Annotated in this window: 103 protein-coding genes and 2 pseudogenes (2 of these 105 running past the window's edge); 63 read left to right on the top strand and 42 right to left on the bottom strand. The window is 72.3% G+C overall.

Translation table 11 applies throughout. From position 1 onward, the window contains the following. The 8 genes and pseudogenes from CF165_RS27365 to CF165_RS27395 form a co-directional block, all read left to right on the top strand. A protein-coding gene (locus CF165_RS27365) for a DUF6531 domain-containing protein (RefSeq protein ID WP_093950438.1) crosses the window boundary here: on the top strand, positions 1–2,844 show its 3' portion. It extends 1,770 nt beyond the left edge of the window; the window shows 2,844 of its 4,614 coding nt (coding positions 1,771–4,614); its start codon lies off the left edge, out of view; its stop codon occupies positions 2,842–2,844. A 92-nt stretch (positions 2,845–2,936) separates the two neighbouring features. After that, positions 2,937–3,602, top strand: a pseudogene (locus tag CF165_RS53845) (AfsR/SARP family transcriptional regulator); the annotation flags it as partial. Positions 3,603–3,637: 35 nt separating this feature from the next. After that, positions 3,638–5,647, top strand: a complete 2,010-nt coding sequence (locus tag CF165_RS52125; protein WP_240521818.1) for a tetratricopeptide repeat protein — start codon at positions 3,638–3,640, stop codon at positions 5,645–5,647. A gap of 119 nt (positions 5,648–5,766) precedes the next feature. Next, positions 5,767–6,537, top strand: coding sequence for an SDR family NAD(P)-dependent oxidoreductase (locus tag CF165_RS27375; RefSeq protein WP_093950440.1), 771 nt, complete (start codon positions 5,767–5,769; stop codon positions 6,535–6,537). A gap of 10 nt (positions 6,538–6,547) precedes the next feature. Further along, on the top strand, positions 6,548–7,618 hold the full coding sequence (locus CF165_RS27380; RefSeq protein WP_093950441.1) for an LLM class flavin-dependent oxidoreductase: 1,071 nt from the start codon (positions 6,548–6,550) through the stop codon (positions 7,616–7,618). Continuing rightward, positions 7,605–8,444: an SDR family NAD(P)-dependent oxidoreductase gene (locus CF165_RS27385; protein WP_093950442.1), complete on the top strand. Its 840-nt coding sequence runs from the start codon at positions 7,605–7,607 to the stop codon at positions 8,442–8,444. The genes CF165_RS27380 and CF165_RS27385 overlap by 14 nt, the downstream gene beginning before the upstream one ends. Beyond that, complete coding sequence (locus CF165_RS27390) at positions 8,441–9,193, top strand: SDR family NAD(P)-dependent oxidoreductase (RefSeq protein ID WP_093950443.1); 753 nt, start codon at positions 8,441–8,443, stop codon at positions 9,191–9,193. The genes CF165_RS27385 and CF165_RS27390 overlap by 4 nt, the downstream gene beginning before the upstream one ends. Then, positions 9,193–9,762 (top strand): nuclear transport factor 2 family protein, encoded by a 570-nt coding sequence (locus CF165_RS27395; protein WP_205660993.1) that lies wholly within the window; start codon positions 9,193–9,195, stop codon positions 9,760–9,762. Before CF165_RS27390 ends, CF165_RS27395 begins: the two co-directional genes overlap by 1 nt. Positions 9,763–9,773: 11 nt before the next feature. Here CF165_RS27395 and CF165_RS27400 read toward each other — a convergent pair whose 3' ends face one another. Next, positions 9,774–10,418, bottom strand: coding sequence for a TetR/AcrR family transcriptional regulator (locus CF165_RS27400; RefSeq protein ID WP_093950445.1), 645 nt, complete (start codon positions 10,416–10,418; stop codon positions 9,774–9,776). Between the two features lie 261 nt (positions 10,419–10,679). Here CF165_RS27400 and CF165_RS27405 point away from each other — a divergent pair, with 261 nt between their 5' ends. The 5 genes from CF165_RS27405 to CF165_RS27425 all read left to right on the top strand — a co-directional run bounded on the left by CF165_RS27405 (position 10,680) and on the right by CF165_RS27425 (position 17,526). Continuing rightward, the gene (locus tag CF165_RS27405; protein WP_240521819.1) at positions 10,680–12,026 is read left to right on the top strand and encodes a phenylacetate--CoA ligase family protein; all 1,347 of its coding nucleotides are present in this window, start codon (positions 10,680–10,682) and stop codon (positions 12,024–12,026) included. After that, a complete protein-coding gene (locus tag CF165_RS27410) occupies positions 12,023–12,721 on the top strand; it encodes a hypothetical protein (protein ID WP_240521820.1) in 699 nt (232 codons plus the stop codon). The genes CF165_RS27405 and CF165_RS27410 overlap by 4 nt, the downstream gene beginning before the upstream one ends. A gap of 168 nt (positions 12,722–12,889) precedes the next feature. Next, positions 12,890–14,104, top strand: coding sequence for an ABC transporter substrate-binding protein (locus CF165_RS27415; protein ID WP_093950448.1), 1,215 nt, complete (start codon positions 12,890–12,892; stop codon positions 14,102–14,104). Between the two features lie 12 nt (positions 14,105–14,116). Next, a complete protein-coding gene (locus CF165_RS27420) occupies positions 14,117–16,801 on the top strand; it encodes an ABC transporter permease subunit (protein ID WP_093950449.1) in 2,685 nt (894 codons plus the stop codon). Then, positions 16,798–17,526 carry an ABC transporter ATP-binding protein gene (locus CF165_RS27425; protein ID WP_093950450.1) on the top strand — a complete coding sequence of 243 codons (729 nt, stop codon included), beginning with the start codon at positions 16,798–16,800 and terminating at the stop codon, positions 17,524–17,526. Before CF165_RS27420 ends, CF165_RS27425 begins: the two co-directional genes overlap by 4 nt. A gap of 50 nt (positions 17,527–17,576) precedes the next feature. Here the strand turns inward: CF165_RS27425 and CF165_RS27430 are convergent, their stop codons facing one another. From CF165_RS27430 to CF165_RS27440, 3 genes are read right to left on the bottom strand one after another with little or no spacing between them, the layout of a single operon-like run. Continuing rightward, positions 17,577–18,398, bottom strand: coding sequence for an enoyl-CoA hydratase-related protein (locus tag CF165_RS27430; protein WP_093950451.1), 822 nt, complete (start codon positions 18,396–18,398; stop codon positions 17,577–17,579). After that, positions 18,395–19,627, bottom strand: a complete 1,233-nt coding sequence (locus CF165_RS27435; RefSeq protein ID WP_093950452.1) for an acyl-CoA dehydrogenase family protein — start codon at positions 19,625–19,627, stop codon at positions 18,395–18,397. Before CF165_RS27435 ends, CF165_RS27430 begins: the two co-directional genes overlap by 4 nt. A 37-nt stretch (positions 19,628–19,664) precedes the next feature. Then, positions 19,665–21,128 carry a class I adenylate-forming enzyme family protein gene (locus tag CF165_RS27440; RefSeq protein WP_093950453.1) on the bottom strand — a complete coding sequence of 488 codons (1,464 nt, stop codon included), beginning with the start codon at positions 21,126–21,128 and terminating at the stop codon, positions 19,665–19,667. Positions 21,129–21,187: 59 nt separating this feature from the next. Here CF165_RS27440 and CF165_RS27445 point away from each other — a divergent pair, with 59 nt between their 5' ends. From CF165_RS27445 to CF165_RS27465, 5 genes are read left to right on the top strand one after another with little or no spacing between them, the layout of a single operon-like run. Next, positions 21,188–22,018: an acyl-CoA thioesterase gene (locus CF165_RS27445; protein WP_093950454.1), complete on the top strand. Its 831-nt coding sequence runs from the start codon at positions 21,188–21,190 to the stop codon at positions 22,016–22,018. 38 nt (positions 22,019–22,056) lie between these two features. Continuing rightward, positions 22,057–22,554 (top strand): MaoC family dehydratase, encoded by a 498-nt coding sequence (locus CF165_RS27450; RefSeq protein ID WP_240521821.1) that lies wholly within the window; start codon positions 22,057–22,059, stop codon positions 22,552–22,554. A gap of 1 nt (position 22,555) precedes the next feature. Further along, complete coding sequence (locus CF165_RS27455; protein ID WP_093950455.1) at positions 22,556–23,332, top strand: enoyl-CoA hydratase/isomerase family protein; 777 nt, start codon at positions 22,556–22,558, stop codon at positions 23,330–23,332. Between the two features lie 19 nt (positions 23,333–23,351). Beyond that, a complete protein-coding gene (locus tag CF165_RS27460; protein ID WP_093950456.1) occupies positions 23,352–24,458 on the top strand; it encodes an acyl-CoA dehydrogenase family protein in 1,107 nt (368 codons plus the stop codon). Positions 24,459–24,484: 26 nt separating this feature from the next. Beyond that, positions 24,485–25,942, top strand: coding sequence for an aldehyde dehydrogenase family protein (locus CF165_RS27465; protein WP_093950457.1), 1,458 nt, complete (start codon positions 24,485–24,487; stop codon positions 25,940–25,942). A gap of 15 nt (positions 25,943–25,957) precedes the next feature. On the opposite strand, the gene CF165_RS27470 is transcribed toward CF165_RS27465, so the two are convergent. Further along, the gene (locus tag CF165_RS27470) at positions 25,958–27,106 is read right to left on the bottom strand and encodes a CaiB/BaiF CoA transferase family protein (RefSeq protein WP_093950458.1); all 1,149 of its coding nucleotides are present in this window, start codon (positions 27,104–27,106) and stop codon (positions 25,958–25,960) included. Further along, complete coding sequence (locus CF165_RS27475; protein ID WP_093950459.1) at positions 27,106–28,278, bottom strand: thiolase family protein; 1,173 nt, start codon at positions 28,276–28,278, stop codon at positions 27,106–27,108. The genes CF165_RS27470 and CF165_RS27475 overlap by 1 nt, the downstream gene beginning before the upstream one ends. A 97-nt stretch (positions 28,279–28,375) precedes the next feature. Here CF165_RS27475 and CF165_RS27480 point away from each other — a divergent pair, with 97 nt between their 5' ends. Genes CF165_RS27480 through CF165_RS27490 form a run of 3 tightly spaced genes read left to right on the top strand, consistent with a single transcriptional unit; the run spans position 28,376 to position 31,028 of the window. Then, on the top strand, positions 28,376–29,350 hold the full coding sequence (locus CF165_RS27480) for an NAD(P)H-dependent flavin oxidoreductase (RefSeq protein ID WP_093950460.1): 975 nt from the start codon (positions 28,376–28,378) through the stop codon (positions 29,348–29,350). Further along, on the top strand, positions 29,347–30,171 hold the full coding sequence (locus tag CF165_RS27485; protein WP_093950461.1) for an N-acyl homoserine lactonase family protein: 825 nt from the start codon (positions 29,347–29,349) through the stop codon (positions 30,169–30,171). Before CF165_RS27480 ends, CF165_RS27485 begins: the two co-directional genes overlap by 4 nt. After that, a complete protein-coding gene (locus tag CF165_RS27490) occupies positions 30,168–31,028 on the top strand; it encodes an NAD(P)-dependent oxidoreductase (protein WP_240521822.1) in 861 nt (286 codons plus the stop codon). Before CF165_RS27485 ends, CF165_RS27490 begins: the two co-directional genes overlap by 4 nt. A 1-nt stretch (position 31,029) precedes the next feature. Here the strand turns inward: CF165_RS27490 and CF165_RS27495 are convergent, their stop codons facing one another. The 8 genes from CF165_RS27495 to CF165_RS27530 form a co-directional block, all read right to left on the bottom strand. Continuing rightward, entirely contained in the window at positions 31,030–32,463 is a 1,434-nt protein-coding gene (locus tag CF165_RS27495; RefSeq protein WP_093950462.1) for an NAD-dependent succinate-semialdehyde dehydrogenase, read from the bottom strand. A gap of 8 nt (positions 32,464–32,471) precedes the next feature. Further along, positions 32,472–34,529 carry an acetate--CoA ligase family protein gene (locus tag CF165_RS27500; protein ID WP_093950463.1) on the bottom strand — a complete coding sequence of 686 codons (2,058 nt, stop codon included), beginning with the start codon at positions 34,527–34,529 and terminating at the stop codon, positions 32,472–32,474. Beyond that, positions 34,526–35,674 carry an acyl-CoA dehydrogenase family protein gene (locus tag CF165_RS27505; protein ID WP_093950464.1) on the bottom strand — a complete coding sequence of 383 codons (1,149 nt, stop codon included), beginning with the start codon at positions 35,672–35,674 and terminating at the stop codon, positions 34,526–34,528. The genes CF165_RS27500 and CF165_RS27505 overlap by 4 nt, the downstream gene beginning before the upstream one ends. Next, positions 35,671–37,041, bottom strand: coding sequence for an MmgE/PrpD family protein (locus tag CF165_RS27510; protein ID WP_093950465.1), 1,371 nt, complete (start codon positions 37,039–37,041; stop codon positions 35,671–35,673). Before CF165_RS27510 ends, CF165_RS27505 begins: the two co-directional genes overlap by 4 nt. Positions 37,042–37,112: 71 nt before the next feature. Beyond that, positions 37,113–37,994 carry an acyl-CoA thioesterase gene (locus CF165_RS27515; RefSeq protein ID WP_093950466.1) on the bottom strand — a complete coding sequence of 294 codons (882 nt, stop codon included), beginning with the start codon at positions 37,992–37,994 and terminating at the stop codon, positions 37,113–37,115. Beyond that, positions 37,991–38,200 carry a hypothetical protein gene (locus CF165_RS27520; RefSeq protein ID WP_093950467.1) on the bottom strand — a complete coding sequence of 70 codons (210 nt, stop codon included), beginning with the start codon at positions 38,198–38,200 and terminating at the stop codon, positions 37,991–37,993. Before CF165_RS27520 ends, CF165_RS27515 begins: the two co-directional genes overlap by 4 nt. A gap of 21 nt (positions 38,201–38,221) precedes the next feature. Next, positions 38,222–39,346 carry an amidohydrolase family protein gene (locus tag CF165_RS27525; RefSeq protein ID WP_093950468.1) on the bottom strand — a complete coding sequence of 375 codons (1,125 nt, stop codon included), beginning with the start codon at positions 39,344–39,346 and terminating at the stop codon, positions 38,222–38,224. Between the two features lie 109 nt (positions 39,347–39,455). Continuing rightward, positions 39,456–40,058 (bottom strand): TetR/AcrR family transcriptional regulator, encoded by a 603-nt coding sequence (locus tag CF165_RS27530; RefSeq protein WP_093950469.1) that lies wholly within the window; start codon positions 40,056–40,058, stop codon positions 39,456–39,458. 157 nt (positions 40,059–40,215) lie between these two features. Between CF165_RS27530 and CF165_RS27535 the strand changes: the two genes are divergently transcribed. Further along, a complete protein-coding gene (locus CF165_RS27535) occupies positions 40,216–41,358 on the top strand; it encodes an acyl-CoA dehydrogenase family protein (RefSeq protein ID WP_093950470.1) in 1,143 nt (380 codons plus the stop codon). Between the two features lie 11 nt (positions 41,359–41,369). Here the strand turns inward: CF165_RS27535 and CF165_RS27540 are convergent, their stop codons facing one another. Next, positions 41,370–42,017, bottom strand: a complete 648-nt coding sequence (locus CF165_RS27540; RefSeq protein WP_093950471.1) for a response regulator — start codon at positions 42,015–42,017, stop codon at positions 41,370–41,372. Continuing rightward, a complete protein-coding gene (locus CF165_RS27545; protein WP_093950472.1) occupies positions 42,014–43,081 on the bottom strand; it encodes a sensor histidine kinase in 1,068 nt (355 codons plus the stop codon). The genes CF165_RS27540 and CF165_RS27545 overlap by 4 nt, the downstream gene beginning before the upstream one ends. A gap of 132 nt (positions 43,082–43,213) precedes the next feature. On the opposite strand from CF165_RS27545, the gene CF165_RS27550 reads away from it, so the two are divergent. Continuing rightward, positions 43,214–44,362, top strand: a complete 1,149-nt coding sequence (locus tag CF165_RS27550; RefSeq protein ID WP_240521823.1) for an alpha/beta hydrolase family protein — start codon at positions 43,214–43,216, stop codon at positions 44,360–44,362. A gap of 110 nt (positions 44,363–44,472) precedes the next feature. Here the strand turns inward: CF165_RS27550 and CF165_RS27555 are convergent, their stop codons facing one another. Both CF165_RS27555 and CF165_RS27560 read right to left on the bottom strand, forming a co-directional pair. Beyond that, positions 44,473–45,657: an amidohydrolase family protein gene (locus tag CF165_RS27555; protein WP_093950474.1), complete on the bottom strand. Its 1,185-nt coding sequence runs from the start codon at positions 45,655–45,657 to the stop codon at positions 44,473–44,475. Between the two features lie 20 nt (positions 45,658–45,677). Next, positions 45,678–46,253, bottom strand: a complete 576-nt coding sequence (locus CF165_RS27560) for a TetR family transcriptional regulator (RefSeq protein WP_093950475.1) — start codon at positions 46,251–46,253, stop codon at positions 45,678–45,680. Positions 46,254–46,358: 105 nt separating this feature from the next. On the opposite strand from CF165_RS27560, the gene CF165_RS27565 reads away from it, so the two are divergent. The 7 genes from CF165_RS27565 (at position 46,359) to CF165_RS27595 (ending at position 51,692) form a co-directional block, all read left to right on the top strand. Next, positions 46,359–46,781, top strand: a complete 423-nt coding sequence (locus CF165_RS27565; protein ID WP_167441579.1) for a Zn-ribbon domain-containing OB-fold protein — start codon at positions 46,359–46,361, stop codon at positions 46,779–46,781. Continuing rightward, complete coding sequence (locus CF165_RS27570) at positions 46,778–47,929, top strand: thiolase family protein (RefSeq protein ID WP_093950476.1); 1,152 nt, start codon at positions 46,778–46,780, stop codon at positions 47,927–47,929. The genes CF165_RS27565 and CF165_RS27570 overlap by 4 nt, the downstream gene beginning before the upstream one ends. Before the next feature lie 28 nt (positions 47,930–47,957). Then, positions 47,958–48,719, top strand: coding sequence for a 3-hydroxyacyl-CoA dehydrogenase (locus CF165_RS27575; RefSeq protein ID WP_093950477.1), 762 nt, complete (start codon positions 47,958–47,960; stop codon positions 48,717–48,719). Then, positions 48,716–49,228: a DoxX family protein gene (locus CF165_RS27580; RefSeq protein WP_093950478.1), complete on the top strand. Its 513-nt coding sequence runs from the start codon at positions 48,716–48,718 to the stop codon at positions 49,226–49,228. The genes CF165_RS27575 and CF165_RS27580 overlap by 4 nt, the downstream gene beginning before the upstream one ends. 14 nt (positions 49,229–49,242) lie before the next feature. Next, positions 49,243–50,391 carry a thiolase family protein gene (locus CF165_RS27585; protein WP_093950479.1) on the top strand — a complete coding sequence of 383 codons (1,149 nt, stop codon included), beginning with the start codon at positions 49,243–49,245 and terminating at the stop codon, positions 50,389–50,391. Between the two features lie 21 nt (positions 50,392–50,412). Beyond that, complete coding sequence (locus CF165_RS27590; protein WP_093950480.1) at positions 50,413–51,177, top strand: crotonase/enoyl-CoA hydratase family protein; 765 nt, start codon at positions 50,413–50,415, stop codon at positions 51,175–51,177. 86 nt (positions 51,178–51,263) lie between these two features. Continuing rightward, a complete protein-coding gene (locus CF165_RS27595; protein ID WP_093950481.1) occupies positions 51,264–51,692 on the top strand; it encodes a PaaI family thioesterase in 429 nt (142 codons plus the stop codon). Positions 51,693–51,697: 5 nt separating this feature from the next. Here CF165_RS27595 and CF165_RS27600 read toward each other — a convergent pair whose 3' ends face one another. After that, on the bottom strand, positions 51,698–53,041 hold the full coding sequence (locus CF165_RS27600) for a family 1 glycosylhydrolase (protein ID WP_240521824.1): 1,344 nt from the start codon (positions 53,039–53,041) through the stop codon (positions 51,698–51,700). An 83-nt stretch (positions 53,042–53,124) separates the two neighbouring features. Then, positions 53,125–54,042, bottom strand: a complete 918-nt coding sequence (locus tag CF165_RS27605) for an SDR family NAD(P)-dependent oxidoreductase (RefSeq protein ID WP_093950483.1) — start codon at positions 54,040–54,042, stop codon at positions 53,125–53,127. A gap of 61 nt (positions 54,043–54,103) precedes the next feature. Between CF165_RS27605 and CF165_RS27610 the strand changes: the two genes are divergently transcribed. The 3 genes from CF165_RS27610 to CF165_RS27620 are packed head-to-tail and all read left to right on the top strand — an operon-like array spanning position 54,104 to position 56,774. Beyond that, positions 54,104–55,207, top strand: a complete 1,104-nt coding sequence (locus tag CF165_RS27610) for a serine hydrolase domain-containing protein (protein WP_093950484.1) — start codon at positions 54,104–54,106, stop codon at positions 55,205–55,207. Positions 55,208–55,218: 11 nt separating this feature from the next. Next, positions 55,219–55,974 carry an SDR family NAD(P)-dependent oxidoreductase gene (locus tag CF165_RS27615; RefSeq protein WP_093950485.1) on the top strand — a complete coding sequence of 252 codons (756 nt, stop codon included), beginning with the start codon at positions 55,219–55,221 and terminating at the stop codon, positions 55,972–55,974. A gap of 23 nt (positions 55,975–55,997) precedes the next feature. Next, on the top strand, positions 55,998–56,774 hold the full coding sequence (locus CF165_RS27620; protein WP_093950486.1) for an enoyl-CoA hydratase/isomerase family protein: 777 nt from the start codon (positions 55,998–56,000) through the stop codon (positions 56,772–56,774). A gap of 7 nt (positions 56,775–56,781) precedes the next feature. On the opposite strand, the gene CF165_RS27625 is transcribed toward CF165_RS27620, so the two are convergent. Continuing rightward, a complete protein-coding gene (locus tag CF165_RS27625) occupies positions 56,782–57,588 on the bottom strand; it encodes an enoyl-CoA hydratase/isomerase family protein (protein WP_093950487.1) in 807 nt (268 codons plus the stop codon). 85 nt (positions 57,589–57,673) lie between these two features. Between CF165_RS27625 and CF165_RS27630 the strand changes: the two genes are divergently transcribed. The 8 genes from CF165_RS27630 to CF165_RS27665 all read left to right on the top strand — a co-directional run bounded on the left by CF165_RS27630 (position 57,674) and on the right by CF165_RS27665 (position 65,649). Continuing rightward, positions 57,674–58,816, top strand: coding sequence for an acyl-CoA dehydrogenase family protein (locus tag CF165_RS27630; protein WP_093950488.1), 1,143 nt, complete (start codon positions 57,674–57,676; stop codon positions 58,814–58,816). Positions 58,817–58,839: 23 nt separating this feature from the next. Next, positions 58,840–60,018, top strand: a complete 1,179-nt coding sequence (locus CF165_RS27635; protein ID WP_093950489.1) for an acyl-CoA dehydrogenase family protein — start codon at positions 58,840–58,842, stop codon at positions 60,016–60,018. 80 nt (positions 60,019–60,098) lie between these two features. Next, positions 60,099–61,685: an AMP-binding protein gene (locus CF165_RS27640; RefSeq protein WP_093950490.1), complete on the top strand. Its 1,587-nt coding sequence runs from the start codon at positions 60,099–60,101 to the stop codon at positions 61,683–61,685. Then, positions 61,682–62,827 (top strand): thiolase family protein, encoded by a 1,146-nt coding sequence (locus tag CF165_RS27645; RefSeq protein WP_093950491.1) that lies wholly within the window; start codon positions 61,682–61,684, stop codon positions 62,825–62,827. Before CF165_RS27640 ends, CF165_RS27645 begins: the two co-directional genes overlap by 4 nt. Continuing rightward, positions 62,827–63,219 carry a Zn-ribbon domain-containing OB-fold protein gene (locus tag CF165_RS27650; protein WP_205660994.1) on the top strand — a complete coding sequence of 131 codons (393 nt, stop codon included), beginning with the start codon at positions 62,827–62,829 and terminating at the stop codon, positions 63,217–63,219. Before CF165_RS27645 ends, CF165_RS27650 begins: the two co-directional genes overlap by 1 nt. Before the next feature lie 11 nt (positions 63,220–63,230). Continuing rightward, a complete protein-coding gene (locus CF165_RS27655) occupies positions 63,231–63,692 on the top strand; it encodes a MaoC family dehydratase (RefSeq protein ID WP_093950493.1) in 462 nt (153 codons plus the stop codon). A 10-nt stretch (positions 63,693–63,702) separates the two neighbouring features. Further along, entirely contained in the window at positions 63,703–64,449 is a 747-nt protein-coding gene (locus CF165_RS27660) for a FadR/GntR family transcriptional regulator (protein WP_093950630.1), read from the top strand. 48 nt (positions 64,450–64,497) lie between these two features. Then, a complete protein-coding gene (locus CF165_RS27665) occupies positions 64,498–65,649 on the top strand; it encodes an acyl-CoA dehydrogenase family protein (RefSeq protein WP_093950494.1) in 1,152 nt (383 codons plus the stop codon). On the opposite strand, the gene CF165_RS27670 is transcribed toward CF165_RS27665, so the two are convergent. Beyond that, positions 65,643–66,611, bottom strand: a complete 969-nt coding sequence (locus CF165_RS27670; RefSeq protein ID WP_093950495.1) for a GlxA family transcriptional regulator — start codon at positions 66,609–66,611, stop codon at positions 65,643–65,645. The two genes, CF165_RS27665 and CF165_RS27670, sit on opposite strands and share 7 nt — an antisense overlap. Before the next feature lie 150 nt (positions 66,612–66,761). Here CF165_RS27670 and CF165_RS27675 point away from each other — a divergent pair, with 150 nt between their 5' ends. The 5 genes from CF165_RS27675 to CF165_RS27695 are packed head-to-tail and all read left to right on the top strand — an operon-like array spanning position 66,762 to position 72,835. Continuing rightward, complete coding sequence (locus CF165_RS27675; protein ID WP_093950496.1) at positions 66,762–68,108, top strand: hypothetical protein; 1,347 nt, start codon at positions 66,762–66,764, stop codon at positions 68,106–68,108. After that, positions 68,105–69,499 (top strand): acyl-CoA reductase, encoded by a 1,395-nt coding sequence (locus tag CF165_RS27680; RefSeq protein WP_093950497.1) that lies wholly within the window; start codon positions 68,105–68,107, stop codon positions 69,497–69,499. Before CF165_RS27675 ends, CF165_RS27680 begins: the two co-directional genes overlap by 4 nt. A 40-nt stretch (positions 69,500–69,539) precedes the next feature. Beyond that, positions 69,540–70,835 carry an acyl-CoA dehydrogenase family protein gene (locus CF165_RS27685; protein ID WP_093950498.1) on the top strand — a complete coding sequence of 432 codons (1,296 nt, stop codon included), beginning with the start codon at positions 69,540–69,542 and terminating at the stop codon, positions 70,833–70,835. Continuing rightward, positions 70,832–71,968 carry an acyl-CoA dehydrogenase family protein gene (locus CF165_RS27690; RefSeq protein ID WP_093950499.1) on the top strand — a complete coding sequence of 379 codons (1,137 nt, stop codon included), beginning with the start codon at positions 70,832–70,834 and terminating at the stop codon, positions 71,966–71,968. Before CF165_RS27685 ends, CF165_RS27690 begins: the two co-directional genes overlap by 4 nt. Before the next feature lie 6 nt (positions 71,969–71,974). Continuing rightward, complete coding sequence (locus CF165_RS27695) at positions 71,975–72,835, top strand: enoyl-CoA hydratase-related protein (protein WP_093950500.1); 861 nt, start codon at positions 71,975–71,977, stop codon at positions 72,833–72,835. Between the two features lie 6 nt (positions 72,836–72,841). On the opposite strand, the gene CF165_RS27700 is transcribed toward CF165_RS27695, so the two are convergent. Next, positions 72,842–73,597 carry a FadR/GntR family transcriptional regulator gene (locus CF165_RS27700; RefSeq protein WP_093950501.1) on the bottom strand — a complete coding sequence of 252 codons (756 nt, stop codon included), beginning with the start codon at positions 73,595–73,597 and terminating at the stop codon, positions 72,842–72,844. Between the two features lie 150 nt (positions 73,598–73,747). On the opposite strand from CF165_RS27700, the gene CF165_RS27705 reads away from it, so the two are divergent. Together CF165_RS27705 and folP are read left to right on the top strand one after the other, a co-directional pair. Next, positions 73,748–74,593 carry an oxidoreductase gene (locus CF165_RS27705; RefSeq protein ID WP_093950631.1) on the top strand — a complete coding sequence of 282 codons (846 nt, stop codon included), beginning with the start codon at positions 73,748–73,750 and terminating at the stop codon, positions 74,591–74,593. Positions 74,594–74,598: 5 nt separating this feature from the next. After that, the gene (folP, locus tag CF165_RS27710) at positions 74,599–75,519 is read left to right on the top strand and encodes a dihydropteroate synthase (RefSeq protein ID WP_240521825.1); all 921 of its coding nucleotides are present in this window, start codon (positions 74,599–74,601) and stop codon (positions 75,517–75,519) included. Positions 75,520–75,526: 7 nt separating this feature from the next. Here the strand turns inward: folP and CF165_RS27715 are convergent, their stop codons facing one another. Beyond that, positions 75,527–77,245 (bottom strand): family 43 glycosylhydrolase, encoded by a 1,719-nt coding sequence (locus tag CF165_RS27715; protein WP_093950502.1) that lies wholly within the window; start codon positions 77,243–77,245, stop codon positions 75,527–75,529. 77 nt (positions 77,246–77,322) lie between these two features. Here CF165_RS27715 and CF165_RS27720 point away from each other — a divergent pair, with 77 nt between their 5' ends. After that, entirely contained in the window at positions 77,323–78,096 is a 774-nt protein-coding gene (locus CF165_RS27720; RefSeq protein WP_093950503.1) for an alpha/beta fold hydrolase, read from the top strand. Here CF165_RS27720 and CF165_RS27725 read toward each other — a convergent pair. From CF165_RS27725 to CF165_RS27740, 4 genes are all read right to left on the bottom strand, one after another. After that, entirely contained in the window at positions 78,071–79,435 is a 1,365-nt protein-coding gene (locus tag CF165_RS27725) for a dipeptidase (protein WP_093950504.1), read from the bottom strand. The two genes, CF165_RS27720 and CF165_RS27725, sit on opposite strands and share 26 nt — an antisense overlap. After that, positions 79,432–79,878, bottom strand: a complete 447-nt coding sequence (locus CF165_RS27730) for a hypothetical protein (protein ID WP_093950505.1) — start codon at positions 79,876–79,878, stop codon at positions 79,432–79,434. The genes CF165_RS27725 and CF165_RS27730 overlap by 4 nt, the downstream gene beginning before the upstream one ends. Beyond that, complete coding sequence (locus CF165_RS27735; protein ID WP_240521826.1) at positions 79,875–81,062, bottom strand: APC family permease; 1,188 nt, start codon at positions 81,060–81,062, stop codon at positions 79,875–79,877. Before CF165_RS27735 ends, CF165_RS27730 begins: the two co-directional genes overlap by 4 nt. Positions 81,063–81,445: 383 nt before the next feature. Further along, positions 81,446–83,260: a glycoside hydrolase family 15 protein gene (locus CF165_RS27740; RefSeq protein ID WP_093950506.1), complete on the bottom strand. Its 1,815-nt coding sequence runs from the start codon at positions 83,258–83,260 to the stop codon at positions 81,446–81,448. Positions 83,261–83,395: 135 nt separating this feature from the next. Here CF165_RS27740 and CF165_RS27745 point away from each other — a divergent pair, with 135 nt between their 5' ends. After that, the gene (locus tag CF165_RS27745; RefSeq protein ID WP_093950507.1) at positions 83,396–84,790 is read left to right on the top strand and encodes an MFS transporter; all 1,395 of its coding nucleotides are present in this window, start codon (positions 83,396–83,398) and stop codon (positions 84,788–84,790) included. An 84-nt stretch (positions 84,791–84,874) separates the two neighbouring features. Here the strand turns inward: CF165_RS27745 and CF165_RS53665 are convergent. The 4 genes and pseudogenes from CF165_RS53665 to CF165_RS54115 form a co-directional block, all read right to left on the bottom strand. After that, a pseudogene (locus CF165_RS53665) lies at positions 84,875–85,291 on the bottom strand (ion channel); the annotation flags it as partial. Continuing rightward, positions 85,288–85,662: an SHOCT domain-containing protein gene (locus CF165_RS27755; RefSeq protein ID WP_093950508.1), complete on the bottom strand. Its 375-nt coding sequence runs from the start codon at positions 85,660–85,662 to the stop codon at positions 85,288–85,290. The pseudogene CF165_RS53665 and the gene CF165_RS27755, both read right to left, overlap by 4 nt. Positions 85,663–85,773: 111 nt before the next feature. Further along, positions 85,774–87,264, bottom strand: coding sequence for a LuxR C-terminal-related transcriptional regulator (locus CF165_RS54110; RefSeq protein ID WP_439098521.1), 1,491 nt, complete (start codon positions 87,262–87,264; stop codon positions 85,774–85,776). Then, positions 87,261–88,346, bottom strand: a complete 1,086-nt coding sequence (locus tag CF165_RS54115; RefSeq protein ID WP_439098522.1) for a winged helix-turn-helix domain-containing protein — start codon at positions 88,344–88,346, stop codon at positions 87,261–87,263. The genes CF165_RS54110 and CF165_RS54115 overlap by 4 nt, the downstream gene beginning before the upstream one ends. A gap of 283 nt (positions 88,347–88,629) precedes the next feature. Between CF165_RS54115 and CF165_RS27765 the strand changes: the two genes are divergently transcribed. Together CF165_RS27765 and CF165_RS27770 are read left to right on the top strand one after the other, a co-directional pair. Beyond that, entirely contained in the window at positions 88,630–88,884 is a 255-nt protein-coding gene (locus tag CF165_RS27765; protein WP_093950509.1) for a hypothetical protein, read from the top strand. 11 nt (positions 88,885–88,895) lie between these two features. After that, positions 88,896–89,144, top strand: a complete 249-nt coding sequence (locus CF165_RS27770; protein ID WP_093950633.1) for a DUF8691 family protein — start codon at positions 88,896–88,898, stop codon at positions 89,142–89,144. A gap of 22 nt (positions 89,145–89,166) precedes the next feature. Here CF165_RS27770 and CF165_RS27775 read toward each other — a convergent pair whose 3' ends face one another. Then, positions 89,167–90,531 (bottom strand): DUF2252 domain-containing protein, encoded by a 1,365-nt coding sequence (locus CF165_RS27775; RefSeq protein ID WP_093950510.1) that lies wholly within the window; start codon positions 90,529–90,531, stop codon positions 89,167–89,169. A gap of 336 nt (positions 90,532–90,867) precedes the next feature. Further along, entirely contained in the window at positions 90,868–91,371 is a 504-nt protein-coding gene (locus CF165_RS27780; RefSeq protein WP_093950634.1) for a DUF1269 domain-containing protein, read from the bottom strand. Positions 91,372–91,575: 204 nt separating this feature from the next. On the opposite strand from CF165_RS27780, the gene CF165_RS27785 reads away from it, so the two are divergent. Then, the gene (locus CF165_RS27785) at positions 91,576–92,037 is read left to right on the top strand and encodes a DUF7144 family membrane protein (protein ID WP_093950511.1); all 462 of its coding nucleotides are present in this window, start codon (positions 91,576–91,578) and stop codon (positions 92,035–92,037) included. 102 nt (positions 92,038–92,139) lie between these two features. Next, the gene (locus tag CF165_RS27790; protein WP_093950512.1) at positions 92,140–94,698 is read left to right on the top strand and encodes a winged helix-turn-helix domain-containing protein; all 2,559 of its coding nucleotides are present in this window, start codon (positions 92,140–92,142) and stop codon (positions 94,696–94,698) included. A 6-nt stretch (positions 94,699–94,704) separates the two neighbouring features. Here CF165_RS27790 and CF165_RS27795 read toward each other — a convergent pair whose 3' ends face one another. After that, entirely contained in the window at positions 94,705–95,931 is a 1,227-nt protein-coding gene (locus CF165_RS27795; RefSeq protein WP_093950513.1) for an AI-2E family transporter, read from the bottom strand. Between the two features lie 476 nt (positions 95,932–96,407). Here CF165_RS27795 and CF165_RS27800 point away from each other — a divergent pair, with 476 nt between their 5' ends. Together CF165_RS27800 and CF165_RS27805 are read left to right on the top strand one after the other, a co-directional pair. After that, positions 96,408–98,516 (top strand): RICIN domain-containing protein, encoded by a 2,109-nt coding sequence (locus CF165_RS27800; protein WP_093950514.1) that lies wholly within the window; start codon positions 96,408–96,410, stop codon positions 98,514–98,516. Between the two features lie 48 nt (positions 98,517–98,564). After that, the gene (locus CF165_RS27805; protein ID WP_093950515.1) at positions 98,565–100,040 is read left to right on the top strand and encodes an RICIN domain-containing protein; all 1,476 of its coding nucleotides are present in this window, start codon (positions 98,565–98,567) and stop codon (positions 100,038–100,040) included. 49 nt (positions 100,041–100,089) lie between these two features. Here CF165_RS27805 and CF165_RS27810 read toward each other — a convergent pair whose 3' ends face one another. Then, positions 100,090–101,007, bottom strand: coding sequence for a LysR family transcriptional regulator (locus CF165_RS27810; protein ID WP_093950516.1), 918 nt, complete (start codon positions 101,005–101,007; stop codon positions 100,090–100,092). A gap of 146 nt (positions 101,008–101,153) precedes the next feature. Here CF165_RS27810 and CF165_RS27815 point away from each other — a divergent pair, with 146 nt between their 5' ends. Continuing rightward, a complete protein-coding gene (locus CF165_RS27815; RefSeq protein ID WP_093950517.1) occupies positions 101,154–102,050 on the top strand; it encodes an SDR family oxidoreductase in 897 nt (298 codons plus the stop codon). 11 nt (positions 102,051–102,061) lie between these two features. Next, positions 102,062–102,967 carry a TIGR03620 family F420-dependent LLM class oxidoreductase gene (locus CF165_RS27820; RefSeq protein WP_093950518.1) on the top strand — a complete coding sequence of 302 codons (906 nt, stop codon included), beginning with the start codon at positions 102,062–102,064 and terminating at the stop codon, positions 102,965–102,967. 96 nt (positions 102,968–103,063) lie between these two features. Here CF165_RS27820 and CF165_RS27825 read toward each other — a convergent pair whose 3' ends face one another. The 6 genes from CF165_RS27825 to CF165_RS27850 all read right to left on the bottom strand — a co-directional run bounded on the left by CF165_RS27825 (position 103,064) and on the right by CF165_RS27850 (position 109,500). After that, positions 103,064–104,371: an alpha-glucosidase/alpha-galactosidase gene (locus CF165_RS27825; RefSeq protein WP_093950519.1), complete on the bottom strand. Its 1,308-nt coding sequence runs from the start codon at positions 104,369–104,371 to the stop codon at positions 103,064–103,066. A gap of 34 nt (positions 104,372–104,405) precedes the next feature. Continuing rightward, positions 104,406–105,257, bottom strand: coding sequence for a carbohydrate ABC transporter permease (locus tag CF165_RS27830; protein WP_240521827.1), 852 nt, complete (start codon positions 105,255–105,257; stop codon positions 104,406–104,408). A gap of 50 nt (positions 105,258–105,307) precedes the next feature. Further along, positions 105,308–106,219 (bottom strand): carbohydrate ABC transporter permease, encoded by a 912-nt coding sequence (locus CF165_RS27835; protein WP_167441581.1) that lies wholly within the window; start codon positions 106,217–106,219, stop codon positions 105,308–105,310. 9 nt (positions 106,220–106,228) lie between these two features. Then, on the bottom strand, positions 106,229–107,554 hold the full coding sequence (locus tag CF165_RS27840) for an ABC transporter substrate-binding protein (protein WP_240521828.1): 1,326 nt from the start codon (positions 107,552–107,554) through the stop codon (positions 106,229–106,231). Positions 107,555–107,786: 232 nt separating this feature from the next. Continuing rightward, positions 107,787–108,602, bottom strand: coding sequence for an endo alpha-1,4 polygalactosaminidase (locus tag CF165_RS27845; RefSeq protein ID WP_093950522.1), 816 nt, complete (start codon positions 108,600–108,602; stop codon positions 107,787–107,789). Positions 108,603–108,693: 91 nt separating this feature from the next. Next, positions 108,694–109,500: a DeoR/GlpR family DNA-binding transcription regulator gene (locus CF165_RS27850; RefSeq protein WP_093950523.1), complete on the bottom strand. Its 807-nt coding sequence runs from the start codon at positions 109,498–109,500 to the stop codon at positions 108,694–108,696. A 131-nt stretch (positions 109,501–109,631) separates the two neighbouring features. Here CF165_RS27850 and CF165_RS27855 point away from each other — a divergent pair, with 131 nt between their 5' ends. The 5 genes in view from CF165_RS27855 to CF165_RS27875 are tightly spaced (at most 9 nt apart) and all read left to right on the top strand, a layout consistent with a single transcriptional unit that may run on beyond the window. Next, positions 109,632–110,762: an SIS domain-containing protein gene (locus tag CF165_RS27855; protein WP_093950524.1), complete on the top strand. Its 1,131-nt coding sequence runs from the start codon at positions 109,632–109,634 to the stop codon at positions 110,760–110,762. A 1-nt stretch (position 110,763) separates the two neighbouring features. Then, the gene (locus tag CF165_RS27860; protein WP_093950525.1) at positions 110,764–111,720 is read left to right on the top strand and encodes an N-acetylglucosamine kinase; all 957 of its coding nucleotides are present in this window, start codon (positions 110,764–110,766) and stop codon (positions 111,718–111,720) included. A 9-nt stretch (positions 111,721–111,729) separates the two neighbouring features. Next, positions 111,730–112,656 (top strand): DMT family transporter, encoded by a 927-nt coding sequence (locus CF165_RS27865; RefSeq protein ID WP_093950526.1) that lies wholly within the window; start codon positions 111,730–111,732, stop codon positions 112,654–112,656. Further along, positions 112,653–113,579: a 1-phosphofructokinase family hexose kinase gene (locus CF165_RS27870; protein ID WP_093950527.1), complete on the top strand. Its 927-nt coding sequence runs from the start codon at positions 112,653–112,655 to the stop codon at positions 113,577–113,579. Before CF165_RS27865 ends, CF165_RS27870 begins: the two co-directional genes overlap by 4 nt. Beyond that, on the top strand, positions 113,576–113,691 hold the beginning of the coding sequence (locus CF165_RS27875; protein WP_093950528.1) for a class II fructose-bisphosphate aldolase. Its footprint extends 709 nt past the window's final position; the window shows 116 of its 825 coding nt (coding positions 1–116); its start codon is at positions 113,576–113,578; the stop codon falls past the right edge of the window. Before CF165_RS27870 ends, CF165_RS27875 begins: the two co-directional genes overlap by 4 nt.

The raw sequence follows: 113,691 nt of genomic DNA on the forward strand, positions 1-113,691 counted from the left end.
GCGGTGGGCGCGAACGGCTACTACAACGCGGCCTTCGCCTACGAGCCCGGCGCGACCCGGCACACCGACGCCCTCGGCCACACCTGGACCTACCGCCTGAACGCGGCCCACCAGCTGATCGAGCGCATCGACCCGCTCGGCAACTCCCGGCGCTTCGCGTGGAACCGGCGGGACGAACTGCTGTCCCAAGTGGACGAACTGAGCCGCGAGACCCGCTACGAGTACGACGACGACGGCGGGCTGGTGGCCGTCCACCGCCCCGGAGCGCCCGCCGTGCGGCTGACCCCGGCCGAAGACGGCGCGGTGTGGCTGCAGGCCGGCGAAGGCGACGACGAGATCGAGCGGCTGGTGTTCGAGTTCGACCCGGCCACCACGCTGCTCGGCAACGGGCTGCCGGTGGACGTCCTGGAGCCGCCCGACCCGTTCGAGGACGCTCCCGTGACCGATCGGGCGGCCCGGCCCGGCGACCGCGACGTGTACGGCCGCCCGCGCCTCGCGCACACGGCGTCCGGCGGGGCCGCGCGGCTCGGCTGGACCGCCGACGGCCGCCGCGCCTGGCGGCTCGGCCCGCACGGCGGCCGCGAGACGTGGGTGCACGACGCGGAAGGCAACGTCGTCGAATACCGCGACGCGGCGGGCGCGCCGCGGCGTCGCAAGCACGGCCCGTTCGGCCTGGTCCTGGCGGAGACCGACGCCGCGGGCGCGCGCACGCTGTTCACCTACGACGGGGAGCTGCGGCTCACCTCGGTGACCAACCCGGCCGGCCTCACCTGGCACTACGTCTTCGACGCCGCCGGCCGGCTCGTCGAAGAGACCGACTTCGACGGCCGTCGGACCACCTACGCCCACGACGCGGCGGGACAGCTGCGCCGCATGACCACGGGCACCGACCAGGTGGTCGAGTACGACTACGACCTCGAGGGCAACGTCGTGGAGCGGCGGACCCCCGACGACGTCACGAGCTACGTCTACGACGCGCTCGGCCGGCTGGTCGTCGCCGAGAACGCCGAGTCACGGGTGGAGATCCGCCGTGACGGTGGAGACCGGGTCATCGCCGACACGATCAACGGGCTCGGCGTGTGCTGGCGCGACGAGGGCGACGCGATCATCCGGCGGACTTCGTCCGGTGTGGACAGTGAGTGGCGCCTCACCGGGTCCGGACTGCCCCGGTCGCTGCGGATCGCCGGCCACGACGTCGAATTCGCCTACGACGACGCCGGGCGGGAAGTCGTCCGCAGCGTCGACGGCGCGGTGGTGCTCCGGCGGCGGTTCGACGAGGAGGACCGGCTCGCCGAGGAGGACGTCGCCGGGGTCGGGCGGCGCACCTACCGCTACCGCCCGGACGGCAGGCTCGCCGGTGTCGACGACACGATCCGGCCGTGGCAGCTCTCCTACGACGCGGCCGGCCGGGTCAGCGAGGCGCACGGGCCGTCCGTCGCGGAACGGTTCACCCGCGACGCCGCGGGCAACATCACCTCGGCGACGACCCCGTCGCCGCCGGGGCCGCGCGGCTACGAGCGCAACCGGCTCGCCCGCATCGGGGACCTCCACTTCGACGGCGACGCCCACGGCCGCGTCACCGGCTGGCGCCACGCCGACCGGTCGTGCGGCTACACGTGGGACCACCTCGACCGGCTGCGCTCCGCGCGCACGCCCGACGGTGCGCTCTGGACCTACCACTACGACCCGATCGGGCGGCGGTTCGCCAAGCGCTGCTGGGTGAGCGGCCCGGACGGGGAGCCCGAGCTCGCCCTGGACGTCCGGTACCTGTGGAGCGAGCTGAACCTCGTCGAGCAGGTGGAGCACCGCCCGGCGGACGGGTCCTACCGGTTCCTCACGTGGGAGCGCTTCGACGACGATCGCCCCGTCGTGCAGGTCGAGCACGCCGGCGTCGTCGAGGAGGCCCGGTTCCGGGTGGTGATCACCTCGCCCGCCGGGACGCCGACCGAACTGCTCGACGAGCACGGGACGCTGGTGTGGCAGGACCGCAGCAGTTTCTGGGGTGTGCCGCTGGCCGGTGCCGACACCGCGGCGATGCCGCTGGCCTTCCCCGGCCAGTGCCGCGACGAGGAGACCGGGCTGCACTACAACGTCTTCCGGTACTACGACCCCCGGACCACGCGGTACCTCAGCCAGGACCCGCTGGGCCTCGCCGCGGCGCCCAACCCCGTCGGCTACGTCGACCAGCCGCTGCTCGACAGCGACCCGCTCGGCCTCGCGCCCCAGCGGTGTTTCAAGGGGCGGGTGAAGGACCGCGCGAAGCGGCTGCGGGACCGGAACCGGAGGAAGCAGGCGGCCCAGCCGGCGACGCGGAAGAGCCCGCGGAAGCCGCCCATCCGCGTCGACAACATGAGCAAGGAAGAGTTCGAGAAGTTCAAGCCGGAACTCGACAAGATGCTGAAGGCCGACAAGCACTTCTTCTGGTCCGGCGGTCACCTGGAGCGGGTGCCGGGGAAGAAGCCGGACAAGTACCTCGGGTCGATGGAGGACAAGGCCACCCAGATCGCGAAGCAGCACGGCGGCAACACCCTCGAAGGCACCCTCAAGGACAACAACGTGAAGATGCCCGGGTGGATCAAGGACCCCAAGGACCCGAGGCGGCCGCTGGTCCAGGAGAAGTGGGATTACGTCTCCGAGACCTTCGCCAAGAACTCCGAGGCCGGCAAGACGCACGTGGTCTTCCCCAGCCACCCGGGCAAGGGCCACGACGTCTACCCGTACCGGCGCTCGGACAACGTGTTCGACGTGACCGAGTACCCGCGTCTCAAGCAGGACGGCAAGGGGGACATCACCAAGTTCCACGAACGGACCGACTACGAGCGCCCGTACCGCGCCCCCAAGTGAAATGTCCTATTAGGACGGTGCATGGCCCGGTTCGCTATACTCCGGTGCGGTGAGCTCCGGTGTGGGCGGCTGGGCACGGGGAGGTGCCGGGGATGGAATTGCGTCTGCTGGGCGAGGTGGCGCTGTTCGCGGATGGCGGGGAGGCCGAGCTGGGTTCGGCCAAGCAGCGTTGTGTGCTGGCCGCGTTGGCTGTCGATGCCGGCCGGGCGGTGTCGGCGGAGCGGTTGATCGACCGGGTCTGGGCCGACGATCCGCCGTTGCGTGTGCGGGAGACGCTCTCGGTCTATGTGTCGCGGCTGCGCCGGGTCTTGGCCTCGGCCGGGAACGCGGGGATCGCGCGGCGGGCGGGTGGGTACGTTCTCGAGATCGAGGCGTCGGCCGTTGACCTGCACCGGTTTCGTACGTTGCGGGACCGGGCGATGTCTCAGGTCACTGCCGATCGGCGCGTGCAGGAGTTGCTGCGTGAGGCTCTTCGCCTGTGGCGCGGGGAGGCGCTGGCCGGTCTCGGGGGCGGGTGGGCCGTGGCGGAACGCGATCGGCTGCACCGCGAACGGCTCGACGCCGAGCACGAGCTCACCGACGTGCTCCTGCGGCTGGGACACGGCCCGGATCTGGTGAGCTCGCTGGCCACCCGCGCCGCCGAGAACCCGCTGGACGAGCGGGTCGCCGGGCAGTACATGGTGGCCTTGTCCCGGGCCGGCCGGGCCGCTGACGCGTTGCTGCACTACCAGCAGGTGCGGAAGTACCTGGCGGAGGAACTGGGCACACCGATCCCGGCGCCGCGTTGCAGCGGGTGCACGCGGAGACCCTCCGCAGCGCCTCCGGCGGGACCGGCCCCCGCACGTTGCCGTACCGGATACCGGACTTCGTCGGGCGTGAGCGTGAACTCGGCCAGGTCCTCGACGCGCTCCGCGGTGGCGCCACCGTGCTCGTGCACGGCATGGCCGGCGTGGGCAAGACCGCCCTGGCGGTCCACGCCGGCCACGAGGCGGCCGCCCGGTTCCCGGACGGCCAGTTGTTCGTCGACCTGCACGGCTACAGCCCCAGCCGGGCGCCGTTGCCGCCGGCCACGGCGTTGGCCGCGCTGCTGGCTCAGCTGGAGGTGCCGCGTTCGCGGCTTCCCGACGACCTCGACGGGCGCGCGGCGCTGTGGCGAGCGCACACCGCGGGCCGGCGGCTGCTGGTCGTGCTCGACAACGCCGCCGGCGCGGTTCAGCTCCGGCCGCTGTTGCCGGGCACGCCGAGCGCGGCCGTGCTGGCCACCAGCCGCCGCCGGCTGACCGCGGTCGACGGCGCACAGCAGGTCCCGCTCGGCGTAATGCCCGACGGGGACGCCGAAGCGCTGTTCGCCGCGGTCTCCGGCCGTCCGGGCGCGGGCGCCGCGCGTGGGTGCGGCGGCCTGCCCCTGGCCGTCCGCATCGCGGCCGCCCGCTTCCGCAACCACCCTTGGTGGACCACCGCCGACCTCGGGCGCCGTCTCGGGGACCAGCGGTCACGGCTGGCCGAGTTCCGCACGTCCGACCGGGACCTGTCCGCCGTCTTCGCGCTGTCCTACCGTGAACTCGCCCCTGCCCAGCAGCGGATGTTCCGCCTGCTCGGGGTGCACCCCGGGACCCACCTCACCGTGCCGGCCGCGGCCGCGCTGGCCGATGCCGCCGCCACCGACGCCGAGGTGCTCCTCGAAGAACTGCACGACGCTCACCTGCTCGACCAGGAAAGCCGGTCCGGCTACACCCTTCACGACCTGCTGGCCGAGCACGCCCGCAGCCTCACGATGCCCGGGGAACGGTCGGCGGCCCTCGACCGGCTGCTCGGCTACTACAGCGAAGGCGGCGATGCCGAATGGCACGCGAGGGAGCGGCCGAACCTGCGCGCCGTCGTGGAGCACGCCCTGGAGCACCAGCGTCATGATCAGGCGTGGTGCATCGCCGACCACGCCGCGCGGTACCTGCGTGCCGAGGGGTACCGGGACGACTTCCTGGCCGTGGCCCTCGACGGCCTCACCGGCGCGCGAGCTGCCGGCGAGACCCACGGGCTCGTGCGGAGCCTGGACAACGTCGCCAATGCCCATTGGGAATCCTGCGAGCTCGAGCTGGCCCTGTCCGCCGCCGAGGAGTGGTGGCGGCTGGCGCGGACCACCGACGACACCGTCTCGCGCGCCTCGTCGCTCTCCCGCATCGGCACGCTGCACAGCATGTCCGGCGACTACCAGCGAGCTGTCGGCTACTACCGGGCTTCGCTCGCCGAGAACGCCCCGGATCCCGCGCTGACCGCACTCGTGCTCGGCAACCTCAGCCACGCCCAGGAAATGCTCGGCGACCTCGGGCCGGCGCTCGATTCCGCAAGCCGGGCCAGGGAACTGCGGGAACAGACCGCCGACGAGCACGGCTGGGTGCTCAGCACCGCCCAGCTGAGCCTGGTCCTCGCCCGGCTCGGCCGCATCGACGAGGCGCTCTCCGCCATCCGGGCCACCGTGGACACCGCCGAACGGCTCGCCATCCCGTTCTGCCAGGCGTGGGCCCGCACCGACTGCGCGGAGATCCTCCTCATGGCCGGACGGCCGGCGGAAGCCCAGGAACAGGCCGAGCGGGCCTGTGCCCTGCTGATCCCGCGCAACCACCCGCTGATGCTGACTTTGGCGGCCAACGTCCTCGGCGACGCGTGCCGTGCCCTCGGCCGCCCGCGCCTCGCGCTCGACCACTACCGCGTAGCCCTGGACAACGCGGAGCGCCTCGGCTTCCGCCGGCAACAGAACCGCGCCCGCGCGGGGTACGACGACGCGCGGGCAGCGCTGCGGCAGTAGCCGTCGCGGGAACCGCGTTCGGGATGCGTGCCTGGACGGCCCGGGTACCGGGCTCCTAACGTTCACCCGGTGGCCGCCGGCAGGGGACACAGGGTACGACCAGGCACGGAGGCTGCACCATGGGACGGTTCGACGGCCGGGTGGCGGTGGTGACCGGAGCGGGTTCGGGCATCGGCCGGGCGAGCGCGGTCCGGCTCGGGGCGGACGGAGCACACGTCGTCGTCAACGACATCTCCGCCGACGGGGCCGGCGAGACGCTGACCGAAGTCGCCGCCGCCGGGGGAACGGGCGAGGTCGCCGTGGGGGACGTCCTCGGTGAGGGCTACCTCGACGAGCTCTTCGACAAGGTCGTCGCCGCTTATGGACAAGTCGACATCGTGCACAACAACGTCGGCTTCGGCCGCCGCTGTGCCCTCGTCGACGTCACCGACGAAACCTGGGCCCGGGGCATCGACGGCAACCTCGGCGCGACCTTCCGCGGGGTGCGCGCGGCACTGCGGGTGATGGCTCCGCGCGGCCGTGGTGCGGTGATCAACACGTCGTCGCTCGCCGGGCTGGCGAAGGTGCCCGGGGTGACCCCGTACTACGGCGTCGCGAAGGCCGGAGTCGTCCAGCTCACCCGTGAGGCCGCCGTCGAGGCCGGGGCGTTCGGCGTGCGGGTCAACGCCGTGGTGCCCGGGTCGGTCCGCACGCCCTCGCTGGAAGCCTTCTTCGGGACGAACTTCGACGCTTACGTCGACCAGCTGCCGCTGCGGCGGATGGTCGAGCCCGGCGACATCGCCCACCTCGTGGCCTTCCTCGCCTCCGACGACGCCGCCGCGATCACCGGCGTCGCCATCCCGGTGGACTGCGGGCAGAGCGCGGTGCTGTACCAGCCGTCGGTCGGCTGAGCCACCGGCCATGCGAACCGGTCTGTACTTCGACATGCGCAATCCCGCGCCCTGGCGACGGGACCCGGCCACGCTCTACGGCGAGTTCCTCGAACTGTGCCAGGAGGCCGAACGGCTCGGCATCGGCTCGGTGTGGGTGACCGAGCACCACGGGTTCGACGACGACTACCTGCCGGCACCGCTGACACTGCTGGCCGCGGTCGCCGCGCGGACCACGCGGATCCGGCTGGGCACCGGGGTGGTGGTCGCGCCCCTGCACCGCGCGGCCGAGATCGCCGAGCAGGCCGCGGTCGTCGACATCCTCAGCGGTGGCCGGCTGGATCTCGGGCTCGGCGCCGGGTACCGGCCGACCGAGTTCGCCCTGTACGAGGCCTCGATGCGCACTCGCTACGCCGAGAACGACGCGCGGGCCAGGGAAGTGCGCGAGCTGTGGCGGTCCGGCGCGGTCACGCCGAAGCCGGTGCAGCCGCGGCTCCCGATCTGGATGGGTTACCTGGGCCCGAAGGGCGCCCGGCGGGCCGGGCTGCTGGGGGAGTACCTGCTCTCGGCGGACGCGCGCAACTGGGAGCCGTACCGAGCCGCGCTCGCCGAGGCGGGCCACGATCCGGCGTGGGGCCGGATGGCCGGCGGGGTGCAGGCGTGGGTGACCGACGATCCCGAACGGGACTGGCCGGTGGTCTCCCGGCACCTGGCCGCGCAGGTCGACTCCTATGCCCGGCACGCGCGCCAGGGCACCACGCTGCCGCCCGCGCGCCCCGCGGATCCCGAACGGCTACGCGCGCGGGAACCGCGTGCCTCGCTGGACTACTTCTTCTACGGCACCGCGCCGGACGTGGCCGCCCGGATCCTGGACTACACGGCCGGTGCCCCCGTCGAAGCCGTGTACCTGTGGGCGGGCCTGGCGGGCATGGGACAGGACATGGTGGCCCGGCACATGACGACGATCGCCACCCAGCTGGCCCCGCTGCTGCGGGCCGCCGAACCGCGGCTTTCCGGGTGGGGCAACGGGAACCGGGTTCCCCACCCGACGGCCGCCGCGCACCCGCCGGGCGGGTTACCGTCGGAGCATGGCGGAGTTTGAGGCAGCGAATCGGCCCCTGGCCGGCCGGGTCGCGCTCGTCACCGGCGCGGGCCGGGGGCTCGGCCGGGCGCACGCCAGGACGCTCGCCGCGGCGGGCGCGGCGGTGGTGGTCAACGACCTCTCCGTGTCGGTCGACGGGAGCGCCGCCGAGGACGGCGATCTCGCCTCGGAAACGGCGGCGGCGATCGTCGCGGAAGGCGGACAAGCGACAGCCGACCGGTCCGACGTCTCCGGTTTCGCGGGAGCCGAGGCCGCGGTGCGGTGTGCGCTGGACACCTTCGGGCGGCTGGACATCGTCGTCAACAACGCGGGCATCTTGACCGGCGCCGAGCTGGCCGATCTGTCGCAAGAGGACATGGAACGCTGCCTCGCGGTCAATGTGCTCGGCAGCGCCGGGACGGTCCGCGCGGCCTTCGGGCCCATGCGGGCGCGGCGGTACGGCCGGGTGGTCAACACGCTCTCCGAGGCGGGCCTGCGGACCGGTTGTCACGCGGGGGCCGCGTACGCGGCGGCGAAAGCCGCGCTGTGGGGTTTGACGATGGCGTTGTCCGATGAGGCCGCGCCGCACGGCATCACGGTGAATGCCGTGTCTCCCGGCGCGCGCACCCGTATGTCGCAGGACCACCTCGACCGGGTCGGCCACGGACTCGACCTGGCGCCCGAACACGTGTCGCGGGTCGTGCTGGCGCTGGTCGCCGAGTCGGCGGCCGACATCACGGGACGCGTCGTGCACGCGGCCGGCGGCGAAATCCGCGAGTACCGGCTGCACCGGGAGGCGGACACTCCGCTCGTCCGGCAGCTGGCCCGGAAGGAGTACGTGCGATGACGTCGACGCGGCTGGCCGGAAAGGTCGTGCTGGTCACTGGAGCCGGGCAGGGGATCGGGCGGGGCACCGCGCTGGCACTGGCCCGCGAGGGGGCCTGCGTCGCGCTGGCCGGGCGCACGGTCGCGAAGTGCGACGCGGTGGCGGCCGAGATCGACGCCTTCGGCGGCTCCGCGCTCGCCCTGGCCTGCGACGTCACCGAACGCACCCAGATCGAGTCCGCGCTCGCCGCGACGGCCGACCGCTTCGGCGGGCTCGACGCGCTCGTCAACAACGCGCAGACGTCGGTCCAGCGTCTCCTGGCCGAGACGACCGTCGAGGACGTCGACGTGTGCTGGCGCAGCGGACCGCTGGCCACCCTGCACGCCATGCAGGCGGCGCTCCCGCTGTTGCGGGCCAGGGGCGGTGGTTCGATCGTGAACTTCGGGTCCAGTACCGCCATCGACGGGAACGCGGCGTTCGGCGCGTACGCGATGGCGAAGGAGGCGATCCGCGGGCTTTCGCGCGTCGCGGCGCGGGAGTGGGGCCGCTACGGCGTCCGCGTGAACGTGATCGTGCCCAACGCGCTCTCGCCCGCGGCGGAGCAGTTCGCCCAGGACGATCCCGAGCGGTTCCGGAAGCTGACGAAGACCATGCCGCTGGGCCGGCTGGGTGACCCGGAGGCCGACATCGGGCGGGCGGTGGTCGCGCTGGTGAGCGACGACCTGGCCTACCTCACCGGCGACACGCTCATGCTCACCGGCGGTGCGTGATGGCCGGGACGACCGAGCAGCGGCTGGCCCGGATCGAGGCGCAGCTGGCCATCGGGCAGCTGCCGATGCGGTACGCGCTGGCCGTGGACCAGCGGGACCTCGACGCCTGGGTCGCACTGTTCGTCCCCGATGTCCACCTGGGCCGCCACGGCCGGGGCCGCGAGGCCCTGCGCGCCTACATCGAACCGCAGCTGCGCTGGTTCTACCGCTCGGTGCACCTGCTGGCCGGGCACCGGATCGAGCTCGGTCCGGAAGGCATTCCCGCCACCGCGACCGGCCAGGTCTACTGCCGGGCCGAGCACGAGGTCGGCGACCGGTGGATCGTGATGGCGATCCGCTACGACGACACCTACCGGCTGGTCGACGGCGAGTGGCTGTTCGAACGACGTCGCGAGCGCCACTGGTACGCCGCGGACGTGTCCGAGCACCCCCAGTCCGTGGGGTTCGACAGCTGGGGTACCGGGGGAGCACCCGCGCTGCCCGGGGCCGACCGTGCCTGGCACGGCTTCTGGGCGGGTGAGCCGGACGCGCCGACGCACCGGCCCGCGGCCGGCCCGGCGCCCGGCTGAGGAACTCCCCGTCAGGGCAGTGCGAGCAAGGTGCGGCTTTCCCGCGTGCCGGAGGTCGGGCGCAGTGCCCGGAGCACGAAGTCGAACGCGGTGTGCAGGACCTGTTCTTCGGGCACGTCGAGCCGGCCGTTGAGGCCGTCGCTGAGCAGGCCGTGCACGAGGTGGCGGACCATCGCGGCGTCGGCGACGGGGTCACCGGCGCGGAACACCTGTTCCGCCATGCCGCCGCGGATCACCTCCACGAGCCGCTTGCCGGTCACGTCGTACAGCCGGTGCACGTCCTCGGGAAGCTCTTCGAGCAGTCCCGAGTCGAGGAACAGCCGGGCCCGTTCCGCGAGCTCCGGGCGGTAGATCGTGCGGATGTTGAACGTCAGCCAGGCCCGCAGCCGGCCTTCGGCCGTGTCCGCCTCGGCGATCCACCGCGCGAGCCGCCGGTCTCCGCGAGCGGTCTCGTCCTCCAGCAACGCGAGCAGCAGGTGCGACTTGCTGGGGAAGGAACGGTAGAAGGTGCTGGCGGACGTGCCGGACGCGGTCAGCACCTGGCGGATTTTCAGCGAGCGGAAGTGCGACCGTTCGAGCACCGCCCACGCCGCACGCAGGATGCGCGCGGCTTCGGTCTGCCCGGTTGTGTCTTCGACGACGGCAAGTTGCGACATCGCACCTCCGCTCCGGCCGACCGTCCCGATGAGACGGGGCGGCGCTCAATAGTTAAATAATTTACACTATGGCGGCGTGCTCTCCAAGTTGTCGCGCAGGCCGGTGTGCGGGCGATTGATCTCCATGAAGATCCCCAAGTCGTCGAGCTTCGACGGGAACGCCGTTCCCTGGGTATGCCGGGACGAAGAGGTTACGGTCGTGACCTAAATCTCTTAATCTTCTAACTCTTTGATCAAAGGCGATCGCCGGAGGTACCCACCGTGGCCGACAGGCAACCCACAGTGCTCGAATACAGCGTGGACACCGGGGACGGCTCTCGCTATCTGGAGCCGGCGGTCGAGACCATGCCCCGCGACGAGCTCGAGGCGCTTCAAGAGGCCCGTGTCCTGGAGCTGGTGCCGGAGGCGTACGCGCAGTCCGGCTTCTACCGCGACCTGTGGTCCGCCGCCGGGGTCGACCCGGGCGCGGTCCGCACCCTCGCGGACTTCCGCCGGATGATCCCGACGTTCACCAAACAGGACGTCCAGTCCTATCGGGAGCGCACCGGCGACCCGTTCGGCGGCATGCTGTTCGTTCCCCCGGCCGGGCTGACGTCGATCATGTCGACCTCCGGCACGACCGGCGATCCCGAGCCGATCCCGGAGATCTGGGACGCCTACCCACCGTTGCAGCTGTGCTCGGCTCGCGACCTCTGGGAGGTCGGGCTCCGGCCCGGGGACAAGGTGCTGGTGTCGGCGGGCTCGTTCCGCGGCTTCTACGACACCTTCTACCACGGGATGGGTCTCGTGCCGATCTTCGTCGACACCTGGATCGGCAAGGGCCGGGAGATCGTCGAGGCGCTGCTGCGGTTCCGGCCCGCGTACCTGCAGCTGATGATGCCGACCGTGCTCGAGCTCGAGCGGCTGGAGGGGACCTACGACATCCGCGACGCGCTGTCCTCCCTCAAGGGCGCCTCCTTCGCCGGGCAGCCGCTCGGCCGGGCGCTCGCGGAGAAGGTGCGCGACGACTGGGGTGTCGAGATGTTCACCTACAGCAGCGCGGGGGACACCGGTACCTGCTGGGAGTGCCGCGAACACGACGGCTACCACCTCTGGGAGGACCTGGTGCTCGCCGAGAGCCTCGAACCCGGCGGTGAGGGAGCGGTCGACGGCGGTGCGGTCGGCGAGCTGGTGGCCACCGACCTGGACAACCGCGCGGCCCCGCTGATCCGCTACCGCAGCGGCGACCTCGTCCGGCTCGGCACGCAGCCCTGCGGCTGCGGGCGGACGCACGCCCGCATGTGGGTCGTGGGCCGGCGCGGTGACGAGACGACCGTCGCCGGGACCCCCGTGGTGCTCAGCGAGGTCTGGGCGGCCGTCGAGTCCCTGCCCGAGACCAAGGACGGGATGTTCCAGATCATCCGCGAGTCGGCGACGGTGGACCGGCTGCGGCTGCGCGTCGGCTACGAACCGGCCCGGACCGCCGACGTCGCCGAGCTGCGGGCCCGGCTCCGGCACACGGTGCTGGACCGGGTCGGGGTCGAGCCCGACCTCGACCTCGTCACCGTCGACGACCTGCTGTCCCGCAGTTCCAGCGTGGCCAAGTTCCCCCGGGTGGTGAAGTCATGAGCAGGGCGAGCATGGCGGCGGCGCTGCCGGGACCGGTTTCCCCGCTGTTCGGCATCGGGCTGTACACCGACGGCCGCGAGCAGGTGCCGTTCGAGATCGGCTGGGCGGAGTTCGGCCGCGACGTGCGCTGGGCGCACCGGGTCCTCGACACCTGGGGCATCGGCGAAGCCGACCACGTGCTCATCAGCACGCCCAACTTCGAAGGCCCGTGGGCCAGCCCGCTGGTGCGGGCCCTGCGTGACCGGCGAACCGTGCACAGCAACTCGGAGCCCTACAGCTGGGACGTCGGGCGGTCCGCGACCTTCCTGCGGTTGCTGCGGTTCAAGGCGTTCATCGCCATGTCCGGCGAGACGGCGGCGGGCCTGCTGCGCCAACCGGAATGTGCCGAAGCCCTGGCCGCCCTGGAACCGATCTGGGCCCGGCCGGAGGCGCTCGGCCCGCTGCGCGCCGCGGGCCTCGAACCGGCCGTGTTCGCGATGCTCGGACCCGCGCTCGCCCTGGAATGCCCCCGGCGAGCCGGGGCCCACGTCGATCCCGGCGAGTGGCAGCTGTCCCCCGGACCGGACGGAGTCACCTTGACCACCGTGGGCGACCGCAGGCACGTCGTGCGCGAGCTGCTGGTGGCCCCGGCCGGGCGCCTCGAGCAGGCGCCGTGTCCCTGCGGACTGCCCGGACCCCGGGTCACCCCGGCGTAGCCGCAGCTGGGGTCGTGAGTGAGAAACAGGGTTAGAACACTGTTTCTCACTCACGACCCGGCCCAACCCCGTCCGGCCGGGCGATCCCCGGCCGCTGTCCTGCCGCACCGCGCGCACTGGCGCGCCGGTGCCCCTTCACGTACCCGAAAGCCCGAGGAGAACCCGCCCATGAGAACCCGACTTCCCGCGTTCGCCCGATTCCGGTGGATGGCCGGCGTCGCGACGGTCGCGCTCGCCGCCGCCGCGTGCGGCACGACCGGTCAGGCCGCGACCGATACCCACGGCCTGACCGGCACCCCGATCAAGATCGGCGTGCTGGCCAACGTCAGCGGCCCCACGGGCGCCTCGGAGGCGTCGGCCACCAAGGTGTTCCAGGCCTGGGCCGCCCACACCAACCAGGCCGGCGGCATCGGCGGGCACCCGGTGCAGGTGGTCGTCAAGGACACCAAGGAGGACGCCCCGGCCGCGGCGGCCGCCGCGCGCTCGCTGATCTCCGACAGCTCGATCGCGGCCGTGGTGGCGGCCAGCACCAGCACCGACGCGGCCGTCGGCAGCATCCTGGCCGACTCCGGGCTGCCGGTCACCGGTGGTATCGGCTACAACCCGACCGTGTGGGGCAAGCTGAAGAACTGGTTCGGCCTCACCACCACCTTCCCGCAGGTGGTCAACATGCAGATCGCCTCCGCCCAGCCGGTGGGCGGCAGCGCGATCTCGGTGGTCGCGTGCGCCGAGGAGCCCGCGTGCGTCGCGGCGGTGCCGCTGTTCGAGGCCGCGGCGAAGGCGGCGGGCAAGACCTATTCCGGCACGATGCAGGTCGCGGCCGCCGCCCCGAACTACACCGCGCAGTGCCTGGACCTGGTCAACCGCAAGGTGAACTTCGTCCAGCTGTCGATCTCGCCCGCGGTCGGCGTGCGGGTCGTCAAGGACTGCCAAGCGCAGGGCTACGCGGGGTACTTCGGGTCTTCGGCCTCGGCGATTTCCCCCACGTTGTACCGCACGGCGAACATCCGGCTGGCCGGCGCGCTCAACGCGTTCCCCTGGTGGGCCGACACCGCGCCGGTGAAGGCCTACCGCGCCGCGATGAGCGAGCAGGGCGTTTCCGACGACGACGCCGGGCAGCCCGCGTCGACCGCGATGTGGGCCAGCGGTGAGCTGTTCAAGAAGGCACTGACCCCGGCCGCGGGCAAGGCGAGCGACCCCGTCACGAGGCAGACCGTGCTGGCCGCCTACGGCAAGGTCAAGGGCGAGACGCTGGACGGCCTGCTGCCGCAGCCGATCACCTTCACGGCCGACCAGCCCGCCCCGCCGGTGAACTGCTACTGGCTGTACCAGTACCAGAACGGCGCGTTCGCCGGGTCCGCCCAGCCCACCTGCCCCAGCTAGGAAGGCACCACCGTGCTGCAGTTGCTGCCCTTCGTCGTCGCCGGGATCGCCGCCGGGGCGATCTACGGCCTTGCCGGGACGGGCCTGGTGCTGACCTACAAGTCATCGGGCATCTTCAACTTCGGGCACGGCGCCATCGCCACCGTCGCCGCTTACGTGTTCTACGCGCTGCACACCGGACTCGGGCTGCACTGGGTGCTCGCGTTGATCGCGGCCGTGGGCATCGCGGGCCCGGTGATCGGGCTGCTCATGGAGGTGATCGCCGCCCGGCTGGCCCCGCAGCGCGTCGCCCTGCAGATCGTGGGCACCGTGGGCATCATCCTGGCGGTGCAGGGGCTGGCGACCCTGGGCTACGGGGCCAACACCATCCAGGTCGACCAGTGGCTGCCGGCCGGGCAGGCGACCTTCCGCCTGCTCGGCACGGTGGTCACCTGGGGCCAGGTCACCATCGTGGCCATCGCCGTGGTCGCGGTGGCGGCGCTGTACGCGATGTTCCGGTTCTCCCGGATCGGCCTGGCCATGCGGGCCGTCGTCGACGATCCGGACCTGCTGGCGATGCAGGCCACCGACCCCCGGCGGGTGCGGCGGATCGCGTGGGTCATCGGGTCGACGTTCACGGCGCTGTCCGGGGTGCTGGTCATGCCGCTCATCGGGCTGGACGCGGTGGGCCTGACCTTCCTGGTGGTCCAAGCTTTCGGCGCGGCGGCGGTCGGCGCGTTCGGCAACATCCCGCTGACCTTCGCCGGCGGCCTGGTGATCGGCATCGCCTCGGCCGTGTCGCAGCACTACGTCCTCGACGTGCCCTGGCTGAGCGGGCTGCCGTCCGCGCTGCCGTTCCTCGTGCTCTTCGTGACGTTGCTGGTGCTGCCCAAGCGCAAGCTGGTCCGGCCGTCCACAGTGGAGAGACGGCCGCCGCCGGCCTACCGCGCGCCGGGGCGGGTCCGGCTGGTCGTGGGCGCGGCCGTGCTGGCCGTCCTGGTCCTGCTGCCGGGGATCGTCGGCCCGGACACGTTGCCGTACTGGATCGCCGCGCTGATCGGCGCGATCATGCTGCTCTCGCTCGGCCTGCTGGTGCGCACGTCGGGCCAGGTGTCCCTCTGCCACGCCGCGTTCGCCGCGATCGGCGCGGTGGCCTTCTCGCAGTTCGCCGTCGACCTCGGCCTGCCGTGGGTGGTTTCGCTCGTGCTGGGCGGACTGGTCGTGGTCCCGGTGGGCGCACTGGTCGCGCTGCCCGCCATCCGGCTGTCGGGGCTGTTCCTGGCCCTGGCGACGTTCGGCTTCGGCATCCTCGTCCAGCAGCTGCTCTACCACGAGCCGTACATGTTCACGTCGCTGTCGCAGGGCCGCACGATGCCGCGCCCGGACTTCGCGCCGGACGACGGTGAGTTCTACTACGTCGTGCTGGCCGTGCTGGTGGTGGTCGCGGTGCTGCTCGTGACGATCCAGCGGGGCCGGCTCGGCCGGCTCCTGCAGGGGATGTCCGACTCGCCGACCGCGGTCACCTCGATGGGCCTGAGCACCACCGTGTCCAAGGTGATCGTCTTCTGCGTGTCGGCCTTCCTGGCCGGTATCGCCGGGGCGCTGCTCGGTGTCGCCCGGATGTTCGCGGTCGGTTCGGACGTGTTCTTCCAGCCCTTCACGTCCCTGCAGCTGCTCGCGCAGCTGAGCCTGGCGCCCCTGGCCGAACCGTGGTTCGCGCTGATCGCGTTGACGAACGTCATCCCCGGCTACGTCCCGGGCGACGGGGTCACCGAGGTACTGGGGATCGTCTTCGGCGTGGCGGCCGTGCTCGTGGCCGTGCGGGGCGGCGGGCCGCCGATGCCGCTGCGGCTGCGCGTCCTGCTCGACCGGTTCGGCGGACGCCGTCGTGAGGTCCCGGTCGTGTCCGAGGCGCCGGTCCACGTGGTCACCGGAGGCGCCGGTGTTTCCGTGCGCGGATTGTCGGTCTCGTTCGGCGGCCTGGTCGCGGTCGAAAATCTCAGCTTCGACGCGCCGGTGGGCCGGATCACCGGGCTCATCGGGCCCAACGGCGCGGGCAAGACCACCACCTTCGACGCCTGCAGCGGCCTGAACCGGCGGTTCGCCGGGCAGGTGCTGTTGCACGCCCGCGACGTCACGCGGATGGCGCCCGCCCGGCGGGGCCGCAGCGGGATCGGCCGCACCTTCCAGCGCATGGAGCTTTGCGAGACGCTCACCGTGGCGCAAAATGTCGTACTCGGCCGGGAATGCGCGCAGGCGGGGGCCGGGGTGCTCGCCCAGCTCGTCGCGCGCCCGGCGGAGCGGAAGGCGGCCGAGGCCGCGGCGTGGTCGGCGATGGAGCTGTGCGGCATCACCCACCTGGCGCGGGAGCAGGCCGGAACGCTTTCGACCGGGCAGCGCCGTCTCGTCGAGCTGGCCCGCTGCCTGGCCGGCCCGTTCGACGTCCTGCTGCTCGACGAGCCGTCGTCCGGCCTGGACCACGACGAGACCGAGCGGTTCGGGGAGATCCTCCGGCGGGTCGTCGAGGACCGGGGCGTGGGCGTCCTGCTCGTCGAGCACGACATCGCCCTGGTGATGCGGATCTGCGCCGACATCTACGTCCTCGACTTCGGGCGCCTGCTCTTCCACGGCACCCCGGCCGAGGTCTCGGCGAGCCCGGCCGTGCAGGCCGCCTATCTCGGCTCGGACGAGCCGGTCCCCACCCTGGAGTCCCGATGACCGTGAACAGCACGCTCGACGCGCCGGCACTGGAGGTCGACGGCGTCTCGGCCGGTTACGGGCCGACCGCGGTCCTTCGGGAGGTGAGCTTCACCGTGCCTGCCGGTTCGGTCGCCGCCCTGCTCGGCCCGAACGGCGCGGGCAAGACCACGATGCTGCGCGCGGTGTCCGGCTTGCTGCCGGTGCGTTCCGGGACGATCCGGATGGCGGGGCGTGACGTCACGCGGGAGCGGTCCCACCGGCGGTTCGCGCGCGGGTTGTGTCACGTCCCGGAGGGCCGGGGCGTCTTCCGCGGGCTGACCGTCCGGGAGAACCTCGTCCTGCAGGCCGCCGCCGGCCGGGAGGACGATGCTCTCGAGCGGGCGGTGGCCGCGTTCCCGATCCTGGGCGAACGCCTCGGCCAGCAGGCGGGCACGCTCAGCGGCGGGCAGCAGCAGATGCTGGCGATGGCGGCCGCCCACGTGCGCAGTCCCGGCCTGGTGCTCGTCGACGAAGCGTCACTGGGACTCGCGCCGATCATCGTCGACGAGATCTTCGGGTTCCTTCAGCAGTGCGCCGACGACGGCGCCGCGCTGCTGATCGTCGACCAGTTCGCCCGGCGTGCGCTCGCGCTGGCCGACACGGCGTACGTCCTGCGACGCGGCCGGATCGTGCACGGCGGCCCGGCCGCCGACCTGCTGAACTCTGACTTGTTCGGCTCCTACCTCGGCGGCCGGCTGGACTGACCGGGGTGCCGGTCGTGAGTGCGTAACAGTGTTCTAACACTGTTACGCACTCACGACCCCGGCAGGGGATCGGGCTCGGCGGGCATGGCCGGATCCCACGGTGCGAACAGCGGCGGCCGCTTTTCGAGGAAGCTTTCGACGCCTTCCTTGAAGTCGGGGTGCCCGCGCAGGTGGCCCATCCAGAACCGGATCGCCGTCACGCGGGACTCCTCGAGCGAGCTCTCCCAGCTCGCGTAGACCTGCCGCTTGATGGTTCCCATGGCGACCGGGGAGCTGTTCGCCGCGAGCGTCTTCGCGTACTCGAGCGTCTTGGGCAGGAGCTCGCCGGCCGGGAAGACCCGGTCCGCCAGTCCCAGCGCGACGGCCTCGTCCCCGAGCACGACCCGGCCCGAGAGCAGCAGGTCCAGGGCGCGGGACGTGCCGATCAGCCGGGGGAGGGTCCAGGCCAGCCCGTGCTCGGCCATGATCCCGCGCTGGACGAACGCGGTGGTCAGCTTGGCGGTGGCCGAGACGAACCGCAGGTCGCAGTTGAGCGCGGCGATCAGGCCGATGCCGGCGCAGGCGCCGTTGATCGCGGCGATCACCGGTTTGGCGATGGTCGTCGGCGTGGTCATCGGCTGCCGGAGGTGGGGGTTGGTCGAGACGCCGGTGGCCACCTGGTCGGCGAGCGCGGCGGTGTCCATGCCCGGGCAGAAGCTGCGGCCCGCGCCGGTGACCACGACGACCCGGACGTCCGGGTCGGCCTCGGCGTCGCGAAGCCTTGCGTAGTAACGGTTTTCCAGCTCGACGGACCACGCGTTGTGCCGGTCCGGCCGGTTCAGGGTCAGCACCGCGACCCCGTCGGCCACGGTCCGGGTGACGATTTCGGTCATCGGGTGCTCCTGTCGGGCCGGGGTTCGCGGGGCATGCCCAGTGCCGTCTCGGCCAGGATGTTGCGCTGCACTTCCGAGGTGCCGGCGTAGATCGTGCCGGACACCGCGTGCAGCCACACCGTGGACCAGGACGCGGTCGAGTTCGGGGCACCGGGGTCGTCGGTGCGGTAGTGGCGCAGCGGGCCGCGGCCCGTCGGCACCATGGCCTCCGGGCCGAGGATGTCCATGGCCAATTCGGTCACCGCCCGGTGGTGCTCACTCCAGTACAGCTTGGACACCGACGCCTCGGTGCCGGTCGGCTCGCCCTTCAGCCACCGCGTGAGGACGCGGTTTCCCAGGTGCCGCATGATTTCGGCGCGGCTGTAGCAGCGGGCCAGCCGCTGCCGGACGACCGGGTCACCGTCGACGCCGCGTTCGCGCGCCAGCTCGATCAAGCGGTCGATCTCCGCGCGGAACATGATCGGGTTGGTGGCCGCCTCGTCGCCGCGCTCCAGCCCCAGCAGGCTCATCGCCACGGTCCAGCCGCCGCCGGCCTCGCCGACGACGTTGGCTTCGGCGGTGCGGACGCCGGTGAAGAAGACCTCGTTGAAGCCGGTGTCCCCGGTGATCATGGTGATCGGGCGGATGTCCACGCCGGGCTGGTCCAGCGGGACGAGCAGCATCGTGATGCCACGATGGCGGACGGCGGTGGGGTCGGTGCGGGCCAGCAGGAAGATCCAGTCCGCGCTGCGCGCCTGGGACGTCCATACCTTCTGCCCGTCGATGACCCATTCGCCGCCGGTCAGGACGGCGCGGGTGCGCAGGGCGGCCAGGTCGGAGCCGGCCCCGGGCTCGGAGAAGCCCTGGCACCACCGGTCCTCGCCGCTGATGATGCGCGGCAGGAAGTACCGTTTCTGCTCCTCGGTGCCGTGCCGCAGCAGCAGGTTGCCGATCATCTTTATGCCGAAGACGTCCTGCGAGCCGCTCGCCGGCAGGCCGGCCGCGGCCAGTTCCTCGACGAGGACCACCTGCCGCAGCCGGTCCAGCCCGCCACCGCCGTACTCCACCGGCCAGGCGGGCGCCAGGTAGCCGTGCTCGGCCAGCACCCGGCGCCACTGCTCGACGAACGCCTTGGCTTCCTCGGTGTCCAGCGCGCCGAGGCCTCGCCAGTCCGGGGGCACGTTGGCGGCGATGAACGCCCGCACTTCTTCCCGGAAGCCCTGCACCTCGGGTGGGTAGCTCAGGTCCATGCACGCCTCCGTCAGAACAATGAGATAAATAAGTTTACTATATGGACCGTGGAAGCGGGAGGTCCCGCCGCCGGACCTTGCCGTTCGGGTTGCGGGGGAGGGCGGCGACGAACTCCCAGCGTTCGGGCACCTTGAAGCCGGCCAGTGTCGTCCGCGCGAAGGCGCGCAGCTCGGCCGGTTCGGGTGGGGCCGACGGGTCGCGGGGCACGATGAACGCCATCACGGCCTCGCCGACCCGCTCGTCGGGCACACCGATCACGGCGGCTTCCTCGACGGCGTCGTGCCGGGCGAGCGTCTGCTCGACCTCGAGGGGATGGACGTTCTCGCCGCCGCGGATGATCATGTCGCCCTTGCGGCCCACCAGGTGTACATAGCCGCGCTCGTCGAACCGGCCGAGGTCGCCCGTGCGCAGCCAACCGTCGGCGCCGGGGGCGAAGAGGTGGGCGCCGCGCGCCCAGACCTCGCCGACGCCGGTCTCGTCCGGCTCGTGGACGATCAGCTCGACCTCCTCGACTGGGCGGCCGACCGAGTCGAGCAGCTCCTCGTCGCCCGCTGCCGCGCGCTCGTGGTCCTCCGGCGACAGGCAGGTCAGGGGCGCGCCTTCGGTCTGCCCGAAGAGGTTCACGAACGCGACGCCGGGCATCGCGGTGAGTGCCCGGCGCAGGGTGGCGGGGTGGATCGGGGACGCGCCGTACTGCAGCAGGCGCAGGCTGGGCAACGCGAAGGCGTCCGCGCGCAGCAGCATCTCGATCATCGCCGGGACGGCTTGGGCGTGGGTGACGCCCAGGTGTTCCAGGCTCCGCCAGGCGTCGACGGTGAACCGGGGGAACGCGACGATCTCGGCACCGGCGGCCAATGCGACGGCGAAGGCGCCGAGTCCGCCGATGTGGTGGAACGGCGAACTCGCGCTGTAGACGCTGCCGGCGTCCAGCCGTGTCAGCCGGGCGTTGACGACCGCCCGGGCGCCGAGCCGGTCCTGGCGGACGTCGACCCGCCGGGGCTGTCCGGTGGTGCCGGAGGTGTGCAGCACGAACGCGGTCTGCTCACCCGCGGCGGTCAGCGCGGGCGCGTCCGCACGCGGGAGGTCGCCGACCACCACGGATTTCCGGCCGCACCGCCGCGCCAGGGCGTGACCGACGTCGGCCGAGCCGGGCTCGCTCAGCAGGACCGGGGAGTCGAGGTCCGCCACGCAGTCCGCGAGTTCGGCGAGGGTGAGCCGGGGCGACAGCGGGGCGAGCGGTCGCTCGGTCGCCGCGCCCGCGACGACCATCGCCATCGCCTCGGGCCGGGTCGTCATCAGCGCCGGGACGACGGTTCCCGGCGGGCAGCCTGCCTGGTCGAGCAGGGCCGCCGCGCCGCCGATCCGCCGGGTCAGCTCGGCGCCCGTCCAGCGGGTGCCGGGGTGGTCGGCGGCGGTGAGCAACACGCGGTCACGGCCGGTTTCCAGTGCCTGTGCCACAAGATCGATCCACACCGGCGTCCCGGACGTTCGCATCGTCATCCCGTCCTCCGCACGTAGGGAGCTATATTATCTATATCAGTTAACTGATTGGAGGCCAAGTGAACGGATCACTCACGGATCGGCTGGTGCTGCTGGCGGACCTGCAGCGGGTCGATGTGGACCTCTTCACCGCACTGCCGTCCGGCGAGCCGGCCCGGATGTTCGGCGGCGAGGCCGCCGCGCGGGCGTTGGCGGCCGCGCAGCTCACCGTCTCCGCCGACCGGGCGGTGCACGTGACGCAGGCGACCTACCTGCGGCCCGGCGATCCCTCGGAGCCGCTGTGGATCCGCGTCGACCGGATGCGCGACGGACGCGCCTTCTCCCTGCGGCGGGTCGACATCGAGCAGTCGGGCAAGGTGATCTTCACGGCGATGTTCTCGTTCCACTGCGGCGCCACGGCGTTCGAGCACCACGACCCGATGCCGCGGGTCCCGGCGCCGGAGGAGCTCGGCGGCCTGGCGGGCTGGACCGAGGCGCAGGCGGTGTGGCCCCGCTGGCTGGCCGGTGATCGGTCGCTGGACCTGCGGCCGGTGCCGGACCGCGGCCGGGACTCCGCCGGAACCCGGGCGCTGTGGTACCGCGCGACCGCCCCGGTGCCGGACGATCCCGCGTTGCACGCCTGTTTGTGGCTCTACGCCAGCGACCTGACGCTGGTCGCCTCCATCCGGCTGCCGCACGAACGGACGGCACGCAAGACCTGGCTGATGACCACGCTGAACCACACGGTCTGGTTCCACCGGCCGTTCCGGGTGGACGAGTGGCACCTGGTGGTGCAGCGCTCGCCGCGTGCAGGCGGCGGTCGTGGCCTCGCGCAGGCCCAGGTCTTCACCCGCGGAGGCGAACTCGTGTCCAGTCTCGCGCAAGAGGGGCTCGCGTCAGCGATCCAGTGAGGGTATAAAGAGTAAAATAGGTTAGCTATTTAAGGGAGATGGACGTGACCGACGAGGGCGAAGCACCCCTGCTGGCCGCCGGGCTGACCTGGGACAGGATGCCGGTGGGCGGGGTCTTCCGGACCTCGGCCCGCACCATCACCGAGACGGACCTGGTCAACTTCGTCGCGCTCGGCGGGTTCACCGAGCCGCTGTTCTACGACGCCGGGCACGCGAAGGCGGGCGGCTACTCGGGCCGGCTGGTCCCGGGCGGGCTGGTCTACATGTTCGCCGAGGGCCTGGTCCTGCAGACCAACGCGCTGCACGGCACCGGGCTGGCCCTCGTCCACCTGGATTTCGACATCGCGGAGCCCACCTACGTCGGCGACACGCTGCACGTCGTGGTCCGGACGATCGAGTCGCGCCCGTCCAGCAAGCCGGGGCGCGGGGTCGTCACCAGCCGCTGTTCCATCCGGAACCAGCGCGGCGAGGAAGTCGCGGTGTACCGGCCGGTCCGGATCATCCGCGGCGCCGACTTCGCCGAGACGGAGGCGTGAAATGGCCGACGACGCCGTCCTGGTCACGGCCGACGGGCCGGTCCGGGTGCTGACCCTCAACCGGCCGGACTCGCTCAACGCGTTCGACGCCGAGCTGCACCACGCGCTGCCCCGGGTGCTGGCCGACCTGAGCCTCGACCGCGAGGCCCGTGCGGTCGTGCTGACCGGCGCCGGCCGGGCGTTCAGCGCGGGCGGCGACCTGGAGACGTTCGAACGGCACGCGAACGACCTGGAAGAACGGCGGCGGACCCTGCGCGTCGGCCGCCGCCTGTTCGACGAGCTGGTCGGCCTGCACCTGCCGGTGGTCGCGGCGGTCAACGGCCCGGCCGTCGGCCTGGGTGCGACGCTGGTGACCGCCTGCGACATGGTCTTCATCGCCGAGCACGCCTTCCTCGCCGATCCGCACGTCACGGTGGCGCTGGTCGCCGGGGACGGCGCCGCGGCGACCTGGCCCTTGAACGTCAGCCTGTTGCGCGCCAAGGAGTTCCTGCTGACCGGGGACCGGGTGCCCGCCGCGGTCGCCGTCGAGATCGGCCTCGCCAACCGCGTCGTGCCCGCCGAGTCGCTGATGACGGAGGCGCTCGCGTTCGCCCACCGGCTCGCCGCGCTGCCCCCGCAGGCGGTCCAGGACACCAAGGCCGTGCTCAACCAGTGGGTGCGGCAGGCCGCGGTCTCGGTGCTCGGCTACGGGCTGGCCGCCGAGAGCCAGTCGCACGACACCGCGGAGTTCCGCGCCGTTCCCGAGGCGTTCCGTGCGCGGTCCGCCCGCAAGCCCTGAGACGACCGGGAGGTCAGCGGTGCGGTTCGCGCTGGACAAGGAGCAGGAGGACCTGCGCTCGGTCGTGCGGGACTTCCTGACGGACTTCTCGCCGGAGCCGGTGGTGCGGCGCCTGATGGCCGACGACCGGGGCCACGACAGTCCGATGTGGACGAAGATGTGCGGCGAGCTGGGGCTCGCCGGGCTGGCGGTGCCGGAGGAGTACGGCGGCGCCGGCTACACCTTCGTGGAGCTCGGCATCGTGCTGGAGGAGCTGGGCCGGGCCCTGACGGTGACCCCGTTCCTCGCCTCGGTGGTCATGGCCACGACGCTGCTGCTGGCCACGGACGACGAGGAGGCGAAACGCGACTACCTGCCCGCGCTGGCCGAGGGTCGCCGGATCGGCACGGTCGCCTTGGCCGAAGACAGCGGGCACTGGACGCGCGAAGGTGTCGCCATGCAGGCCCGGCTGTCCGGGGCTGGATGGGTCCTCGACGGGCACAAGTCCTTTGTGCTCGACCTGATGAGCGCGGACCTCGTGCTGGTGGTCGCGCGGGTCGGTGCGGAGGTTGGCGTGTTCGCCGTGGAGCCCGGGGCCGCGGGGTTCGAGCGTGAGCCGCTGCCCGTGCTGGACCAGACTCGCAAGCAGGGCAGGCTGACCTGCGCCGCCACTCCGGCCCGCCTGATCGCCGGTGGGTGGGCGGCCGTGGACCGGATGCTGGACCTGACCGCCGTCGCGGTGAGCGCGGAGATGCTCGGTGGCGCGCAGCGGACGCTCGAGATGGCGGTGTCCTACGCCGGGGTGCGGGAGCAGTTCGGCCGGCCGATCGGCTCGTTCCAGGCGATCAAGCACAAGTGCGCCACCATGCTGATGGAGGTCGAGGCCACCCGGGCCGCCGTCTACTACGCGCTGTGGGCCGCCGCGACGCAGGCACCGGACCTCCCGGCGGTGGCGAGCCTGACCAAGGCGTTCTGCTCCGACGCCTACCAGTTCACGGCGGGGGAGAACATCCAGATCCACGGTGGGATCGGCTACACCTGGGAACATCCCGCCCACCTGTACTTCAAGAGAGCGAAGAACAGCGCCCTGTTCCTCGGCGGCGCGGACCACCATCGCGAACAGCTCGCCCAGCGCATCGGCATCTGAGCCGATCCGAAGTCCGGAGGAAACCCATGACACCCGAGGGACGGCTGTACATCGACGGGGAGTTCCGTGAGGCGGCGGGCGGAGGACGGTTCGAGGTCCTGAACCCGGCCGACGAGTCACTCGTCGGCACCGCGGCCGACGGGCAGTCCGAGGACGTCGCCGCCGCGGTCGGCGCCGCCCGCCGGGCCGCCGACGAGACGTCGTGGCCCACCGATCACGCCTTCCGCGAGCACGTCCTGCGCCAGTTGCAGGAGGCGCTGCGCGAGGAACGCGCGGCGGCCGCGTCGATCCAGATCGCCGAAGCCGGTACCCCGGTGTCGAACATCGCCGCGCACATCGACGTGATGATCGAGGACATGTCGTTCTTCAACGACCTGATCGGGCGCTTCCCGTGGGAGCGCGGCTTCGGCCCGCACCAGGGCGTCGGACCGCTGAGCAACCGGCACGTCCGCTACGAGCCGTACGGGGTCGTCGGGGCGATCACGCCGTGGAACGCGCCGTTCATGACCGATCTGTGGAAGATCCAGCACGCGCTGGCCACCGGCAACACGATCGTGCTCAAGACGGCGCCGGACACGCCGTTGACCGGCGCGTTCATCGCGAGGGTCGCGCACGAGCGGACCGACCTGCCGCCCGGCGTGCTGAACGTGATCAGCTCGCGGGACAAGGCGATCGCCGGGGAGGCGCTGACCGGTGACCAGCGGGTGGACATGTACCACTTCACCGGCTCGCCCGCCGTCGGGCAGCGGATCTACGAGCGCGGCGCGGTCGGCATCCGCAAGGTCTGCCTGGAGCTGGGCGGCAAGTCCGCCAACATCATCCTCGACGACGCCGACCTCGCGGTCGCGATGCCGATGACCGTCGGCATGTGCATGTCGAACAGCGGGCAGGGCTGCGCGCTCGCGACCCGGCTGGTCGTCCACGCGTCGCGCTACGACGAGGTACTCGACGCGCTGACCGCCGCGGTCGGCGCGCTGCCCTGGGGCGACCCCACGGATCCGGCCACCTTCGTCGGGCCGATCATCAACGCCGCCCAGCTCGCCCGGATGGAAGGGCTGGTGGACCGGGCGCGCGACGCGGGCGCGCGGGTCCTGGTCGGCGGCCGCCGCGGCGACTCGCCGAGGGGCTTCTGGTACGAGCCGACAGTGGTCGCCGACGTCGACGAGAACGCCGAACTGGCGCAGACCGAGGTCTTCGGTCCGGTGTTGACCGTGGTGCGTTACGACGGAGACGACGACGAAGCGGTGCGGGTCGCCAACAATTCCCGCTACGGGTTGTCGTCCTACATCCAGACCCGGGACCCGGAGCGGGCCCTGCGGCTGGCGCACCGCATGAAGGCGGGGACCGTCAACGTCGGCCCGTCGTTCTACCTGTCGCCGGACACGCCGTTCGGTGGCTACGGCATCAGCGGCGTCGGCCGCGAGCACGGCGAGGACGGCTTCCGCGAGTACCTCCAGGCCAAGACCATCGCGACGCCGGCCTGACCGGATACCGGGTGTTCAGCCGGGCTCGGCGCCGATGACCCCTTCGGCCCGCAGTCCGGCGATCTCGGTCGCCCCCAACCCCCAGTCGCGCAGCGCCTCTCCTGATCCTTCGCCCGGGCGCGGCGGCGGACCCGCGATCGCGCCCGGCGTGCGCTCCAGCCGGGGTGCCGGCGCCGGCTGGACCACGCCGAACGCCGTCGTGAACACCTCCCGGGCCTGGTTGTGCGGGTGGACGGTCGCCTCGGTCAGGCTCAGCACCGGCGTCACACACGCGTCGGTGCCGTCGAACTCCTTCTCCCACTCGTCGCGGGTGCGGGTGCGCAGGACACCCGCGATCAGCTCGCGCAGCGCCGCCCGCTGCGCCGGGTCGTCGCGGTTCGGCACCGAATGCGGATCGAGACCGAGCCGCTCCAGGAACTCCGCGTAGAACCGCGGCTCGGCGGCGGCGACCGCCACGAACCGGCCGTCCGCGGTTTCGTGGACGTCGTAGTGCGGGGAGCCGCCGTCGGAAAAGTTGACGCCCACCTCGTCCACCCAGCGGTCCTGGGCGAGGAAGCCGTGCACCATCGCCGTGAGCGAGGCGACCCCGTCGACCATCGCCGCGTCGATCACCTGGCCGAGGCCGGAGCGGGACCGCTCCAGCAGGGCGCAGACGACGCCGAACGCCAGCATCAGCCCGCCACCCCCGAAGTCGGCCACCAGACCCGGCGGAGTGGCCGGGGGCTGCCCGCGCCGCGAGAACAGGCGCAGGGCACCCGACAGCGCGAGGTAGTTGAGGTCGTGCCCGGCAGACGCGGCCAACGGGCCGTCCTGGCCCCAGCCGGTCATCCGGCCGTAGACCAGGCGCGGATTGCGGTCCCGGCACACCTCGGGCCCGAGGCCGAGCCGCTCCATGACGCCGGGCCGGAACCCCTCGACGAGCACGTCGGCGCGCTCGGCCAGCCGCAGGACCGCCTCCGCGCCACCGGGGGCCTTCAGGTCCACGACCACCGATCGGCGACCCCGGTTGAGCACGGCCTTGGCCGGGTCACCCGCGAGCGTGGACACCGGCCGGTCGACGCGGAGCACGTCGGCACCCATGTCGGCAAGCATCATGGCCGCGTAGGGCGCCGGGCCGAGCGCGGCGATCTCCAGAACGCGGATCCCGTCGAGCGGTCCGGGCATCAGCCGAGCCGTTCGATCAGCGTGCCGGTGCCGAGGCCGCCGCCGCAGCACATGGTGATCAGCGCGCGCCGGGCGCCGGTGCGCTCCAGCTCGTGCAGCGCCTTGGTGAGCAGGATCCCGCCGGTGCCGCCCAGGGGGTGGCCGAGCGCGATCGCGCCGCCGTTGGGGTTGACGCGGGCGGGGTCCATGCCGGTCTCGCGCTGCCAGGCGAGCACCACCGACGCGAACGCCTCGTTGATCTCGACCAGGTCGATGTCGTCGAGGGTGAGCCCGGTGCGCTCCAGCAGGCGGCGCGTGGCCGGGATCGGCCCGGTCAGCATCAGCTCGGGATCGCTGCCCACCAGCACGGAGTCCACGATCCGCGCGCGGGGCCGCAGCCCCAGCTGCTCGGCGCGCTCCTCGGTCATCATGAGCACCGCGGAGGCGCCGTCGGCGATCTGCGACGACGATCCCGCCGTGTGGCGGGCCGGGGTGCGGCCGGGCAGGTTGGGCTTGAGCGTGCCCAGCACCTCCAGGCTCGTCGGGCGCGGGCACTCGTCGGTGTCGAAGGTCGTCGTGCCGGTCTTGACGCCGTGCTCGTCGGTGACCGGCACGGTGATCGGCACGATCTGGTCGCGGAAGCGGCCCCCGGCGATCGCGCGCGCCGCCCGTTGCTGGGACTGCGTCGCGAAGGCGTCCAGCGCGGTGCGATCGATGTCCCAGCGCTCGGCGATCCGCTCGGCCGCCTCGAACTGGGTGGTGGCCTCCCAGTGCTCGACGTACCGGCCGCCGCGGCTGTCGCCGAGCTCGGTGATCGAGCTGGATCCCATCGGCACCTGGCTCATCGATTCGACGCCGCACGCGACAGCGATGTCCACCAGGCCGCCGGCCACCAGCCCGTGGGCCAGGGTGGTCGCCTGCTGGGACGACCCGCACTGGACGGTCACCGTGCTGGCCGGGACCTCCAGCGGCAGGCCTGCCCCCAGCCAGGCGTTGCGGGCGACGTTGCCGCCCTGCTGGCCCACCTGGCCGACGCACCCGCCGACGACCTGGCCGACCAGGGCCGGGTCCAGGCCGGTCCGGTCGAAGAGCGCGGCGAGCACGTCGCCCAGCAGTTCGGGGGCGCGGTAGCCGGACAGGGTGCCGCGCCGCTTCCCGACCGCCGACCGGACCGCTTCGACGATGACGACCACCGGGCACCTCCGTGGGTTCGAGTACTTGAGGTAGATGATAGCAATCAGATTAACTATCTAACTGATAGAGTGGAAGCACTGCCGGAGAGGAAGACCGATGATCGAGACGCGCTTCACGGAGGTATTCGGCATCCGCCACCCGATCGTGCAGGGCGGGATGCAGTGGGTGGGCACCGCGCCGCTCGTCGCCGCCGTCGCGAACGCCGGTGCCCTCGGGCTGATCACCGCGCTCACCCAGCCCACTCCCGAGGAACTCCTCCGCGAGATCGGGCGCTGCCGCGATCTGACCGATCAGCCGTTCGGCGTCAACCTGACGATCCTGCCGAGCATCAAGCCGCCGCCCTACGCGGAGTACCGCGCCGCCATCATCGAATCCGGCGTGCGGATCGTGGAGACCGCCGGCTCCAACCCGGCCCCGCACCTGCCGCACTTCCGCGAGGCGGGGGTCAAGGTGCTGCACAAGTGCACGAGCGTGCGGCACGCCGTGAAAGCGCAGGCCGTCGGCGTCGACGGCGTCAGCATCGACGGGTTCGAATGCGGCGGCCACCCCGGCGAGGACGATATCCCCGGCCTCGTGCTGATCCCGGCGGCGGCCCGCCGCCTGGACATCCCGGTGATCGCTTCAGGCGGCTTCGCCGACGGCCGCGGGCTGGTCGCGGCGCTCGCGCTCGGCGCGGACGGCATCAACATGGGCACCCGCTTCCTGTGCACGGCCGAGGCCCCGGTGCACGACCGCGTCAAACAGGCCATTGTGGACAATGACGAGCGGAACACCGAGCTGATCTTCCGCCCGCTGCGCAACACCGCCCGGGTGGCGCGCAACAAGGTCAGCGTCGAAGTGGTGCGGATGCTGGACGAAGGTGCGGAGTTCGCCGACATCCGGGAGCTGGTCGCCGGGGTGCGCGGCCGGGAGGTCTTCCGCACCGGTGACCTCGACGCCGGGATCTGGACGGCCGGCTGCGCCCAGGGCCTGATCGACGACATCCCCACGGTGGGGGAGCTGGTCGACCGGATCATCGACGAGGCCGAAAAGCTGATGGAAGCCGGCTTGCCCGCGCTGGTGTCCCGATGACCACGCCGGATTGGCGGGTCTTCGCCATCCGCTACGCCGAGCGCGACGGGGTGTCGGCCGACGAAGTCTTCCTCCACGCCACGCCGTCCGACGAGCCGCGCGCGATGGCCTACTACATCTGGCTGGTCACCGGCCCGGCCGGGGCGTTCCTGGTCGACACCGGCTTCGGCTGCGAGGTGGCTCGGCTGCGCGACCGGGAAGACTGCCTGCGCGGAGATCCCCTGGACGCCGTGCGCGCGCTGGGCGTCTCACCCGAAGAACTGTCCGATGTGGTGCTCACCCACCTGCACTTCGACCACTGCGGCGAGCTGGACCGGTTTCCCCGGGCCCGGTTCTGGCTGCAGCAGCGGGAAATGGCCTTCTGGACGGGTCCGAACGCGCAACGCCCCTCGTTCCGCCGGGTCGTGATGAGCCAGGACATCACCGCCGTGGCCGCCCTGAACCTCGACGGCCGTGTCCGGTGGGTCGACGGCGATGTCACGGTCGCGCCGGGGCTGTCGCTGCACCGCGTCGGCGGGCACACCGCGGGCATGCAGGTGGTGCGGGTGGTGACCGGGCACGGCGTCGTCGTGCTGGCCTCCGACGCCGCCCACTACTACGCCAACCTCGCCACGGACCGGCCGTACTCGGCGCTGGAGTCGGTCAGCGGTGCGCACGCGGCGTTCGACCGGCTGCACGAGCTGGCCGGCCCGGCGGCGCACATCGTGCCGGGCCACGACCCGGCCGTCCTGACGCGCTACCCCGTGGCCGGCCCGCACCTGGCCGGAACCGCGGTCGAGCTGACCGCGGGCCCCCTCGAACCCGAAGTGGAGAAACCATGATCCGGACAGCGGTGGTCGGCCTGGGCACGATGGGCGGCGCGGTCGCCCGGCGGTTGCTCGCCGAAGGGTTCCCCACGCTCGTCCACGACGTCGATCCGGCCGCCGTGGCCCGGCTCGTCGAGCTGGGCGCGACCGCCTGCTCGCCGGAGGAAGCGGGCGCGGCCGACGTGATCATCACCAGCTTGCCCAACGACCGGATCGTCACCGACGTGGTGATCGGGAGCGGCGTGCTGAAGAGCTGGGCGGGGCGCGTCCTGGTGGAGCTGAGCACGACCTTGCCGGACACGGTGAAAGCGATCGCGGAGGCCGCCCGGCCGCACGGGGTCGCGGTGGTCGACTGCCCGGTCAGCGGCGGCCCCGGGGAAGCCCTCGGCGGCAAGCTCGTCCAGCTCGTCGGGGCGGACGCCGACGCGCTCGAACGAGCCCGCCCGGTCTTGGCGGCGCTCGGCACGATCGAACACGTCGGCGCGGTCGGCCACGGCAAGACGGTGAAGCTGCTCAACAACCTGATGGCGATGGGCAGCATCGTGGTGGCCGCAGAGGCGTTCACCCTCGGCGTCCGGCTCGGGCTGGACCGGCACGAGCTGTTCGACGTGCTCAGCCGCTCCGGCGGGCGTTCGTTCCACTTCCTCAAGCGGTGGCCCTACGCCCTCGCCGACGACTACCACGCCCGGTTCGCGGTGTCGCTGGGGGAAAAGGACATCCGGCTCGGGCTGGAACTGGCCCACCAGAGCGACTACGTGACTCCGGTGGCCAGCATCGTGCACCAGATCTTCGAGATGGCGCGGGCCAAGGGCCTCGGCAACGAAGACGTCGTCGCCGTGCTCAAGGTGTACCAGGAGTGGGCCGGGCAGTAACTCAGCTGCGGCTCACGTACTTGATCCGCTGGAAGCCGCGCAGGCCCTCGGCGCCGCCCTCGGTGCCGACGCCGCTGAGGTGGAACCCACCGAACGGGGTTTCCGGCAGGGACGGGCGCCAGCTGTTGAGCGCCACCGACCCGGCTTCCAGCTCGCCGGCGATGCGGGCCGCCGCGCGGGAGTCGTGGGTCCACGCGTAGGACGCCAGCCCGAAGGGGAGCCGGTTGGCTTCGGCCAGTGCTGCGTCGAGGTCGTCGAACGGGGTCACGGTCTTGAGCGGGCCGAACGGCTCGACCGAACCCGCGAGCGAGTCCGGCGGCACCGACGTCAGCACGGTGGGGGCGAAGAACCACCCGGTGTCGCCGATCCGCTCGCCGCCGGTCTCCACCACGGCGCCACGGGCGCGGGCGTCGGCGGTCATTTCGGTCAGGGCTTGGAGCCGCCGTTCGGTCGCGACGGGTCCCATTTGGACACCGTCGGCGAGCCCGTCGCCGACCTTGCGGGCGCGGACCGCGTCGACGAACGCGGTCAGGAACCGGTCGTAGACGTCGGCGTGGACGAGGAACCGGGTCGGGGAAGTACAAACCTGGCCGGAGTTGCGGTAGCAGGCGGGCACGGCCGAGCGCGCGACCGTCTCCACGTCGGCGTCGGCGAGCACCAGCACCGGGGCGTGCCCGCCGAGTTCCATGGTCATCCGGGTCATCGACGGCGCGCCCAGCGCGTGGAGCTCGGCGCCGACGGCGGTGGAGCCGGTGAAGGTGACCGCTTGCACGACCGGCGAGGTCATCAGGTGCCGCCCGATCATCGGCGGATCGCCGAAGACCACGTTCAGCACGCCGTCGGGCAGCCCGGCTTCCTGCAGGGCCGCCGCCATCATCAGCGCCGCCGTCGGGGTCTCTTCGGCCGGTTTGAGGATCATCGAGCAGCCGGCGGCCAAGGCGCCGCCGATCTTGCGCGACGGGGTCACGGCGGGTGCGTTCCACGGCGCGAACGCGGCCACCACGCCGACGGGCTCGACGACGGTGTGCTGAAGGGTGTCCGGGTCGCGGGCCGGGATGACCCGGCCGTAGCCGCGCCGGGCCTCTTCGGCCGCCCACTCGAGGTGCTCGGCGGCCAGCAGTACCTCGGCGCGGGACTCGGCCAGCGGCTTGCCCAGCTCCAGCGTGATGACCATGGCGACGTCACCGGCCCGCTCGCGGATCAGCCGGGCGCCCTCGCGCAGCACGCGGCTCCGCTCGACCGGCGACGTCCGGCGCCAGCCGGGGAACGCCCGGCGCGCCGCGTCCAGTGCCTCGTCGAGATCCTCGATGGTGGCGACGGGCAGTTCGGTGAGGATTTCGCCGGTGGCCGGGTTCTCGACCGGCCGGGTCGCCCGCCCGGAACCGCGGGTCCAGCGGCCGTCGACGAGCATCCGGGGTCCGGGGTGCGAAATCATGGTTCTCCTCAGGGACGTTCGAACAGCCGCACGACGGCGTCGAGGGCGACCACGCCTTCGCCCGCCGGGCGCACGAGCACGGGATTGATCTCGGCCTCGGCGACGTCGGCGCGACCGGCCAGCTCCGACACGGCCACGACCAGCCGGGCCAGCGCGTCGAGGTCGCCGGGCTGCGCTCCACGGTGGCCCCGCAGCGATGCGATGCCCTTCACCTCGGCGAGCATCCGGCGCACGGTGTCGAGGTCGACCGGCGCCGGCCGGAGGCTGCGGTCGGCGTAGACCTCGGTGAGCACGCCGCCGGCGGCGACCAGCACCAACGGCCCCACGGCCGGGTCGACGCGGTACCCGACGAGCACCTCGCCGAGCCCGTTCGCCATCGACTGCACGAGCACTTCGGAGATCTCGACGCCTCCGCGTCCGGCCACCGCGGCCCGGATCTCGCGGGCTGCTTCACCGACTCCCGCTGGTGTCTCCACCCCCAGCACCACGCCGCCGACGTCACTCTTGTGCCCGAGCGCGGGGGAGAGTGCCTTGACCGCGACCGGGAACTGCAGCCCGGTCGTTTCGACGTCGTCGACGGGCACCACCCGATGTGGTGCGGCGACGACACCCAGCTCGGCCAGCACCGCGTAGGACGCGGCCTCGTCGAGCGGACGCGTCGGTCCGGGCTCGGCGGGTGGAGCGGGCGGCACCGCGCGCGGGGGACGGCGGCCGAGCGCCGCGGCGACCGCGTCGGCGCACGATTCCGGGGTGCGGAACGCGGGCACCCCGGCGTCGGCGAGCATGGCCAGCGCCTCCGGCGCGTGCGGAACCAGGAACGCCGCCAGCCCGCCGCGGTCGGCGCGGTCGACGATCGGGCGGACCGCGACTTCGGGTTCGAACCGGGCCGACGACCCGACCACCGCGACGACGAGGTCGAACTCGCCGCTGGCGTGCAGGACGTCCAGCGCCGCGGCCATCACGGCGTAGCGGGTACCGGCCAGCGTCAGGTCGACGATCGCCCCGGGCGCGGCCGGTGCGCCCGCCTCGGCGAGCCGGGCCAGGGTGGCCGGGGTCGGCCCGGCCACTTCCACGCCGAGCACGCCCAGCTGGTCGACGACCATCGCGGCGCCGCCCCCGGTGGTCGTGACCACGCCGACCCGCGGGGTCGTCCCGGTGCGCACCGGTGTCCTGGCGAGCAGCGGGAGTCCTTCCAGCAGGCCGTCGAGGGTGTGCGCGCGGGCGATTCCGCAGTCGGCGAGGAAGGCCGCGGCCACGTCGTCCTCGCCCGCGAGCGAACCCGTGTGCGAAACCGCCAGCTCCGCCGCGGCACGGGAGCGGCCGAGTTTGTAGGCCAGCACCGGTTTCCCGAGCGCGGCCGCTTCGCGGGCGAAGGCGCGCAGGCGGTCGGCGTGCCGCAGGTTTTCCAGGAACAGCAGGAAGCCGGTGACGTCCGGATCGGCCACCGCCGCGCCGCAGATCTCGCCGATCCCGAGGTCCACCTCGCTGCCGACGGACACCAGGTGGGAGAAGGCCGCGCCGCACGCGGCACCGCGGGACAGCAGCGCGCCGATGAGGCTGCCGGAGTGCGAGGCGACGAAGATCCCGCCGCGCGGGAGGTCCGGCTCGGCGAAGGCCGCGTTGGCGGTGAGCGTCAGCCCGGTGCGGGTGTTGACCAGGCCGAGGCTGCTCGGCCCGACGACGCGGATCCCGGATTCCGCGGCCACGGCGGCGAGTTCCCGCTGCCGGGCGGCGCCCTCCGGTCCGGCCTCGGCGAACCCGCCGGACAGGACGGTCACCACCGGCACGCCCAGCCGCCCGCACTGGCGGACGGCCTCGACGGTGGCCGCCGTCGGCGTCATGAGGAACGCGTGGTCGGGCACCTCGGGCAGGGCGTCGAGCGACGCGAACGCCTGCTCGCCGTCGATGGTGCCGGCCCGGCGGTTGACCGGGTAGACGGCGCCGGCGAACCCGCTGCGCCGCAGGAAGCGCAACGGCCGCGAGGACGCCTTGGCCGGGTCCGCGGACGCGCCGACCAGTGCCACGCTGCGCGGCGTGAACAGGGCGGCGGCGAGGTCGGCCGTCACTTCGGGGCCCGCTGGCTGAACCGGCGGCCCAGCACGTCCTCGGCGATCCGGTTGCGCAGGACTTCGAGGGAGCCGCCGGCGATCATCCAGCCCCGCGTGCGCCGGAAGCAGTACTCGACCAGCGTCTCGGTGCTGTAGCCCATCGCCCCCATCACCTGCAGGGCCTGGTCGGCGGCCTGGAACCCGGCCTGGTTGGCGGCCAGCTTGGCGACCGAGGTCTCGTAGGCCGACGGCAACCCCTGTGCGGCGTTGGCCGCGGCCCGGTCCAGGAGCAGCTGCGCGCCGTCGAGGGCCACCGCCATGTCGGCGAACTTCCACTGGATGCCCTGGAAGTCCGCGAGGGTGCGGCCGAACTGCTCGCGCTGGAGGACGTGATCGCGGGCGATGGTGAACGCCAGCCTGCCGAGGGTGAGCGAGCGGGCCGCGTTGCCGAGGCGCTCGACGTTGAACCCGCTGATCTGCTTCTTGAAGCCACCCGGCCCGAGCAGCACGTTCTCCGCTGGGATGCGGCAGCCGTCGAAGTACAGCGGCGCCCATTGCTCGCCGCTCATGTACTCCGACGGCTTGCCGATCTCCAGGCCGGGGGTACCGCGTTCGACCAGGACGGAACCGATGCCGCCGACCCCAGGGCCGAAGCGGACGTAGACGAGGAACACGTTCGCCTCGACGCTGTGGGTCGACCAGATCTTGGTGCCGTCGACGACGTAGGAATCGCCGTCCCGCTCGGCGGTCGTGGCCAGGTCGGTGACCGCCGAGCCCGCCTCGGGTTCGCTCATCGCCAGCCCGAGCAGCGACTTCCCGGCGAGGAAACCGGGCAGGAACCGCGTCTTCTGGTCGTCGGTCGCGTACTCGGCGAAGGTCCTGAGCGCGCCGAAGTTGCCCGCCTGGACGACGTCGGCGCTCTTCGGGCACACGAGACCGATCTCCTGGATCGCGAGCACCGCGTCGAGCAGGGTGGCGCCCTGGCCGCCGTCCTCCTCTGGCACGGTGAGCCCCAGCAAGCCTTGCTGCGCGAGCAGTTCCGCGACCTCCCACGGGTAGCCGGGGGCGTGTGCTCGTTCGAGGGCGCCGTCGGCCAGCCGGTCGCGGGCGAACGCCCGGACAGACTCGGCGAACGCCGTCCGGTCCTCGGTGCTGGTCGTCATCGGGACTTCCCTTCCTGCTCGTCCGAAAGCTCGGACAGGACGTCGGCGACGTCGTCGAACGCCCACACGGCCGCGGCCGTCCGCGCCGCGCGGTCCGGCCCGAGGACGGGATCGGCGAGCAGCCGGAACTTGGCGGTGAGTTCGTCGTCGTCCAGGGGCCGGCTCGGCTCGCCCCGGGGCTGGCCGACCTCCCGGCACAGCGGGGGCCGTCCGGCGCGGTGGACCGTGACGCGGGCCGGGCGCTCGGCCGGGTAGCGGGCGTCCAAATCGGCCTCGGCCACGACCTCGACCAGCCCGGCGAGCTCGGCCACGGCGGGGGAGGCGCGGTGTGCCGCATCGAACTGCGCCAGGCCGGCCTGTCCGTCGAGTAGGGTCACCGCCACGGCGTAGGGCAGGCTCATCTGCGCGTCGAGGTGACTCTCGAAGTTCGTGTGCGCGTGGGCCGCCGCGACCGAGTAGGTCTCGACGCGCACCGCCGTCACGCCGCCGAGGTCGTGCTCGGCGCGCAGGTCCAGCAGCGCGTCGATCGGGCCGTGCAGGTGGCGGCAGCAGGCGTGGACCTTGACGTAGGTGTCCCGCAACGCCCACTGCTCGCCGAGTCCGTCGAGCAGGTCGGCCGGGCGCCACGCGCCGCCGGCGAACGCGCGGAAGTAGCCGTTGGTGCCTTCCAGCACGGTGGCCGGGCCGGTGACGCCGAGCCGGGCGAAGTGGGCGGACAGCAGGCCGTCCCGGGCCGCCTTCCCGGCGTGCAGCCGCTTGACCTCGGCTCCGCTGCCCAGGAACTCGAACAGGCCGCCGGAGTGCGAGCCCGCGACGCCCAGCGCCGAGGCGACTTCCGCGCGGTCGAGGCCGAGCACCACCGACACGCCCGCCGCGGCGCCGAGGACCCCGGCCAGTGCGGTGTTGTGGAACCCCGCCTCGCGCGTCGCCGGGTGGGCGCACCGGGCGACCCGGCAGGTCACCTCCACGGCCGCGGCGACCGCGCGCAGCACCGTTTCGGCGGTGGCGCCGGTGTGCTGCGCCGCCGCCAGGACGGCGGGCACGGCCGGCGCGCTCGGGTGCACCGAGCCGGGGGTGTAGCCGTCGTCGATGTCGAGGGCGTGCGCGGCGGTGCCGTTGGCCAGCGCCGCACCGGCGGCCGACGCCCGGCCGCCGCCGATCACCGTGGCGTGGTCGCCGGGATACATCCCGGCCACGAGGTCGCGGACGGCCCCGGCCACTTCCGTCGTCGAACCGGCGACCGCGGCGCCCAGGCAGTCCAGCACCAGCCGTCTGACCTGATGAGCGACGGCGACGTCCACAGTCGCCGTCTGCATGCCGTGCACCCATTCGGCGAGCTGCGCCGTCGCACCCGAACCGTCTTGCACTCGAAGGCCGCCCTCAACTAAAGAGTCAATTTATCTAACTATATAGCAGAGGAGTGGCAACCGGAAGCGGTCTACCGTGGACGGACGCGGACCAGGCCTTCCTGGACCGCGCTGGCCACGTGCCGGCCGTCGCGGTCGAAGAAGCGGCCGCGGGCCAGTCCGCGGCCGCCGCCGGCGGTCGGGGAGTCCTGGTCGAACAGCAGCCAGTCGTCCACCCGGAACGGCCGGTGGAACCAGACCGCGTGATCCAGGCTCGCCATGGCGACCTGGCTGTCGTGCTCGCCGAAGGGCTCCAGCCGGTGGGCGGAGGTGACGCCGCTGAGCAGCGTCAGGTCGCTGGCGTAGGTCAGCAGGCAGGCGTGCAGCAGGGGATCGTCACCGACGACGTCGGCCGCCCGCAGCCAGACCTGCGTGCTGCGTTCCGGTTCCGGGCCGGCTTGCCAGGCGCCCGCTCGGCGCAGGTCGAACGGCAGCATGTTGGGCGGGGTGTCCCGCCCCGCGCGCAGGAACGCCTCCTGCGACGTCGGTAGCGACTCCGGCGGCGGCGCGGCCGGCATGGTGTCCTGGTGGGTCAGCCCCGGCTCGTCGGCGTGGAAGCTCGCCGACATCGTGAAGATCGTCTCGCCGTTCTGCAGCGCGTCCACCCGGCGGGTGGTGAACGACCGGCCGTCCCGGATCCGGCCGACCCGGTAGACGATCGGGCTCGCGGGCCGGCCCGGCCGCACGAAGTAGCCGTGCAGGCTGTGCACCGGCCGGTTCCCGACGACGGTGCGTCCGGCGGCCACCAGGGCCTGCCCGGCGACCTGGCCGCCGAACACCCGCAGCGTGGACCGGCGCGGGCTCCGCCCGCGGAACAGGTCCACCTCGAGGTGCTCCAGGTCGAGGATCTCGCCGGTCAGCTCGAGCAACGCGGCGTGCGCGGGCCGGTCCGTCCACGCGGACGTGCCGGTCACGGGGCCGAGCCGGTGTGCGCGCGGGCCAGCCGCAACCCCTCCTGGCGGCTGGGCGCGACCACTTCCCACCGATCGCAGGAGCACGCGCACACGTAGGAGCCGTCCTCCAGCGGGATCACGGACTGGGCCACGCAATGGCCCGACTTCTCGGCCACCTCGTGCAGGAACTCGGTCGGGGAGTCGTACAGGACGTTGTCGTCACTCATCTCGCGGCGCTCCCTTGCGCCTCAGGCCGCGGCCGGCAGCGGCGGCACGCCGGGGAACAGCTCGGTGAAGGCACCGACGGTGATGCGGTGCCGGACCTCCGGGGCCACGTCGTCGAACAGGTGGTGCAACGTCTCCTGCGTGTGCCCGTAGGTGCCTTCCATGTGGGGGTAGTCGCTGCCCCACAGGACGTTCCGGTAGCCCATCGCGGTGCACGCGGCGATCGCCGACTCGTCGTGCTGGAAGGAGGCGTACACCTGCGAGTAGATGATTTCCTTCGGGGACCGCTTGAGCTTGGGCCGGACGGCCATCGCGTGCTGGCGGTAGCCCTCCTCCATCCGGTCCGCGACGAACGGCACCCAGGTGGCCCCGCCCTCGGACACCAGCACCCGCAGGTCCGGGTGGCGGTCCAAGGCGCCGGAGGCGACGAGCTTCATCACGGCACGCTGACCGCCGAACGTCGTCTCGGTGTAGTTCAGCACCGCGCCGCCGGGCCCGCGGTAGACCACGCCGGACGCGCCGCCCTTGGACAGGTCGATGGGATCGGTGCCGATGTGGAAAGCGAGGACGAGGTTCGCCCGTTCCGCCGCCGTCCAGAAGGGTTCCCAGGCGTCCTGGTTGTAGTCCTTCTGCAGCGGGTGCGGGGCGACCGGGAGGTAGACGGCGCGGTAGCCCATCTCGGCGACGCGTTCGAGCTCGGTCACCGCGTCGTCGATGTCCAAGGTGGACACCTGCGCCGTGGCGACCAGCCGGGGCGAGAAGTCCTCGATGGCGTCCCAGGCCCAGTCGTTGCTGACCTTGAGCGCCTCGCGCAGGACTTCCGGGGTGCGGAACGACGAGCTCCACATGCCCAGCGACGGGAAGACCAGCTCCGCCCAGATGCCCTCGTTGTCCAGATCGACCATCCGCTTGGCGAGGTCGCGTGCGCCCGGCGCCCGGTGCGTCGCCTCGAGGAACTCCTTGTTGCGCCCGGTGGGCAGCTTGCGGCGGAACGACATGCCGTCGATGTGGACGGTCTCCCACTCGCCGTCGGGGTCGCGCTCGGCCCGCGGGACGAGCTCGGCCAGCCGCGCCGGCAGGTTCTCCCGCCAGAGCTCCTCGGGCTCGAGGAAGTGCGAGTCGCCGGAGTTCGCCCAGATCTTCTCCATCGGAAATCCTTCTTCCTGCCCGGCGTGCCGGTCGAGTGAAAATGACGTTTTCAGTAGAGTCCTTGGAAGCCAGGCTGTCAACACCCGGGATGTGACGGCTTCGGCCGCGTCAGCCGCCGGCAGTCTCCGCGTCGCGCGCCCCAAGGGCACGCAGCGCGAAGCCGGTCAGCAGCTCGGCCGTCTCGTTCGGAGTGACGGCGCCGGATCCGGAGATCTGCTCGTCGAAGGCGTGCTGGATCGCGGCGCGGATCCAGCCGGCGTCCGAGGACGGCTGGGCCAGGGGGAACGTGCCGTCGGCTCGTCCTCGCTCCAGGAGGGCGACGAGCTCGCCCTGCACGAGCGCGTGGTAGCGCTGGCGCTCGGCGGTGAAGCCCTTGGCGCGGGCGATCTCCTCGGACGACATCACCAGCACGCGCTGCCGTCGGCGCGGATCGGCGGTGATCCGCAGCATGGCCTGCACGAACGCGCGCAGGGCGGCGGCGGGCGAGTCGGCGGCCGCGGCGCGGCGGAGCCGGGCGGCCACCTGGTCGGAGTCCTGCCGGAAGAGGGCGAGCAGCAGCTCGTCCTTGGAGGCGAAGTGCCGGTAGAACGCGCGCGTCGACAGCTCGGCGGCCTGCAGAACGTCGTTCACCGACAGGCTCGCGCCGCCGGTGGACACGAGGGTGCGGTAGGCGGCGTCCACGAGCCGGTCACGTTCCGACGACTGATCCACACACCTCTCCCTCGTCGAGCCCGGCGTCCAGGGTAGAGCAGAGGATCACCCGGTGCCCGTGGACCTTGACAGCGGGCACTATAGTTCAATTAGTTAACTACTTATTCTTGGTGACCCGCACACGACGGCCGGCCAGGCCGGGACGAGGAGTCGGCCGATGCGCCGGATGATCTTCGCGGAAGAGCACGAGCTGTTCCGCCGAACCTGCCGGACGTACTTCGAGAAGGAGTGCGTCCCCTTCGTCGACGAGTGGGAGGCGGCCGGCCACGTGAGCCGGGAGGCGTGGCTGAAGGCTGGCGAACAGGGCCTGCTCGGCTGGGAGGTGCCCGAGGAGTTCGGCGGCTCCGGCGTCAGCGACTTCCGGTTCAACGCCGTCCTCACCGAGGAGTACTGGGCCAGCGGCTCGGTGGGGATCGGGCTCGGCCTGCAGAACGACATCATGGCGCCGTACCTGATCGAGCTGACGACGCCGGAGCAGCGGCGGCGGTGGCTGCCCGGGTTCTGCTCGGGCGAGATCATCACCGCGATCGCGATGTCCGAGCCCGGAGCCGGCTCCGACGTCCGCGGCCTGCGCACCACGGCCCGGCGCGAGGGCGATGAATACGTGATCAACGGGACCAAGACGTTCATCTCCAACGGGCTCCTGGCCGACCTGGTCATGGTCGCGTGCAAGACCGATCCGGCGGCCGGGCACCGCGGCATCAGCCTGATCGCCGTGGAGGCCGGCACGCCCGGCTTCTCCCGGGGACGCAAGCTGGACAAGATCGGCCAGCGCTCGGCCGACACCGCCGAGCTGATCTTCACCGACGTGCGGGTGCCGGTGGACAACCTCATCGGCGAGGAGAACCGGGGCTTCTACCACCTGATGCGGAACCTGCCGAAGGAACGGCTCGGCATCGCCGTGCACGCCGTCGCCAGCGCGCAGCGGGCCTACGAGATCACTCTCGCCTACGCCGGCGACCGGGAAGCGTTCGGCCAGCCGATCGGGAAGTTCCAGGTGAACCGCCACGCGCTGGCGGAGATGCGCACCAAGATCGACGTGATGCGGACCTACCTCGACCAGTGCGTCCTCGCCGTCAACGCGGGGGAGCTGACCGCCGAGGAGGCCGCCGGGGCGAAGTGGTGGACCACGGAGACGCAGTGGGAGATCCTCGACCGCTGCCTCCAGCTGCACGGCGGGTACGGCTACGTCAACGAGTACGAGATCGCCCGGCTGTGGCGCGACGCCCGGGTGCAGCGGCTCTACGGCGGGACCACCGAGATCATGAAGGACCTGATCGGCCGGTCACTGGGGATGTGAAGCCGCCGTGGTCACGACCTGGTGGCCAAGCCGGCCCGGTAGGCGATGATCACGAGGTGGACGCGGTCGCGGGCGTTCAGTTTGGCGAGCAGGCTCCGGATGTGGGTCTTCACGGTGCCGGGGCCGATCGAGAGGGCCCGGGCGATCTCGGCGTTGGCCAGTCCTTCGGCGACGAGGGTGAGGACCTGCCGTTCGCGGCCGGTGATCCCGCGCAGGTCGGCGGTTTCCCGGCGGTGGGGGCGCGCGGCGAAGTCGTCGATGAGGCGACGGGTGACGCTGGGTGCGAGCAAGGCGTCGCCGCCGGCCACGACCCGGATCGCGCTCAGCAGGTCCCGTGGGGGTGTGTCCTTGAGCAGGAAGCCGCTGGCGCCCGCCCTCAACGCCGTGTAGACGTACTCGTCCAGGTCGAACGTGGTGAGGATGAGGATCCTCGACGTCGTTTCGGCGGTGATCAGGCCGGTGGCGTGCAGGCCGTCCATCCCGGGCATGCGGATGTCCATCAGCACCACGTCCGGCCGGTGGCGGCGAGTGAGGCCGACCGCGTCCACACCGGTCGCCGCGGCCCCGACCACGGTGAGATCCTCGGCGGAGTCGACGATCCCGCACAGTCCTACCCGGACGAGCTGCTGGTCGTCGACGACGAGGACCCGGATGCTCACGCGGACTCCACCAGCCGGGCCGTGACCCGGAAACCGCCTTCCGGCAACGGTTTCGCGCTGAACTCGCCGCCGTACAGCCCGGCTCGCTCGCGCATGCCGGTGATGCCGTGCCCGGTTCCCGCGGGCCCAGCCCGGCCGTGGTCGGTGATCTCGACGCTGACGTCGTCGTCGCCGTAGTGGATCCGGAGCCGGCACGTCGAGGTGCCGGCGTGCTTGACCACGTTGGTGAGCGCTTCCTGCACGATCCGGTAAGCGGCCAGGTCGACCCCCGGTGCCAGTGGCCGTGGGGTGCCGCTGACGGACAGTTCGACCTCGACAGCGGCCTGCTCGAGCAGCCGGTCGAGCACCGCGAGCCCGGGTGCGGGCGTGAGTGACGGCCGGTCGCCGCCCCGCAGCACACCGAGCAGCCGTCGCATCTCGGTGAGCGTCTCCCGGCCCGTGACCTCGATCGCGGCGAGCGCTTCCCGGGCTTTTTCGGGCTGGTCGTCCAGCACGAGAGTGCCGTAGCCGGCCTGGACGGTGATCACGCTGATGCTGTGGGCGACCACGTCGTGCAGTTCCCTGGCTATGCGCAGGCGTTCCTCGACGACTTCGGCTTGCCTGGCGCGGGACTCATGCGCGCGGTGGCGCCCGACGGCGTAGCCGACGGTCCAGACGATCGCCACGGCCAGTGGTGCGGACATCTCGCCGTACGAGAGGACCATCGTGGTCAGTGCGGCGCTCAACGCGGCCAGGGCGATGGGGAGCCGGCACGTGGTGGCGACGGTGTACAGGACGTAGGACCACGAGAACAGGCTCAGCCACACCGGTGGCGGCATCGCGGCGGCGATCACGAGTGCGGCAGCCGCGGGCACCGGATACCGGCGGCGCAGCGCGATGGCCAGGGAGGTCAGCACGACACCGGCCCAACTCGGCTCCGCGAGGACGGCCAGCAGTCCGGCTGGGCTCAGGCGCAGGCCGGAGTACGCGCCGAACAACGCGATCAGGCCGTATCCGGCGGCGACCACACAGTCCCCGGCGACCCAGTGGCCGGGTCGTAGCCGCCTGAGCAGCGGAGGGTGCATGCGGTGAAGCGTAGCCGCGCCGATGACGGAGCACGTCATCCTCGCGGCCTATGCCCGGGGGAAGAGGACACGGTCGGATTTCCGTCCGTGGGGAGGCGACCCGCCCGGGCGTTCCCGGCAGTGTTGCCTGCCATGAAATCGTTTCTTCTCGTCGCTGTCGTGGCCGGGGCGATGGCCGCGCCGCCCGCACCGTCGCCATCGCCGCCTCCGGTGCAGCTGACCCTGCCGGGGCCGACCGGGCCGTATTCCGTCGGGACCGTGCCGCTGCATCTCGTCGATCCGGCCCGGCACGACCCGTGGGATCCCTCGGGCGCGCCACGGGAGCTGATGATCAGCCTGTGGTATCCGGCGCGGTCGACGGCGGGGCTGCGGCGGGCACCCTGGCTGCCGCCGGCCGCCGCGGCTCAGTTCGTCCGGGACAACGGACTCCAGCCCGACGCCGTGAAAGTGCCGGTGACGCACGGATACACCGGTGCACCCGTGCGTCACTGCGGGAGCAGGCTTCCGGTCGTGGTGTACTCGCACGGCAACGGCGGGTCCCGTTCGGACAGCACGATCGTGGTGGAGGAGCTGGCCAGCCGCGGGTACTTCGTCGTCACCGTCGACCACACCGGCGACTCGCTGACCGAGTTCCCCGATGGCCGGGTCGCGGGTTCGGCGCCGTACAGCCCGGAGAACGCCGCCGCCATCCGAGAGGCCCGGGTGGCGGACATCCGGTTCGTCCTGGACAAGCTGGCGGTCCTGAATGCCGGCGGCAACCCGTCCGGCAGTGCGCTGCCGGACGGCTTGACCGATGCGATGGACCTGGGAAGCGTGGGGATGTTCGGGTACTCCGCGGGCGGCCCCACCACGGCGTCCACGATGTACGCCGACGGCCGGATCAAAGCCGGCCTGAGCCTCGACGGCCCGGTCTTCGGCCCGGTGACCGACGCCGGTCTCGACCGCCCGTACATGCTCGTCGACGCCAGAGCGTCCCGTGCGGCCATTCCGGAGCTGCAGACCTTCTGGGAACACCTGCGCGGCTGGCGGCTCGACATCGGCATGCAGGGCGCGAAGCACCTGACCTACAGCGACTACGTGACGCTGATCCCGCAGGCCGCCAGCCTGCTGGGGTGGAGTCCGGAGCAGGTCGAGCAGCAGATCGGTGCCGTGGTCCCGGCCCGGGCCATCGCCGTCCAGCGGGCCTATCCGGCCGCGTTCTTCGACCTGCACCTGCGGCACCGCGGTCACCTGCTGGACCGGCCGTCCCCGCTCTTCCCGGAGGTGCGCTTCATTCCCTGACAGTCCGCGCTGGGTACCCGGCCGCCGCGCTTCATCGATGGGGGGACGCGGCGGCCGGGCTGCTCGGGGGCCACCTCGCCGGGGGATGGGCGGCGAGGTGGCCGTCGTGGTCAGTCCTCCAGGACCGAGAGGGCGTTGTCGCGCAGGAACTTCCGGCGGTTCTCGTCGCCGAGGCCGCTCATCCGGTCGTAGAAGTCGGCCGGCTCGGCCAGCCCTTCGGCGTGCGGCCAGTCCGAGCCCATCACGAGCGAGTCGGCGGTGCCCAGCCGGTCGACCAAGCCCACGATGTCGTCCTCCGGGTACGGCACGACCTTGACGTGCTTGTGGAAGATCCGGCTCGGGCGCTCGGGCAGCTGGCCGCCGAGCCACACGCCGTTGCGGCCCATGCCGCGGCTCTTGTCCATGTGCTTCAGGAAGTGCGGGACCCACTCGGCGCCGAACTCGCTGACCACGACCTGGATGTCCGGGAACCGGCCGAAGAGGTTGTCGAAGATCAGCGCCGACAGCGTGTCGGTGATCGGTCGCTCGCCGTAGGTGTTCTGCCACTGCCAGGCCGAGAACTGGAACGGCGGCACCAGCCCCCAGCCCCACTGGGACGCCACATTGGACTGGTAGTGGAACTCGGAGATGTGGAACGCGACGCGCGCCTTCGCCTCGTTGACCCGCGACCAGATCGGGTCGAAGTACGGGTCGCCGGGGGAGCGGCCGTACGCCGGTCCCGCGGGCAGCAGGATGAACCGGGCGCCGGCGTCGAGCACGGTGTCCAGCTCCGCCACGGCCCGGTCGAGGTCGCGTAGGGACAGCATCGCGGGCGCGTAGATCCGGTCCTTGTAGTTGAAGCCCCAGTCCTCGTCGATCCAGCGGTTGAACGAGTGCAGGTTGTCGTACAGCGGGTCAATCCCGTCCAGGTACGCCTCCGCCATCAGCGCCCAGCCGCCCGGGTACATCAGCGCGCGTTCGATCTGCTGCTCGTCCATCTTGGCCAGCCGGGCGTCGTGCCGGAGGTACTCGTCCTTGATGTCCTCGAAGAAGCGCTCGGAATCGGACTCCACACCCAGCGACCGCTGCCGGAGCATCTCGGCCAGCGAACCCGGCACGTACGCCTTGTCCAAGTCGTTCTCCAGGGCGTTGACGATCTTGTGGTTGGCGAGCAGCACCTTCTTGCCCGAGGCCAGCCGGACCGTCTGGATCGCGCTGTCCTTCTTGGCCTCCGGCATGAACCGGGTGAAGCAGTCCTCGGTCTCGTAGGAATGGGTGTCGAAGTCGATCATCTTGTAGGGCAGCTGATCAGCCATCGTGGGTCTCCTCGTCTTGGTCAGCAGGTGAGGTCTTGGCAGTGGGCGAACGCTTGCCCGGTCAGGTCCGCGATGGACCCGTCGGCGTGGTGCCCGGCGCGCAGCGCGCTGGTGAGGCAGGACACCGCGACCGCGGCCACCAGGGTGTGGCCGAGGTCCGGGCGGCCGGCACCGGCCTCGCGCGCCAGCTGCCCGGCGATCTCCCGTTCCCAGCGCAGCCGCAGCCGGAGGCTGCGGGCCTCCAGCGCCGGCGTGGTCATGACCAGGTGGGTCAGCCGCTGGCCGCCGGTGGCCGGGTCGGCGACCGCGTGGTGGGCGAACCGGCACACCGGCTCGGCGAGCGCCGCCACGCTGCGACGGCGATCGCTCCGGGCGGCCACCAGGGCGACGAGCGTCTGCGCGGCGGTCTCCTCGCCGCTGAACAGCACGTCCTCCTTCGCGCGGAAGTACCGGAAGAACGTCGCACTGGAGATCCCCGCCCTGGCGGCGATCTGCTCCACCGTCGTGTGGTCGTAGCCGTGTCGTTCGAACAGCTCGAGCGCGGCGGTTTCGACCTCGGCCGCGGTCCGCAGCCGGTTGCGCTCCCGCAGTGTCATGGCTGCGATGCTATGTCGGCTTGAGAGACCCTCGCAAGAGTTTGAGCTTAATTATCTAACTAAAAGATATGGATAGATGATTCAGCTACTGCTAGCCTGGGTCGCATGACGACGCAGGTGGCCGTCGCGGACGGCCTGTTCACGTGGCCGTCGCGTGAACCGAGGCTGATCGCCTCCCGGGGGGACGACGGCGTCCTCTCCTTTCCCGCCCTTCCGGGCGAGGAGCGCCATCTCCTCGGCCGGCGCGGCACGCTCTGGGCGTTCACGACCCAGCAGTTCCGGCCGCCATCGCCGCCCTACGACGGCAACGACACCGACGAGACGTTCCGGCCGTACGCGCTGGGGTACGTCGAGCTGCCCGGTGAGCTGCTGGTGCAGGCGCGGTTCACCGAGGCTGATCCGGCGAAGCTGCGGATCGGGCAGCCGATGGAACTGCGGATCGTCCCGTACACCACCCGGGAGGACGGCACCGAGGTGCTCACCTACGCGTTCGCCCCGGTTTCCGAGGACGCGGAGGTGACGCCGTGAGCACTCCGGACGTGGCGATCGTCGGCGTCGGCCTGCACCCGTTCGGCCGCCACGGTGACAAGCTCGCCCTGCAGATGGGGGCCGAGGCCGCCCAGGCGGCGCTGGCCGATGCCGGTACCGACTGGTCCCGGGTACGGACCGCGTACGTCGGCAGCTACGAAGTGTCCAACCCGGACGCGATCGTCGGCAGGCTCGGCCTGACCGGCATCCCGGTGCGCGGCGTCTTCAACGGGTGCGCCACCGGTGGCACTTCGCTGCAGATGGCCGCGGCCGCCATCCGGCACGGCGAGGCCGACGTCGCGATGGCGATCGGCATGGACAAGCATCCGCGGGGCGCGTTCGCCGCCGATCCCGCGGTGGCCGGGCTGCCCGCCTGGTACGGCCAAACCGGCCTGTTCCTCACCACCCACTTCTTCGGCACGAAGATCGGCAAGTACCTGCACGACCACGGGGTGTCGACCAGCAGCCTCGCGAAGATCGCCGCCAAGAACCTGCGCAACGGCTCGATCACCCCGCACGCCTGGCGGCGGAAACCGCTGTCGGAGCAGGAGATCCTCGACGCTCCGGTGGTCAACCACCCGCTGACCCGCTTCATGTACTGCGGCCCGGACGAGGGCGCGGCGGCCATCGTGCTGTGCCAGGGAGACCTGGCGCGGGAGTTCACGTCGGCTCCGGTGTACGTCCGCGCCGCGGAGCTGCGTTCCCGCCGCTTCGGCGCGTTCGAGCTGCAGAGCCCGTCGTTGCCGCTGACCAGCGCGCCGAGCCCCACCGTGGACGCCTCTCGGGCGGCCTACGAGGTCGCGGGCATCGGCCCGGAGGACGTCCGGGTCGCCCAGCTGCAGGACACCGACGCGGGCTCGGAGCTGATCCACATGGCGGAGAACGGGTTCTGCGCCGACGGCGAGCAGGAGAAGTGGCTCGCCGAGGGCGCCACCGAGATCGGCGGCACGCTGCCCGTCAACACCGACGGCGGTCTCATCGCCCACGGCGAGCCGATCGGGGCCTCCGGGCTGCGCCAGATCTACGAAATCGTCCGGCAGCTGCAGGGCCGGGCCGGCGACCGCCAGGTCGGCGGGAACCCGGACGTCGGCTACACCCACCTCTACGGCGCGCCCGGCGCGTCCGCGGTGACGATCCTGTCCCGCTAACGCAGTGAAAAGCGAAAGGTGATGGCGAATGGACATCCGTGACGGGGTCGCCCTGGTGACCGGCGGAGCGTCCGGGCTCGGCCTGGCGACCACGCAGGCCCTTCTCGGCGCGGGCGCGCGCGTGGTGATCGTCGACCTGCCCGGCTCGGACGGCGCGCAGGTCGCCGCCGGGCTCGGCGAGAACGTCCGGTTCGCGCCCGCCGACGTGCGCGACCCCGAGCAGGTCTCGGCCGCGCTCGACGTCGCGGACTCCCTCGGCGCCCTGCGGGTGACGGTCAACTGCGCGGGCACCGGCAACGCCGTCCGGATGCTCGGCCGCAACGGCGTCTTCCCGCTGCCGGAGTTCACCCGGATCGTCGAGATCAACCTGATCGGCACGTTCAACGTGATCCGGCTCGCCGCGGAGCGGATGGCGAAGCAGGAACTGCTCGGCGAAGAGCGGGGCGTCGTGGTCAACACCGCGTCCGTGGCGGCCTTCGACGGGCAGATCGGGCAGGCGGCCTACTCCGCGTCGAAGGGCGGCGTCGTCGGCATGACCCTCCCGATCGCCCGCGACCTGGCGGGTCAGCAGATCCGGGTCGTGACCGTTGCCCCCGGGTTGTTCGACACCCCGCCGATGGCGGCCGCTCCCGAGGAACTGCGCGCGGCGCTGGGCAAGCAGGTGCCGCACCCGTCCCGGCTGGGCGATCCGGCCGAGTTCGCCGCGCTGGTCGCGCACGTCGTGGCCAACCCGATGCTCAACGGCGAAGTGATCCGGCTCGACGGCGCGATCCGGATGAGCCCACGATGACCACTGTGGACACGGCAGCGCTGCTCGTCCGGCTCGTGGTCGGGGCGACGATGGGCGCGCACGGGTACAACCACCTGTGGGGTGGCGGCGGGGTCGACGGCACCGCCCGCTGGTTCTCCTCGCTCGGCATGCGCCCGGCGCGGCTGCACGCGATCCTCAGCGGCGCGGGCGAGCTGGCCGCGGGCGCGGCGCTCGTGCTGGGCCTGTTCACGCCCCTCGCGGCGGCGTTCGTGGTCGGGACGATGGCGGTCGCCGGGATCACCGCCCACCGGGCCAACGGCTTCTTCGTGTTCAAGGACGGCTACGAGTACGTCCTGATGATCGCCGTGATCTGTGCGGCGCTCGCGCTCGTGGGCCCGGGCCGGATTTCCCTGGACCACGCCATCGGCTGGGACGGGGCCCTGGCCGGAGGCGCCGGGCTGGCGATCGCCGCCGGGGGCGGGCTGCTCGGCGCCGTCGTGCTGCTCGCCGCGACCTGGCGTCCCCAACGAGTCCAAACGGGACAGTGACGGAAGGATGCGACATGCGTGACGCGGTGATCGTGGAAGCGGTGCGGACGCCGGTCGGCAAGCGGAACGGCGGGCTGGCCGGGGTGCACCCGGTGGACCTGTCGGCCCACGTGCTGAACGCGCTGGCCGAGCGCAGCGGCGTGGACCCCGCCCTGGTGGACGACGTCGTGTGGGGCTGCGTCGGGCAGGCGGGCGAGCAGACCGCGGACATCGCGCGCACGTCCGTCCTGGCCGCGGGCTGGCCCGAGTCCGTGCCGGGCGTGACGGTCGACCGGCAGTGCGGCTCGTCCCAGCAGGCGCTGCACTTCGCCGCGGCCGGCGTGATCGCCGGGCACTACGACGTGGTGGTGGCGGGCGGCGTCGAGTCGATGTCCCGGGTGCCCATGGGCTCCTCCGCGATGGGACAGGACCCGTACGGCCCGCGCTACCTGGCCCGCTACGACGGCGTGTACCCCAACCAGGGGGTCGGCGCGGAGATGATCGCGGAGCGGTGGGGCTTCAGCCGCACGCAGCTGGACGAGTTCTCGCTCGGCAGCCACGAAAAGGCGGCTGCCGCCCAGGACGGGGGCCGCTTCGACGCGCAGATCGCCCCGGTCACGCTCGGCGACGGCACGGTGGTCTCCCGCGACGAGGGCATCCGCCGCGGCGGGACGCCGGCCTCGCTGGCCGGGCTGCGGACGGCGTTCAAGGAGAACGGGACCATCACTGCGGGGAACTCGTCGCAGATTTCCGACGGCTCGGCGGCGCTGCTGCTGACCACCAGCGAGAAGGCGGCGGAGCTGGGGTTGCGGCCGCTGGCCCGCGTGCACACCGCTGTCTTGGCCGCGTCCGACCCGGTCATCATGCTGACCGCGCCGATCGACGCGACCCGCAAGGCCCTGGCCCGCAGCGGCCTGACGATCGGCGAGATCGGCGCGTTCGAGGTGAACGAAGCGTTCGCGCCGGTCCCGCTGGCCTGGCTGGCCGAGCTCGGCGCCGACGTCAAGGCGCTGAACCCGAACGGCGGCGCGATCGCCCTCGGGCACCCGCTGGGTGGCTCCGGCGCCCGGTTGCTGACCACACTGGTGCACCACATGCGCGACAACGGGATCCGCTACGGATTGCAGACCATGTGCGAGGGCGGCGGCCAGGCCAACGCCACCATCCTGGAACTGCTCGGCTGAGCCGGGGGAAGAAGGCACGACATGGCTGACGAAGTCCTGACCGAGCGCGACGGCGCGACGTTGATCATCACGATGAACCGCCCCGAGGTGCGCAACGCCGCGAACGGCGCGCTCGCCCGCGGCGTCGCGGACGCCCTGGACCGGCTCGACGAGGACCCGACCCTCGTCACCGCCGTGCTCACCGGCGCCGGCGGCACCTTCTCGTCCGGCATGGACCTCAAGGCGTTCCTCACCGGGGACACGCCGGACATCCCCGGCCGCGGCCTGCTCGGCTTCACCGCCTGCCCGCCGGCGAAGCCGATCATCGCCGCCGTCGAGGGGTACGCGCTGGCCGGCGGCTGCGAGATCGCCCTGGCGTGCGACCTGATCGTGGCCGCGCGGGACGCCCGGTTCGGGCTGCCCGAGACCAAGCGCGGGCTTGTCGCCGGCGGAGGCGGGCTGTTGCGCCTGCCCCAGCGGATCCCGCGCGGGATCGCCCTGGAGTACGCGCTCACCGGCGACCTGTTCGGCGCCGAAGTGGCAGCCCACTGGGGCATGGTGAACCGGCTGACCGAGCCCGGCGGGGCACTGGCCGTCGCCCGCGAACTGGCCGGGCGGATCGCGGCGAACGGCCCGCTGGCGGTGCACGCGACCAAACAGATCGTGGCGGAGGCGGGGGAGTGGCCCGCCACCGAGCAGTGGGAACGCCAGCGGGTCCTGACCGATCCGGTCTTCTCCTCCGCCGACGCCGTCGAGGGAGCCCGCGCCTTCGCGGAGAAGCGTCCGCCCGTCTGGAGCGGACGCTGAACGCCCCGGGGCGGCGCTGGGCCGGCTCCGACTTCCAGGAGCCGCCCCGCACGGACGGCGGGGTCGCGCTGTGCGGCGCCTGCCGGGTGCGGGGCACCTGCCGGCTGGGTGTCGAACGGGAACGGCTCGAGGGCGAGGACACCGCGCTCTTCGACGTCCGCTGCCCCCGCGACCAGGAAGGCGGCCCGGACGTCGCCCACGGCGGCTGGACCGCCGCGGTGCTCGACGAATGCCTCGGGCACGTCCCGCTGCTGCACCGGGTCCTGTCGGTCACCGCGGAGCTGAGCGTCAGCTTCGTCAAGCCGGTGCCGGTCGAGCGGCCCCTGGAAGTGCGGGCCTGGGTGGAACGCCGGGCCGGCTCCCGCTGGTACATCCGGGGCGAGCTGGTCCTGCTACCGAACCGGGCGCTGCTGGCGAAGGCGTCGGGCATCTGGGTCCAGCGCGACCCCGCGCACTTCGACCGGCACCAGCGCTGGCTGGCCGAGCAGGACGCGGAACCCGGTCGCGGGGACTGACCGCGTCAGACGATGTGCAGGCGCCGCCCTTCGCGAGGTGCCTCTTGTGGACGGGCGAACGCACGCGTCCAGCCGGGTTCGAGGTTCTCGGCCGGGGCCGCGGGGTCGGAGATCGAGTACAGGCGGGCGTACCGCCGCAGCCACGGCAGATTGTCCACAATGGACCAGTATTCGTAGCCGCGCACCGGCACGCCCCGCTCCATCAGCCGGGCCAGCCAGCCCAGCCGGCTGGCGAGGACGGCGCGGCGGCGGGGCGCGCCGCCACTCGCGTCGCCCATCCCGTTGTCCACGATGCGCACCGGCGGGAGCCGTGAGCCGTACCAACCGGCCAACCCCGCGAGCGCGTCGGCGAGGGCCTCCGGCAGCACCGGCCAGCCGTACCGGCCGGTTTCCACGCCGTCGAACGGCACGAGCGCGAAGCCCAGCCGGACGAGCAGCCCGTTGACTTCGTTGAGCGCCCGGTAGCAGCTCTCGGCCGGCAGCAGCAGCGGCAGGTTCTGCGGGGTGGTCACCCGGACCGGCGCGTACCAGGTCAGGTACAGCACGTCCTGCGGGGCCGCGATGAGCTCCAGGTCGCCGGGCCGCACGCACCCGGACTCGCCGACCGGGCAGCGGCCGTCCTCGGTGACCAGGTGCCTGCCCAGCAGCAGCGGGTCGAGGAAGAGCCGGTTCGCCCACGACTCGGCGGTGTCCACCGCGGCCCGGTCGGCCGGGTCGTCGCTCGCCGGGTAGCCGCCGGCCAGCAGGGTGGTGCCGCCGATCTCGGCGCTCACCCCGGCGTCGCGCAGGGCGCGCACCGCGAGACCGTGGCCCAGGAGCACGTGGTGCACGGCGGCGAGCCCGGCCGCACCCACGCCGCGGCCGGGCACCGTCATCCCGGCCACGCGTTCGCCGAGCGACGGGGTGCCGAAGTCGGCCGAGGTGACCCAGCGGCTGACCCGGTCACCCAGCAGGCGGCCGAGTTCGGCGGCGTAGTCGGCGAACCGGAACGCGCTGTCGCGGGCGAGCCAGCCGCCCCGCTCGTCCAGCCAGCCCGGCTCGTCGCCGTGCAGCAGGGTGAGCACGGGCTCGTGGCCGGCGGCCAGCAGGCCGTCGAGTGCGCGTCGGCAGGCGTCCGCGGCACGGCGGTCGAGGCGGCCCGGGCCGTCCGGTTGCAGGTGCTTCCAGCCGGCGAGGACCCGCCGTCCGCGCGGGACCCCGCCGACCACCGAACGGAGGTCGTTCGCCCAGCGCCGGGCGGTCGCCGAGGGGGCGAGTGCGGCGGGATCGGCCGGGGCCGCGATCGAAACCGCCCGTCCGACACCCCAGTCCATGGTGTCGAAGTGGTGACGCAGAGCCACAGTGCTCATGTCGACCCGTCCGGAAGGCAGCCCGATGAAGTGCACAAAGCTAGCACGCGCTGTCGTGATGGCAACAGAGCGTGAGACTGGGCCTAGCGGACCGCGGGACGGCCGGTCGGCGCGGCGCCGTACAGCTGGGGGAGGGCCTCGGCGAGTTCCTCGGCGGTGATCGCCTGGCCGGAGCCGCTCGGGTGACTGCCGACCACCGTCCAGCCCTGCAGCCGGTTGACGGTGGCGCCGTCGATGCGCAGCACCTGGCCGGTCAGCCAGCCCGCCGCGTCGGAGGCGAGGTAGACGACCGCGCCGGAGGCGTTCGCGGGATCGCGCGGGTCGAAGCCGTCCGCGTCGCCGCCGGTGCCGGCGACGGCCAGGTTCTCGGTCATCCGGGTGGCCGCGATCGGGGAGATCGCGTTCGCCGTCACGCCGTAGCGGCGCATCTCGATGGCGGTGATCACGGTAAGGCCCGCGATGCCCGCCTTGGCCGCACCGTAGTTTGCCTGGCCCGCGTTGCCGAACAGCCCGGTGCCCGAGGTCGTGTTGATCACCCGGCCGGCCACCGGCTCGCCGCGTTTGGCCGCGGCCCGCCAGTAGGCGCAGGCGTGCCGGGTCAGTGCGAAGGTGCCCTTGAGGTGGACCGCGATCACCGCGTCGAACTCCGCTTCGGACATCGAGAACAGCATGCGGTCGCGCACGATGCCCGCGTTGTTCACCACGACGTCGAGGCGGCCGAACTCCGCGACCGTGTCGGCGACCATCGCCTCGGTCGCGGCCCAGTCGGTCACCGAGGCGTGGTTCGCGACCGCGATCCCGCCCAGTTTGACGATCTCCTGGGCGACGTCCTCGGCTGGGGACTCACCGGTCTGCTCGCCGTGCAAGCCGGAGCCGAGATCGTTGACCACGACCGTCGCGCCCGCCTCGGCGAGGGCCAGGCAGTGGGCCCGGCCCAGTCCCCGTCCGCCGCCGGTCACGATGGCCACCTTGCCGTCGAGGATGCCCACCCGCTGCTCCAATCAGTTAACTAATATTATTCTTTATGCTAGCTTGTGCCGTGGGCCGAGTCGAGGAGGACGGATGACCGGAGCGGGACAACGCGAGGCGGCCGCGCTCGGCGTCGATCCCGGCCGGCTCGACGCGCTGCTGCGCCGGATCCGGCAGGCGGTCGAGGAGACCCCGCTGCCCTCGATGCAGGTGGCCGTGGCCCGGCACGGCCGGCTGGTGGCGTTCGAAACCTTCGGGGACGCCACCAACGGTGACCGGTACGTGCTTCAGTCCGTCGGCCGGTCGATCGTCGCGGGTGTGGTGTGGCACCTGATCGGGACGGGCCGCCTCGACGTCGGCGAGCACGTCTGCGCGATCGTGCCCGAGTTCGGGACGAACGGGAAGGACGCCGTCACCGTCGAGCACGTGCTGACCCACACGGCCGGGTTCCCGTTCGCGCCGCTGGGGTATCCGAAGATGCTCAGCCGCGAACAGCGGCTGGCGGCGTTCGCCCGCTGGCGGCTGGACTACCCGCCCGGTGATCGGCTGCAGTTCCACCTCACCTCGGCGGCCTGGGTGCTCGCGGAGATCGTGGAGCGCCGCACCGGGCTGACCTTCGCCGAATACCTGCGCGCCGAACTCGCCGGGCCGCTCGGCCTGTCCTCGCTCGACCTGGGGGTCGCGGCGGACACGGTCCTGCCGATGATCGCCACCGACCGCACCGGCGACGACCAGGAGCCCGATCCGTGGGGCCCCTGGTACCTGGCCGACCCCCGGGTGCTCGCCGGCGGCGAGCCGAGCCACTCCCTCGTGGGCACGGCGGCCGACGTCGCGCTGTACTTCCAGGCCCTGGTCCACTCCGGACTCTGGACGGCGGACGCCGTCGCCGAGGGCAGCCGCCTCCGCCGCACCGAGCGCCCGGCGGGCGAGGAGGCCTACGGCGGGGGCACTCCCGTCGGCATGGGGCTCTTCGTGACCATAGCCGGATCGACCCCGGGCGGCGGGCTGCCGTCCACCGGTTCCCCCGCCCTGTTCGGCAACAGCGGCGCCGCCTACCAGCTCGGCTTCCTGGACCCGGTCAGCGGGATGTCGTTCGCGCTGCTGTGCAACGGATATCCGCTGGCCGGCTATGACCTTTCCCCGCGCGGCCGGGCGATGACGACCGCCATCGCCGACCTCGCCGGAAACCTGACGTGAGTGGAGGATTCGTGGACACAACCGACCCGGTCGCGTTCGTCACCGGTGCCGGCCGCGGCATCGGCGCGGCCATCGCCGCCGAACTGGCCGTCCGCGGCCACCGGATCGCGGTGTGCGACCTGGACCGGGCCGCGGCGATCGACGTCGCCGCGGCCATCGCCGACCACCACGGTGTGAAAACGACGGCGGTCGCGGCGGACATCGCCGACAGCGCCGCGGTGCGGGCCGCCGTCACCGAGGCGGAAGCCGCGCTCGGCCCGGTCGACGTCCTGGTGAACAACGCCGCCATCGACGTCATCGGCCGGTTCGTCGACAGCACCGAGGACAGCTGGGACCGGATCATCGCGGTCAACCTGCGGGGCACCATCACGGTGACCAGGGCCGTGCTGGACGGGATGATCGAGCGGGAACGCGGGCGGATCGTCCACATCGCCTCCGACGCGGGCCGGGTCGGCTCCTCCGGCGAGGTCGTCTACTCGGCGACCAAGGGCGGGATCATCGCGTTCGGCAAGGCGCTGGCCCGGGAGGTCGCGCGCCACGGCATCACGGTCAACAGCGTGTGCCCGGGCCCGACCGACACGGCGCTGCTCGGCCAGGTCGCCGACTACAGCCAGCGCATGTACGAAGCCACCCTGCGGGCGATCCCGCTGCGCCGCGTCGGCCAGCCGGCCGACATCGCCGGAGTGGTCGGGTTTCTCGTCTCGGACGCGGCCGCCTACCTGACCGGGCAGACGATCTCGGTCAGCGGCGGCCTGACCATGCTGTGAAGGGATGCTGTGAAGGGAACGACATGGCCGACCTGCTGAACGTCGACGTGACCGGCCGGGTCGCCGTGCTCACCCTGAACCGGCCGGACCGGCTCAACGCCATCGGGACCGCGACTGTGGACCGGCTCGACGCCGTGCTCGACACGCTGCACGCCGACCGGGGCGTCCGCGCGCTCGTCGTCGCCGGGGCCGGTCGCGGTTTCTCGGCGGGCGCCGACCTGGACGAGATCGAATCACTGCGCACCGCCTACGAGTTCCGCGCCTTCGTGGGGCGGCTCACCGAGGTGTTCGGCCGGTTGGAGAAGTTCGCGAAGCCCTCGGTGGCCGCCGTGCACGGGTTCGCCCTCGGCGGCGGACTGGAACTGGCCCTCGCGTGCGACCTGCGGGTCGCTGAGCGGGGCGCCAAGCTCGGGCTGCCGGAGATGAAACTGGGGGTGCTGCCCGGCGCGGGCGGTACCCAGCGGCTGCCCCGCCTGGTGCCGCCGGGGATCGCCAAGCAGCTGATCCTGTCCGGCGAGCCGATCGACGCCGAGCGGGCCCACGCCGTCGGCCTGGTGAACGAGCTGGCCGAGCCGGGGGAGGTGCTGACCGTGGCCACGGCCCTCGCCGCCCGGCTCGCGGCCGGTGCCCCGCTGGCCCTGGCCGCCGGCAAGGCCCTGGTGGACCGCAGTGGCGGCGACCTCGACGCGGGGATCGCGGCCGAGCGGGAGACCGTGGCGGTCATGTTCACCGCAGAGGACCGGGCCGAGGGCCTGCGCGCCTTCCGCGAGCGGCGCCCCGCGGAGTTCCGCGGGGCGTGAGCCCGGGTCAGAGCGGGATGTCCGCGGTGAACTCGGGGCTGCGCTTCTCCCGGTGCGACGCGAGGCCCTCCAGCACGTCGGGGCCGCCGAAACCGAAGAACTCGAGACCCAACGACGACTCGAAGATCGGCGAAGCGGTGCGGTACCAGTGGTTGAGCGAACGCTTGGTCCAGCCGATGGCGCTGGCCGAACCCGACGCCAGCGAAGTGGCCACGCGCAGTGCCTCGGCGTGCACGTCCTCGTCGTCGACACAGCGGGACACCAGGCCGATCCGTTCGGCCTCTTCGCCGGTGAGCACCTCGCAGGTCAGGAGGTAGTACTTCGCCTTGGCCATGCCGCACAGCAGCGGCCAGCAGATCGCCGCGTGGTCGCCCGCCGCGACGCCGAGCCGCGTGTGCCCGTCGACGATCTTCGCCCGGCGGCCCACGATGGAGATGTCGGCCATCATGCCCACCGCCAGCCCGGCGCCGACCGCCGGTCCGTGGATGGCCGCGACGACCGGTTTCGAAAGGTTGAGGACGCCGTAGACCATGTCCCGGGCTTCGCGCATCACCCGGGCGCGGACCGCGTAGTCGCGGCTCATGTCCTCGATGGAGTCGAAGGTTCCGCCCGCGGAGAACGCTTTGCCCGCCCCCTGCACGAGCACCGCGCGAGTGTCCGGGTCCCGGTCGATCACCGGCCAGACGTCGGCGAGTTCGGTGTGCATCCGAGAGGAGACGGCGTTGAGGTTCGGTGCGTCGAGCACGAGCCGCAGTACCCCGGGCGCCGGGCGCTCGAAGGTGAGGGAGGGGAATTCGCCGTAGCGGTCGCTCATGGTTCTCCTTCTCGGGCATTGACTCACGCCGTGCCGGTTATACTATAATTATATAACTGATTGCGGGCGACCCGGAAGGTGTCGGATGACGGAGACCGCCTTGGCCGGTGTGCTGACCGAGGAACAGCTTCAGCTGCGCGAAGTGCTGCGCGCCTTCCTCGGCAAGCGAAGCGCGGAGCCCGACGTGCGCCGGCAGATGGCGACCGTGGCGGGCTACGACGCCGAGGTGTGGCGGCAGCTGGGCGGTGAGCTGTTGCTGTCGGGCCTGGCGATTCCCGAGGAGTACGGCGGGTCGGGCTTCGGCTACGCGGAGCTGGGGCTGGTGTTCGAGGAGATGGGCCGCGCGCTGCTGTGCGCGCCGTACTTCGGCACGGTCGCCCTGGCCGCCGAGGTGCTCCTGCGCGCCGGGGACGAGTCCGCGGCGAAGGACCTGCTGCCCGGCATCGCCTCCGGCGAAACGATCGCGGCCCTCGCTCTCACCGAACCCGCCGGTCGCTGGGACGAAAGCGGCGTCACGACCCGGGCTGAACGCGTCGCGGATCGTTGGCGGCTGACCGGTACCAAGACCTATGTCCTGGACGGCCACACGGCCGATCTGCTGCTGGTCGTGGCCCGGACGGGCGCCGGAATCGCCCTGTTCGCCGTGGACACGGCGAACGGGCCCGTCGCCGGCCTGCGCCGGACCGCGTTGCCGACGCTTGATCAGACCCGCAAGCAGGCACGCCTGGACTTCGACGCGGTCCCCGCCCGGCTCGTCGGCGAGGCGGGCGGCGCCTGGCCCGCGGTCGAGCGCACCCTGGCCGCCGCGGCCGTCCTGCTGGCCGCGGAACAGCTCGGCGGCGCGTCCCGTGCCCTCGAACTCGCGGTGGACTACGCGAAGATCCGTGAGCAGTACGGCCGTGCGATCGGGTCCTTCCAGGCCGTCAAGCACCGGCTGGCCGACATGCTCACCGACGTCGAGTGCGCCCGCTCCGCGGTGCAGGACGGCTTGCGTGCCCTGGCCGGCGGCGACGCCACCGAACTGCTGACCGCCGCTTCCGTGGCCAAGGCGTTCTGCTCGGAGGTGTTCACCCGGGTGGCCGCCGGTGCCGTTCAGGTGCACGGCGGGATCGGGTTCACCTGGGAGCACCCTGCCCAGCTGTACTTCAAGCGGGCCAAGGGTTCCGAGGTGCTGCTGGGCACTCCGGCCGAACATCGCGCCCGGCTCGCGGGACTGCTGGGCCTGTGACCACCCGTCGAGAGGAGCGTCCGGTGGAACTGGACTTCGGGCCCGCGGTCGCGGACTTCCGCGAAGAGGCCCGCACCTGGCTGGCCGAGCACCTGGTCGGCGAGTTCGCCGCGCACCGCGGGATCGGCGGCCCGGCCGACTCGGAGGCGTGGGAAGTGCGGCTGGCGTGGGACCGCGAGCTGGCGGCCGGCAGTTGGCTGGGGCTGAGCTGGCCGGTGGAGTACGGCGGGCGCGGCCTGACCCTGCTGGAAGAGATCGTCTTCAACTACGAATACGCCCGCTCCGGCGCGCCCTACCGGGCCACCACCAGTGGCCTCGACCTGTTCGGGCCGATGCTGCTGGCCCTGGGCACGCCGGAGCAGAAACGGCGGTTCCTGCCGCCCATCCTCCGTGTCGAGGAGCTGTGGGGCCAGGGCTTCAGCGAGCCGGGGGCGGGTTCCGACCTGGCGTCCCTGCGCTGCCGCGCGGAGCTCAACGGGGACGAATGGGTGATCGACGGCCAGAAGGTGTGGACGACGATGGCCCACACCGCGGACTGGCTGTACGTCCTGGTGCGGACCGACCCCGAATCGCGGCGGCACCGCGGGCTGACCATGCTGCTGGTGCCGCGGGACCAGCCGGGCGTCGACGTGCGGGTGATCCGGAACCTGGCCGGACAGGACGAGTTCGCCGAGGTCTTCTTCACCGGCGCCCGTACCTCGGCCGACCTCGTCGTCGGCGAAGTCGGCCAGGGCTGGCGCACCGCGATGGGCACCCTGGGCATCGAACGCGGCGTCACCCTGCTGCCCCAGCAGCTGTCCTTCGAACGCGAGGTGGCGGACCTGGTCGCCGCCGCGCGGGAGGCGGGCGACGCCGTGCCCGCCTCGACCCGGGACCGGATCGTCGAAGCATGGATGTCGGTGCGCGTCATGCGCACCACGAACCTCCGCACGCTCGGCGAGGTCCTCGCCGGGCGCACGCCAGGACCGCAGGCGGGGATCGCGAAGCTCTACGCGTCGACGTCGCACCAGCGGATGGGGCACCTCGCCGGCGAGGTCGCCGGGCCCGCCGGGCAGCTCGTCGGCGAGAACTACGCACTCGACGTCCGCCAGCGCACCTTCCTGCTCTCGCTGGCCGAGACGATCTACGGCGGCTCGAGCGAGATCCAGCGCACGATCATCGGCGAGCAGCTGCTGGGCCTGCCGAAGGAACCCCGGCCGTGACGGGTTCGTCGCGCTGGGTCAGTTCTATCAACTACCCAAGATAACTAGGTAAGCTATTTGCTCGACGTTAGGGGCACGAAGTGATCACGGTGAACCCCGCTCGCCGCCTCACGTTCGGTGAGGTCGTCCGCGAGCACCGCAGGTCCTTTGCGGACGTGGTCGCGTTCGTCGACGGCGAGGTCCGGCTCACCTGGACCGAGTTCGACGACCGCACGAACCGGCTGGCGAACGCCTTGGCCGCCGAGGGCCTGGGCGCCGGTGACCGGGTGCTCTGGCTGGGGCAGAACTCCGTCCGGATCTGGGAGCTGCTCGTTGCGGCGGCCAAGATCGGCGCGATGGTCTGCCCCGGCTACTGGCGGTGGGCCGCTCCGGAAATGGCGTTCGCGGTGCGCGACTTCGCCCCCAAGGTCGTCGTGTGGCAGCACGAGGAGATCGGGGACACGATCGCCAAGGCCCGCGCCGAGCTGGGCCAGCCGGACGGCGTGCGGTGGCTGCGGCACGACGCCCCGCAGGAAGAACCGGACGGCTACGAGGCGTTCCTCACCGCGGGCTCGCCGGAAGACCCCGCGCTCGACGTCGACCCCGACACGGCGTTGCTCGTCATCTACACGGCGGGCATGTCCGGCAGCCAGTGCGGATCCATGCTGTCCCACCGCAACCTCCTGGCCATGGGCGCCACCGGCGGCTGGCTCGGCGACATCGACCACACCACGGCGTTCCTGAGCGCCGGGCCCATGTTCCACATCGGCAACTACCAGTTCTGGGGCGTCCCGGCGTTCCTGCACGGCGGCAAGAACGTCATCGTCCGGCGGGTGGCCGCCGCGGAACTGCTGCCGCTGCTGGCCCGGGAACGCTGCACGCACGGGTACCTCATGCCGCCGACGATCGTGGAGCTGGTCGAGCTGAACGCCTCGGCCGGGCACGACCTGTCCGCGTTCCGCGCGAGTGTGGCACCGCAGCTGTGGGCGGGCACCGTGCAGGTCGACACCAGCCGGTTCACCGCCAACGGCGGCGGCGAGGGCCGCGGTTACGGGCAGACCGAGGTCACCGGGTTCGTGGCCACCGGCGGCTTCGGCGGGTCCGGCCTCGGGAACGCCGGGCGTCCCGGCCCGTTCGTCGCCGTGCGCATCGTGGCCGAGGACGGCACGGAGTGCGCGACCGGCGTGGCGGGCGAGATCTGCGTGCGCGGCGAGCTGGTCCACCTCGGCTACTGGAACCGTCCCGAACTCAACGAGCACCGCTTCCGGGGCGGCTGGTGGCACACGACGGACCTGGGCCGCCGGGAGCCGGACGGCACGATCAGCTTCCTCGGCACCACCACGCGCATGCTCAAGTCCGCCGCCGAGAACATCTTCCCCGCCGAGGTGGAGAACTGCATCGAGGCGCACGCGGGCGTCAAGGAGGCCGCGGTGATCGGCGTGCCGAACGAGCGCTGGGCGCAGGACGTCAAGGCGGTCGTCGTGCGCCACGACGCCGCCGGGGTGACGGCCGAGGACATCATCGAGCACTGCCGGGCGCGCATCGCGTCCTACAAGAAGCCCAAGACCGTCGAGTTCGTCGACGCGCTGCCGCGCACGGCGCAGTTCGCCAAGGACTACGCCGCCCTCGACGCCCGGTTCGGCGGTGGCGGCTACCCCGGCGGCGAAACACTGGGCGCCGGGCGATGAGTGCCCGCCAGCCGGTCATCGTCGGCGTCCACGCCACCGAACAGGCCCTCTCGCTGCCGCACCGCGACGCGATGGACCTGGCCGTCGAGGCGGTCACCGGGGCGATCGCCGACGCCGGACTTCGTCCGTCCGATGTGGACGGCGCGCAGGTCGACTGGCCGGGACCGGGCGGTGTGCCGGGGGAGGGCAGCTCCTGGGCCCGGCTCCTCGGCGACCTGCGCTGGACCAGCGACGCCATGCTGGACAACGCGGGCTCCCGCGGGCTGCTCAAGGCGGCCGCCGCCGTTTCGGCCGGCCTCGCCGACACGGTCGTCGTCGGCGGGTGCCGGCTGGTGTCCCGGGGCGGCGGTCCGGTCGGCGCGGGGACGCCACTGGAGTTCACCGACGTGTGGGGCAGCTACGTGGTCGCGCAGTTCGCCCTGGTCGCCGCCCGGCACATGCACCGGTTCGGCACCACCCCGCGGCAGCTCGCGGAGGTCGCGGCCACGATCCGCACCAACGGTTCGACCAACCCCGAGGCGATGATGTACGGGCGCGGACCGTACACCGCCGACGACGTCCTCGCGTCCCGCATGGTCGCCACGCCGTTCCACCTGCTGGATTGCTGCATCGTCGGCGAAGGCGGCGGCGCGGTCGTGGTGACGACCGCCGAACGCGCCCGGGATCTGCGGCACCGGCCGGTCGCCGTGCTCGGCGGCGGCATGGAATACCACCAGGCCGCCTACGCGAATCCCGCGTTGTACCGCGAGGTCGGCATGATCGGCCGCGACGCCGCGGCGCGCGCCTTCGGCACGGCCGGGGTAAGTCCGGCCGAGGTCGACGTCTTCTCCCTCTACGACCCGAACTCCTTCGAGGTCATCCGCCAGCTGGAGGCGCTGGGCGTGTGCGACGAAGGCGAAGGCGGTCCGCTCGTCGAGAGCGGGGCGATCGCCGTCGGCGGCAAGTACCCGGTGAACCCGGACGGCGGGTGCCTCTCCTACGCCTGGAACGGCACCCAGCAGATGACGCTGAAGGTGGTCGAGGCGGTGCGCCAGCTGCGCGGCAGCGCCGTGCACCAGGTCGCCGGCGCCGAGGTCGCCGTCGTCGGCAACGCGGGCTCCGGGGCACAGCACTACGAAATGTCCGTTCTGGGGAGGCTGTGATGAGCCGTCCGGTGCCCGAGCCCACCGCGCTGAGCCGCCCGTTCTGGGCGGCCGCGGCCGAGGGCAGGCTCGTGCTCCCGGAGTGCGCGGACTGCGGGCTGACGTTCTTCGTGCCCGAGCCCGCCTGCCCGCGGTGCCTCGGCCGGAACTGGGACTGGGTGCCGAGTGCGGGCACCGGGACCGTCTACTCGGTCACGGTGGTGCACCGCGCTCCCGGCCCCGGTTTCGAAGTGCCCTTCGCCCTGGCGATCGTCGATCTCGACGACGGCGTGCCGATGCTGTCCCACGTGGTCGGCTGCCCGGTGGACGACGTCGTGATCGGCCTGCGGGTGCGCGTCGACTTCCGGCCGCTGACGGACGAACTCACCCTGCCGTACTTCGTGCCCCGGTGAACAGGAGCAGCATGCGCGTCTTGCACGGTCTCGAAGAGATCTTCGCCGCCAAGGGAAGCCTGCTCGGCACCAGCGACTGGGTCACCGTCGACCAGGCCCGGATCGACGCCTTCGCCGGCGCGACCGGCGACCACCAGTGGATCCACGTCGACCCCGAGCGGGCCGCGGCCGGGCCGTTCGGCGCGACCATCGCGCACGGCTACCTGACCCTGTCGCTGCTGCCGATGTTCATGGTCGCCGTCTACCGCGTCGAGGGCGCCCGGATGGCGGTCAACTACGGGCTGAACAAGGTCCGGTTCGTCACGCCGGTGCGGGTCGGCTCGCGGCTGCGCGGCAGCACCGAACTCGTCGACGCGCAGCCGCTCGACGGTGCCGCGGCCCAGCTGGTCTTCCGCACCACCGTCGAAATCGAAGGCGCCGAGCGGCCCGCCTGCGTGGCCGAGACGGTCAGCCGCCAGTACTTCGGGGACTGAGGTGGTCGAAGTGACCGGGAGCATCCGGCTGCCGAAGATGGCCGAACTGGTCGCGCTCGAGCTGCGGCGCCGGATCGTGCGCGGCGAACTCGCCGAGGGCGACGCGCTGCCCGCCGAACCGGAGCTGATGGCGGAGTTCTCGGTGTCCCGGCCGACGCTGCGGGAAGCGTTCCGGGTGCTGGAGTCCGAACAGCTGATCAGCATCCGCCGCGGTGCCCGGGGCGGCGCGCGCGTGCACGTACCGGACGGCTCGGTCGTCGCGCGCTACGCCGGGCTCATCCTCGAGCACCGGTCGGCGACGCTGCAGGACGTCTACGCCGCTCGCACCGTGATCGAAGCACCGTGCGCCGGGCTGCTCGCCGGCCGCCGCACCACCGAGGATCTCGACCGGCTGCGCGCCGCGCTCGCCGAAGCCGAGGCGCTGATCGGCGACCCGTCGGCGTTCATCCGCGCGCACCTGCGGTTCCACGCCCTGGTCGTGGAGCTGTCCGGGAACCAGACGCTGGTCGTGCTCAACGGCATGGTGCGCGACATCATCGACCGGGCGAACTGGTCGCACGTCGACCTCGACGCGGGGACCGAAGAGAACGTCCAGGCCAATCTCAGCGGCCTTCGCGCCCACGTGCGGCTGGTCGAACTGGTGGCCGCGGGCGACCGCGAGGGGGCCGTCCGGGTCTGGCGGACGCACCTGGAGAAGGCGCACGAGTACCTGCTCGGCACCAAGCCGATGGCCACGGTGCTGGACCTGCTCCGCTGACTCATATAGTACAATAAGATAGATGATTGCCGACGATAGGGGCCTGCCGTGGACTTCGCGTTGACCGACGAGCAGCAGCTCCTGCGCGAGACCGCGCGCCAGTTCGTCGCGAAGGTCTGCCCCGCGGAGAAGGCCAAGGAGTGGGACGAGGGATCGATCGTGCCACCCGAGCTGTTCTCCGGGATGGCCGAGCTGGGCTGGTTTTCGTTGCCCTTCGCGGTCGAGGAGGGCGGCGACGGCGGCGGTCCGGTGGAACTGATCGTCCTCGCCGAGGAACTCGGCCGCGCCAGCTTCGACGTCGCCATGTGCTACATCGGCGTGCTCATCCCCGGCATCACCGTGTTCCGCTGGGGAACCGAGGCGCAGCGGGACTTCATCCGCGACGAGGTGATGACCGGCCGCCACCGCCTCGCCGTCGGCCTGAGTGAGCCGGACAGCGGTTCGGACGCCGCGGCACTGCGCACGACGGCCGAAGACGCTGGCGACCACTTCGTCGTCCGCGGCCAGAAGGCGTGGTGCACCGGCGCCGGCCTGCCGGGCACCACAATCGCGACGTACGTGCGCACAGGGCCACGGGAACCGAAGCACGGCGGCATCAGCCTCCTGCTGATCGACCCGTCGAGCCCGGGGGTCGAGGTGCGCCGGACGCCGACCCTGGCCCGGCACATCCTGGGCACCAACGAGGTCTTCTTCGGCGATGTCGTCGTGCCCAAGGAGAACATGGTCGGCCCGGTCGACGAGGGCTGGAAGGTGATGCTGTCCAACATCGAGCTGGAGAAGGTCATCATCACCGGCGGCTACCTCGGCGCGGCCCAGGCCACTTTGGACGAGATGCTGGAGTTCGCACGCACCCGGCAGGCCTTCGGCCGCCCGGTCGGGACCTTTCAGGCGATCGCGCACGCCATCGCCGACCTCCAGACGGAGATCGACTCGGCCCGGCTGCTCGCCTACCGGGCGGCGTGGCTGCTCGCGCAGGGCAAGCCGTGCTCGCGCGAGGGCTCGATGGCGAAGCTCAAGGGCTCGGAGACGTACGTCGCGGCGGCCCGGCTGGGCATGCAGGTCTGCGCCGGACACGGGTTCTCGACCGAAAGCGTGATGAGCTTCCGCTACCGGGAGTCCATCGTGGCGACGATCTCCGGGGGCACCAGCCAGATCCAGCGCAACGGCATCGCCCGCAGCATGGGCCTGCGCACCTACTGAGGATCGGCGGCGGCCCGGCGCACCGACGACGGCGACTGGCCGAACCGCCTGCGGAACTGTCCCCGGAACGCGGCCGCGTCGGCGTACCCGACCAGCGCGCCCACCCGCTCCACCGGGATCGAGGAGCGGCACAGCATGATCCGGGCGGCGTCCAGGCGCAGGCGGCGGAGCACGTCGCTCGGGTTCTCGCCCAGCGCCGCGTGGCAACGGCGGCGCAGGGTGCGCTCGGTGGTGCCGAGCCGGGCCGCGATCGCCGCGATGGAGTCCGGCTCGGCGTAGCTTTCCCGGGCCAGCTGGAGGAAACGCCGCACCGTCGCGTCCGGCACCGGGTCCGGGGATGCCCGGTGGCCCAGCTCTTCGTCCAGCCAGGCCAGCTGGTTCGGTGAGCCGATCCGGCGCACCAGCTCCCGGGCCAGTTCCTGCTCGCCGTCCGCCGTCGCGGCCGTGATCAGGTTCCCGGTCGCCAGAATCGGCAGCCCCGGCAGCAGCGAGACGGCCGGGTGGTGGGTTTCGATGTACTGCGCGATACGGCCGTCGGCAACGGCTTCGTGCCCGTCCAGCAGGCCCGCCTCGGCCAGCGCCAGCACCGACGCGCCGGCCGCCGCGAGCAGCGCCCCGCCCGCGTGCTGCTGCCGCAGCCAGGGCAAGACCGCGTCCCAGCCTGGCGGGCGCACCGCGGCGAGATCGTCGAAGGCAGGCAGGAACACCGCTTTCGCGGTGACGTCACCACCGACACGGCCGTCGGCGGCCAGCCGGATCCCCGCCGCCGCGCGGACTCCGTCGCCGGTCGGCGTCAGAACCCGGACCTGAAGCCCGCTCACTTCGGTGCCCGACGGGTAGAACGCGTGCCCGCCGTAGACCCGGCCGCGGTAGCGATCCGACAGCGCCATGGCGTCCGACACCGTCCCGAGACTGCCGAGCCGGACGCCTTCGAAGGCGACGATGAACACCTGTTGCCGCATCCGCGCCGCCTTTCTTCGTCGAACCGGCCACTGTGGCCGATGCGTCTCTGGTCCTGTCCGCTCCGCCGATGGTTTCCATCGCCGCGGCGAGGGAGCCTGGCGGATGACCCGACGCGGGGTGCCGCGTCCGGAACCCAAGGAGGCTTCCGCATGGATCAGGCCAGCCGCGCACTGCTCGACATGGGCCAGGCGCCGGAGCTCTACCGGTACGCACCGGAAGAGCTGCTGCCGCTGCACATCGAAGCGGCCGACGCCGTGGTCGCCGAACGGCGGCAGCAGGTGCCGATCCTGGACCGCCGGGCGCGGGAGGCCGGGATCGACCGGATTTCCCGCAAGAGCGACCTCGTTCCGCTGCTGTTCCCGCATTCGACGTACAAATCCTATCCGACGACGTTCGTCGAAAAGAAGCGCTGGAAGGACCTGGCTCGCTGGCTGACGACCCTGTCGTCGGACGATGTCACCACAGTGGACTTCGACGGCGTGACCGACGAGGACGAGTGGGTCGACCGGCTGCGCGAGAACGGGCACTTCGTCATCGCCACCAGCGGCACGACCGGCAAGTGCTCGTTCCTGCGGCACAGCACCGAAGACCGCGCCCGCAAAGCCGACGCCTTCGCCCGCCAGCTCGGCTGGCCCTTCGCTCGCGCGGACGGCTCCCGCAGCTACTTCTGGCTGGGCCCGCACATCGGCGTCAACAGTGCGACGGACGCGGCCAACCTCGGCGCGAGCCTGTGGTCCACCCCGGACAACGCGTTCTTCCTCACTGACGAGCGCCTGCGCCTGACCGACATCAGCCGCCTGGCCGCCATGCGCCGCCGGATGGCTGACGGCCTGGCCACCCCCGGCGAGATTGCCGCGTTCGAGAAGCAGCAGCAAGCACGCAGCCAGGCGCTGTACCCGGGGATCGACGCGTTCATCGACCGGCTGCTGGACCGGCGGAACGAGAAGCTGAGCATCTCGGGCACGTGGGCGCAGCACCTGCTGGTCCGCGACCGGGCGCGCGAGCGGGGGATCCCGGACGGCGCGTTCCACCCCGAGTCGATCGTCAGCGCGGGCGGCGGGATCAAGAACGTCGCACTGCCGGACGACTACCAGGACCAGGTTGCGCGGTTCTACGGCGACGTCGTCCGCACCGGCACCTACGGCATGACCGAGATGTTCCAGCTGATGAACCGGTGCGAGAAGCTGCGCTACCACATTCCGCCCGGCCTGTTGCCGCTCGTGCTCGACCAGGCCGGCGAGACCTTGCTGAACACCGAGGACGTGGCGGGCGAGGTGGTCGTGGGCCGCTTCGCGTTCGTCGACTTCGCCATCACCGGCCGCTGGAGCGGCACGATCACCAGCGACCGGGTGGAGTTCGACACCGGGACGCACTGCCTGTGCGGCCGCCCCGGCCCGACGATCCTGGACACGATCACCCGCTACCGGACCGACGACGACACGATCGGCTGTGCCGGCACGATCGACGGCTACATCAGGGGAGCTCTGGCGTCATGACCGCACTCGTTTCCGAAACGCCCAACCGCGTCTGGCACGTGGCCCGCGGGGTGCCGGTCAGTGGCGGCGAGCGCTCCTTCGGCACGGGGGCGAGCCGGTTCGTCACGCCCGCGCTGGATCTCGACGCGCTGGTCTGGCCGCGCAGCGAACCCGGCCCGGCGTTCGGCACCCCGGTGGCCGAGATCATGGACGTGCTGGTGGAACTCGGTTCCTGGCTGGAGCGGGATCCGGACGGGCTGGTGGCGGACGCGCTCGCGGCGGCCCGGCGGACGAACCCGTTGCCCGCCGGGGTGCTGACCGAGGCGTACGCGTCGCTGGGCAAGACGTTCACCCGGCGCACCATGGAGTTCATGATCGAGCAGGAGCTCGGCGGCGCCGACGTCCTCGATGGCTGGCGCACGATCTCCGGCACGCCGTCCGGCAGGGGAGTCCGGGTTCGCGCGTTCCCGGCGCGGGTGGTGCACGTGCTGGCGGGCAACGCGCCCGGCGTCGGCGCGGTGTCGCTGCTGCGGGCGGCGCTGACCAAGGGCGTCAACCTGTTCAAGCTGCCGTCCAACGACCTCTACTCGACCAGCCTGCTGCTCGCCGGCCTGCACGCGGTGGCGCCCGGCCACCCGACCTCCCGGTCCTGTTCCGCCGCCTACTGGCGCGGCGGGGACGCCGAGGTCGAGTCGGTGTTGTTCCGCCCGCAGTTCTTCGACAAGCTCGCGGCTTGGGGCGGCGAGGCGTCGCTGCGCAGCGCCCGCGCGTACGTGGGTCCCGGCTTCGAACTCGTCTCGTTCGACCCCAAGACGTCGGTGTCGCTGATCGGCCGGGAGGCGTTCGCCTCGGCGGAAGCGCTGCGAGCGGCCGCCGAAGCCGCGGCGACGGACATCATGCTGATGGACCAGCAGGCGTGCGCGGCCAGCCGGTTCCAGTACGTCGAAGGGAGCGCGGCCGAGGCTGACCGCTTCGCCGCGGCCCTGCTGCCGCGGCTGGGGGTCGCCCGCAGGCTCGGTTCCGCGGTCGGCAACCCGGTGCCCGCCGCCATCCGCGAAGAGGTCGAAGCGCTGCGCGATCTGGCGCCCTACGCCCGGGTGTTCGGCGGCTACGACGGGCAGGGGCTGGTCGTGCGCACCGAAGAGCCGGTCGACTTCCACCCGGAGAACAAGGTGGCGAACGTCGTTCCGGTGGACCGCCTCGAAGACGCGCTGGGCCGGATCAACGTCGCGACGCAGAGCGTCGGGGTCTATCCCGCGTCCCGGAAGGAATCGCTGCGGGACGCGCTCGCCGCCGCGGGCGCGCAGCGGGTCGTGACGCTCGGGGACGTGCCGGTCGTCGAGGCCGGTCTGCCCCACGACGGCTTCTACCCGCTGCAGCGGCTCGTGCGCTGGGTCTCGGACGAGGGATAATCGAGTTCAATTATCTATCTATTAATGATACGGTGGACCGATGGCTGACGACCTCGAACCCGACGGCGCGCGCGAGTTCCTCGACCAGGCCCGCCGGTTCCTCGACGCGAACGCCGGGCGCAAGCCCGAGCCCGCCGCCTTCCGGTGGGGGCACGGCGACGATCGGGTCGCCTACTTCAGCGCCGACCCGCCCGAGGTCGAACGGGCCGCCGTGGACCGCGCCCGGGCCTGGCAGCGGACCCGCTACGAGAACGGCTTCGGCTGGATCACCGGGCCGCCGGAGTACGGCGGGCGCGGCCTGACCGCGGTGCACGCCATGCTCTACGACGGGCTGGAGGCGGAGTACGACGTGCCGGACACCGGCACGCTGAGCGTGGTGGGCCTCGGCATGGTCGGGCCGACCATCCTGGCCCACGCGCGGGAGCACCTCAAGGACCGCTGGCTGCCGGCGATGTACCGCGGTGACGCGATCGCCTGCCAGCTGTTCAGCGAGCCCGGCGCCGGGTCCGACCTCGCCGGCGTGCGCACCAGCGCGGTGCGCGACGGCGGCGAGTGGGTGCTCAACGGGCAGAAGGTGTGGACGTCGGTCGCCCACCTCAGCCAGATCGGCCTCGCGCTCACCCGGACCGATCCCGACGCGCCCAAACACCGGGGCATCACGGCGTTTCTCGTGCCGATGGACGCGCCCGGCGTCGAGATCCGGCCGCTGCGGCAGATGACCGGGGGCGCCGACTTCAACGAGGTCTTCCTCACCGACGTCCGGATCCCCGACGACCACCGGCTCGGCGAGGTCGACGGCGGCTGGACGGTCGCGCTGACCACCCTGATGAACGAACGGGCGACGGTCGGCAACGAGAGCACCGGCCCGGTCGGCGCGGCCCTCGCGCCGGATCGGCTGGCCGCCCTCATGCGGGCCACCGGCGTCGCCGACGACGGCGCGTTGCGGGCCCGGCTGGCCGACCTGCTCGTCGACCTGACGGCCACCGCGCAGCTCAACGCGAGGGCGGCGCGTCGGCTGCAGGCCGGTGCCGCTCCCGGCCCGGAGCGTTCGGTGTCCAAGCTGATGTACGCGCAGAACCTCACCAAGGCCGCGCACTTCGTGGCGGACGTCCTGGGACAGCGGGTCGTCGCCGACACCGGCGAGTGGGGCACCTTCGCCTGGACCGAACTCCTGCTGGCCACCCCGGCGCTGCGCATCCTCGGCGGGACCGAGGAGATCATGAAGAACATCCTGGCGGAACGGGTGCTCGGCCTGCCGAAGGAACCGGGCATCGACACGCGGTCGCCGTTCCGGGCGCTGCGTCACTCCGGAGCGGACCAAGGAGGCACGGCGTGACCCAGACCGTGGTGACACCCGTGAGCTCGCAAGAGGACCTCGACGAGCTGCGCGCGGCGGTGCGGGACTTCCTCGAAGCGAAGTCAAGCGAGGACGCCGTCCGCGAACAGATGGAGCGTGAACCTCGGTTCGACCCCGAAGTGTGGACTCAGCTGACCGGCGAGCTGCGGCTGGCCGCGCTGGCCGTTCCCGAGCAGTACGGCGGTGACGGCTTCGGATTGGTGGAACTGGGCGTAGTCCTGGAGGAGATGGGCCGGTCCCTGCTGTGCGCCCCGTTCTTCTCGTCAGTCGTGCTGGCTGCCCAGGCCCTGCTGGCCGCCGGAGATCCGGACGCGTGCGCCCGCTATCTGCCCGGGATCGCCGCGGGGACCACATTGGCGGCGCTCGCGGTGACCGAGGCCGACGGCACGTGGAACCCACAGCGGATCGCCACGCGTGCCGAGGCGGTGTCGCCGGGCCAGTGGGCCCTGACCGGGCACAAGTGCTTCGTCATCGACGGAACCACTGCCGATTTGCTGCTCGTCGTCGCCCGCACCGAGGCGGGCCTCTCGCTGTTCGCGGTGGAGCGGGCGGCTCCCGGGGTGCGTGCCGAATCCCTGCGCTCGCTGGACGCCACGCGGGCGCAGGCGCGTGTCACGCTCGACGCCGCCCCGGCGACCCTGGTGGGTGCGGACGGCGCGGGGGAGCGCCTGCTCGAGAAGGTCCTCGACGTCGCCTCGGTCTGCCTCGCGGCCGAACAGGCCGGCGGGGCGCGACGGGTGCTGGAGACCAGCGCCGAGTACGCCAGGACCCGCCACCAGTTCGGCCGGGCCATCGGCTCGTTCCAGGCGGTCAAGCACAAGTGCGCGGACATCCTGGTGCAGGTCGAGCTGGCCGAGGCGACCGCACGCGAAGCCGCCCGGCTGCACACCGCCGACCCGGCGGGATTCCGCGCGGCCGCCGCGGTGGCGCACGCCTGCTGTTCACGCGCGTACCTGTTCGCGGCGACGGAGAACATCCAGGTGCACGGCGGGATCGGCTTCACCTGGGAACATCCGGCGCACCTGCACTTCCGCCGGGCGAAGTCCGCCCAGCTGCTGTTCGGCGGGCCGGCCGCCTACCACGAGCGGCTGCTCGCGGCGCTGGGCGTCTGAGCCGGGATGCGCGGGTACGAGACCCTGCTGACCGGACTCGGCGCGGGTGTCCTCACCGTCACCCTCAACCGGCCGGACCGGCTCAACGCGATCACGCCGGTCGTCGTCCGGGAGCTGCTCGACGTCCTGGCCGCGGCCGACGCCGACGACGACGTCCGGGTGATCATCGTGACCGGGGCCGGTCGCGCGTTCTGCGCGGGCGCCGACCTCGGAGCCGGCGGTGCCGTGTTCGACCACCGGGACACCGGAGCTGGGCATCGGGATCTCGGGGGCCGGGTCGCCCTCCGGCTCTACGCGAGCGCGAAGCCGGTGATCGGGGCCGTCAACGGTCCGGCCGTCGGGGCGGGCGCCGGGCTGACGTTGCCGATGGACATCCGGCTCGCCGCGACGACGGCCCGGTTCGGGTTCGTCTACGCCCGCCGCGGCATCGTGCCGGAGTCGGCGGCGAGCTGGTTCCTGCCGCGGGCCGTCGGCATGCAACGGGCCATTGAGTGGGTGGCCACCGGGCGGGTTTTCGACGCCGCGGAAGCGCTCGCCGGAGGCCTGGTGCGGTCGGTGCACCCGCCGGAGGAGCTGCTGCCCGCGGCCACCGCGATCGCGCGGGAGATCGCCGACCACACCGCCCCGGTGTCGGTCGCGCTGGCGCGGCAAATGATGTGGCGGATGCTCGGCGCACCGGACCCGATGACCGCGCACCGTCTGGACTCGCTGCTGATGGGCCAGGTCGGCGGCGGGCCGGACGCGGTGGAGGGCGTCGAGTCGTTCCTGGCCCGGCGTCCGCCGGCGTTCCCCGGCCGGGTCGGCACCGACCTGCCACCGGCCTGGCCGTGGTGGCGCGACGAGGAGTTCCGGCCGTTCGGCGAGTGAGCGGCCTCAGGACAGGATGTCGATGAGCTCCGGCACCTCGCCGCGCGTCATGTAGTTGCTGACCTGCTTGAGGTGTTTCCGCCAGAACTCCATCGCCTGGTCGGCGTCCCGTGCCCGGATCAGCTCCAGCAGCTTCACGTGGGCTCGCTGCACGACCTTGGCCGACGCGAAGGCGGGGACCTCGTCCTGGCCGGCCGCGTAGGCGCGGTGGTGGGCGTCGATGAGGTGGAAGAGCATCCCGGCGAGCACGTCGAGCGTGTCGTTGCCGGACAGCTTCACCAGCAGCTCGTGGAACTCCGCGTCGTGTTCGGCGTAGCCCACCGCGTTGCCGATGAGCGTCTCGCCCTTCTCGACCAGGTCGGCCAGCGTCTGGACGTCCGCGGCGGTGCGTTTGGCCGCGAGGGTGCGCACGGCCGCGGTTTCCAGGAGGCTGCGCGCCTCGTAGACGTCGGCGATCGAGGCCTTGCGGTACTGCAGGAGCAGGCCGGCGTACCGGGCGGCCACCCGCGAGTCGGGGACGAGGACCCTGGCCCCGCCGCGCGCGCCGCGGCGGATGCTGATCAGCTGCTCCGACTCGAGGATCCGGAACGCCTCGCGCAGGGTCGGCCGGGACACGCCGTACTGTTCCATCAACGCGGTTTCCGACGGCAGCGCCTGTCCCTCGGCGAGTTCGCCGAGGACGATCTGGCGCCGCAGGTCGGCGGCGATCATCTCGCCGGCCTTCGGCACGCGCACGATGGACGTTCGGGGCGCCGCGGTCATCGGTCCTCCAGTGTATTGAGTGCATTCATCGTACCTGATCACCCCCGATGGGCGCGGTACCGGCTCCTGGGCGCGTTGACAGCCCAGAACCCCGTCTCTATCGTCTCTTCAGATAGATAATTGTTCTGATCTCCGGTGAAGGTGGCGACGATGGCACGGCATTGGCTGATCACGGGGGTGTCCGGCGGACTGGGCCGGGCGCTCGCCGAGGAGGTGCTCGGCCGAGGTGACGTCGTCGTGGGGACGCTGCGCGACGAGCGCAGCCTGGCCGCCTTCGAACAGCTGGCCCCTGGCCGGGCCTTCGCCCTCCCGCTCGACGCCACCGACGCGCCCGAGGTGATCGCCGAGCGGGTCGCGCAGGCCGTGCGCCTCGCCGGCCACATCGACGTCCTGGTCAACAACGCGGGCTACGGGTTGCTCGGTGCGGTCGAGGAGGCCGGCGAGGACGAGCTGCGGCACCAGATGGACACCAACTTCTTCGGCCCGCTCCGCCTGATCCGCGCCCTGCTGCCGCACCTGCGTGCGCGGGGGACCGGCCACCTGGTCAACATCAGTTCGATCGCGGGCGTCCGTGGCCAGGCCGGCCTCGGGCTCTACAACGCCTCGAAGTTCGCGCTGGAAGGGCTTTCCGAGGCCCTGATGCACGAACTGAAGCCGCTGGGCATCGCCGTCACCATCATCGAGCCCGGCGGGTTCCGCACCAACTGGATGGGCAAGGGCCTGCGCCGGGCCGAGCACCGGCTGCCCGCGTACTCGTCGGTCGACGACCTCGCCGCCACCATGCGCCGGTTCGACGGCCGCCAGCCGGGGGACCCGGCCCGCGGCGCCGCCGCCATCGTCGCGGCCGTCGAGGCGGCCGAACCGCCGCTGCGGCTGCCGCTGGGGGCCGACGCGCACCAGGCGGTCCGCGGCAAGCTCGCCGAGGTCGGCCGCGAGCTCGACACCTGGGAGCACGTGAGCGTCTCGACGGGCTTCGAGAGCCCCGTGGCGGGGTGAGCCCGGTGATCCGGTCCTTCGAGGTTCCGGCCGCCGGCCGGACGCTGCGGCTGGGCGGGCGACCGTGGCTGATGGGCGTCGTCAACGCCTCGCCCGAGTCGTTCTCGGACGGTGCGCAGGTCGGCACCGCGGACGCGCAGCTCGCCCACGCGGCCCAGCTGCTCGCCGAGGGCGCGGACATCATCGACGTCGGCGGCGAGTCGGCGATCACCAACCGGGAGCCACTGCCGGTCTCGGAGGAGATCGACCGCGTGGTGCCGGTGATCGAGCGGATCACCCGCGAACTCGGCGGCCTGGTTTCGGTGGACACCTACAAGCCCGAGGTCGCGGAAGCGGCCGTCGCGGCCGGAGCGGTCCTGGTCAACGACGTCAGCGGGCTGCGCGATCCGGCGTTGGCCGACGTCTGCGCGAAGACTGGCGCCGCGCTCCTGCTGATGCACACCCGGGCCGCACCGAAACAGCGGCTGCAGGACACCGGGCTCTACCACGACGTCACCCAGGACGTCGTCGGCTTCCTCGCCGACCGGATGCGCGTGGCCATGGAGCGAGGCGTGCCCCGGGAAGCCCTGATCCTCGATCCCGGCCCGGACTTCGCCAAGACCCCGAGCCAGACCATCGAGGTTCTCCGGCACCTGAACGACCTGCACGCCCTCGGCCGGCCGCTCCTCATGGCGGTCTCCCGCAAGGACTTCATCGGAGCGCTCACCGGGCGCCGGCCGAACCAGCGGCTGGCCGGGACGCTCGCCGCCGTCGGATACTGCGTGGACGGCGGCGGGCACATCCTGCGGGTGCACGACGTCGGTGCGGTCCGCGAGTACCTGGTCGTGCGCGCCGCCCTCCGGGGCGAGCTCGCCGTGGACCCGGGTGTGGCCCTCGACGAATCGCTCCGCCACGAACGCCCGAACGCGGGTGCGGCGGCCGAATAGGCCGGCGTCAGCGGACGGACCCCCGCATGGCGATCTCCGTGACCGGGCCCGCGGTGACGCCGTTCTCGTTGAACGCGTCGACGGCGACCCAGTAGCCGGTTCCGGCGTTGAGGGTTCGCAGGTCGAGGTCGTGCTGTTCGTGGACCAGCCAGCTGTGGTAGAGCTTGCCGGGCGCGATGCCGTAGCGGACGTTGTAGCCGTGCGCGGTCGCGCTGGGCTCCCATTCGATGCGGGCCGTCCGGTCGTCGACGCGCCTTGCGCGGGCGGCGGTGGCCGCGGGTGGCGGTCCGTCGCCGGTACCGAAGACGCGGAGCCCGCTGATCGCAAAGGGGCCGTCGAAGGGCATCCGGCCGGCGGTGACCCGGACGTAGCGGGCTCGCCGCGCGGGTTCGAGGACCACGAGCGCGTGCGGAGCGTCTTCGCCCGATCCGCGGTTGTCCGAGACCGGGTGCCATTGCCCGCCGTCCGCGGAGACTTCGATGAGTGTCTCGGTCGGGTGGTCGCCGGGGTAGATCGCGCGCAGCGCTCCGGCGGCTTCCGCGAGGCCGGGGAGTTCCGGGGCGTGCGCGGCCAGGTCCTGGTCGGCGAGGTTGAGCTGGATCGCGTTGACGGTGCGCTCTTCGCCGAGGTCGACCTGGAGCCATTCGCCCGGCTGGGTCGTGGCGGCGGCCCACCAGGTGCGGACGTCCTCGCCGACGGCGAGTTCGGGGCCATGCCCGTCGGCCGATGAAGAGGCGGTCGTCCGCGCGCGGAAGGACTGCAGCATCCAGCCGGCGAACGTGCCGGTCCAGGGATCGACCCGCCGGTCCGGTACGAGCATCGGGTAGTCGCCGAAGTTCTGGTTGCAGAACAGGACTCCGTCGGCGTCGAACCCGGCGGGGAAGATCCCGACGCGCCGTTCGAACGCGTGGTGCACCGAGACGCGCATGGTCGAGGCGTGCCACCAGTTGCCGTGTTCGTCCTGGAAGGTGCTGCCGTGCCCGGCACCGGTGATGAAGCCGCCGGGCTTCGAGGAGAACGGGCTGTTCGGCGCGTACTCGAAGGGGCCGAGCGGCGAGGAAGCGGTGTAGTAGCCGTCGGCGTAGGTGTTCCATTCGGTGCCCGGCGCGGCGTACTGCAGGTAGTAGGTGCCCTCGTGGCGGGTCATCCAGGCCCCTTCGATGAAGGGGGCGCCGTCGAGGTGCGGTTCGTGGTTCTCGCCGACCTGTTCCCAGCCGTGCCGACCGGGGTCGCCGCCGAAGAGCAGGACCGGTTCGCCGATGCGGTCCAGGGTGCCCGGATCGACCCGGACACCGGTGATGGGCTCGGAGTTGGAGCACCCCCAGTAGAAGTAGGTGGCACGGTCGTCGTCCTGGAACAGGTGCGGATCCCAGAACGGGAAGCCCGGGTTGACCAGGGTGAAGTCGTCGGCGAGGGGATCTTCGCTGCGGTAGAACGGGCTGTCGGTATGCCGGGACGCTGAGACGTAGAGGACGCCGTCGACCTCGCGGACGTCGGGGGCGTAGTCGAGGGGCGCGAGTTTGGTGCTGGCCCGGTATTCCCAGCCGCGCAGGTCCGTCGAGTGCCAGAAGCCGGCCGACATCGACGCGAAAAGGAAGAACCGGCCGCGGTAACGGACCACCGACGGGTCGGCGGCCTCGCGGTGGACGGTCCGGCCGCCGGCCATCGGGCGCAGGTCCTGGTAGCGGTAGGTGAGGTTCATCGGGTTGCAGACGACGGAGGTCATGAAGGCATGCTGTCCGGTCCGGGCGGCGTGGCGGAAGGGGGCAGCGGGGACACGCCTCATGTGATCGAATCGGTCGTATGACGATCGAGTACGTCCCGGTCTCCGGCGAGGGCCGCCTGTGGACCGAGAAGTCCGGCGACGGAACACCCGTAGTCCTGCTCCACGGCTCCGTCCAGGACAGCCGCCTGTGGGACGGCGTGTTCCCCGAACTCGGGCGCCACCGCACCGCGATCCGGTACGACGCGCGGGGCCTGGGGCGGTCGACGCTGCCGACCGCGCCGTTCCGCTACGAGGACGACCTCCTCGCGGTGCTCGACCATTTCGGCATCGAGCGCGCCGCGCTCGTCGGGCTGAGCATGGGCGGTGAGGTCGCGCTCGACTTCACCTTGGAGCATCCCGGACGGGTGCGCTCGCTGACACTCGTCGCGGCGTCCGCCAGCGGCCACGACTGGCCGCGGACTCCCGAACTGGACGCCTACACGGCGGCGAACCGCGGAGACGACGCCGACCGCTTGGCCGAGCTGGAGCTCGCGGTGTGGGCCTCGCTCGGGGACCGGGCGCCGGGATACCGGGCGATCGCGACCATGGTCACCGAGAACGCCGAGGTGCGGGCGGCCGTCGAGAAGGGCCACGTCCGCTTTCCGGCGGAAGACGCCGTCGAGCACCTTGAGCGCGTCAGGGTGCCGGTCACCGTCGTCGTCGGCGATCACGACCACCCCGAGATCGGCGTGATAGCCCGGCGGCTCGCCGAGGGTATCCCCGGCGCGCGCCTGGAGATCGTGGCCGGGGCCGACCACTATCTCCCGCTGCGCGCGCCGGAACGGCTCATGGAAATCCTCGTCCGCCAGTGAGCGGGTATCCGCGCAGGAAGAGCGCTTCGGTCAGCGCCATGGCCGCGATCTCCTCCGGTGCGACGCTTTCGTTGGGCGCGTGGATGCGCGCCTGGGGCTCTTCGACGCCGATCAGCAGGATCTCGGCGTCGGGATACGTCTCGGCCAGGACCGTGCACAGCGGGATCGATCCGCCCTGGCCGAGCTGCCGCATCGGGCGGCCGTACGCGCGGTGCATGGCCTCGGCCATCGCCCGGTAGGCCGGGCCGTCGGTGGCCGGGCGGAACGGGTGACCGGTCGCCTCGGCTTCCACCGACAGGCGCACGCCCCACGGTGCCGCCGCGAGCAGGTGCCCGGTCAGCGCGCGGGCCGCGTCGGCCGGTTCGACGCCGGGTGGGATCCGGAGGTTCAGCCGGGCCCGGGCGCGCGGGGTGACGGCCGCCGCGGACCCGACGACCGGCGGGCAGTCGATGCCGAGCACCGTGGCCGTCGAGCGCGCCCACAGCGTGTCCGCCACTGCGCCGCTGCCGAGCAGGACGGCGCCGGGGGACAGGCCCGCGTCCGCGCGGAACTGCTCCGCCGGGTACGGGGCTCCGGACCAGCGGCCGTCGTTGGGCAGGCCGTGGACGGTGGTGTCGCCCGCGTCGTCGCGGAGCGTGGCGAGCACCGACACCAAGGCCGCCAGCGCGTCCGGGGCGGGGCCGCCGAACATGCCCGAGTGCAGCTCGGACGAGAGCGCGTCGACCGTGACGACGACGTTGACCATTCCGCGCAGGCTGACCGTGACGGCGGGCTGCCCGACCGCGATGTTCCCGGTGTCGGCCACCAGGATCGTGTCGGCCCGCAGGAGGTCGGCGTGCTCGGGAACGAACGCCTCCAAGCCCCCGGTGCCTTGTTCCTCCGAGCCTTCGACGACCAGCTTGAGGTTCACGGGCAGGTCGTCGCCGAGCGCGCGCAGGGCGGTCAGGTGCATGAGGATGTTGCCCTTGCAGTCGGCCGCGCCGCGCCCGTACCAGCGACCGTCCACTTCGGTCAGCCGGAACGGCGGTGTCCGCCACTGGGCCACGTCGAGTGGTGGCTGGACGTCGTAATGCGCGTAGAGCAGTACTGTGGGCGCTCCGGCACGGCCGCACGACCGGGACCCGACCACGGCCTGGCTGCCGTCCGGGGTGTCGGCGAGGCGGGTGGCGAACCCGGCTCCGGCGAACGCGTCGGCCACCCAGCCGGCGGCCCGCAGGCATTCCGCGGACGGGAACTGCCGCGGGTCCGCGACGGACCGCATCGCGACGAGGGCCGCGAGTTCTTCCAGCGCTCTCGGCATGAGCTCGTCGACCCGCTTTCGGAGATCCACCGCGCTCACCCGCCCGCCCCGTCGGCGAAGCCCAGTCCGCCGACGTACTCCTGGAACCCGGCGAGTTTCGCCGGGCAGTAGACCTCGATGACGAGCAACTGCGCCTGCACGACGGTGCCGGGCGCGAGGACCGGGCGCGTCCCGGGCCCGCCGGCGCCGTTGGCGATCCCGGTGTCGCTCGTCGCGCGGGCGAGCGCGGCGGCGGGGTCGACGCAGATCGAGCCGCCGTCCGTGCCGAGCAGCCGGACGAGCTGGTCCCGCGACGGTGCCCGCGCGTCCTCCTGAGCGAGCCGGGTGACGAGCCGGTCGGCTTTCGCCTCGGCCTCGGCGGTGGCCCGCGCGGAGTGGAAGCGCAGGTACCCGGCCACGAGCAGGCCACCGAGAACGACACCCACCACGACGTACACGAGCATCCGCTGCGTCCGGGTCGATCGTTCGTCCACTGTGGTCACGACGCACTCACCTCCGGTTGCCGCCACGACGGTTTGCGCAGGCGGTAGAACAGGAACGGCACCACCAGGCCGAGCCCGAGCGCGCCGCCCGCGACGATCCCGAGGTACACCCACGGGTTGCCCGAGCCGAACTGCGACGGCGGGACGAACCCGACCAGCAGCGCGGCCAGCGACGCGCAGAACCCGACCCCGCACAGCCCGAGCAGCATCGGCGCGCGGTACCCCCGCGGGTGCTCGGGGTGCTTGCGCCGCAACCGCACCGCCGCGACGAACATCAGCAGGTACATGATCAGGTACACCTGGGTGGTGATCACCGAGAAGATCCAGTACGCGCTCGAAACGTCCGGGATGAACGCGTAGCACAGCGCGATCAGCGTGGTGAGCACGCCCTGGGTGACGAGGATGTTCTGCTGCACGCCCTGCTTGTTGAGCCGCTGCAGGAACGGTGGCAGGTACCCCTCCTGCCGGGAGATCAGGAGCAGGCCCTTCGACGGGCCGGCCAGCCAGGTCAGCATCCCGCCGAGCGAGGCCAGGACCAGCATGACGCCGATCAGGGGCGTCAGCCACTGGATGCCGAACGTGGCGAACACGGCCTCGAAGGCCTGCATCACCCCGGCCGTCAGCGAAAGCTGGTCGGCGGGGATGACCCAGCTGATCGCCAGCGCGGGCAGGATGAAGATGAGCAGCACCAGGCCCATCGCCAGGAACATGGCGCGCGGGAAGTCCTTGCCCGGCTTGCGCAGCGAGGAGACGTGCACGGCGTTCATCTCCATGCCGGAGTAGGACAGGAAGTTGTTCACGATCAGCACGAGGCTCGCGAGCCCGGCCCACGCGGGGAGCAGGTGGTCCGCCGACATCGGCGCCGCGGACGGGTGACCCTGGGCCAGGAACACGATGCCGAGGACCACCAGCAGCGCGCCGGGGAGCAGCGTCCCGATGACGAGCCCGCCGCCGGCGAGCCCCGCCACTCCCTTGGTGCCGCGGGAAGAGATCCAGACCCCCGACCAGTACGCGACGACGATGACCGCGGCCGTCCACCACCCGTTGTTCGCCAGGCTCGGGTCGAAGACGTACGCGAGCGTGCTCGCGACGTACCCGAGCAGGCTCGGGTAGTAGAAGATCGTCATCGCGAACTGGCACCAGACGGCGAGGAAGCCCATCGGCTTGGAGATCCCCAGCGCCACCCAGTTGTAGACCCCGCCCGGCCAGCCGACGCCAGCTCGGCCGAGACCAGCGACGTCGGCAGCAGGAACACGATCGCCGGGACGACGTAGAGGAAGACGGCCGCGAGGCCGTACACGGCCATCGTCGGCGACGGGCGCAGGCTCGCGACGGAACTGGTCGTCATGAGCGCGAGCGCGATCCAGGAGATCCACGCAGCGGCCGGTGGCCGTGCGTGCCGCGCCCCCTCGGCGGGCGGTGGGGGAGACCCCGCCGGCTCGGTGGTCCGGCTCGGTCGGTTGGTCGTGGTCATGGCTGTCGGCCTCCCGGGCTCGCCTCGACGGGTGCCCCATCGTGTTCGGTGCCGGTCCCGGCCGGGTCACCCGTTCCGGGCGAGACCGCTTCGTCAGCCGAGCGCGGCATCGAGGGTGACCGCGGCGTCGACGAGGGCGAGATGGGTGAAGGCCTGCGGGAAGTTGCCGAGCTGCTCCCCGGTCGGCGCGATTTCCTCGGCGTAGAGGCCGACGTGGTTGGCGTAGGTCAGCATTTTCTCGAACGCCGTGCGGGCTTTCTCGAGCCGGCCGGCGCGGGCGAGCGCGTCGACGTAGGCGAAGCTGCACAAGGAAAACGTGCCTTCGTCGCCGGCGAGCCCGTCCGGGGATGCCTCGATGTCGTAGCGGTAGACCAGGCTGTCGGTCACCAGGTCGGTTCCGATCGCGTCCAGCGTCGAGAGCCACAACGGGTCCTTGGCGGGCAGGAAGCCGGTGCGGGGCATGCGGAGCAGGGACGCGTCGAGCTCTTCGCCCGTGTAGTGCTGGACGAAGGCGTTGCGCGTCCGGTGCCAGCCGCGGCTGAGGACCTGGCCGTGGATGCTGTCGCGCTGCCAGGTCCAGTCCTCGACGGGCGCGGGCCGGCCGTGGGCGCTCGCCAGCCGGATGCCGCGGTCGAACGCGACCCAGCTCATCAGGCGGCCGTAGGTGAAGGACTTGCGCCCGCCCCGCGTCTCCCAGATCCCTTCTTCGGCCTGGTCCCAGTGTTCGCCGAGCCAGTCCAGCGCCGCGCGGAGGGCGGTCCAGCCCTGGTGGGGGAGCTCGAACCCCGCGCGGTCGGCGGCGAAGACGCTGTCGAGGGCTTCGCCGTAGATGTCCAGCTGCAGCTGCCCGGCGGCGTCGTTGCCGATCCGGACCGGGCTCGAACCGCGGTACCCGGACCAGTGCGCGAGGCTTTCCTCCCGCAGGTCCGTCGTCCCGTCCACGCGGTACAGCACGGCCAGCGGCCCGCCGGTCCCGCCCGCGCCTTCCCGGATGCGGTCGCCGAGCCAGCTGCCGAACCGGGCGGCTTCTTCGGCGAACCCGAGCGCCAGCAACGCCGAAACCGAGAACGACGCGTCCCGGACCCAGGTGTAGCGGTAGTCCCAGTTGCGCTCCCCGCCGAGCTGCTCGGGCAGGCCGAGGGTGGGCGCGGCGACCAGCCCGCCGGTCGGCGCGTAGGTGAGGAGCTTGAGGGTGATCGCCGAGCGGGCCACGATCTCCCGCCAGCGGCCGCGGTAGGTGGACCGGGCCAGCCACGCGCGCCACCAGTCCACAGTGGATTGAAACAGTTCCTCGAACTCCGCGACGCGGATCTCTCGCGGCGGCTCCGCGGCGTCGGTCTCGAGCACGACCCCGCGCACCTGGCCCGCGGTGAGGGTGAGCCGCAGGTGCACGTCCTCGCCTTCGACGTGCGCTTCGGCGAGGTGCTCGTCGCCGGGCTCGCGCACCGCGTGCAGCACCAGAGACGTGTCGCGCGCGATGAACACGGCCCCGTTCGGCGCGAGCATCGCCTGGTGCGGACGGCGGCCGTAGTCGAACCGGGGCGCGACCACCACGTCGAACGTCATCCGGCCGCGGACGCAGCGCACGAGCCGGGCGATCCGGTGCCGGGTGGTGGCGGTGGTGCCGCAGGGCGGCATGAAGTCGACCACCTCGCCGATGCCGTCCGGGCCCGAGAACCGGGTGATCAGCACCGCGGTGTCCGGGTGGTACATCTGCGAGCTCGCGCAGGCGCCGGCCGGGCGGACGCGGAACCGGCCGCCGCGCTCGTCGTCGAGGAGGGCGCCGAAGACCGACGGCGAATCGAACCTCGGGGTGCAGAACCAGTCGATCGACCCGTCGGTCGTCACCAGCGCGGCGGTCTGCAGATCGCCGATCAGCGCGTGCTCGGCGATCGTCGTCTCGGTCATGGGTTCCTCCAGGCGTGGGGTCGGGTCGTGTGCACCGTCGCCGGAGCACGCCGGGGCTGCCTCATCCACGGGAGGTGAGGTGGCCCGGCCGCGGCCGGGCCACCGTGTGCGGCACCCGACGAGGAAGGCCCGCCGATGATCGTGCTGCCCCTGGCCCTCGCCCAGTTCGTCGCGAGCTACGCGGCGACCACCATGACCGTGGCCGTCAGCGACATCGCCGCGGACCTCGGCACGACCGTGATCGGCGTGCAGACGGCGATCACGGTGTTCACCCTCACCATGGCGTCGCTCATGGTGCCGGGCAGCAAGCTGAGCGACCTGCTGGGCCGCAAGCGCTGCTTCCTGGCCGGGCTGGCCGTCTACGGCGCCGGTGCGCTGCTGGCTTCGCTCGCGCACGGGCCGGGGCTGCTGATCCTCGGCTACTCGGTGCTGGAGGGCATCGGGTCGGCGCTGATGATCCCGCCGATCTACATCCTGATCACCGTGACCAGCCCGGACCTGCAGAGCCGGGCTCGCGCCTTCGGCGTGGTCAGCGGAGCGGGGGCGCTCGGGGCCGCGGCCGGGCCGCTCGTCGGCGGCCTGGTCACGACGTGGCTCGGCTGGCGCGCGTCCTTCCTCCTGCAGGTGCTGCTGGTCGGCTTGATCGTCCTGCTGGCGGTGCGGGTCACCGAACCGCCCGCACCGCCCCGCGAGAAGGAGTTCGACGTCGCCGGCGCCGTCCTTTCGGCGGCCGGCCTGTTCTTCGTCGTGTTCGGCGTCCTGCAGGCGGGCACCTACGGCTGGCTGGTCTCACGCGCGGACTTCGCCGTCGGCGGGGTCGTCCTGCTGCACGCCGGCGGGGTCTCGCCGGTGTGGCTGTTCGCCGGGATCGGGGCGCTCTGCCTGCTGGTCTTCTTCGCGCACGTCCGCGCGCGCGAGCGGGTCGGCCGGGAGCCGCTCGTCCCGCCCGGCCTCTTCCGCGACCGCGTCACCGGGCTCGGGCTGGCGACCCAGCACGTCCAATGGCTCGTCCTGCAGGGCTCGTTCTTCGTGGTGGCGGTCTTCCTGCAGCAGGTCCGCGGGTACGACGCGATCGAGACCGGGCTGATGCTGACCCCCGCGACGATCGGCATCCTGGGTGCCTCGGCGGCCGCGGGACGGCTGGCGCGACGGCATTCCCAGCGCCGCCTCGTCCGCGCGGGGTTCGTCATCGCCATTGCGGGTCTCGTCCTCGTGCTCCTCCTGGTCCGGTCCGATTCCGGCGTGGCGAGTGCCGTTCCCGGGCTGTTCCTGCTCGGCGCCGGCGTCGGGATCATGCTGACGGCGTCGGTGAACCTGGTGCAGTCGCGCTTCCCGGACTCCGCCCAGGGCGACATCTCGGGAGTGTCGCGCAGTGCGTCCAACCTCGGCTCGTCGGTGGGGACGGCGCTGGCCGGTTCCGTCCTGGCCGGGACGCCGCACCTCGGCGGCCGGTCCTTCGCGCTGGCCCTCACGACGCTGGCGGTCGCGGCGGTGGCCGGCCTGGTCGCGGCCCTGCTGCTGCCCGAGTGAACCGTCCTGTGTGGACGAATGCCGGACCGCGGTGACGATCACCCGCAGCACCACGCCCAGCACCGCGAGGTCGGCGATCATCTGGAGGGTCACCAGCACCCGCGCACCGGTGGAGAGCGGGGCGATGTCGCCGAAGCCTACGGTGGTGAACACGGTGACCGCGAAGTACAGGGCGTCGGTCCGCGTCAGCGCCGTGCCGAACGAGCCCGCGCTGTCGTGGGCGAGCACGTAGTAGCCGTCGGCGAACAGCAGGAGGAAGAGCGGGAGGATGAGGGCCAGCGCCTGGACGCCCTGCCAGGCCGGGAACGGCGAGCGCAGGATTATCCGCACCTCGCCGACGACCAGCAGCACGACGAGCGCGAGCCCGGCGGTGAACACGACCGCGGTCCACGGCCGCAGGGCCTGGCCGACCGGGAGCAGGTAGTAGAGGCAGACCAGCGCGGTGACCGTGAGCAGCGGCCGGAGCACCGCGAGGTGGACGAACCGCCACCGGCGCGTCACCGCGCCAGGGCCTTCCGCTTGAGCGCCTGGAATTCCGCGTCGTCGATGACGCCGTCCTCGAGCAGCCGCCGGGCTTCGGCGATCTGCGCCGCGCCGGTCGTGTCCGATGTGGACACGTAACCCGCTTCGCGGGACCGTTGCCGCTCGACGAGGTGCCGCCCCTGGGTGATCAGGTAGAGCAGCACGCCGAAGATCGGCAGCACGATCACCAGCACCGTCCAGCCCGCCTTGGCCCAGCCGGACACGTCGGCGCGGCGGTACAGGTCGCCGAAGGCCACGAACAGCAGCCAGAACCAGGCGATCCAGCAGAAGAACACCAACATCGTCCACATGAGGTTCAGGAACGGGTACTCCGCGTTCGCCAGGGCCATGACATCTCCTCAGCCGGGATCGGGGCCAGGCACGCTGCGGCGTGCCCGGCCCACTCGACACCGATCCCGGTGCCGCTCGCCTCACCCGCTCCGGGTGGGGCGAGCGGTGCGTCAGACCGTGAAGTCGGCGACCTCGGTGTCGAGCAGGCCGCGCTTCTGCGCGATCGCGACGGCCTCGCGCCTGCTGCGGACGTCGAGCTTCGCGTAGATGCCGCGGACGTGGGTCTTGACGGTGTTCGGCGAGACGGTCAGGTCCTGGGCGATCTCGTCGATCGACCGCTGGGTCGGCAGCAGGCGCAGGACACTGCGTTCGCGCTCGGTCAGCGGCGCCGGGATCGGCGGGGTGCGCAGCCGGCGCCGGACGGACAAGATCTCGCCCGCGAACCGCTCGCCGGCGCCGAGACCGCCCAGCCTGCTGGTCAGGAACCCGACGAGCTCGGCCGGGGCGAAGACGAACGGGAACCGGACGCCGGTGGGCTCGGCGGTGCGCAGGGCTTCGTCGAGCAGCCGGGCCGCCCGCTCCCGCGCCCCCGCCGCGAGCGCAGCCTGCACACCGACCAGCGACGCCTCGATGGTGGCCCACGCCAGCTCCACGGGCACCTCGTCGTCGGCCAGCGACCGCAGCACGGTGCTCGCCGTGTGGTGCCGGCCCAGCCGCAGCTGGGTCCGGGCGCGCATCAGCAGCAGCTCGCCCGAACCGGCGAGGATCGGCAGGGCCCAGCGGACCGTGTCCCTGGCCTGGGCCGCCGCGCCCAGCCTGAGCGCCGCACGCTGCTCCAGCACGGCGCACAGAGCCGCGTACCCGGTGGGGCAGGCCCGTCCGGTCCCGAGGCGGGTGCGGGCCCGGCGCAGCCGCCGCAGGCCCGCGTGCCAGCCGCCGAGCTCGAACTCGGCGGCGCCGCGCAGGATCTCCGAGAGCAGCCGCAGGTCGCGAGCCGCCCGCGCCGGGGCGTCACCGACCAGGTGCCGGGTTTCCTTCGCGTGCTTGAGGCACTCGGCGGGCTCGCCCCGCAACAGGGCGCCGTAGGCCAGCAGGGCGTTCGCCTGCGCGCCCTGGAGGGACCGCAGGGAATTCTCCCGCGGACGGCGGACTTCCGCCCGGCGGGCCAGCGTCTCCATCACCCGGTAGTCGCCGTCGCGGCCGGCCAGCTCGGCGAGGGTGGTGAGGCACTGGGCGACCGTGAAGTCCTGCCGGAGCGATTCCGCGGTGCCGAGGAGCCGCACCAGGGTCTCCCGGGCCTGGTCGCGGGTGAGCAGGACGCCGGCGCGGTACAGGGTCGCCAGGCCGCCGAGACCGGTGCCCTCGGCCGGTCGTTCGTCGATCTCTTCGGCCGCACGGCGGATCCGGGCCGGCGTGCCGTCCAGCTGGGCGAGCCGGGAGTACGCCAGCTGCCGCAGGACGGTCAGCTCGGTCGCCGGCCGGTCCGGCCACGCCGCCTCCGCGCGCGCCAGCTGCAGGCCGGCCGCCGACGTCTCGGCCGCCTCCAGGCAGAGCGCGGCCGAAATCAGCGCGGCCAGGGGACCGGCGGGCATCCTCCGGCCCTCGAACACGGCGAGCGCGAGGCGCAGGACGTGGTGCTCTCCGGCGAGGAACAGCGTCACGGCGTGCTCGCGCAGCAGCTCGCCGACCCGGGCGGGATCGCCCGCGCGGACGCTGTGCAGCAGCGCCGGCGCCGGCCGGTCGTGCCCGGCGAACCAGCGGGCCGCGGCCGCGTGGAGGCCCGCGCCCGGTCCGGCGCCCGGCGCTGCAGCTCGGACCGCAGGTAGGTGCGCAGCAGCGGGGTCACGCGGTGGCGCGGCGGGACGCCGTCGGAGTCGACCACGTGGGTGGCGGGCCCACCCAGCTCGTGGAGCATCGCTTCCGCGTCCACGCGGCCGCTGAGCACCGGGGCGAGCCCGGCCGGGAGCTCGTCGCAGATGCTGATCGTCCGCAGCAGTTCCCGCTGCGCCGGGGTGAAGGGGGCGAGGACCTCGTCGGTCAGGTAGTCGAGGACGCCGCTGTCCTGTCCGGTGTCGAACTCCCGCAGGCTGCCGTGCCGGGCCGCGGACGCCGCCGCCAGGCGCAGCCCGGCCGGCCAGCCGCCGGTCCGGGCGACGAGCGGCGCGACCTCGTCCCGCGGGATCGCGTCGGCCGCGGCGAACAGGGCGTCCGCTTCGTCGGCGGTGAACCGCAGCCGGGCGGCGCCGACTTCGACGAGCCGGTCCGCGAGCCGGGCCCGGCCCAGCGGCAGCGGCGGTTCCCGCCGGCTCGAGATCGCCAGGCACAGCCCGGCCGGCTGGTGGCGGACCAGCGCCCGCAGCCCGTGCCACGGATCGGGGGAGGTGATCTCCTGAGCGGCGTCGAGGACGAGGACGACGGGGTCGGGCAGGGTGTCCAGTGCGTCGGCGACCTGGGCGAGGAAGGCGAGGTCGGACCTCGGGGCATCGGGCACGGTCAGCGCCCGCAGCGGGTTGCCGTCCGGGAGGCGGCCGGATCCGCCGAGCGCTTCGAGGACCGCGGACCAGAAGAGCCGGTCGTCGTTGTCGTCGGCGTCGGCGGACAGCCAGGCGACCGCGCCGCGGTCCTGGCGCCGCGCCCAGTCGGCGAGGAGCACGGTCTTGCCGAACCCCGCCGGGGCACCGACGAACACCATGGCCGCTTCGGTCGTTCCGTCGAGGACGGTGAGCAGGCGCGGCCGCGACACGAGATCCGCCGGGGGAGCGGGAACGGTGATCTTCGTTCTCGGAACCCGTCTTCGGGACGAGACTTCGCGACATTGACGCATGCGCAATTCTCCTTCGTGTTCGGTTCCGGGTGATCCCGGCGGATCTTGCCACGCAATTGGCCGGGCTCACCCGCTGCGGGCGAGGAAAACAACGGCCACGGGCAGAATCGTGTGGCGGGTGAAAATTCGTGGAAATGCCCCCGGTTGCCGTCGTCGCCGATGTGCCGCCTCGCAGTTCTTCTGGCTCGGACCGGGTGAGGTCGTGGTGCTCGAGGTGGTGCGGACCGGCCGGGTCGGGATCGGGTCGGTGCTGCTCGGGGTGGCCGTCGCCCTCTCCGCCCTGACCTCGGTGGCCGAGGTGCGGACCGGTGTCCGCGCCGGCACCGACCTGGTCGCGAGGCTGGTCTTCCTGCCGGCGCGCGGATGGTCGGTCCTGGTGGTGCTGCTCGACGTGGCGGTCGTCGCCGGCGCCTGGTACTCGGCGGGCCGGGCCCGCCGGGACGGGAGTACCCGGTGAGTGTCCTCGGTATGGTCACCGGTGCGAATTACGTCTTCCGGGGATGCGGTGCCATTCCGGAATGGGCCGCCGAAGGTGCCGAAGATTTCCGGGGAGTGCTCGTCGTGCCCGTTCCACCGGAGACGATAGTTTTCGGGACGGTGCCCGACCCCGGATGCCTGCCGGGGATTTTGCGCAGGCTCGAGGGGCTCGGGATGCGCGTGGAGTCCGTGCACCGGGTCCGGGAGCTCCCGCGTCCGGTGCGCCGCGCCGACGGGTGAAAGGGCCGCGCGCGTCACCCGGTCACGACCCGGACACCGCCGTGACGTGGCCCGCCCGGATCGCCTGCCGCAGGGCGGCGTGGTCGCGTTCGTTCTGGTCGGCGCAGGCCACCGCGAACTCCCGGACGGCTTCGGCGAAGGCCGGACCCGAGCCGAGGTACGCGGCGATCGCGAGCGGGTCCCCGGTGCGCGCGTGCGCCCGGGCCAGCGTCCACCCGCAGAGCCGGGCGTGGGCTCTCAGCACGTCCGGGGTCATCGTCGTGACGTCGCCGGCGTCCTGGTCGTCGCGCAGCCGGCGGACGTGGAACTCGCCGACGGGGCCGTCGAACCCCGCGGCGCGGGCCCAGCCGAGGAAGACGTCGCCGGTGGCCTGGATCAGCCGTTGCCCGGTGACGACCCGGCGGCCGGGGCCGCCCGGCACGGCGGCGCCGGTGTACTCCTGCAGCACCGAGGGCCGGGCTTCCTTGAGCTGCAGGAAGAGCGGATCCCCGGTGCCCGTCCGGACCAGCAGCGCCACCCAGCAGCGCGTGCCCGCCCCACCCGGCCCGGGCACCGTGCGCGCCACGTCGGCCAGCCGGTAGCGGTCCAGCAGCGCCCGCCGCGCCGGGCCGAGCGTGCGCCGGTACCGCGCGAACACCGCGCCGAGGCGGTCGGTCAGGGTCGCCGGGTCGCCGTCCCCGGCGAGGCGGCCCGCCGGGACGACCGAGGGCGGACGCGCGGCCAGCCGCAGCTGCCCGTCACGGATTTCGGTGAACCGGCGTACTCCCGCCACGCGACGCTTCACCGGCCCCAGTCGGTGGGACGCGACCACCCGCATCGTCCGGGCGTCGGCCTGGGCGAAGTAGATGTCGAGCGGAGTGCGGCGCGCGAAGTCGTGCATCGCCAGCCGGTACGACTCGACCGCGGCGAGCACCGTGCGCCGCCGCTGGCCCGCCGGGTGCTCGTTCTGGCGGCCGGTGACCTCGAAGCTCGCGGCCAGCCGTTTGACGTCCCATTCCCAGGGCGCGGGCAGGGTTTCGTCGAAGTCGGCGAAGTCGAAGACCAGCCGCCGGCCCTGAGCCGCGAACAAGCCGAAGTTCGCCAGCTGGGCGTCTCCGCACGCCTGCACCGGGAACCCGGTCCGCGGGGTCAGGGCGAGGTCGGCCGCCGCGGGGAGCGCGGCGCCGCGGAAGTAGGCCAGCGGCGAGGCGGCCATCCGGCCGTAGCGGAGCGGGAGGAGTTCCGGCACCCGGTCGCGGTCCTGGCGCGCCAGCAGCCTGAGGGGGTCCGCCCGCCGGACCGGACCGGGGAACTCGGCGTGGGCGGCGGCCGGCACGGCGGTGCGCGCGGCGCGTCCCCGGACGATCCGCGCATCGGGTGCCGCGCTCTGCTTGTCGGTGAGAGTCATGGACGGATCGTCGGCCGCGGAACCCGCCGCGGCGTCGCCCGCCGGGGGTGAAGCGGGGAGTCATCCACCACGGGTGACGACCGGAAGCGGCGCGGACCGCAAGGTGAGCCGTGGAGGTGCGGTGATGACGAAGTGGACGACGAGCGCCCGCCGGCGCCGGGCCGGAGTGTCACGGGGATCTCCCCGGCGACGCTCGGCGCCTCGCTTCGCCATCCCGTCGGCCCGCCCCGCGGCGCTCTCGGGGGAGCGCCCCCGGGCGGGCGGAACCTCCTGCGGGGCCGCGGCGACGCTCGGGGGCGCCGCCGCGGTCCTCCCGCGACGGCGCCCCCGGGAGCGCTACCGCATCGCCTCGTGCGTTTCGCCGAAGGCGTCGCGCAGCCGGGCTTCTTCTTCATCGGACAGGTTGGTGCTCAGCAGCGAGGCGCCGGTTTCCTTGAACGGCTCGACGACCCGGTCCAGCACGGTGTCCTGGGACATCACGAACAAGGCGGACGTCCCGGGGGTGACCTTGGCCCGGACGGTGTCGATGAACTCCTCGTCGATCCCGACGTGACTCAGCGACCCGGTCAGCGCCCCGATCGCCGCGCCGACGGCCATGCCCAGCAACGGGACGAGGAAGATCAGGCCGAACAGCAGGCCCCAGAAGCCCCCGCCCAGTGCGCCGGCACCGGTCAGGGAACCGAGATCCTTCGTCTTCGGCTTCTTCCGTCCCTCGGGCCAGCTCACGCAAGCCGCATCGGCGATCGAGATCAGCTGCTGCTTCTGCAGCTGCCGGAGCAGATCCAGGGCGTTTTCGGCACCTTCGACGGTCGGGAACCGCCACACGGTCAACGTGGACATGACGTCCTCCTCGGTCCGGGTTCGGTGGTCGTGCCGCACTGTCTCCTCCGGCGGCGGGGCAGGGCATCGCCCACGCCGTGTGAGCCGCGGGCGCACCGCGACCGGACCACCTGATCTCACCTGGGGCGGGCGAGGCCCGGCGGACCGGCGACCGACCATGATCGCCCGGGTCCGCAGTTCGTCGACGAACGAGGAAGAGGGATCATGACCGAACCCATGCAGCCCCGGGCCGGGACGACCGGCGCCCGGGCACCCCTCCCGCCGGAGCGGGCCGTCGCGCGGTCACGGCGGGTCGGCTGGATCTGGTTCGCCTCGGCGATCACCGTCCTGGTGGGACTGTTCACCGTGGTGGAAGGCGTGGTCGCGTTGTTCGACCGCGACTACTACGTCGTCGGCCCGTCCGGGCTGCTCGTCTTCTCCCTGGCCGGCTGGGGCTGGCTCCACCTGATCGTCGGCTGCCTCGTGGTCGTGACCGGTGTCGCGTTGTCCACCGGCTCGCAGTGGGCGCGGGTCGTGACGGTCGCGCTCGCCGGGTTCAACGCGCTGGCGCAGCTGGCTTTCCTGTCCGCGTACCCGTTCTGGGGCGTCATCGTGATCGCCCTCGACGTCCTCGTGATCTGGGCCGTCATCGTGCACGGTGACCAAGCCACCTACGAAATCTGGTGACCCGGCATCCTCCTCGCCTGCCCGTGATCAGTACAGTCGTGGCCTCCGCCCGGCGTCGACCGCGGATCCGGGGCGAAGTCTCCCGACAGCCGAGAGGTTGACGTGCCCGATCCAGTGACAAGCCCGTTCCGGCCGGTTCCCGGCGGCAAGGTCGCGGTCCCGCGGCTGCCCGGGATCTTCGTCCCCCGTGCGCGGCTGGGGGTGCTGCTCGACCGCGCCACCACCCGGCCCGTCACGGTGGTCCGGGCGCCGGCCGGGGCCGGCAAGACCACGGCGCTGGCCGGCTGGGCGCGCGACGGTCGCGCCGTCGCCTGGGTGTCCCTGGACGAGGACGACAACGACGAGTCCCGGTTGTGGGCGGCGATCCTCGGCGCGTTGCGCCGGTGTCCCGTCGTGCCCGTGGACGGAGTCCTGCACCGGCTCGGTCCGCCACAGCCCGGGCGGCGGCGCGCGTTCCTGGCCGACCTCGACGACGCGGTCGCCGGTCTGGACCACCCGGTCCGGCTGGTCCTGGACGACCTCCAGGAGCTTTCGCACCCGGAACCGCTCGAGGCGCTCGCGACCCTCGCGCGCCACCTGCCGCCCGGGCTGCGGCTGGTGCTGGCCACCCGCGTCGAGCCGCGGCTGCGGCTGGCCCGCCTGCACGTCGAAGGTGCCCTGTCCCGGGTGGAGGCCGCCGAACTCCGGTTCACCGCGAAGGAAACCGGGAACCTGTTGCGGGCCACCGGGGCCACCGTGGGCGACGACCGCGTGCGCGAGCTCACCGAACGCACCGCGGGCTGGGCCGCGGCCCTCGGCTGGGCCGCGGTTTCGGTGCGGGAAGCGGAGAACGCGGACGCCCTCGTCGCCTCCGTCACCGGTGACGATCGTGCCGTCGCCCGGTTCCTCGCCGAGGAAGTGTTCTCGCGCCTGCCCGCGGCGACGTCGGATCTCCTGCTGTCACTGAGCGTCTGTGACGCGGCCGGGCCGGCGCTCGCGGTCCGCCTGTCGGGCCGTCCGGACGCCGGGGCCAGGCTGGACGAACTCGAGCGCGAGCTGGGTCTCGTCACGCGGACCCCGGCCGAGACCTACCGGCTCCCGCCGCTGCTGCGCGTCTTCCTGCGTGCCGAGCTGGCGCGGCGGGACCCGGCGCGGGTGCCGCGGCTGCACGGGATCGCCGCGCGGTGGTACGCCGGCGAAGGCCGGTTCGGGGAGGCGCTCCGGCACGCCGTGGCGGGGCGCGACCGGGTGCGGGTCCTGGCGCTGGCCCGGGATCAGGCCGTGCGCCAGGTGCTGGCCGGCGACGGCGATCCGGTGCGGGTCGCGCTGACCCACCTGGGCGCCGGGACCGTCGCCGCGAGCACGCAACTGCGGCTGGCGTCCGCACTGGAGCACATCCAACGCGGCCGGCTCGCCGAAGCGCGGGCCGACCTCGGCGAAGAAGCGGCGGACGACGACTTGTGGCCGCTCGCCGTCCGGCACTTGGCCTCGGTGACGGGAAGGCACCCGCCGGAGGCGGAGCTGCCGACGGCCCGCCGCCCGGAAACCGTCGCGTGGGCGAACCTCGATCGCGCATGGCGGTCGGTGTACCGGGGCGCACGCCGGCACGCCGTCACCCAGGCGCAGGAAGCCATGCGGCTGGCCAAGGGCGAGCGGCTCGACCACCTGGTGCTCCACAGCAGGCTCGCGGTCGCCGTCGCCACCGCCGTCGGCGGGGATCACCCGGCGATGCGGCGGGCCTGCACCGGTGCCCTCGCCGTCGCGCGACGGCACGGCTGGCGCCGGTCCCCGGGAGTGGCGGAGTGCCACCTGCTGCTGGCCTACGACGACCTGATGCGCGCCGAGCCGGTCGCCGCGGCCCGGGAACTGGCCCAGGCGGCGACGGCGGAAGTGCCCGGGGGCGTGCCGCTGCTGCGGCCGCTGCGCGAGTTCTTCGAAGGCATGGTGCGCTTCGACGACGGCGACCGGGTGGCGAGCTCGCAGGTCATGCGGGCCGCGCGGCACCGGCTCGCCGACCTGGAGCTGTCCCGCGAGGTCGTCGGGGTGTGCGCGGTCGCGGAGTACCACGCGGCGCTCACCCTCGGCGAAGGCCTGCACGCGGCCGAAGTGCTCGCCTGGGTGCACGAGCGGCTGCCCGGCAGCGGCGAGCTGGCGGTCCTGCGGGTCCGCGCCCACCTCGCCGCCGACGAAACCGAGGCGGCCGAAGCGGTCCTGCGGGACACCGCCTCGGCGACGGCGTTGCTGCCGGCCACCCCGGTCGACCGGTCGCTGGCCGAAACGGCGCTCGCCCTGCGCTCGCACCGGCGGACCAAGGCCCTGCACGCCCTCGACCGCGCGCTCGCGCTCGCCCGCCCGAACGGGCTGGTGCGGCCGTTCGCCCTCGCCGAACCGCGGGTCGGGCACCTGCTGATCGACCACTCCGGCGGGTTCGGCTCGCTGGACCGGTTCGCCCAGGCGGTCCGCGGCCGGCTGGTCCCGCACGCCCCGCCCAGCGACCTGACCGACCGCGAGCAGGTGGTGCTGCAGCGGCTGCCGTCTCAGCGGTCGCTGGACGAGATCGCGTCCGACCTCACGGTTTCGGTCAACACGGTGAAGACGCACGTGCGGGCCATCTACGGCAAGCTCGGTGTGAACAACCGGCGTTCCGCTGTCGTGGTCGCTCGCCAGCACGGGCTGACCTGACGTTCCTCACCCTTCGTCGCGGCGAGGTGCCGACAGCAGCGCGTCGGCCCAGCGGGCCCGCGGGTCGACGTCCACCAGCAGTGCCTTGGCGAGCAGGGTGGCCGGCACGGCGAGGACCGCGCCGAGCGGGCCCAGCAGCCAGGTCCAGAACACCAGCGCCAGCACAGTGACCAAAGTGGACAGACCGACCGAGCCGGCGACGAACCGGGGCTGGATCAGCGACTGCACCACGAAGTTCAGCGCGGCGTACACCACCAGCACCAGGAGCAGGCTGCGCCAGCCGCCGTCGAGGAGCGCGATCAGCGCGGGCGGGACGACCCCGATCACGAAGCCCACATTGGGGATGTAGTTGGTGACGAAGGCGAGCAGCCCCCACAGCACGGCACCCGGCACGGAGAGCAGGGCCAGCGCGGTGGTGTCGAGCGCCGCCACGAGCCCGCCGAACACGGTCGTCACGAGCAGGTACCGCCGGGTGCCGGTGACGAACCCGCGCAACGACGCGGAAATCCACGGCCGGTCGCGCCCGATCCGCTCGAGGCGCCGGCCCGCCCATGCGGTCTCGGCGCTGAGGAACAGCAGGAGGGCGAACAGGAAGGCCAGGTTCGTCACCAGGCCGCCGACCCCGGCGAGCAGGGAACCGGCCAGGCCGACCAGCTTCCCCACGTCGAGGGACGACAGCATGGTCCGCAGCTGGAGTTCGCCGACCCCGAACCGGCCGAGCACGGTCAGCCCGTCGTGCAGCAGTTCGTCGACCCGCCCGGCGTAGCCGGGGAGCAGAGCCGACAGCTGCGCGACGGACACCACGACGACGAGGAAGAAGGCGAGCAACGCCGTGTAGACGGTGACGACCAGCACGGCGACGGTCAGCCAGCGCGGCAGCCCCTTGTCCCGCAGCCACGTCCGCACGGGATCGAGGGTGATCACGACGACCAGGGCGAGGAACACCGGGCCGGCGAACCAGGCGATGGCCTGGATACCGGCCAGCACGACCACCGCGGCGGCGGCGCCCAGCAGCACCACGAGCGCACGGGGCGGCGAAGTGCCACCGGTCCCGAGGTCGCTTTCGGGCGGCCACGGGACCGGTGGCGGGTGCGCGCCGCCGAACCGGTCGGCGAGTCCCCGGAAGGGGTGCCGCGCGGAGCGGCGCGCCTGCCGGTCACCGGCCGCGGTCCGGCGCCGCCGGGGCTTGCGGAACCGGTGGGCCGGGAAATCGGTGAACGTTGCTCGCACCATGCGGATCCCTCCGGAGACGGACGGCGGCGGACCCCACGGTGCCCGCGCACGGCGCCCCGGCCGTCACCCGGCGCGGGGGAGATCTGGCGAGGCCGACGGGCAAACCGCCGCCACTCGAACCGATTCGACCGCCCATTCGGTGGCGATGTAAGTTTCAGTTCCGGTCCGGTTCCCGCGTCGGGAACCAGGTGCGGACCAGAGTGACGGCGAAGCCGGATATCGAGTGACAGCAAGAAGTTCAGGACATCCGGCTGAATCGGTCCATGTGTCGGCGCGCCCGGTGGGGTGCAAGACGTCATTGACCTGCCGCCGACCGGGTTCGTACTATTCTGGCGGACCGGTCAGCGAACCGGTTCGACGCCCGGCGAGCCGGCCGGCCGCCGACGAATCTTTTCCGCACCGGACGCAGAACACTCCGTTCCGCGTCCCGTCGTGTCGCGCCACAGTGAGGTGGCGCCGAACCGCAGGAGGAGTCGATGAGGACGAAACTCCGGTCGGGGCGCCTGGCGTCGGCGGTCGCAGCGGTTCTGGTGGTGGCGTTCCCGTTGCTGCCGGCAGCTTCGGGGTACGCGGCGGCGGGTGAGTCGATGACGGTGGACCTTTCGTCGGCGCGCGGGCCCGCGACCGCGGTCGGCGAGGGGTTCCTGTACGGCATCAGCCAGGACGGCACGCAGCCGGCGGACCAGTACCTGCAGCCGCTCGGCATCACGGCCTTCCGCGGGGGTGGCTGGTTCTCCGGCGGCTGGATCAGGGACAACTACCAGAACGGCACCGCCACCAAGGCCGACGTGAACTCGATCATCGCGCAGGCCAGGCGGCTGACCCAGCCGCCCTACCACGCGCAGTACCAGGTGCTGGTCAGCGACATCTACGGCGCGAACGGCGGTCAGCCGTCGAACACGATGTACCCGTGCGACAACGGCAACTGCTCGAACTGGATCAGCTTCATCGACGCCACTGTCGGTGCGTTGCAGGCGTCGGGGCTGAAGTTCGCCTACGACATCTGGAACGAGCCCGACATCTCCGCGTTCTGGACCCGAGGGGTGTCCAGCCCGCAGTACTTCCAGATGTGGGACACCGCCTACCGGGAGATCCGCCGGATCGCGCCGGGCACGCTGATCGTGGGGCCGTCGCTGGCGTTCACGCCGGACCAGAACCCGGCCGAGTGGAACGCGTTCCTGTCGCACACCAAGGCGGCCGGGACCGTGCCGGACGAGATCACCAACCACGACGAGGGCGATGGGGACGACCCGGTGCAGGTCGGCCAGTCGATCACCCGGTACCTTTCGAACAACGGGCTCTCGCCCATTCCCTTGTCCGCCAACGAATACCAGCCCGCCGACCGGCAGACCGCCGGCGTGACGGCCTGGTACGTGGCGCGGTTCGCGCAGTCGAGCTACGTCAACGCGATGCGGGGCAACTGGGTTTGCTGCGTGACGCCGAACCTGACCGGGATCCTGACCCAGAGCGGGGGAACCTGGCTGCCGACCGGCCACTGGTGGGTGCTTCGCGACTACGCGGACATGACCGGCACGCTGGTGAACACCTCCGGACAGGTCGGCTCCACGGCGATCTCGGCGGCCAAGGACAGTGCGGCCCAACGCGCCGTCGCCGTCATCGGTGACGAGAAGGGGTACACCGGCCCCGCGTCGGTCGCCTTCACCGGGCTGTCCTCGGTGCCGTGGCTGGCCGGCAACGGCAGCGTCAAGGTCGTGGTGCAGCGGATCCCGGACCAGGCGCCGCTGAGCGCACCCCAGGTCGTCTTCAGCCAGAACGTGAACGTCTCCGGCGGTTCGGTGACGATCCCGTTCACCTTCCAGGCTTCGCACGACGCCTTCGCGATCTACCTGACGCCGACCGGTCCCACGGGTGGCAACACCGTCACCGTCACCAGCCCCGGCGACCAGACCGGGACCGCCGGTACGGCGATCAGCGGCCTGCAGATCCACGCGACCGACTCGGCGGCCGGGCAGAGCCTGGCCTACGCGGCCACCGGCCTCCCGCCGGGGCTGTCGATCAACGCCTCCTCCGGCCTGATCACCGGCACTCCGACAGCGGGCGGGACCTACGCCGTGACGGTCACCGCCACGGACACCACCGGCGCGTCCGGGACGGCGACGTTCACCTGGACCGTCTCCGGTAGCACGGGTGGTTTCCCGGCCGGCGACCACACGCTCGTGACCGCCGCCGGCAACCTGTGCCTGGACGTGTACGGCAACTCGAGCACCGCCGGCGCCGCCATCGACCAGTGGACCTGCAACGGGCAGAGCAACCAGCAGTTCCAGTTCGTCGCGGCTTCCGGCGGCTACGGCGAACTGCGGGCGCGGAACTCCGGCCAGGACGTCTCGGTGTCCGGCGGCTCGACGGCGCAAGGCGTCCCGGACATCGTCCAGCAGCCGGCGAGCACCTCCGCCGGAAGCCTCTGGCTGCCGCAGCAGCAGTCCGACGGCTCATGGCAGTTCAAGAACCGGAACAGCGGCCTGTGCCTGGACGTCTACGGCGCCAGTGGCGCCACGGGGCAGCAGCTGGACCAGTGGCCGTGCAAGAACGCGCCCGGCACCAACCAGGACTTCTCCGCACGCTGACGCACCCACGCACCCACGCACCTGTGCGACAAGGGAAAGGAACCCCGGATGTCCAGCTCACCGCACCGGCTCCCGAGGGAACAGGCGAACCGGCCGCTCGCACTGCTCGTCGTCCTGATCGCCGTCCTGGCCGGCGTCCTGGTGCCCGCGGCGCAAGCGCACGGCGCGACGAACACGTTCACCCTCGGAGCCACGCGCACGGACACCGCCGGTCGCGCTCTGCAGCTGCACGGCCTGGGCATCGTCCAGGTCGGTACCACCTGGTACGGCTTCGGCGAGGACAAGACCGGCCAGACCACGGCCAACACGGCTTTCCAGGACATCCCCTGCTACTCGTCGACGGATCTGGCGCACTGGACCCACCAGGGGATCGCGCTGGCGAAGCAGGGCAGTGGAGACCTCGGGCCGAACCGGATCGTCGAACGGCCGAAGGTCCTTTACAACGCCACCACCCGGATGTACGTGATGTACCTGCACATCGACAACACGAGCTACTCCGACCAGCGGGTCGGCGTGGCGACCAGCCCCACGCCCTGCGGCCCGTACAGCTACCGGGGGAGCTTCCAGCCGCTGGGCAACCAGAGCCGCGACATCGGCCTGTTCCAGGACACCGACGGGTCCGCGTACCTGATGAGCGAGAACGCCGGGCGCAGCCTCCGCATCTACCGGCTGTCCGCGGACTACACGTCGGTGGCGAGTGCGGTGACGACGTTGCCGAACTACGAGTCCCCGGCCATGATCAAGATCGGCGGGACGTACTTCCTGCTGGCTTCGCACCTGACCGGGTGGGCCACCAACGACAACGTCTACGCGACCGCGACGTCGCCCGCCGGGCCCTGGTCGGCGTTCCGGAACTTCGCGGCGCCGGGCACGAACACCTACAACAGCCAGACGGCGAACATCATCACGGTCCAGGGCAGTGCGGCGACGACCTACATCTACGCGGGCGACCGCTGGACGGGCAACGCCATGGGCGATTCGCCGCTGATCTGGCTCCCGCTCACGATCCGCGGCACGACGGTCAACCTGGGCCAGTACCCGAGCTGGAACCTCGACGCCGACGCGGGGACGTGGTCGGCGAACTCGGGGCTGCCCAGCGCCACCACGCACGTGCTGAAGAACGCCAACAGCTCGATGGTGATGGACGCCTCGGGCGCCTCGACCGCGGCCGGCGGCAAGATCATCCAGTGGCCCGCGCACGGGGGCACCAACCAGCAGTGGCGGTTGACGAAGGTCTCGGACAACGTCTTCACGATGGTCAACGTCAACAGCGGGCTGTGCCTCGACGTGCCGGACGGGTCCACGGCGAACGGGATCCAGCTGCAGCAGTGGACGTGCACCGGCGCCGCCGGCCAGCAGTGGGCGGCGGATCTGGTGGGGAGTCTCACCGGCAGTCAGTACGTCCTGGTGAACGTCAACAGCGGCCTCGTGATCGGGGTGGCCGGGTCGTCGACCGCGAGCGGCGCGCAGGTCAGCCAGCTCGGCGGGTCGGGCGCCTCGAGCCAGGTGTGGACGGTCTCCTGAGCGGTGCGCGGATCCCGTGGTGCTCGAGGCCGCACCCCGGGAAGCCGCGTCAGGACGGGGTGGGTTCGGCTGAGTCCGGCGCGCCGAGGTGGGTCCGGGCGTACTTGCGGAACGCGGCGACCAGGCGGCTGCGGTCGTCGGCGCGGGTGGCCAGGACGACATGGGCCGGATCGACGCCCTCGAGCGGGATCGAGGTGAGGTCGGGACGCAGGGCCCGGATGTTGTGGCCGGCGAAGATGGCCACGGCTTGGCCGGCGGCGACGAGTTCGAACTTGTCCTCGATCGCGTCGATGACGGGACCGTCCGGTGCGGGGCGGCCGTCGGGGCGGGGATCGATGCGCCAGTAGGCGCTCCACGCCGGATCGGACTCGCGCAGCCGGGGCAGGGGCTCGTCGGCGATGTCGTCGAGGGTGACTTGCTCCTTGCCGGCCAGCCGGTGGTCCGGCGACACGATCACGACGCGCGGTTCGTCGTAGAGCACCGTGACCTGCAGCTGATCGGTGGGGAACGGCAGCCGGCCGACCACCGCGTCCACCCGGTGTTCCAGCAGGGCGGCCCGCATGTCGTGGAAGGCGACGTGCTGGGTCCGCACGTCGGCGTCGGGATGGCGGTGGCGCAGCTCGCGTACGGCCGGGGTGACGATCAGGCCGGTGGTGTAGCCGACGGTGATGCGGCTGGGCTGGGCCGCGGCCTTGGTGCGCGCGATGGCCTGGGCCGCGGTGCGCAGCAACGCTGTGGCCTGGGGCAGGAACACCTGGCCCGCCTCGGTGAGGCTGCTGCCCCGCGGAGTGCGGTCCAGCAGCCGGACGCCGAGTTGCTGTTCCAGGCGGTGGATCTGCCGGCTCAGCGACGGCTGGGTGACGTGGAGGGCTTCGGCGGCGCGGCCGAAATGCCGGTGTTCGGCGATGACCGTGAAGCTGTGGACCAGCCGCAGATCGAGGTTCACCGCCGTCGGGAGGTCGGGCATGCCCCCAGAGTAGCTGCGGTGATGCGCAAGCCGTATTGCGCGATACGAAGGTTTCATTGGCTCGGGACGGCCGTCCGGGGACAGGGTGGAAGAACCGGCCCGGCCGCTGCCGGAGCCTCACCCCCTCGAAGGAGTCCGACAAGATCATGCGCGTATTCGTCACCGGTGCGACCGGCTTCATCGGGACCGCGGTCGTGCGGGAACTGCTCGACGCCGGGCACCAGGTGCTCGGCCTGGCCCGATCGGACGCGTCCGCCGCCGCGCTCACCGCGACCGGGGCCGAGGTGCACCGCGGCACCCTCGGGGACCTGGACGGCCTGCGCGCCGGTGCCGCCTCGGCCGACGGCGTGATCCACGCCGCGTTCATCCACGACTTCACCGACTTCGAGCACTCCGTCGCGGTGGACCTGCGTGCCGTCGAGACCCTCGCGCGGACGCTGGCCGGCACGGATCGTCCCTTCGTGATCAGCTCCGGTACCCCGGCGCTCCCGGGCGGGACGGCGACCGAGGACACCGTCCCCGCAGCCGGGACGCCCGCGGCGGCCCGGCTCGCCGCGGAGGAAGCGGTGCTGGCGTCCGCCGACCGTGGCGTGCGCGGCTCGGTGCTGCGGCTGCCGCGATCGGTGCACGGCGAGGGTGACCACCACGGCTTCGTTCCGCGGCTGATCGGGATCGCCCGGGAGCGGGGCGTGTCGGCGTATCCGGGCGACGGGGCCAACGCGTGGCCTGCCGTGCACCGGCTGGACGCCGCGCTGCTGTACCGGCTGGCTTTGGAGCACGCGCCCGCGGGCAGCCGGCTGCACGCGGTGGGCGATGAGGGCATCCCGGTGCGGCAGATCGCCGAGCGCATCGGCGAGCACCTGAACCTGCCGGTCACGTCCGTCCCCGTGGAGCAGGCCGCCGAGCACTTCGGCTGGCTCGGGCCGATCTTCGCGATGGACGCGCCGGCCTCCAGCGCCGTCACGCAGAAGGTGACGGACTGGCGCCCGGCCCGTCCCGGACTGCTCGCGGACCTCGACGCCGGCCACTACTTCACGCGATGAGGGGGAGCACCATGGGAGCCGACGAGGTAGTGGACGTGGCGCGGCGGACGCTGGGGCCGGTCGGGGTCTGCCTGCCGGTCTCGTTCACCAGCACGCCGCCGGTCGAGCACCAGCGGGCGGCGGTCCGGCAGCTGGAACGAGCCGGTCACCGGGCCGCGTGGACCAACGAGGTCATCGGCAAGGACGCGTTCGCGCACCTGTCCGTGCTGCTGGCCGCCACCGAGCGGATGGCGTTCGGCACCTGCGTGGCGAACATCTGGGCGCGGCCGCCGCAGACCGCGCACGGCGCCGCGGCCTACTTCGCCCAGGCCTTCCCGGACCGGTTCACGCTCGGCCTCGGGGTCGGCTACCCGCAGCAGGCGGAGAGCGTCGGCCGTGGGTTCGGCAGGCCGTTGGCCACCATGCGCGACTACGTCGGCGGCATGGACGGCGAGACCTGGCCACCCGCGCCGGACACCGCCTATCCGCGGATCCTCGCCGCGAACGGGCCGAAGATGCTCGGGCTGGCCGCCGAGATCGCCGACGGCGCGCTGCCCGCCAGGCTGCCACCGGAGCACACGGCGCGGGCCCGGCAGCTGCTCGGCCCGGACAAGCTGCTGGTGGTGGGCCAGTCCGTGGTGGTGGACGACGACCGCGACCGGGCACGGGCGACCGCCCGGCAGGTGGTGGCCGGCTGGTCGGGCAACGCCGGCTTCCGGGACGGCTTGGCCGAACTCGGCTATCCCGCCGGAGACAGCGACGAGGTGGTGGACGCGCTCGTCGCCCACGGCGGGCCGGACACGATCGCCGCGAAGGTGCGTGCGCACCTGGCCGCCGGCGCCGACCACGTCACGCTGCTGCTGCCCATCGGCACCGAGTTCGGGCCCGGCATCGACCAGCTCACCCAGGTCGCGCCGGCGCTGGCCGACCTCACCTGACCGACCCGGTGCCGTACGGACAAGACGAAACCGCCGTGGGTGCGCCAGCCGCCCGCGACTGGCAGCTGGACAGGGATTGACCGTCCTCGCCACGGGTCAGGTGCCGAGGACGGCGCGGAGGGCGGGCTGGAGCCGGTCGCCGTGGGCGCGGACGAGGTCGTCGCACAGCTCGAAGATCCGCTCGACCGGCAGCGTGGCCGCCGTGGCGGGGTCGGTCATCGCCGCGTGCCGGATGTGGCGGGGGTCGTCTTCGACGGCCGCTCGGACGACGAGGTCGTTGACGCTCAGGTACGTCCGGTTGAGCGCCGCCAGCTGGGGCGGCAGCGCGCCGATCCGGGTCGGCCGGACGCCGGTGCCGTCGACCAGGCACGGCACCTCGACCACGCCGCCGGACGGCAGGTTCTCGATCAGGCTCCGGTTGACTACGTTGCCGTAGACGGTCCGCGGCGTGCCCGTCAAGACACTGTGGACGATCTGCGGCGCGTATTCGCCCGTGCCTTCGACGGGCAGCGGCTCGTCCGCCGCGATCGCCCGGCGGGTCCGCTCGTACTCGGCTTCGTTCTCCGCGACGATGCCGAGGTAGTCCCCGATCGGCAACCGCAGGCGCTCGATCTCGGTGTCGTGCTTGAGGTACCAGGGCACGTACTCGGCGGAGTGCTCGCTGGTCTCCGTCGGGTAGTAGCCGAGCCGACGCAGCATGTCGAACCGGACGCGGCGCCGCAGCTGCTCGTCCGACTCGGCCAGCTCCCGCAGCCGCGGGTAGAGGTCCGCGCCCGCGTGCTCGAACCGTAGCACCCACGCCTGGTGGTTGACGCCCGCCGCGACGTAGGTGACCTCGTCGAACGGCACCCCGACGAGCTCGGCGAGCCCGTGCACGGTCCAGTACACCGAGTGGCACAGCCCGACGACCCGGGTCAGCCCGGTGGCCTCGCTCAGGTACTGGACGTTCATCGCCATCGGGTTCGTGTAGTTCAACAGCCAGGCCTCCGGGCAGACGTCGGCGATGTCCTCCCCGAGTGCCTTGAGGAAGGGGAACGTCCGCAGCGCGCGGAAGATCCCGCCGATGCCGAGGGTGTCGCCGATGGTCTGGCGCAGGCCGTAGCGCGCTGGAACCTCGAAGTCGGTGCGCGTCGCCTCTCCCATTCCGATCTGGACGATGTCGACGACGAAGTCCGCGCCCGACAACGCCTCCCGGCGGTCCGCGTGCGCGGTGAGCACCGGTTTGACGCCCCGCACGGCGGCGATCCGCCGGGCCGCGGCCAGCGCGGTGGCCAGCCGGTCCGGGTCGATGTCGTGCAGGGCGACGTGCACGCCGTCCAGCTCCGGGTAGGCGAACAGGTCCGCCAGCAGGCCCTGCGTGAACACGACGCTGCCCGCGCCGACGAAGGTGATCTTGGGGGTCATCGAAAATCCGATCCGGTTGTGCGAAGTGGACGCCTCAGCCCTTGAGCCCGCTGGAGGTGACCGACTGGATGAACGTCTTCTGCGCGCCGAGGAAGGCCAGCAGCACGGGCAGCACGGTGATCACGTTGCCCGCCATCACCGCGGCCCAGTTCGTGTGGTGCTGGCCCTGGAACGTCGTCAGCCCCAGCTGCAGCGTGTAAGTGGTGTCGTGGTTGACCGCGATCAGCGGCCAGGTCAGGTCGTTCCAGGTGCTCAGGAACGTCAGCACGGCCACCGTGCTCAGCGCGGGCCGCGACAGCGGCAGCACGATGGTGAACAGCACGCGCAGCCGCGAGCAGCCGTCGATCCACGCCGCCTCTTCGAGCTCCCGGGGCAGCGACAGGAAGAACTGACGCAGCAGGAACACCGCGAACGGCGTCACCAGCGACGGCACGATGAGCGCGCCGAGGCTGTCGATCAGGCCGAGCTTCTTCATCACCAGGAACGTCGGGATCATGGTGAGCTGGAACGGGATCGCCATCGTCGCGACCATCAGCGCGAGCAGCGCCCGCGAGCCGGTGAACCGCATCCGCGCGAACGCGTACCCGCCCAGCGTGCCGAACAGCAGGTTCGACACCACGGTCACCGCCGAGACGATCAGCGAGTTCGTGAACCAGCGCACGAACAGCGCGTTCTCGAGGACATAGCGGTACCCGGCGAAGTCCACATGGGACGGCCACAGCGCGGGCGGGAACCGGTTGATCTCGGCGTTGCTCATCACGGAGCTGAGCAGCAGCCACACCAGCGGCGCCGCGAACAGCAGTGCCAGCGGCACGAGCAGCAGGTGCCAGGGGCTGAAGGGCAGCCGGGGCCGGCGCAGCACGGGCAGCGCGCGGGTCGCGGGCACGTCGAGCCGGGCGGACCGTGTCGGCTGTATCGGCTGTATCGGCTGTATCCTCATCGGAGGGCCTTCCCGGGCCGGCGCAGCACCCGAAGGACGACCACGACGACGAGCAGGGCCAGCGCCAGCACGTAGGCCGACGCCGCGCCGTAGCCGGCGGTGAAGTTCTTGAACGCCTGCTCCCAGACGAAGTAGACGATGACCGTGGTCGAGCCGAGCGGGCCGCCCTTGGTCGTGACGTAGACCAGGTCGAACACCTGCAGCGAAGTGATCAGCTGCCACAGCACCAGGAACGCCGTCACCGGGGTCACCGCGGGCAGCGTCACGTGCCGGAGCACACGCCAGGTTCCGGCGCCGTCCAGCCGCGCGGCCTCGACCAGCGACGGCGGGACGTCCTGCAGCGCGGCCAGGTACACCACGACGCAGAAGCCCGTGCCGCTCCACAGCGTGATGCCGACCAGTACGAGCAGCGCCTGCGCCGGGTCGGTCAGGAAACCCTGCGGCGACACGCCGAGGTGGTGCAGGGCCGAGTTGGCCGCGCCGAACTGCGGGTCGAGGATGAAGGAGAACAGCACGCCCTGCGCCGTCGCCGACAGCACGAACGGGACGAACACGAGCGTCCGGTAGACGCCGACCAGGCGGATGCGCCGGTTCAGCGCCTGCGCCAGCAGGAACCCGAACAGGATGCTGAGCGGGACGTAGAGCACCGTGTACAGCAAGGTGTTCCCGACGGCTTGGGCGAAGTGCGGGTCCTGAGCGAGCGCGGCGTAGTTGTCCAGGCCGACCCAGCGACTCGGGGTCACCAGGTCGTCGGCCTGGAAGGACAGCACGAGCGACCAGAGCACGGGCACCACGCCGAGGCCGAGGATGATGAGCACGGCGGGGGAGACGTAGGCCCACGCGGCCGCCGTTTCGCGGCGCCGCCGTTGTACGGATGTGACGGTGATGGGCCTCGGCAGTCCGGGCATGGCGGCTCCCTATCGCGGAATGATCAGGGCGGCGTTCGCGGCCGCGGCGCAGTCGCGCATCGCATCGGGCGGCGTCGCCCGGCCGAGCAGCACGGAGACGATCGCGGTGCCGAGCGCCGCCGACACCTGGGGGTAGGCCGGGTGCACCGGCCGGACGCGGGCGTTCTCCAGCGCGTCCACGAAGACCGGCAGGCCCGGCGTTTCGGCGGTTTTCTCCTGCCACGCGGGCAGTTGCTGCGTCCGGCGGCTCAGGGGGAGGCTGCCCGCGCCGTCGTCCCAGCGGACGTCCTGGGCCGGGTCCGCCAGCCAGGACAGGAAGGTGCGGGCCGCCGCCACGCGCTCTTCGCCGTTGTCGAACAGTGTCCAGGTGTCCGGGCCGGAGATGGTGATCGGGCGGCCGCTGAAGCTCGGCAGCGGCACGACCGCGTAGTCGATCCCGGCGTCGGTGATGTCGGGCAGCTGCCACGGGCCGGTCGCGACCATGCCGATGTGACCGGCTTCGAACGCCTGGTACATCTGCTCGCTGCCGGTCTTCGGATCGAGGTAGACCGCGTGCGCCGCGGCGAGGTCGCGGACGACCTCCAGGGCGCGGACTCCCTGTTCGGCGAACCCGATGCCACGCCCGCCGGCGCCGACGACGTCGCCGCCGAGATCCCAGATCATCGGCCACAGCCGCCACACGGTGTCCTCGTCGCCGGTGGCGGGCCAGGCGGTGCCGAAGGTGCCGCTGCCCGCGTCGGTGAGTTTCTTCGCTGTGCCGACGAAGTCGGCCCACGTCCAGCCCGCGGCGGGCAGGGGGAGCCCGGCCTTGCCGAACAGCTCCTTGTTGCACACCACGGCCAGTGAGTCGAGCAGCGCCGGGACCGCGCGGACGCGGCCGTTGACGGTGACCGCTTCCCGCGCCGGCGCCCAGAAGCCGGGGCCCGCGTCGACGAGGTCGGTGACGTCGACGACGCTCGGGCTGCGCGCCACGCTGGCGAGGTCCGAACCGAAGACGTAGGCGATGTCCGGGAACGACCCCGACGCGAGCGCCGCGGTGATCTTCTGGAGCATCGCGTCGGCGAGGACACCGCCGCCCAGGTCGATCCGGATCCCGGGGTGGGTCCGGTGGAAGTCCGCGACGAGCTCGTCGAGCACTTTCTTGCCGGTGTCGGTCTGGCCGTGCCAGATCTCGACGGTGACCGGGCCACCGGCGGATCGCGCCGGGCCGCAGCCGGCTAGGGCGGCACCGAGAGCCAGACCGCCGGCGCCGCGCAGGAATCCGCGGCGGTCCATCAGCGGGTCTTGCCGGGGAAGGGAAAAGACATCATCGAAACTCCGGATGATGGTGGGCATGACCCCGCCTCGGACCACGAGCGGGTCCTGGCGACTCAGTCCGGGCTCGCGGCAGAAACCGACATACCGGCTGGGCATACCTCTGACGTCGGACGTGGGGTTCCGACGTGCACAGCAGTAAAGCGAGCGGAACGGGGCGTGTCAAGTACCCGGGTCGTGCGGCTGAATCGTCCTTAGTGGACAGCGGTCCCGCTGTGACCTTCCTCGTGGCCGGTCACAGCGGGACCGGGGGTCAGCAGGTCTTGCGGACGTACCCGCTCGACCCCTGGGGCACCACGTACAGGTCACGCCGGACGATGCTGATCTTGCTCTTCCACTCCGGGCAGGCCTTGCTCATGCCCGAAGCGGTGTACTCGACGTCGACCACCCGGTTGTCGAAGGGGCCGGCGTAGTCGGCGCACTCCTCGTATTCGCCGCATTCTTCGGTGACGGCGAAGTCGAGGCCGTTGGCGACCCGGTTGCCGGCCAGCTCCGGGGTGTTCTTCTGGGCGATGGCGAGGTTCTTGCTGTGGGCGTGGGCCGCCAGGAGCTTGATGTACTCCTGCGCGTGCGTGGTGGTGAGCAGGTTCTTGGACCTGCTGTAGCTGTCGTAGTTGTCCGGCTCGATCGCCTGGTAACCCTTCGAGGCGCACGTGTCGATCCAGCTGCCGACCTTGGCCGCGACCCGGGTGCGCTTGTCGGCGGTGCGCAGGTCCAGCAGGGTCTCCTTCCAGTCCGGGTCGACGACCTTGTTGCCGTTCGAGTCGCGGAGCAGCAGGTCGCTCGGCCAGTCGCCGTCCTGGCCTTCCTGCGCCTGGAAAGCGTTGAGGTAGCAGATGTTGTACTTGCCGCTCGCCGGGGCCGCGGAGACGTCGCGGCTGACGATCTGCACCCCGGACGGCGGGGTGTAGGCGCCACCGATCTGGTAGTCGAACCCGGCGGCCTGCGGGGGCAGGGTGACCGCGGCCGAGGCCGGTGCCGCTGTCGCGGCGAGCGTACCGGCGGCCACTGCGGCCGCCGCCGCGAACGAAGCGAATCGCTTGCCGTGGACGGGGAGAAGACGCTTCATACGGACTCCGTCATCGTCGGGGCTGTTGTCCGGCGAAAGGTAGGGAGAACGACCTTCGCGGTCAACCAAACGCGCATTCGCGATGAGCGTTTCACCGGGTCTCGGCGGAGCCGACCTCGACCACGGTGACCCGGACACCGGCCCGGCGGATCGCCGCGACCGCGCCGGGCGCGGCGGAGGAGTCGGTGATGACCTCGTGCACGTCCTGGATGTCGCCCATGCGGGCGAGGGTGGTCCGCCCGAGCTTGCTGCCGTCGGCCAGCACGACCACCTGCCGGGCGCGGCCGAGCATGGCGCGGTTGGTCCTGGCCTCGTTCTCGTCGTGCGTGGTGATGCCCGCCGTCGCGTCGATGCCGTCCACGCCGACGAACGCCGTGCCGATGCTGATCGACGCCAGCACGTGCTCGGCCCAGGGGCCGACCAGCTCGTAGGACTGGGGCCGGGCGACCCCGCCGACCACCACCAGCTTCAGCCGCGGGTGCAGCGCCAGGTCCATCGCGATGTTCAACGCGTTGGTGACCACGGTCAGGTCCGCCCGGCCCGGCAGCTCCCGGGCGAACTCGCTCGTGGTGGACCCGCCGGTGAGGGCGATGACGTGCGGACCGGCCGGCAGCGTGCGGATCGCCGCGTGCACGATGGCGCGTTTGGCGTCCCGGGAACGGCTTTCCCGGTAGGGCGGCGGCACCTCGTTCGTGCGCCCCCGGGGCCGCGCGCCGCCGTGGGTGCGGGTCAGCAGCCGCTGTTCCTCCAATTTGGCCAGATCGCGCCGCAGCGTGGCGGAGGAGACGCCGAACCGGGCGCTGAGCGCACCCACGTGCAGCTCGCCGGTGTCCGCGAGCACCCGCAACAGCTCCGAGAGCCGTTCGGCCCGGGTGGTGCGCCGTTTCCGCGTGGACATGGGCCGAGCTTACGACAGCTGTCCGCGGCGAAACGCGCAATCCGAATGCGCATTTGGACATCGAACCTTGCCCTTCCCGCGGGAGCGGATGAATCTCCGGGAGTACGTCCCGGCAATCGGAGGCAACACCTATGCACAGCAGCGGGCGACGGTTCGGCGGCAGCTGGACCGCGCGGGAAATCGAGCAGCAGCCCGCCACCTGGCCGCGGGTGGCGGACGCCGTGCGGCGCGCCCGGCCGGAAATCGACAAGCTGATCGGGCTCCCCGGTCCGCGCATCGTGCTCACCGGTGCGGGTACCTCGGCGTTCGTCGGCGAGGTCGTGGCCCGCGATCTCGCCCGCCACCTCGGCCGGCCGGTCGAGGCGATCGCGACCACGGAGATCGTCGCCGACCCGGCTGCCGTGGTGGTGGACGACCGGCCGATCCTTCTGGTGTCCTTCGCGCGCAGCGGCAACAGCCCCGAGTCCGTCGCCGCGGCGGACCTGCTGGACCGGCTGGCTCCCGGGCTGCGGCACCTGGTGATCACCTGCGACCCCGGGGGACAGCTGGCACGGCGATGGTCCGGTGCCGGGAACGCGGTCGTGGTGGCACTCCCAGAGGAGGTGAACGACCGCGGGTTCGCGATGACCTCCTCGTTCACCGGGATGGCGCTGGCGGCCCTGCTCGCCTTCGGCGTGGACGTCGACGTCGAGGCGCTGGCACGCGCCGGGGCGGCTGTGCTCGCCGGTGCCGCGGAGCACGCGTCGGCGATTTCCGGCGCCAAGCCGGCCCGGCTGGTGTTCCTGGGCTCCGGGCCGCTTCGCGGGCTGGCCCGGGAGGCCGCGCTGAAGTGCCTGGAGCTGACCCGAGGCGAGGTCGTCGGCATCGCCGACTCGTCGCTGGGTTTCCGGCACGGACCGAAGTCGGTGCTCGACGAGCGCACCGTCGCCGTGGTCTTCCTGTCCCCCGATCCGCACGCGCGGCGGTACGACGCGGACATCGCGCGCGAGCTGGTGCAGTCACTCGGCGCGGAGCGGGTGGTCGTGGTGGGCGGGGAGGACGCCACCGAGTTCGGTGGCGCACAGGTCTGGCCCGTGCCTTCGCCATCCCGCGTACCCGTTGCCGGTCACGCGTTGCTCGCCGTGATCACGGCGCAGACCACGGCACTCGCGTGCTCGCTCGCGCTGGGCATCACCCCGGACAACCCGTTCCCCGACGGGGAGGTGAACCGCGTCGTCCAGGGCGTGGTCATCCACGAATTCGCTCCTTCGGAGGTGAGCTGAGATGTTCCTCGGTGTCGACGGTGGGGGGACGAAGACGGCTTTCTGCCTGGTCGACCTCGACGGCCGGGTCGTCGCGGAGGCGCGGACCGCGAGCGTGTACTACCTGAGCGAAGGTCTGCAGATCGTGGAACCCCTGCTGGCCGAGGGGATCGGCGCGGTGTGCGGCGCCGGCGGGATTTCGGTTCCGGACATCACGTACGCGTTCTTCGGCCTGCCCGCCTACGGCGAGATCAGCGCCGACCTGCCCGAGCTGGACGCCTTGCCCGCCAGGGTGCTCGGTACGGCGAACTACCGCTGCGGCAACGACATGATCTGCGGCTGGGCCGGATCGCTCGGGGCCGTCGACGGCATCAACGTCGTCGCCGGCACCGGCTCGATCGCCTACGGCGAGAACGAGGGCAGGCAGTGGCGTGGTGGTGGCTGGAGTGAGCTGTTCGGTGACGAAGGCTCCGGCTACTGGGTCGCGATCCAGGGCCTGAACGCGTTCAGCCGCATGGTCGACGGGCGGCTGCCCGCCGGGCCGCTCGTCGCGGAAATGCGCCAGGCGCTCGGCCTCGCCGCCGATTTCGACGCGATCGACGTCGTCGTGAACCAGTGGCACGGCGACCGGGGCAAGGTCGCGACGCTGAGCAAGGTCGTGGCCAGGGCGGCGGACGCCGGCGACGCGGTCGCGACCGGCGTCCTCCGGGAAGCGGGGCGGGAGCTCGCGCTGCTCGTGGACGTCGGCCGGAAGGCTCTCGAATTCGATGCCGCACAACGGGTTCCGGTGTCGTACTCCGGCGGCATGTTCGGGTCGGCGCACGTGCTGGCGTCGTTCCGCGATGCGCTGTCCCTCGAGTACGACCTTCGTGAGCCACTGCTGGAACCGCACATCGGTGCCGCACTCTACGCGGCGCGCCTGCACGGACACCCCTTGCGGGCCGAGCAAGTCCACTCGACCGCGTCCCTGCCTCGCTGAGGAGCCACGATGACCGGACCAGGTGTGCCCACCCGCGGTTGGATCCCGTACGCGGGACTGCTGGTGGTGTTCTGGGGAGTGTGGGGGGCCATTTCGGCCCTGCCCACCAAGCTCTACGCCTACCCCGACCCGATGGTGTACGTGGTCTGGGCGCTGACCATGCTCGTGCCCGCGTGGTTCTCGCTGCGGGGGAAGAAGTTCGACCGCGGCCGGGTGGCCGCCGGGTACGGGCTGCTGATCGGGCTCACCGGTGCGGGCGGGCAGCTGCTGCTGTTCAAGGCCCTCACGATCGGGCCGGCCTACGTGATCTTCCCGATCGTCGCGCTTTCGCCCGCTGTCACGGTGCTGCTGGCGTTCGCCGCGTTGCGGGAACGGCTCGGCGGGTGGTCGTGGGCCGGTGTGCTGCTCGCGCTCGTCGCCGTCGTCCTGTTCTCCGTCTCCACCGGCGACGGCGGTGACAGCGGGTGGCTCTACCTGGTGCTGGCCGTTCTGGTCTGCGTGGCGTGGGGTGTCCAGGCGTTCTTCATGCGCAAGGCCGCGCTCGCCGGCGTCGACGACGCTTCGACGTTCGGCTGGATGACGATCAGCGGGCTGCTGCTGATCCCGGTCGCGGTGCTGATGATGGGCGGGCTCCCGCTGGGGTTCCCGTGGCAGGCGCCCGCGCTCACCGCGGGCACGCAGCTGCTCAACTCGGTCGGCGCGCTGTTCCTCGTGATGGCGATGAGCCGGGGCAAGGCGTCGATCGTGGCGCCGGTGACCAACGCACTCGCCCCCGTGCTGACGATCGTCCTGTCGCTGGTGCTCTTCGGCGCCGCGCCCACCGGGTTCCAGATCGCGGGCATCGTGCTGGCCTTGGCCGGATCGACGCTGATGGTCTACCGCGCGGAAAGGACCACCGAGCCGGTCCCCGGCAGCGTCGCGGGCGCGGCTCCGTGACGCGTCGGATCCTCACCATCACCCTCAACCCCGCCGTCGACGTGACCTATCGGGTCGACGCGCTGCACCTCGGCGGGACGACGCGGGTGTCCGACGTCCGGTCACGCGCCGGTGGCAAGGGCGTCAACGTCGCGGCGGTGGTGCGTCAGCTGGGCGGCGAGAGCCTCGTGCTGGCACTGACCACCACGCGGACGCCGGACGAGTTCGGGGACGGGCTGGACCGGCTGGGCCTCGCGCACCGGCTCGTCCCGGCGCTGCCCGCGGTGCGGCGGACCGTGGCGGTGGCGACTCCCGCCGACGGGACGACCATGCTGCAGGAGAACGGTTTTCCGGCCGACGGGACGGCGGAAGGAGGCATCTTCGCCGCTCTGCGCGCCGAACTGCCGGCCGGTGCTGTCGTGATCTCCGGCAGCGTGCCCGAGGGCCTGGGCGCCGACGTCCCCGCGAAGCTGGCCCGGTTGTGCCTCCGGCACGACGTGCCGGTGATCGCCGACGTCTCCGGCGCAGCCCTGCGCGAGGCCGCCGGGAGCGGCGCGGTGCTCATGCCGAACGAAGACGAGCTGGAGGAGCTGGCCGGGCCCGGATCAGAAGCCTGTCAGGACCTCGTGGCCGCGGGAGCGCCGGCGGTGGTCGCCACCCTGGGCCCCGAAGGCGCGATCGCCGTGACCGCGCGGGGCGCCTGGCGCGCTTGGCCCGCCGAGGTCGTCACCGGCAATTCGGCCGGTGCGGGAGACGCGGGAGCCGCCGCGCTGGCCGTGCGTCTCGCCGAAGCCGGTGGAACGTCCGAAGTGGACTGGCCGGTGGCCCTGGCGGACGTGGTCGCCACGTCGGCCGCCGCGGTGCTGCGGCCGGTCGCCGGCGAGATCGACGTCGCGGCCAGGGACAAGTGGGCTCCTGCGGTGAAAGTGGAGAGGATCCGATGAACTGGGCCGCCTTGCTGGACGACCTGCGAACGCAGCGGCGCGCGATCGGGGCGTTCAACGCGATCCTGATCGAGCACGCCGAAGCCGTCGTGGCCGGCGCGGAGCGCAGCGG

The organism is Amycolatopsis vastitatis (assembly GCF_002234595.1).
GTDB classification, from domain to species: domain Bacteria; phylum Actinomycetota; class Actinomycetes; order Mycobacteriales; family Pseudonocardiaceae; genus Amycolatopsis; species Amycolatopsis vastitatis.

Excerpts from the sequence above, each read along its gene's own strand:
- CF165_RS27535 (WP_093950470.1), top strand. The coding sequence starts at position 40,216 with ATGCGCCGGATGATCTTCGCGGAAGAGCACGAGCTGTTCCGCCGAACC.
- CF165_RS27655 (WP_093950493.1), top strand. The coding sequence starts at position 63,231 with ATGCGCGTCTTGCACGGTCTCGAAGAGATCTTCGCCGCCAAGGGAAGC.
- CF165_RS27795 (WP_093950513.1), bottom strand. The coding sequence starts at position 95,931 with ATGGTGCGAGCAACGTTCACCGATTTCCCGGCCCACCGGTTCCGCAAG.
- CF165_RS27745 (WP_093950507.1), top strand. The coding sequence starts at position 83,396 with ATGATCGTGCTGCCCCTGGCCCTCGCCCAGTTCGTCGCGAGCTACGCG.
- CF165_RS27720 (WP_093950503.1), top strand. The coding sequence starts at position 77,323 with ATGACGATCGAGTACGTCCCGGTCTCCGGCGAGGGCCGCCTGTGGACC.
- CF165_RS27525 (WP_093950468.1), bottom strand. The coding sequence starts at position 39,346 with ATGGAGAAGATCTGGGCGAACTCCGGCGACTCGCACTTCCTCGAGCCC.
- CF165_RS27805 (WP_093950515.1), top strand. The coding sequence starts at position 98,565 with ATGTCCAGCTCACCGCACCGGCTCCCGAGGGAACAGGCGAACCGGCCG.
- CF165_RS27840 (WP_240521828.1), bottom strand. The coding sequence starts at position 107,554 with ATGCCCACCATCATCCGGAGTTTCGATGATGTCTTTTCCCTTCCCCGG.
- CF165_RS27705 (WP_093950631.1), top strand. The coding sequence starts at position 73,748 with ATGGCACGGCATTGGCTGATCACGGGGGTGTCCGGCGGACTGGGCCGG.
- CF165_RS27740 (WP_093950506.1), bottom strand. The coding sequence starts at position 83,260 with ATGACCGAGACGACGATCGCCGAGCACGCGCTGATCGGCGATCTGCAG.
- CF165_RS27565 (WP_167441579.1), top strand. The coding sequence starts at position 46,359 with ATGACGACGCAGGTGGCCGTCGCGGACGGCCTGTTCACGTGGCCGTCG.
- CF165_RS27490 (WP_240521822.1), top strand. The coding sequence starts at position 30,168 with ATGATCCGGACAGCGGTGGTCGGCCTGGGCACGATGGGCGGCGCGGTC.
- CF165_RS27820 (WP_093950518.1), top strand. The coding sequence starts at position 102,062 with ATGGGAGCCGACGAGGTAGTGGACGTGGCGCGGCGGACGCTGGGGCCG.
- CF165_RS27395 (WP_205660993.1), top strand. The coding sequence starts at position 9,193 with ATGGCCGGGACGACCGAGCAGCGGCTGGCCCGGATCGAGGCGCAGCTG.
- CF165_RS27670 (WP_093950495.1), bottom strand. The coding sequence starts at position 66,611 with ATGCGGCAACAGGTGTTCATCGTCGCCTTCGAAGGCGTCCGGCTCGGC.
- CF165_RS27390 (WP_093950443.1), top strand. The coding sequence starts at position 8,441 with ATGACGTCGACGCGGCTGGCCGGAAAGGTCGTGCTGGTCACTGGAGCC.
- CF165_RS27470 (WP_093950458.1), bottom strand. The coding sequence starts at position 27,106 with ATGCCCGGACCGCTCGACGGGATCCGCGTTCTGGAGATCGCCGCGCTC.
- CF165_RS27455 (WP_093950455.1), top strand. The coding sequence starts at position 22,556 with ATGGCCGACGACGCCGTCCTGGTCACGGCCGACGGGCCGGTCCGGGTG.
- CF165_RS27780 (WP_093950634.1), bottom strand. The coding sequence starts at position 91,371 with ATGTCCACGTTGACCGTGTGGCGGTTCCCGACCGTCGAAGGTGCCGAA.
- CF165_RS27430 (WP_093950451.1), bottom strand. The coding sequence starts at position 18,398 with ATGACCGAAATCGTCACCCGGACCGTGGCCGACGGGGTCGCGGTGCTG.
- CF165_RS27590 (WP_093950480.1), top strand. The coding sequence starts at position 50,413 with ATGGCTGACGAAGTCCTGACCGAGCGCGACGGCGCGACGTTGATCATC.
- CF165_RS27580 (WP_093950478.1), top strand. The coding sequence starts at position 48,716 with ATGACCACTGTGGACACGGCAGCGCTGCTCGTCCGGCTCGTGGTCGGG.
- CF165_RS27450 (WP_240521821.1), top strand. The coding sequence starts at position 22,057 with ATGGACGTGACCGACGAGGGCGAAGCACCCCTGCTGGCCGCCGGGCTG.
- CF165_RS27855 (WP_093950524.1), top strand. The coding sequence starts at position 109,632 with ATGCACAGCAGCGGGCGACGGTTCGGCGGCAGCTGGACCGCGCGGGAA.
- CF165_RS27775 (WP_093950510.1), bottom strand. The coding sequence starts at position 90,531 with ATGACTCTCACCGACAAGCAGAGCGCGGCACCCGATGCGCGGATCGTC.
- CF165_RS27410 (WP_240521820.1), top strand. The coding sequence starts at position 12,023 with ATGAGCAGGGCGAGCATGGCGGCGGCGCTGCCGGGACCGGTTTCCCCG.
- CF165_RS27620 (WP_093950486.1), top strand. The coding sequence starts at position 55,998 with ATGGCCGACCTGCTGAACGTCGACGTGACCGGCCGGGTCGCCGTGCTC.
- CF165_RS27770 (WP_093950633.1), top strand. The coding sequence starts at position 88,896 with ATGGTCACCGGTGCGAATTACGTCTTCCGGGGATGCGGTGCCATTCCG.
- CF165_RS27675 (WP_093950496.1), top strand. The coding sequence starts at position 66,762 with ATGGATCAGGCCAGCCGCGCACTGCTCGACATGGGCCAGGCGCCGGAG.
- CF165_RS27860 (WP_093950525.1), top strand. The coding sequence starts at position 110,764 with ATGTTCCTCGGTGTCGACGGTGGGGGGACGAAGACGGCTTTCTGCCTG.
- CF165_RS27825 (WP_093950519.1), bottom strand. The coding sequence starts at position 104,371 with ATGACCCCCAAGATCACCTTCGTCGGCGCGGGCAGCGTCGTGTTCACG.
- CF165_RS27375 (WP_093950440.1), top strand. The coding sequence starts at position 5,767 with ATGGGACGGTTCGACGGCCGGGTGGCGGTGGTGACCGGAGCGGGTTCG.
- CF165_RS27815 (WP_093950517.1), top strand. The coding sequence starts at position 101,154 with ATGCGCGTATTCGTCACCGGTGCGACCGGCTTCATCGGGACCGCGGTC.
- CF165_RS27810 (WP_093950516.1), bottom strand. The coding sequence starts at position 101,007 with ATGCCCGACCTCCCGACGGCGGTGAACCTCGATCTGCGGCTGGTCCAC.
- CF165_RS27610 (WP_093950484.1), top strand. The coding sequence starts at position 54,104 with ATGACCGGAGCGGGACAACGCGAGGCGGCCGCGCTCGGCGTCGATCCC.
- CF165_RS27585 (WP_093950479.1), top strand. The coding sequence starts at position 49,243 with ATGCGTGACGCGGTGATCGTGGAAGCGGTGCGGACGCCGGTCGGCAAG.
- CF165_RS27425 (WP_093950450.1), top strand. The coding sequence starts at position 16,798 with ATGACCGTGAACAGCACGCTCGACGCGCCGGCACTGGAGGTCGACGGC.
- CF165_RS27755 (WP_093950508.1), bottom strand. The coding sequence starts at position 85,662 with ATGGCCCTGGCGAACGCGGAGTACCCGTTCCTGAACCTCATGTGGACG.
- CF165_RS27650 (WP_205660994.1), top strand. The coding sequence starts at position 62,827 with ATGAGCCGTCCGGTGCCCGAGCCCACCGCGCTGAGCCGCCCGTTCTGG.
- CF165_RS27845 (WP_093950522.1), bottom strand. The coding sequence starts at position 108,602 with ATGAAGCGTCTTCTCCCCGTCCACGGCAAGCGATTCGCTTCGTTCGCG.
- CF165_RS27645 (WP_093950491.1), top strand. The coding sequence starts at position 61,682 with ATGAGTGCCCGCCAGCCGGTCATCGTCGGCGTCCACGCCACCGAACAG.
- CF165_RS27685 (WP_093950498.1), top strand. The coding sequence starts at position 69,540 with ATGGCTGACGACCTCGAACCCGACGGCGCGCGCGAGTTCCTCGACCAG.
- CF165_RS27600 (WP_240521824.1), bottom strand. The coding sequence starts at position 53,041 with ATGAGCACTGTGGCTCTGCGTCACCACTTCGACACCATGGACTGGGGT.
- CF165_RS27560 (WP_093950475.1), bottom strand. The coding sequence starts at position 46,253 with ATGACACTGCGGGAGCGCAACCGGCTGCGGACCGCGGCCGAGGTCGAA.
- CF165_RS27630 (WP_093950488.1), top strand. The coding sequence starts at position 57,674 with ATGACGGAGACCGCCTTGGCCGGTGTGCTGACCGAGGAACAGCTTCAG.
- CF165_RS27505 (WP_093950464.1), bottom strand. The coding sequence starts at position 35,674 with ATGACGACCAGCACCGAGGACCGGACGGCGTTCGCCGAGTCTGTCCGG.
- CF165_RS27575 (WP_093950477.1), top strand. The coding sequence starts at position 47,958 with ATGGACATCCGTGACGGGGTCGCCCTGGTGACCGGCGGAGCGTCCGGG.
- CF165_RS27850 (WP_093950523.1), bottom strand. The coding sequence starts at position 109,500 with ATGTCCACGCGGAAACGGCGCACCACCCGGGCCGAACGGCTCTCGGAG.
- CF165_RS27550 (WP_240521823.1), top strand. The coding sequence starts at position 43,214 with ATGAAATCGTTTCTTCTCGTCGCTGTCGTGGCCGGGGCGATGGCCGCG.
- CF165_RS27435 (WP_093950452.1), bottom strand. The coding sequence starts at position 19,627 with ATGGACCTGAGCTACCCACCCGAGGTGCAGGGCTTCCGGGAAGAAGTG.
- CF165_RS27715 (WP_093950502.1), bottom strand. The coding sequence starts at position 77,245 with ATGACCTCCGTCGTCTGCAACCCGATGAACCTCACCTACCGCTACCAG.
- CF165_RS27700 (WP_093950501.1), bottom strand. The coding sequence starts at position 73,597 with ATGACCGCGGCGCCCCGAACGTCCATCGTGCGCGTGCCGAAGGCCGGC.
- CF165_RS27495 (WP_093950462.1), bottom strand. The coding sequence starts at position 32,463 with ATGATTTCGCACCCCGGACCCCGGATGCTCGTCGACGGCCGCTGGACC.
- CF165_RS27835 (WP_167441581.1), bottom strand. The coding sequence starts at position 106,219 with ATGCCCGGACTGCCGAGGCCCATCACCGTCACATCCGTACAACGGCGG.
- CF165_RS27380 (WP_093950441.1), top strand. The coding sequence starts at position 6,548 with ATGCGAACCGGTCTGTACTTCGACATGCGCAATCCCGCGCCCTGGCGA.
- CF165_RS27415 (WP_093950448.1), top strand. The coding sequence starts at position 12,890 with ATGAGAACCCGACTTCCCGCGTTCGCCCGATTCCGGTGGATGGCCGGC.
- CF165_RS27680 (WP_093950497.1), top strand. The coding sequence starts at position 68,105 with ATGACCGCACTCGTTTCCGAAACGCCCAACCGCGTCTGGCACGTGGCC.
- CF165_RS27385 (WP_093950442.1), top strand. The coding sequence starts at position 7,605 with ATGGCGGAGTTTGAGGCAGCGAATCGGCCCCTGGCCGGCCGGGTCGCG.
- CF165_RS27800 (WP_093950514.1), top strand. The coding sequence starts at position 96,408 with ATGAGGACGAAACTCCGGTCGGGGCGCCTGGCGTCGGCGGTCGCAGCG.
- CF165_RS27400 (WP_093950445.1), bottom strand. The coding sequence starts at position 10,418 with ATGTCGCAACTTGCCGTCGTCGAAGACACAACCGGGCAGACCGAAGCC.
- CF165_RS27695 (WP_093950500.1), top strand. The coding sequence starts at position 71,975 with ATGCGCGGGTACGAGACCCTGCTGACCGGACTCGGCGCGGGTGTCCTC.
- CF165_RS27865 (WP_093950526.1), top strand. The coding sequence starts at position 111,730 with ATGACCGGACCAGGTGTGCCCACCCGCGGTTGGATCCCGTACGCGGGA.
- CF165_RS27480 (WP_093950460.1), top strand. The coding sequence starts at position 28,376 with ATGATCGAGACGCGCTTCACGGAGGTATTCGGCATCCGCCACCCGATC.
- CF165_RS27485 (WP_093950461.1), top strand. The coding sequence starts at position 29,347 with ATGACCACGCCGGATTGGCGGGTCTTCGCCATCCGCTACGCCGAGCGC.
- CF165_RS27465 (WP_093950457.1), top strand. The coding sequence starts at position 24,485 with ATGACACCCGAGGGACGGCTGTACATCGACGGGGAGTTCCGTGAGGCG.
- CF165_RS27625 (WP_093950487.1), bottom strand. The coding sequence starts at position 57,588 with ATGAGCGACCGCTACGGCGAATTCCCCTCCCTCACCTTCGAGCGCCCG.
- CF165_RS27785 (WP_093950511.1), top strand. The coding sequence starts at position 91,576 with ATGACCGAACCCATGCAGCCCCGGGCCGGGACGACCGGCGCCCGGGCA.
- CF165_RS27555 (WP_093950474.1), bottom strand. The coding sequence starts at position 45,657 with ATGGCTGATCAGCTGCCCTACAAGATGATCGACTTCGACACCCATTCC.
- CF165_RS27440 (WP_093950453.1), bottom strand. The coding sequence starts at position 21,128 with ATGACGATGCGAACGTCCGGGACGCCGGTGTGGATCGATCTTGTGGCA.
- CF165_RS27520 (WP_093950467.1), bottom strand. The coding sequence starts at position 38,200 with ATGAGTGACGACAACGTCCTGTACGACTCCCCGACCGAGTTCCTGCAC.
- CF165_RS27545 (WP_093950472.1), bottom strand. The coding sequence starts at position 43,081 with ATGCACCCTCCGCTGCTCAGGCGGCTACGACCCGGCCACTGGGTCGCC.